Annotated in this window: 111 protein-coding genes and 1 tRNA gene (2 of these 112 cut by a window edge); 56 read left to right on the forward strand and 56 right to left on the reverse strand. The window is 38.3% G+C overall.

Features of this window, described 5'->3' with window-relative positions; translation table 11 throughout:
• The 3 genes in view from AC1RJ8_RS14975 to AC1RJ8_RS14985 are tightly spaced (at most 11 nt apart) and all read left to right on the forward strand, a layout consistent with a single transcriptional unit that may run on beyond the window.
• Positions 1-88 carry the 3' end of a TonB-dependent receptor gene (locus AC1RJ8_RS14975; RefSeq protein ID WP_492954710.1) on the forward strand. It extends 3,221 nt beyond the left edge of the window, so the window shows 88 of its 3,309 coding nt (coding positions 3,222-3,309); the start codon falls outside the window, past its left edge; the stop codon is at positions 86-88.
• A gap of 11 nt (positions 89-99) precedes the next feature.
• Complete coding sequence (locus AC1RJ8_RS14980; protein ID WP_492954709.1) at positions 100-1,779, forward strand: RagB/SusD family nutrient uptake outer membrane protein; 1,680 nt, start codon at positions 100-102, stop codon at positions 1,777-1,779.
• Positions 1,779-3,770: an FAD-dependent oxidoreductase gene (locus tag AC1RJ8_RS14985; RefSeq protein WP_492954708.1), complete on the forward strand. Its 1,992-nt coding sequence runs from the start codon at positions 1,779-1,781 to the stop codon at positions 3,768-3,770. Before AC1RJ8_RS14980 ends, AC1RJ8_RS14985 begins: the two co-directional genes overlap by 1 nt.
• A 176-nt stretch (positions 3,771-3,946) precedes the next feature.
• Here AC1RJ8_RS14985 and AC1RJ8_RS14990 read toward each other — a convergent pair whose 3' ends face one another.
• The 3 genes from AC1RJ8_RS14990 to AC1RJ8_RS15000 all read right to left on the reverse strand — a co-directional run bounded on the left by AC1RJ8_RS14990 (position 3,947) and on the right by AC1RJ8_RS15000 (position 6,054).
• Complete coding sequence (locus AC1RJ8_RS14990) at positions 3,947-4,843, reverse strand: helix-turn-helix domain-containing protein (protein WP_492954707.1); 897 nt, start codon at positions 4,841-4,843, stop codon at positions 3,947-3,949.
• 83 nt (positions 4,844-4,926) lie between these two features.
• Complete coding sequence (locus AC1RJ8_RS14995; RefSeq protein ID WP_492954706.1) at positions 4,927-5,223, reverse strand: putative quinol monooxygenase; 297 nt, start codon at positions 5,221-5,223, stop codon at positions 4,927-4,929.
• Between the two features lie 36 nt (positions 5,224-5,259).
• Positions 5,260-6,054: an SDR family NAD(P)-dependent oxidoreductase gene (locus AC1RJ8_RS15000; protein ID WP_492954705.1), complete on the reverse strand. Its 795-nt coding sequence runs from the start codon at positions 6,052-6,054 to the stop codon at positions 5,260-5,262.
• Between the two features lie 230 nt (positions 6,055-6,284).
• Between AC1RJ8_RS15000 and AC1RJ8_RS15005 the strand changes: the two genes are divergently transcribed.
• The 9 genes from AC1RJ8_RS15005 (at position 6,285) to AC1RJ8_RS15045 (ending at position 16,892) form a co-directional block, all read left to right on the forward strand.
• The gene (locus AC1RJ8_RS15005) at positions 6,285-7,163 is read left to right on the forward strand and encodes a helix-turn-helix domain-containing protein (RefSeq protein WP_492954704.1); all 879 of its coding nucleotides are present in this window, start codon (positions 6,285-6,287) and stop codon (positions 7,161-7,163) included.
• Between the two features lie 85 nt (positions 7,164-7,248).
• Positions 7,249-7,845 carry a sugar O-acetyltransferase gene (locus AC1RJ8_RS15010; protein ID WP_492954703.1) on the forward strand — a complete coding sequence of 199 codons (597 nt, stop codon included), beginning with the start codon at positions 7,249-7,251 and terminating at the stop codon, positions 7,843-7,845.
• Between the two features lie 27 nt (positions 7,846-7,872).
• Complete coding sequence (locus AC1RJ8_RS15015) at positions 7,873-8,919, forward strand: alpha/beta hydrolase (protein WP_492954702.1); 1,047 nt, start codon at positions 7,873-7,875, stop codon at positions 8,917-8,919.
• 296 nt (positions 8,920-9,215) lie between these two features.
• Positions 9,216-9,824: a TetR/AcrR family transcriptional regulator gene (locus AC1RJ8_RS15020; RefSeq protein ID WP_492954701.1), complete on the forward strand. Its 609-nt coding sequence runs from the start codon at positions 9,216-9,218 to the stop codon at positions 9,822-9,824.
• A gap of 44 nt (positions 9,825-9,868) precedes the next feature.
• Positions 9,869-11,242, forward strand: coding sequence for a TolC family protein (locus AC1RJ8_RS15025; RefSeq protein WP_493008055.1), 1,374 nt, complete (start codon positions 9,869-9,871; stop codon positions 11,240-11,242).
• 5 nt (positions 11,243-11,247) lie between these two features.
• Positions 11,248-12,294 (forward strand): efflux RND transporter periplasmic adaptor subunit, encoded by a 1,047-nt coding sequence (locus AC1RJ8_RS15030; RefSeq protein ID WP_492954699.1) that lies wholly within the window; start codon positions 11,248-11,250, stop codon positions 12,292-12,294.
• Between the two features lie 10 nt (positions 12,295-12,304).
• Positions 12,305-15,358 carry an efflux RND transporter permease subunit gene (locus AC1RJ8_RS15035; RefSeq protein WP_492954698.1) on the forward strand — a complete coding sequence of 1,018 codons (3,054 nt, stop codon included), beginning with the start codon at positions 12,305-12,307 and terminating at the stop codon, positions 15,356-15,358.
• Between the two features lie 103 nt (positions 15,359-15,461).
• Positions 15,462-16,241: an SDR family NAD(P)-dependent oxidoreductase gene (locus AC1RJ8_RS15040; protein WP_492954697.1), complete on the forward strand. Its 780-nt coding sequence runs from the start codon at positions 15,462-15,464 to the stop codon at positions 16,239-16,241.
• A 42-nt stretch (positions 16,242-16,283) separates the two neighbouring features.
• Positions 16,284-16,892, forward strand: coding sequence for a TetR/AcrR family transcriptional regulator (locus tag AC1RJ8_RS15045; protein ID WP_492954696.1), 609 nt, complete (start codon positions 16,284-16,286; stop codon positions 16,890-16,892).
• Positions 16,893-16,908: 16 nt separating this feature from the next.
• On the opposite strand, the gene AC1RJ8_RS15050 is transcribed toward AC1RJ8_RS15045, so the two are convergent.
• From AC1RJ8_RS15050 to AC1RJ8_RS15195, 30 genes are all read right to left on the reverse strand, one after another.
• Entirely contained in the window at positions 16,909-18,090 is a 1,182-nt protein-coding gene (locus AC1RJ8_RS15050; protein ID WP_492954695.1) for a PepSY-associated TM helix domain-containing protein, read from the reverse strand.
• Positions 18,090-20,558, reverse strand: coding sequence for a TonB-dependent receptor domain-containing protein (locus AC1RJ8_RS15055; protein WP_492954694.1), 2,469 nt, complete (start codon positions 20,556-20,558; stop codon positions 18,090-18,092). The genes AC1RJ8_RS15050 and AC1RJ8_RS15055 overlap by 1 nt, the downstream gene beginning before the upstream one ends.
• Before the next feature lie 454 nt (positions 20,559-21,012).
• The gene (locus AC1RJ8_RS15060) at positions 21,013-23,157 is read right to left on the reverse strand and encodes a hypothetical protein (RefSeq protein ID WP_492954693.1); all 2,145 of its coding nucleotides are present in this window, start codon (positions 23,155-23,157) and stop codon (positions 21,013-21,015) included.
• A gap of 22 nt (positions 23,158-23,179) precedes the next feature.
• Positions 23,180-23,410 (reverse strand): two-component regulator propeller domain-containing protein, encoded by a 231-nt coding sequence (locus AC1RJ8_RS15065; RefSeq protein WP_492954692.1) that lies wholly within the window; start codon positions 23,408-23,410, stop codon positions 23,180-23,182.
• A 12-nt stretch (positions 23,411-23,422) separates the two neighbouring features.
• Positions 23,423-26,818, reverse strand: a complete 3,396-nt coding sequence (locus AC1RJ8_RS15070) for a DUF4450 domain-containing protein (RefSeq protein WP_492954691.1) — start codon at positions 26,816-26,818, stop codon at positions 23,423-23,425.
• A 13-nt stretch (positions 26,819-26,831) separates the two neighbouring features.
• On the reverse strand, positions 26,832-28,250 hold the full coding sequence (locus tag AC1RJ8_RS15075) for a glycoside hydrolase family 28 protein (protein ID WP_492954690.1): 1,419 nt from the start codon (positions 28,248-28,250) through the stop codon (positions 26,832-26,834).
• Positions 28,251-28,593: 343 nt separating this feature from the next.
• Positions 28,594-28,673 (reverse strand) — tRNA-Leu (locus tag AC1RJ8_RS15080).
• A gap of 69 nt (positions 28,674-28,742) precedes the next feature.
• On the reverse strand, positions 28,743-29,942 hold the full coding sequence (locus AC1RJ8_RS15085; RefSeq protein ID WP_492954689.1) for a DegT/DnrJ/EryC1/StrS family aminotransferase: 1,200 nt from the start codon (positions 29,940-29,942) through the stop codon (positions 28,743-28,745).
• A gap of 46 nt (positions 29,943-29,988) precedes the next feature.
• Positions 29,989-30,285, reverse strand: coding sequence for a DUF3817 domain-containing protein (locus AC1RJ8_RS15090; RefSeq protein ID WP_492954688.1), 297 nt, complete (start codon positions 30,283-30,285; stop codon positions 29,989-29,991).
• Positions 30,286-30,504: 219 nt separating this feature from the next.
• Positions 30,505-31,041: a Fe-S protein assembly co-chaperone HscB gene (gene hscB, locus AC1RJ8_RS15095; RefSeq protein ID WP_492954687.1), complete on the reverse strand. Its 537-nt coding sequence runs from the start codon at positions 31,039-31,041 to the stop codon at positions 30,505-30,507.
• An 83-nt stretch (positions 31,042-31,124) separates the two neighbouring features.
• The gene (gene rseP, locus AC1RJ8_RS15100; RefSeq protein ID WP_492954686.1) at positions 31,125-32,513 is read right to left on the reverse strand and encodes an RIP metalloprotease RseP; all 1,389 of its coding nucleotides are present in this window, start codon (positions 32,511-32,513) and stop codon (positions 31,125-31,127) included.
• Positions 32,514-32,542: 29 nt separating this feature from the next.
• On the reverse strand, positions 32,543-33,703 hold the full coding sequence (locus AC1RJ8_RS15105; RefSeq protein ID WP_492954685.1) for a 1-deoxy-D-xylulose-5-phosphate reductoisomerase: 1,161 nt from the start codon (positions 33,701-33,703) through the stop codon (positions 32,543-32,545).
• A gap of 242 nt (positions 33,704-33,945) precedes the next feature.
• Positions 33,946-35,493 (reverse strand): GH3 auxin-responsive promoter family protein, encoded by a 1,548-nt coding sequence (locus AC1RJ8_RS15110; RefSeq protein WP_492954684.1) that lies wholly within the window; start codon positions 35,491-35,493, stop codon positions 33,946-33,948.
• A gap of 41 nt (positions 35,494-35,534) precedes the next feature.
• The gene (locus tag AC1RJ8_RS15115) at positions 35,535-36,323 is read right to left on the reverse strand and encodes a hypothetical protein (protein WP_492954683.1); all 789 of its coding nucleotides are present in this window, start codon (positions 36,321-36,323) and stop codon (positions 35,535-35,537) included.
• A complete protein-coding gene (locus AC1RJ8_RS15120; RefSeq protein WP_492954682.1) occupies positions 36,320-37,288 on the reverse strand; it encodes a glycosyltransferase family 2 protein in 969 nt (322 codons plus the stop codon). Before AC1RJ8_RS15120 ends, AC1RJ8_RS15115 begins: the two co-directional genes overlap by 4 nt.
• Before the next feature lie 68 nt (positions 37,289-37,356).
• Positions 37,357-38,310 (reverse strand): glycosyltransferase family 2 protein, encoded by a 954-nt coding sequence (locus AC1RJ8_RS15125; protein ID WP_492954681.1) that lies wholly within the window; start codon positions 38,308-38,310, stop codon positions 37,357-37,359.
• A 117-nt stretch (positions 38,311-38,427) separates the two neighbouring features.
• Entirely contained in the window at positions 38,428-38,997 is a 570-nt protein-coding gene (locus AC1RJ8_RS15130; protein WP_492954680.1) for a DUF4199 domain-containing protein, read from the reverse strand.
• A 16-nt stretch (positions 38,998-39,013) separates the two neighbouring features.
• On the reverse strand, positions 39,014-39,682 hold the full coding sequence (locus tag AC1RJ8_RS15135) for a hypothetical protein (RefSeq protein WP_492954679.1): 669 nt from the start codon (positions 39,680-39,682) through the stop codon (positions 39,014-39,016).
• 75 nt (positions 39,683-39,757) lie between these two features.
• Complete coding sequence (locus AC1RJ8_RS15140; protein ID WP_492954678.1) at positions 39,758-41,014, reverse strand: dihydroorotase; 1,257 nt, start codon at positions 41,012-41,014, stop codon at positions 39,758-39,760.
• The gene (locus tag AC1RJ8_RS15145) at positions 41,011-43,050 is read right to left on the reverse strand and encodes a BatA domain-containing protein (RefSeq protein WP_492954677.1); all 2,040 of its coding nucleotides are present in this window, start codon (positions 43,048-43,050) and stop codon (positions 41,011-41,013) included. Before AC1RJ8_RS15145 ends, AC1RJ8_RS15140 begins: the two co-directional genes overlap by 4 nt.
• A gap of 60 nt (positions 43,051-43,110) precedes the next feature.
• Positions 43,111-43,515, reverse strand: coding sequence for a hypothetical protein (locus AC1RJ8_RS15150; protein WP_492954676.1), 405 nt, complete (start codon positions 43,513-43,515; stop codon positions 43,111-43,113).
• 60 nt (positions 43,516-43,575) lie between these two features.
• A complete protein-coding gene (locus AC1RJ8_RS15155; RefSeq protein WP_492954675.1) occupies positions 43,576-45,036 on the reverse strand; it encodes a nicotinate phosphoribosyltransferase in 1,461 nt (486 codons plus the stop codon).
• Between the two features lie 20 nt (positions 45,037-45,056).
• Positions 45,057-45,788, reverse strand: coding sequence for a metallophosphoesterase family protein (locus tag AC1RJ8_RS15160; protein ID WP_492954674.1), 732 nt, complete (start codon positions 45,786-45,788; stop codon positions 45,057-45,059).
• A gap of 1 nt (position 45,789) precedes the next feature.
• Positions 45,790-46,332 (reverse strand): RNA 2'-phosphotransferase, encoded by a 543-nt coding sequence (locus tag AC1RJ8_RS15165; RefSeq protein WP_492954673.1) that lies wholly within the window; start codon positions 46,330-46,332, stop codon positions 45,790-45,792.
• Positions 46,322-46,978 (reverse strand): DUF4291 domain-containing protein, encoded by a 657-nt coding sequence (locus tag AC1RJ8_RS15170; protein ID WP_492954672.1) that lies wholly within the window; start codon positions 46,976-46,978, stop codon positions 46,322-46,324. Before AC1RJ8_RS15170 ends, AC1RJ8_RS15165 begins: the two co-directional genes overlap by 11 nt.
• Positions 46,979-47,003: 25 nt before the next feature.
• On the reverse strand, positions 47,004-47,525 hold the full coding sequence (locus AC1RJ8_RS15175; protein ID WP_492954671.1) for an O-acetyl-ADP-ribose deacetylase: 522 nt from the start codon (positions 47,523-47,525) through the stop codon (positions 47,004-47,006).
• The gene (locus AC1RJ8_RS15180; protein ID WP_492954670.1) at positions 47,522-47,935 is read right to left on the reverse strand and encodes a hypothetical protein; all 414 of its coding nucleotides are present in this window, start codon (positions 47,933-47,935) and stop codon (positions 47,522-47,524) included. Before AC1RJ8_RS15180 ends, AC1RJ8_RS15175 begins: the two co-directional genes overlap by 4 nt.
• A 44-nt stretch (positions 47,936-47,979) precedes the next feature.
• Positions 47,980-48,813 (reverse strand): ribose-phosphate diphosphokinase, encoded by an 834-nt coding sequence (gene prs / locus AC1RJ8_RS15185; RefSeq protein ID WP_492954669.1) that lies wholly within the window; start codon positions 48,811-48,813, stop codon positions 47,980-47,982.
• Positions 48,814-48,881: 68 nt separating this feature from the next.
• Positions 48,882-49,574 (reverse strand): NUDIX hydrolase, encoded by a 693-nt coding sequence (locus AC1RJ8_RS15190; protein ID WP_492954668.1) that lies wholly within the window; start codon positions 49,572-49,574, stop codon positions 48,882-48,884.
• Between the two features lie 71 nt (positions 49,575-49,645).
• A complete protein-coding gene (locus AC1RJ8_RS15195; protein ID WP_492954667.1) occupies positions 49,646-51,208 on the reverse strand; it encodes a L,D-transpeptidase family protein in 1,563 nt (520 codons plus the stop codon).
• A gap of 275 nt (positions 51,209-51,483) precedes the next feature.
• Between AC1RJ8_RS15195 and hisG the strand changes: the two genes are divergently transcribed.
• The 9 genes from hisG (at position 51,484) to AC1RJ8_RS15240 (ending at position 61,155) form a co-directional block, all read left to right on the forward strand.
• Positions 51,484-52,335 (forward strand): ATP phosphoribosyltransferase, encoded by an 852-nt coding sequence (hisG, locus tag AC1RJ8_RS15200; protein ID WP_492954666.1) that lies wholly within the window; start codon positions 51,484-51,486, stop codon positions 52,333-52,335.
• A 49-nt stretch (positions 52,336-52,384) separates the two neighbouring features.
• Positions 52,385-53,665, forward strand: a complete 1,281-nt coding sequence (hisD, locus tag AC1RJ8_RS15205) for a histidinol dehydrogenase (protein ID WP_492954665.1) — start codon at positions 52,385-52,387, stop codon at positions 53,663-53,665.
• Between the two features lie 107 nt (positions 53,666-53,772).
• Positions 53,773-54,813, forward strand: coding sequence for a histidinol-phosphate transaminase (gene hisC / locus AC1RJ8_RS15210; protein WP_492954664.1), 1,041 nt, complete (start codon positions 53,773-53,775; stop codon positions 54,811-54,813).
• Positions 54,814-54,951: 138 nt separating this feature from the next.
• Positions 54,952-56,085: a bifunctional histidinol-phosphatase/imidazoleglycerol-phosphate dehydratase HisB gene (hisB, locus tag AC1RJ8_RS15215; RefSeq protein WP_492954663.1), complete on the forward strand. Its 1,134-nt coding sequence runs from the start codon at positions 54,952-54,954 to the stop codon at positions 56,083-56,085.
• Between the two features lie 193 nt (positions 56,086-56,278).
• Positions 56,279-56,911, forward strand: a complete 633-nt coding sequence (gene hisH, locus AC1RJ8_RS15220) for an imidazole glycerol phosphate synthase subunit HisH (RefSeq protein ID WP_230143677.1) — start codon at positions 56,279-56,281, stop codon at positions 56,909-56,911.
• 1 nt (position 56,912) lies between these two features.
• Positions 56,913-57,662 carry a 1-(5-phosphoribosyl)-5-[(5-phosphoribosylamino)methylideneamino]imidazole-4-carboxamide isomerase gene (gene hisA, locus AC1RJ8_RS15225; protein WP_029278668.1) on the forward strand — a complete coding sequence of 250 codons (750 nt, stop codon included), beginning with the start codon at positions 56,913-56,915 and terminating at the stop codon, positions 57,660-57,662.
• 102 nt (positions 57,663-57,764) lie between these two features.
• Complete coding sequence (gene hisF, locus AC1RJ8_RS15230) at positions 57,765-58,904, forward strand: imidazole glycerol phosphate synthase subunit HisF (RefSeq protein ID WP_493008057.1); 1,140 nt, start codon at positions 57,765-57,767, stop codon at positions 58,902-58,904.
• A 109-nt stretch (positions 58,905-59,013) separates the two neighbouring features.
• Entirely contained in the window at positions 59,014-59,616 is a 603-nt protein-coding gene (gene hisIE / locus AC1RJ8_RS15235) for a bifunctional phosphoribosyl-AMP cyclohydrolase/phosphoribosyl-ATP diphosphatase HisIE (RefSeq protein ID WP_492954661.1), read from the forward strand.
• A 636-nt stretch (positions 59,617-60,252) separates the two neighbouring features.
• Positions 60,253-61,155 (forward strand): WD40 repeat domain-containing protein, encoded by a 903-nt coding sequence (locus AC1RJ8_RS15240; protein ID WP_492954660.1) that lies wholly within the window; start codon positions 60,253-60,255, stop codon positions 61,153-61,155.
• Here AC1RJ8_RS15240 and AC1RJ8_RS15245 read toward each other — a convergent pair.
• Positions 61,152-61,856 (reverse strand): carboxypeptidase-like regulatory domain-containing protein, encoded by a 705-nt coding sequence (locus AC1RJ8_RS15245; RefSeq protein WP_492954659.1) that lies wholly within the window; start codon positions 61,854-61,856, stop codon positions 61,152-61,154. The genes AC1RJ8_RS15240 and AC1RJ8_RS15245 overlap by 4 nt on opposite strands.
• Positions 61,857-61,893: 37 nt before the next feature.
• Positions 61,894-62,679 (reverse strand): C40 family peptidase, encoded by a 786-nt coding sequence (locus tag AC1RJ8_RS15250; RefSeq protein ID WP_492954658.1) that lies wholly within the window; start codon positions 62,677-62,679, stop codon positions 61,894-61,896.
• Between the two features lie 110 nt (positions 62,680-62,789).
• Between AC1RJ8_RS15250 and AC1RJ8_RS15255 the strand changes: the two genes are divergently transcribed.
• Together AC1RJ8_RS15255 and AC1RJ8_RS15260 are read left to right on the forward strand one after the other, a co-directional pair.
• Complete coding sequence (locus AC1RJ8_RS15255; RefSeq protein ID WP_057932517.1) at positions 62,790-63,239, forward strand: universal stress protein; 450 nt, start codon at positions 62,790-62,792, stop codon at positions 63,237-63,239.
• A 192-nt stretch (positions 63,240-63,431) separates the two neighbouring features.
• Positions 63,432-63,803 carry a P-loop NTPase family protein gene (locus tag AC1RJ8_RS15260; protein ID WP_492954657.1) on the forward strand — a complete coding sequence of 124 codons (372 nt, stop codon included), beginning with the start codon at positions 63,432-63,434 and terminating at the stop codon, positions 63,801-63,803.
• Between the two features lie 51 nt (positions 63,804-63,854).
• On the opposite strand, the gene AC1RJ8_RS15265 is transcribed toward AC1RJ8_RS15260, so the two are convergent.
• Positions 63,855-64,205: a 4Fe-4S dicluster domain-containing protein gene (locus AC1RJ8_RS15265; protein WP_025143125.1), complete on the reverse strand. Its 351-nt coding sequence runs from the start codon at positions 64,203-64,205 to the stop codon at positions 63,855-63,857.
• Positions 64,206-64,283: 78 nt separating this feature from the next.
• Here AC1RJ8_RS15265 and AC1RJ8_RS15270 point away from each other — a divergent pair, with 78 nt between their 5' ends.
• From AC1RJ8_RS15270 to AC1RJ8_RS15300, 7 genes are all read left to right on the forward strand, one after another.
• Positions 64,284-65,300 (forward strand): acyl-CoA reductase, encoded by a 1,017-nt coding sequence (locus AC1RJ8_RS15270; RefSeq protein WP_492954656.1) that lies wholly within the window; start codon positions 64,284-64,286, stop codon positions 65,298-65,300.
• A 67-nt stretch (positions 65,301-65,367) separates the two neighbouring features.
• The gene (locus tag AC1RJ8_RS15275; protein ID WP_057932355.1) at positions 65,368-65,571 is read left to right on the forward strand and encodes a hypothetical protein; all 204 of its coding nucleotides are present in this window, start codon (positions 65,368-65,370) and stop codon (positions 65,569-65,571) included.
• Between the two features lies 1 nt (position 65,572).
• Positions 65,573-66,256, forward strand: coding sequence for a cell division ATP-binding protein FtsE (locus AC1RJ8_RS15280; RefSeq protein ID WP_029278680.1), 684 nt, complete (start codon positions 65,573-65,575; stop codon positions 66,254-66,256).
• A 128-nt stretch (positions 66,257-66,384) separates the two neighbouring features.
• Entirely contained in the window at positions 66,385-66,966 is a 582-nt protein-coding gene (locus tag AC1RJ8_RS15285; RefSeq protein ID WP_029278681.1) for a nucleotide exchange factor GrpE, read from the forward strand.
• Positions 66,967-67,055: 89 nt separating this feature from the next.
• Positions 67,056-68,216: a molecular chaperone DnaJ gene (dnaJ, locus tag AC1RJ8_RS15290; protein ID WP_029278682.1), complete on the forward strand. Its 1,161-nt coding sequence runs from the start codon at positions 67,056-67,058 to the stop codon at positions 68,214-68,216.
• Between the two features lie 782 nt (positions 68,217-68,998).
• Positions 68,999-69,724 carry a DUF72 domain-containing protein gene (locus tag AC1RJ8_RS15295; protein WP_492954655.1) on the forward strand — a complete coding sequence of 242 codons (726 nt, stop codon included), beginning with the start codon at positions 68,999-69,001 and terminating at the stop codon, positions 69,722-69,724.
• A 448-nt stretch (positions 69,725-70,172) separates the two neighbouring features.
• Positions 70,173-71,087, forward strand: a complete 915-nt coding sequence (locus AC1RJ8_RS15300) for a Ppx/GppA phosphatase family protein (RefSeq protein ID WP_492954654.1) — start codon at positions 70,173-70,175, stop codon at positions 71,085-71,087.
• Between the two features lie 56 nt (positions 71,088-71,143).
• Here the strand turns inward: AC1RJ8_RS15300 and AC1RJ8_RS15305 are convergent, their stop codons facing one another.
• The 10 genes from AC1RJ8_RS15305 to AC1RJ8_RS15350 all read right to left on the reverse strand — a co-directional run bounded on the left by AC1RJ8_RS15305 (position 71,144) and on the right by AC1RJ8_RS15350 (position 79,247).
• Positions 71,144-71,821: a hypothetical protein gene (locus AC1RJ8_RS15305; RefSeq protein WP_492954653.1), complete on the reverse strand. Its 678-nt coding sequence runs from the start codon at positions 71,819-71,821 to the stop codon at positions 71,144-71,146.
• A 52-nt stretch (positions 71,822-71,873) separates the two neighbouring features.
• Positions 71,874-72,440, reverse strand: coding sequence for a Maf family protein (locus AC1RJ8_RS15310; RefSeq protein WP_492954652.1), 567 nt, complete (start codon positions 72,438-72,440; stop codon positions 71,874-71,876).
• A 69-nt stretch (positions 72,441-72,509) separates the two neighbouring features.
• A complete protein-coding gene (locus tag AC1RJ8_RS15315) occupies positions 72,510-72,899 on the reverse strand; it encodes a DUF4890 domain-containing protein (protein WP_492954651.1) in 390 nt (129 codons plus the stop codon).
• Positions 72,900-73,004: 105 nt separating this feature from the next.
• The gene (locus AC1RJ8_RS15320; RefSeq protein WP_492954650.1) at positions 73,005-73,835 is read right to left on the reverse strand and encodes a universal stress protein; all 831 of its coding nucleotides are present in this window, start codon (positions 73,833-73,835) and stop codon (positions 73,005-73,007) included.
• A gap of 424 nt (positions 73,836-74,259) precedes the next feature.
• Positions 74,260-74,787, reverse strand: coding sequence for a KdsC family phosphatase (locus AC1RJ8_RS15325; protein WP_492954649.1), 528 nt, complete (start codon positions 74,785-74,787; stop codon positions 74,260-74,262).
• A gap of 71 nt (positions 74,788-74,858) precedes the next feature.
• Positions 74,859-75,101, reverse strand: coding sequence for a Fe-S cluster assembly protein IscX (gene iscX, locus AC1RJ8_RS15330; protein ID WP_057932363.1), 243 nt, complete (start codon positions 75,099-75,101; stop codon positions 74,859-74,861).
• Between the two features lie 98 nt (positions 75,102-75,199).
• The gene (locus AC1RJ8_RS15335; protein ID WP_029275355.1) at positions 75,200-75,532 is read right to left on the reverse strand and encodes a 2Fe-2S iron-sulfur cluster-binding protein; all 333 of its coding nucleotides are present in this window, start codon (positions 75,530-75,532) and stop codon (positions 75,200-75,202) included.
• 40 nt (positions 75,533-75,572) lie between these two features.
• The gene (locus AC1RJ8_RS15340) at positions 75,573-76,337 is read right to left on the reverse strand and encodes a Rossmann-like and DUF2520 domain-containing protein (RefSeq protein ID WP_492954648.1); all 765 of its coding nucleotides are present in this window, start codon (positions 76,335-76,337) and stop codon (positions 75,573-75,575) included.
• 4 nt (positions 76,338-76,341) lie between these two features.
• A complete protein-coding gene (locus tag AC1RJ8_RS15345) occupies positions 76,342-78,807 on the reverse strand; it encodes a heme lyase CcmF/NrfE family subunit (protein ID WP_492954647.1) in 2,466 nt (821 codons plus the stop codon).
• 5 nt (positions 78,808-78,812) lie between these two features.
• A complete protein-coding gene (locus AC1RJ8_RS15350) occupies positions 78,813-79,247 on the reverse strand; it encodes a cytochrome c maturation protein CcmE domain-containing protein (RefSeq protein ID WP_108200707.1) in 435 nt (144 codons plus the stop codon).
• Between the two features lie 256 nt (positions 79,248-79,503).
• Between AC1RJ8_RS15350 and AC1RJ8_RS15355 the strand changes: the two genes are divergently transcribed.
• The 3 genes from AC1RJ8_RS15355 (at position 79,504) to AC1RJ8_RS15365 (ending at position 83,742) form a co-directional block, all read left to right on the forward strand.
• Positions 79,504-80,184, forward strand: coding sequence for a hypothetical protein (locus AC1RJ8_RS15355; protein ID WP_492954646.1), 681 nt, complete (start codon positions 79,504-79,506; stop codon positions 80,182-80,184).
• A gap of 58 nt (positions 80,185-80,242) precedes the next feature.
• Positions 80,243-82,270 (forward strand): hypothetical protein, encoded by a 2,028-nt coding sequence (locus AC1RJ8_RS15360; protein WP_492954645.1) that lies wholly within the window; start codon positions 80,243-80,245, stop codon positions 82,268-82,270.
• A 71-nt stretch (positions 82,271-82,341) separates the two neighbouring features.
• Complete coding sequence (locus tag AC1RJ8_RS15365; protein WP_492954644.1) at positions 82,342-83,742, forward strand: hypothetical protein; 1,401 nt, start codon at positions 82,342-82,344, stop codon at positions 83,740-83,742.
• Between the two features lie 434 nt (positions 83,743-84,176).
• Here AC1RJ8_RS15365 and AC1RJ8_RS15370 read toward each other — a convergent pair whose 3' ends face one another.
• The 4 genes from AC1RJ8_RS15370 to AC1RJ8_RS15385 form a co-directional block, all read right to left on the reverse strand.
• Complete coding sequence (locus AC1RJ8_RS15370; RefSeq protein ID WP_057932370.1) at positions 84,177-85,598, reverse strand: Glu/Leu/Phe/Val family dehydrogenase; 1,422 nt, start codon at positions 85,596-85,598, stop codon at positions 84,177-84,179.
• A 653-nt stretch (positions 85,599-86,251) separates the two neighbouring features.
• Complete coding sequence (locus AC1RJ8_RS15375) at positions 86,252-86,470, reverse strand: CcmD family protein (protein WP_029275364.1); 219 nt, start codon at positions 86,468-86,470, stop codon at positions 86,252-86,254.
• Between the two features lies 1 nt (position 86,471).
• A complete protein-coding gene (gene ccsA / locus AC1RJ8_RS15380; RefSeq protein ID WP_230143634.1) occupies positions 86,472-87,134 on the reverse strand; it encodes a cytochrome c biogenesis protein CcsA in 663 nt (220 codons plus the stop codon).
• Between the two features lie 89 nt (positions 87,135-87,223).
• Complete coding sequence (locus tag AC1RJ8_RS15385; RefSeq protein WP_492954643.1) at positions 87,224-87,889, reverse strand: heme exporter protein CcmB; 666 nt, start codon at positions 87,887-87,889, stop codon at positions 87,224-87,226.
• A 260-nt stretch (positions 87,890-88,149) separates the two neighbouring features.
• Between AC1RJ8_RS15385 and AC1RJ8_RS15390 the strand changes: the two genes are divergently transcribed.
• The 10 genes from AC1RJ8_RS15390 to AC1RJ8_RS15435 all read left to right on the forward strand — a co-directional run bounded on the left by AC1RJ8_RS15390 (position 88,150) and on the right by AC1RJ8_RS15435 (position 95,946).
• Complete coding sequence (locus AC1RJ8_RS15390; RefSeq protein WP_492954642.1) at positions 88,150-88,629, forward strand: methylated-DNA--[protein]-cysteine S-methyltransferase; 480 nt, start codon at positions 88,150-88,152, stop codon at positions 88,627-88,629.
• Positions 88,630-88,650: 21 nt separating this feature from the next.
• The gene (locus tag AC1RJ8_RS15395; RefSeq protein WP_492954641.1) at positions 88,651-89,049 is read left to right on the forward strand and encodes a cupin domain-containing protein; all 399 of its coding nucleotides are present in this window, start codon (positions 88,651-88,653) and stop codon (positions 89,047-89,049) included.
• A gap of 44 nt (positions 89,050-89,093) precedes the next feature.
• Positions 89,094-89,468, forward strand: a complete 375-nt coding sequence (locus AC1RJ8_RS15400; RefSeq protein WP_493008056.1) for an S-adenosylmethionine decarboxylase family protein — start codon at positions 89,094-89,096, stop codon at positions 89,466-89,468.
• Entirely contained in the window at positions 89,468-90,781 is a 1,314-nt protein-coding gene (locus AC1RJ8_RS15405) for a DUF4178 domain-containing protein (RefSeq protein ID WP_492954639.1), read from the forward strand. Before AC1RJ8_RS15400 ends, AC1RJ8_RS15405 begins: the two co-directional genes overlap by 1 nt.
• A complete protein-coding gene (locus AC1RJ8_RS15410; protein ID WP_492954638.1) occupies positions 90,782-90,955 on the forward strand; it encodes a hypothetical protein in 174 nt (57 codons plus the stop codon).
• Positions 90,956-90,962: 7 nt separating this feature from the next.
• Entirely contained in the window at positions 90,963-91,187 is a 225-nt protein-coding gene (locus AC1RJ8_RS15415) for a DUF350 domain-containing protein (RefSeq protein WP_108200717.1), read from the forward strand.
• A 1-nt stretch (position 91,188) separates the two neighbouring features.
• The gene (locus AC1RJ8_RS15420; RefSeq protein ID WP_492954637.1) at positions 91,189-92,700 is read left to right on the forward strand and encodes a polyamine aminopropyltransferase; all 1,512 of its coding nucleotides are present in this window, start codon (positions 91,189-91,191) and stop codon (positions 92,698-92,700) included.
• Entirely contained in the window at positions 92,678-94,333 is a 1,656-nt protein-coding gene (locus AC1RJ8_RS15425; protein WP_492954636.1) for an NAD(P)-binding protein, read from the forward strand. Before AC1RJ8_RS15420 ends, AC1RJ8_RS15425 begins: the two co-directional genes overlap by 23 nt.
• Entirely contained in the window at positions 94,320-95,384 is a 1,065-nt protein-coding gene (locus AC1RJ8_RS15430; RefSeq protein WP_492954635.1) for a hypothetical protein, read from the forward strand. Before AC1RJ8_RS15425 ends, AC1RJ8_RS15430 begins: the two co-directional genes overlap by 14 nt.
• A gap of 100 nt (positions 95,385-95,484) precedes the next feature.
• A complete protein-coding gene (locus AC1RJ8_RS15435) occupies positions 95,485-95,946 on the forward strand; it encodes a lipocalin family protein (RefSeq protein ID WP_492954634.1) in 462 nt (153 codons plus the stop codon).
• On the opposite strand, the gene AC1RJ8_RS15440 is transcribed toward AC1RJ8_RS15435, so the two are convergent.
• The 4 genes from AC1RJ8_RS15440 to AC1RJ8_RS15455 form a co-directional block, all read right to left on the reverse strand.
• Positions 95,943-96,341 carry a hypothetical protein gene (locus AC1RJ8_RS15440; protein WP_492954633.1) on the reverse strand — a complete coding sequence of 133 codons (399 nt, stop codon included), beginning with the start codon at positions 96,339-96,341 and terminating at the stop codon, positions 95,943-95,945. The two genes, AC1RJ8_RS15435 and AC1RJ8_RS15440, sit on opposite strands and share 4 nt — an antisense overlap.
• Positions 96,342-96,545: 204 nt before the next feature.
• Positions 96,546-96,881, reverse strand: coding sequence for a gliding motility protein GldC (gene gldC / locus AC1RJ8_RS15445; RefSeq protein ID WP_057932380.1), 336 nt, complete (start codon positions 96,879-96,881; stop codon positions 96,546-96,548).
• Between the two features lie 159 nt (positions 96,882-97,040).
• Entirely contained in the window at positions 97,041-97,313 is a 273-nt protein-coding gene (locus tag AC1RJ8_RS15450; protein WP_492954632.1) for a hypothetical protein, read from the reverse strand.
• Positions 97,313-98,659 (reverse strand): DEAD/DEAH box helicase, encoded by a 1,347-nt coding sequence (locus AC1RJ8_RS15455; protein ID WP_492954631.1) that lies wholly within the window; start codon positions 98,657-98,659, stop codon positions 97,313-97,315. The genes AC1RJ8_RS15450 and AC1RJ8_RS15455 overlap by 1 nt, the downstream gene beginning before the upstream one ends.
• 312 nt (positions 98,660-98,971) lie before the next feature.
• On the opposite strand from AC1RJ8_RS15455, the gene AC1RJ8_RS15460 reads away from it, so the two are divergent.
• The 3 genes from AC1RJ8_RS15460 to AC1RJ8_RS15470 are packed head-to-tail and all read left to right on the forward strand — an operon-like array spanning position 98,972 to position 101,810.
• Positions 98,972-100,306 (forward strand): dihydroorotase, encoded by a 1,335-nt coding sequence (locus AC1RJ8_RS15460; protein ID WP_492954630.1) that lies wholly within the window; start codon positions 98,972-98,974, stop codon positions 100,304-100,306.
• Positions 100,307-100,353: 47 nt separating this feature from the next.
• Positions 100,354-100,728 carry a hypothetical protein gene (locus AC1RJ8_RS15465; RefSeq protein ID WP_492954629.1) on the forward strand — a complete coding sequence of 125 codons (375 nt, stop codon included), beginning with the start codon at positions 100,354-100,356 and terminating at the stop codon, positions 100,726-100,728.
• Between the two features lie 5 nt (positions 100,729-100,733).
• Positions 100,734-101,810 carry a DUF3810 domain-containing protein gene (locus AC1RJ8_RS15470; protein ID WP_492954628.1) on the forward strand — a complete coding sequence of 359 codons (1,077 nt, stop codon included), beginning with the start codon at positions 100,734-100,736 and terminating at the stop codon, positions 101,808-101,810.
• Positions 101,811-101,853: 43 nt separating this feature from the next.
• On the opposite strand, the gene AC1RJ8_RS15475 is transcribed toward AC1RJ8_RS15470, so the two are convergent.
• Complete coding sequence (locus tag AC1RJ8_RS15475) at positions 101,854-102,435, reverse strand: MiaE family protein (RefSeq protein ID WP_492954627.1); 582 nt, start codon at positions 102,433-102,435, stop codon at positions 101,854-101,856.
• A gap of 153 nt (positions 102,436-102,588) precedes the next feature.
• On the opposite strand from AC1RJ8_RS15475, the gene AC1RJ8_RS15480 reads away from it, so the two are divergent.
• From AC1RJ8_RS15480 to AC1RJ8_RS15495, 4 genes are all read left to right on the forward strand, one after another.
• Positions 102,589-103,824, forward strand: coding sequence for a glycosyltransferase (locus AC1RJ8_RS15480; protein WP_492954626.1), 1,236 nt, complete (start codon positions 102,589-102,591; stop codon positions 103,822-103,824).
• 322 nt (positions 103,825-104,146) lie between these two features.
• Positions 104,147-106,003, forward strand: a complete 1,857-nt coding sequence (dnaK, locus tag AC1RJ8_RS15485; RefSeq protein ID WP_492954625.1) for a molecular chaperone DnaK — start codon at positions 104,147-104,149, stop codon at positions 106,001-106,003.
• 403 nt (positions 106,004-106,406) lie between these two features.
• Positions 106,407-106,841 (forward strand): hypothetical protein, encoded by a 435-nt coding sequence (locus AC1RJ8_RS15490; protein ID WP_492954624.1) that lies wholly within the window; start codon positions 106,407-106,409, stop codon positions 106,839-106,841.
• An 84-nt stretch (positions 106,842-106,925) separates the two neighbouring features.
• Positions 106,926-107,957 carry an Atu2307/SP_0267 family LLM class monooxygenase gene (locus tag AC1RJ8_RS15495; RefSeq protein WP_492954623.1) on the forward strand — a complete coding sequence of 344 codons (1,032 nt, stop codon included), beginning with the start codon at positions 106,926-106,928 and terminating at the stop codon, positions 107,955-107,957.
• A 1-nt stretch (position 107,958) separates the two neighbouring features.
• Here AC1RJ8_RS15495 and AC1RJ8_RS15500 read toward each other — a convergent pair whose 3' ends face one another.
• Positions 107,959-108,402: a DUF4395 domain-containing protein gene (locus AC1RJ8_RS15500; protein ID WP_492954622.1), complete on the reverse strand. Its 444-nt coding sequence runs from the start codon at positions 108,400-108,402 to the stop codon at positions 107,959-107,961.
• A gap of 416 nt (positions 108,403-108,818) precedes the next feature.
• Between AC1RJ8_RS15500 and AC1RJ8_RS15505 the strand changes: the two genes are divergently transcribed.
• The 6 genes from AC1RJ8_RS15505 to AC1RJ8_RS15530 form a co-directional block, all read left to right on the forward strand.
• Positions 108,819-111,197 (forward strand): DUF2339 domain-containing protein, encoded by a 2,379-nt coding sequence (locus tag AC1RJ8_RS15505; RefSeq protein WP_492954621.1) that lies wholly within the window; start codon positions 108,819-108,821, stop codon positions 111,195-111,197.
• Entirely contained in the window at positions 111,187-112,407 is a 1,221-nt protein-coding gene (locus tag AC1RJ8_RS15510; RefSeq protein ID WP_492954620.1) for a DUF3999 family protein, read from the forward strand. Before AC1RJ8_RS15505 ends, AC1RJ8_RS15510 begins: the two co-directional genes overlap by 11 nt.
• 11 nt (positions 112,408-112,418) lie before the next feature.
• A complete protein-coding gene (locus AC1RJ8_RS15515; protein WP_492954619.1) occupies positions 112,419-113,540 on the forward strand; it encodes a suppressor of fused domain protein in 1,122 nt (373 codons plus the stop codon).
• Positions 113,541-113,542: 2 nt separating this feature from the next.
• Complete coding sequence (locus AC1RJ8_RS15520; protein ID WP_492954618.1) at positions 113,543-113,995, forward strand: DUF1569 domain-containing protein; 453 nt, start codon at positions 113,543-113,545, stop codon at positions 113,993-113,995.
• A gap of 115 nt (positions 113,996-114,110) precedes the next feature.
• Positions 114,111-114,536: a VOC family protein gene (locus AC1RJ8_RS15525; RefSeq protein ID WP_492954617.1), complete on the forward strand. Its 426-nt coding sequence runs from the start codon at positions 114,111-114,113 to the stop codon at positions 114,534-114,536.
• 54 nt (positions 114,537-114,590) lie between these two features.
• Positions 114,591-115,343, forward strand: the 5' portion of a protein-coding gene (locus AC1RJ8_RS15530; protein ID WP_492954616.1) for a zinc dependent phospholipase C family protein. Its footprint extends 204 nt past the window's final position; the window shows 753 of its 957 coding nt (coding positions 1-753); its start codon is at positions 114,591-114,593; its stop codon lies off the right edge, out of view.

Raw genomic sequence — 115,343 nt, forward strand, 5'->3', positions numbered from 1 at the left:
AGGATATGATGTAGAAGCGCCGGTTGGCGGAGGCAACATATACCCTCAGGTTAAGGTTTATACTTTCGGTTTAGAAGCCACTTTTTAAAAACAGAACAGATGAAAACTAAAATATACCACTTAATGCTCGTGCTTTTATGCACAGCCCTATTATCCTGTCAAAAGGATTACCTGGATAAAAGCCCGCTGAGCGGTCCTTCAGATGAATCGTTTTTCAGCAACCAGGATGAGCTGATATTGGCTGTAAACGGCCTGTACCGTTACGCAAGTTATGCCCCTTTGGATAACATGCCACTTAACCTGCTTACCGACAACAGTACCGATATCGGTTGGGACAGGAACAACAGTGCGCTGCAGAGTCTGGGCAAGGGCAACCAGGATAGCAATAACGGCTTTTCCTTAAGCGTATGGACAGAGGGATACAAAGTAATTGCCAAGTGTAATTTCATTTTGGACAATATCGACAAAGTAAAAGATAAGGCCACCACTGCCATCTACAACAGGAGTAAAGCTGAAGCACGTTTTATGCGTGCCTACACTTACCAGTACCTCATTGATTATTTCGGGAGTGTACCCTTGGTTACTAAAGTGTTGACACTTGAAGATTCACAGCTGCCCAAAACCCCAAAAACTGAGGTACTAAACTTTGTGCTCAAAGAACTGACTGAATCAGCCGCTGATCTCCCTGTTAGCTATGGCGCTGCAGATGTAGGAAGGGCAACCAGAGGTACTGCGCTTGCCATTAAAGCCAGAGCTGCCCTGAACAATGAGAGATGGGCAGATGCTGCAGAAGCCGCAAAAGCGGTTATGGACCTGAAAATTTATAGCCTGCACAATAATTTCGGCACACTGTTTTCTTACGCCGGACAAAACTCGCCTGAGATCATATGGGCTTTTCAATACCTGAAGGCCTCAAAAATAAAAATGCATTCCACCCCCAATAACCTACTGTCGCGCAATGGATTAGGCTTCACCAATAAAGTACCATCCCAGTCGCTTGTTGACGCCTTTCCATGCACAGATGGGCTCAATATTGACAAGTCTCCCCTGTACGACCCTACATCTCCATATAAAAACAGAGATCCCCGACTTGGCTTTACCATAGCAGTTCCAGGCTCTATATTTTACAACTACCAATTTGAAACACACCGGGACAGCGTAAAATGCTGGAACTACAATACCACTCCTGCTACACGGGTTGATAACCAGGATGCCCTAAATGCTTTCGCCACTTTTACCGGTTACTGCTGGAAAAAATATGTCGATCTGGAAGATAAGGCCGATCGGACAAATTCAGAGCTGAATGTGATCCAGATCAGATACGCAGAGATACTGTTGATTTATGCGGAAGCAAAAAATGAACTCGGACAGCTCGACCAGTCTGTATATGATGCCATAAACCTGGTAAGAACCCGGCCTAGCGTTAACATGCCGCCGATCACTACAGGAAAAACAATGGTAGAATTTAGGAGCCTTGTACGTAAAGAACGGATGTATGAACTTGCCATGGAAGGATTCAGGCTTTCTGATCTGCGCAGGTGGAAAATTGCTGATAAGGCGATGACCGGAAACTTTTATGGCCGGGTTCAAAAAGGTTTATTGGTATCGGCACCACAGATTGATATAAATGGCCTGGCCGATTACAGTGCTGTACCAAACCGGGCAGAACTTAGGGTGATCGAAGTCCGTGTTTTCGATACCGGACGGGATTACCTTTGGCCGCTTCCGAATATAGAGATCGTTACCAATCCAAAACTTATTCAAAACCCCAAATACTGATGATGAAAAATATCCTTATATACATTTTACTCGCAATCATATGTCCTGTAACAGGTATTAAAGCGCAAAGCTCATTGTATAAAAACTATGACATCTGTATTTATGGGGGAACCTCTTCAGGAGTTATAGCGGCTTACACCGCCGCCAGATCGGGAAAATCCGTTCTTTTGATCGAGCCCGGAAAAAACCTCGGCGGAATGAGTTCTGGCGGGCTGGGCCTGACAGATATCGGAAACAAATATGCCATCAGCGGCCTTGCCCTCGATTTTTACCGAAGAATAGGCAAACATTACGGCAAGTTTGAGCAATGGATCTTTGAACCTCACGTTGCTGAAAACCTCTTTAACGAATATATCAAAAAAGCGAAGGTGCCTGTTCTCTACGAAAATCGGATTACAGGGGTAGAAAAAAAAGGAACCCTGATAACAGCCATCACGCTGGAAAATCCGGTAAAAAAGAAAGTGGGCACTGTAAAGGCCAAAGTATTTATCGACTGCTCCTATGAGGGAGATCTCATGGCTAAAGCAGGGGTATCCTACACCGTGGGGCGCGAAGCAAACAGCACTTATAACGAAACCTTCAATGGTGTACAGCTCAAGAACGGGCATCAGCTTCCAGATGGCATAGATCCTTATAAAGTTAAAGGAGATCCGTCAAGCGGGTTGCTTTGGGGAATTACTTCAGAGAAACTGATCGACAAAGGCAGCGGTGATAAAAAGGTACAGGCCTATAATTTCAGGATCTGCCTCACCAATAACCCCGCCAACATAATCCCGATCACCGAGCCTGAAGATTATGTTCCCGAACGCTATGAGCTGCTCATCAGACAGATGGAAAAAAGAAACTGGAAATCCCTTCAAGATGTCTTTATCTGGAGCGGGATGCCAAACCAAAAAACAGATATCAATAACAGAAATGGTTTTTCAACCGATATGATCGGGATGAATTGGGAATATCCTGATGCAGATTATTTAAAACGCGAACAGATCTGGAAAGCCCATATAGCTTACACGAAAGGCCTGCTTTATTTTGTTGGCCACGATGCCCGCATCCCAGAGCATATCCGAAAAGAGATCAGCCAATGGGGATACCCCAAAGATGAATATACCGGCAACGGCAACTGGTCACATCAGCTCTACGTGAGGGAAGCAAGGAGGATGCTTGGAACTCTTGTAATGACCCAGCATCACTGTCAGGGCAAGGAAGTTGTATCCGATGGGATCGGAATGGCAGCCTACACCATGGATTCGCACAACTGCGATAGGCTGGTGGTTAATGGCATGGTCAAAAATGAGGGCAATGTAGAAGAAGGCGGATTTGGTCCATACCCTATTTCCTACCGGGCAATCATACCAAAGGAAAGTGAAGCTTCAAATCTCATCGTTCCGGTCTGCCTGTCTGCTACACACATTGCTTACGGTTCCATCCGGATGGAACCCGTTTTTATGGTACTTGGACAATCTTCGGCAATGGCCGCTGTTCAGGCAATAGACCGCAATCTTTCGGTTCAAAAAATCGATGTAAGCCGTTTGCAGCAGCAATTAAAAAGCGATCCATTGGCCGATGGAAGTACCCCCGATATCCTCATTGACAACAACAACACGGATAAAGTACAGATAAAAGGCAACTGGACGGTGCAAAAAAAAGGTGGTTATGGTCCTGATTATTTTGAGGCCCCAGAGGACGCAGACACCACAAGATCTGTACGTTATAACCCCGGATTAGCTACAAACGGAACATATGATGTTTATGCCTACTATCCGAAAGCCGGATCGCCAGATATAGAGACAGTTGTTAAGATATTTGATGGCAAAGAACATAAAACTATTTTGATAAAAAGTGCCGAGGTTAAAGTGCTTGGTCAAACTTCAGGAGAATGGGTGAGCCTTGGTAAATATTCATTTTCGGGCAGCAACCGGCCATATATCGAAATCAAATCGAACGGAACAAAAGCAGTTGCCGATGCCGTGCTATTGGTCCCTTCTCCTTAGAAATTTAATTATTGTAAAGCTGTAATAAAGGCAAAGCATCCCTTATCCAATCAATAATGAGTCAAGAACGCTTTCTTAAAATGTTTTACTTTAATAATGAGCGATACAAATTGGCGTAGGTTTCAGCAAAAAGAAAATACGCCAGTTTGGCTTGCCATGCAGAAGATTTAAAGATATTAATTTAAAAACTGTTCTCGATATTCAGTAGGCGTAACTCCTACTTCTTTTTTAAAAAGTCTTGAAAAATACGGTGGGTTTTCAAATCCTAATAGATAGGCTGTTTCGGCAACAGTTTTGTCAGTGCTCATCAATAAGTTTTTTGCTTCCATTACCAATGCAATGTGTATATGGTCTAATGCCGTTTTGCCTGTTTCTTGTTTCAATAAATCGCTCAAGTACCTTGCTGACATAGATAATTCAGATGCCATATACTTTACTGTTGGCAATCCGTTTTCTTTCAGTTTGCCACTATCAAAATACGCTTTTAAATGATTGGTAAATTTCGAAACCGTAGTACCCGAAAGCACTGTTCGATTTAAAAACTGACGCTTATAATAACGTTGGGAGTATTTTAAAATAGAATCGATATGGGTTAGCATAATGTCTCTGCTATACTCATCCTGGTTATTATAATATTCGGCCCTTATTTTATCGAACAAATCCCAAAGTATATCTTCTTCTCGGGGTGAAATATGCAATGCCTCATTGGCCTCATAATCAAAATAACCATATTTCTGAACGCCTGAATGCAATGGATGATTCACTAAAAAATCTTCGTGAAAATAAATCATAAAACCTTTCTCAGTGAGTTCTATGTCATTCATCTGCACAATTTGATTGGGTTTTAGGAAAAACATAGAACCATTTTCATGGTCATACTTCGTTTTACCGTACATCACATTGCCCGACTTTACTTTCTTCAAAGCTATTTTATAAAAGCCCAGGGTAAACTCGGTTTCTACAAATTGGCACCCTTTTATATCTTCAAACGTTACTAAACCCAACATCGGATTTTCTGGCGGCAGAAAGCCATTTGTAGTATAAAGTTCAGTGATTGTTTTATAATGCTTCATTATATTTATGATGAATCAGATTTATTAAAATTTTGATACATGAAGGTAGACTTTTAATAAAGTAATTATTCGTTTTACCTGTTTTAAACCACCTTCAGATAAGTCACCACTGGTGCAGTTTTCAATTTTCCATCCAAAAAATTAAAGAAACTTTTCACATAATCCTGCTCCAGATGCCATTCATAAGTTTGTTGCGAGGAGTACACTGCAAAAATAACTAATGTGTTCTCACTTTCTTTTTTAGTTGTTAAAATAAATGTCTCGCAACCTTCCTCCAACAATATTTTTTCCCTTGCGGCCTTTGCTTGTGGTAAAACTTCCTGCATCACCTCAGGCATTACAGTAATTTCTGCGTGGGTAATTATTTTTTCGGCTTTCATTATAAATAATTTGAGATTTTTATTGGTTGTTCATCATTATTTTACACTTTTTAAGATAGAGCCCTCAAACATTTTCGGTGCAAAGGCCTGTAGGAAGACAATCATTCCACTCATTTTGCCTACAGGGTTACTGAATTTCGGTTCTTTAGCTTCAATTAATTTGGTGATTTTTGAAACCACAACTTCGGGAGATTGCGCTTCGTCTATACCTTTTTGCGTTGCTGCATTTACTTTTTTTCGGTATGTGTCATAGTCGGCAATATTGCCCTTTGATGCAATCGCATTGTGTCCAAGATTAGTTTTGAACCAAACAGGCTCTACCACGCTAACTTTTATATTGAATGGGCTTAATTCAAATCTCAATGATTTAAAATACCCTTCCACAGCGTGTTTCGAAGCAGAATAATAAGATAAATTTGGTGGGCCAATCAAACCAACTATAGAACTAACGGTAATGATCTGTCCGGATTTTTGTTTTCTGAAAATAGGCAATAAAGCGTTGGTCACTTTTACCGTTCCCCAAAAATTAGTTTCAAATTGTTGCCTTGCAACATCCATAGGTGTTTCTTCTGCAATGCCAGTAACCATAAAGCCCGCATTGTTCACCAAAACATCTAACAGTTTGGTTTCATTCGCAATTTGTTCGGCAAAGGATTGAATTGACCTGTCGTCATCGATATCAAGTCTTAATAGTTTGAAAGGGAGTTTCTCTTGATACTTTTGTGGTTCACGGCTGGTACCGATAACATTAAAACCTTTCTGATGAAGGTTTTTAGCAAGCATTAGTCCAAATCCTGACGATGCTCCTGTAATTAGAATTGTCTTACTCATTATTATAATCTTTTATTTTGTTAAACGATAAAGCAAAGGTGAGACAAGGGCACTTTATGTTAATTATACAGAAGTGGGAAGATATGATACATTTTTACGGATGATTGCTTTTTACCGTCGTTGAGGTTTCGGGTTGGGCCAGTTGAATTACCGCTAATACATTATATGGCATATTAAAAAACAAAATGGCGAACCCTGATAAATATATTTGAATTTCTTAATTTTGTTAAATGAAAGAGAAGGTTATAAGAGCAATTTCCAAATTTAACCATGAGCTGAAACTGCAAGGTTTTAAAGCATTTCAAATAGAAGAAGACACTACTGACACCCGTACCTATAGCCGAAAGGAGTTCTATAAAATTTGCCTGACGACTGGAAAAAGCAGGATTCACTATTCAGATAAAACATACGAGCAGGAAGGAACCATTCTCTTTTTTGGAAATCCGCATATCCCTTACTCCTGGGAAACCATTTCTACAACTTATGTTGGCTATACCATTCTTTTTTCGGAAGAATTCTTTAAAAATTCCGAACGGTCTGAAAGCCTGCAACAATCTTCCTTTTTTAAAATCGGCGGGACGCCCGTTTTAAAAATAACTGAAGAGCAAAGAACATTTCTCAATACCATTTTTCAGAAAATGATTACCGAACAAGAAAGTGACTATATATTTAAAGATGAGTTGATTCGCAATTACATCAGTCTGATTATTCATGAATCGCTGAAAATGGAACCTTCGGAAAATTACGAGAAAAACAAAAATGCCTCCTCTAGATTAACTTCCGTTTTTCTGGAGTTACTGGAGAGGCAATTCCCGATTGAAACTACTGCAAATCCGCTTCAGCTAAGAACTGCACAACAGTATGCACAACATCTGAATGTACATATCAATTACCTTAATCGTGCAGTAAAAGAAGTAACTGGAAGATCAACAACTTCCCATATTACCGAGCGAATCCTCACAGAAGCAAAAGCACTTTTGCAACACACCGATTGGAGTATTTCAGAAATCGCCTACGCGCTAGGATTCGACTATCCCACCTACTTCAACAATTTTTTCAAAAAAGTTACCGGAACTAATCCTACTGCATTTCGTTTAGCAGAAGTTTGATTTTCTTAATCATTGGTTTGATAATCGTTACTATCTTGCCTAAGGGCGGGGCTAACTTTGTAGCTGATAATCAACTCCAAATACGATGTCAGATTCAAACCATATCCCCGGTTCTTTACCATCTCAAAAAGATATTTTTGAGCGGCTTTTAGCTAATGAAATCATACTCCCCACCGATCCGCAAATAAGCAGATTGAAGGAAGCAGCATTCGCCGTAAAAGAATTGCTGATTCAGATGAATAATTCCTCAAATCCTGAAGAAATCTCGGAAATACTGAGCAGAATTCTAAATAAAGAAATTCAGGATGTTACTGTCTTCACGCCGATATACATCAATTACGGCAAGCACATCAACATTGGCAAAAACGTATTCATTAACTTCGACTGCACCTTTCTGGCATTGGGCGGAATAACCATTGAAGATGATGTTTTAATTGGCCCGAAAGTCAGCCTCATTACAGAAAATCATCCACTAAACCCTCAGGAGAGAAAAGGACTGATAGGCAAGTCCATTCACATCAAAAAAAATGCGTGGATTGGCGCCAATGCGACCATTTTACCAGGCGTTACCATTGGTAAAAGTGCTGTAATTGCAGCAGGAGCAGTAGTTTCAAAGGATGTTCCTGATCATACAGTTGTTGGTGGAATTCCGGCAAAATTTATTAAAACTATTCAACTTTAAGATTAATAAAAAATAAATCAAAATAAAATGAGAAAAGCATTGGCAATCGCAGTATTGTTTCTGGTAACAGGACAATCATTTGCACAAAAAGTAAAATCAAATTCAGAAAAAATGGATACATCAAAAGAACATTATACATTCCAGCTCAGCGATAAAGTAACCCGTCAAAAAGTAAGCTTCAAAAATCGATATGGCATTATATTAAGCGGAGATTTTTATCTTCCAAAAAATACAGGAACTGAAAAATTATCAGCACTGGCAATCAGCGGCCCCTTCGGTGCGGTGAAGCAACAGTCATCTGGCTTGTATGCCAATCAAATGGCAGAAAGAGGTTTTGCTGTTGTCGCATTTGATCCATCTTACACTGGTGAAAGTGGTGGTGAACCAAGAAATGTAGCTTCACCGGAAATCAACACTGAAGATTTCAGTGCCGCAGTTGACTTTTTGGGATTACAGAAAAACGTAGATAGAAACAAAATCGGCATTATTGGAATCTGTGGATTTGGAGGCTTTGCTTTGAATGCAGCGGCAATTGATAAACGAGTAAAAGCTGTTGCCACTACAAGTTTGTACGATATGACCAGAGTAATGTCGAGGGGATACAACGATGTTGTGACACTTGAACAAAGAACCAAAACGTTGGAAGATTTAAGCCAGCAACGTTGGAAGGATGCCGAAGCCGGAAAACCTGCAGACGGCCCGAGAAATTTACCGGAAACACTGAAAGGCGATGAACCACAATTTGTAAAAGAATATTTCGATTATTATAGAACGCCACGTGGTTTTCAGGTCAATTCAGTTAATTCAAACGGGGCCTGGCTGATTACCAATCCAATTTCATTTATGAATATGCCAATTTTAAGTTACGTTAAAGAAATTTCGCCAAAACCAATGCTAATGATTGCAGGAGAAAATGCACATTCAAGATATTTCAGTGAAGATATTTTCAAAATTGCGAATGAACCGAAAGAATTGATTATTATTCCAAATGCAGTTCACGTAGATTTATATGATAAAGTGGATGTAATCCCTTTTGACAAATTGCGTAGTTTCTTTAAAACTAATTTAAAGTAATGTATAATTAAAATACTTGTTACAGGTTCGCAGATGGGCTTGGAAAATTAGTGGCGACACCATTAATTGCAAAGGGCCGATGAAACTTGATTTGAAGTTATGCAATAGCCACAACACCTTATCAACCCCACGGGGGAAGCAAAATCATCAAGGTTAAGTAAAATATACAATCATTTAAAAAAATATTTGCTTTATTGAACACTGTTCAATACATTTGTACCGTCAATTAAAATGAGAGTTGCAAATGAAAAAGTTATTTCCTAAATCAGGTTAATATCTTCTAAATTATTTTATCCATGGGCATTACAGAAAGAAAGCAAAGAGAGAAGCAGGAAATGAGACAGCGCATATTGAACGGTGCCAGAAAAGTATTTCTTCAGAACGGCTATGAGCAGACCAGTATGCGCAACATCGCCAATGAGATCAGCTATAGTGCAGGGGTAATTTATTTCCATTTTAAAGATAAGGGTGAAATCTTTCAGGAACTCCATAAAGAGGGCTTTAGCCTACTTCTTAGACAACTTCGGGTGCTGGATTCGGTTATAGACCCATTTGAGCGCCTGAAAGCCTCTGGACGTGCATTTATCCAGTTTGCCCAGGAGAATAAAGATTATTATAACCTAATGTTCCTGGTTGAAGAACCATTAAAAAATACAGAAGAAAGCGGTTTCCAGATTGCAAAAGAAGCAATAAAACACCTACATGACCTGGTCTTAGCATGCCAACAGGCTGGCCGCTTCAAAGACATGGATACAGAGTATCTTACATTTATGATCCTATCTGCTATCCATGGCATCTGCGCTCTTTTCTGTAAGGACAGAACTATGAGTTTCGAACACAAGACCAACAAGGAACTTATGGAGAATGGATATGCAAGTTTTGTTACTTTATTAGAAAAGGGTTAACCTTTTTTTTATTTTATTATTGAACACTGTTTAAATTTATTACAATGATTAATTACATCAGAAAACTACCCACTGCTTATCGACTGGCCGTCTTACAGCTCTCAGTCATCTTGCTCCCATTGGGGCTTAGCGCCCAAAACCGTTTGAACGACTATATCTCACAGGGGCTAGCGTCAAACCAGAGCATCAAGGAGCAAAACTTCCTTTTGAAAAAGAACATTTATGCCCTACAAGAGGCAAAAAGCATGTTCCTGCCCAGCGTAACTTTTTCTACCACTTATACGAAAGCCGATGGAGGCAGAACAATTGATTTTCCTACAGGCGATCTTTTTAATGCCGCCTACGCTACGTTGAACCAGCTCACTGGAAGCAATTCCTTTCCTCAGCTCGAGAACCAGAGCATACTGCTCAACCCCGATAACTTCTACGATGCCAAGTTTCGCACCAGTCTTCCCATCCTGAATGCAGAACTGGTATATAACAAAAGGATCAAAGCACAACAGGTGGACCTGCAGAAAGCGGAAATACTGATGTATAAACGTGAACTGGTAAAAGAAATCAAAACGGCATACTACAGCTATCTTAAGGCTACAAACGCAATAAGGATCTATCAATCTTTTCTGAAACTGCTCGAAGAAGGTGAAAGGGTAAACCGGAAACTCTTTGAGAACAACAAGATCAACCGTACGGCTGTGATCCGTAGCCAGAACGAGGTATCAAAAATAAACGCATCGCTTACCGCTGCTCAAAAAACAGAGGAATCTGCCCGTTATTATTTCAATTTTCTATTAAACAGGCCATTAACGGAGCCCATTCTGACCGACGACGTCCCATTGCTGCCCGCGCAGGACAACCTATTACTTAATGAGGTGAATGGTCGTGAGGAACTGACCAAGCTTGAGATTGCCAAAGGGATAAATAAAAACCTTACCGGCCTTGCCAAATCTTATCTTATACCCAAAGTCGGCACTTCGCTCGATCTGGGTTCGCAGGCCTTTGACTGGAAGTTTAACCAGAAAAGCAGATATTATCTGCTGGGCGTTTCACTGGAATGGAACCTGTTTTCCTCAGGACGGAACAGCTATAAGATAAAACAGGCTATCGCCAGTGAACAGGCTGTATCGGCACAAACCAACCATGTGACCCAGCAGCTGCTTACCGAACTGAACGTGCGCAGGACAAACCTGCAAAGTGCTTTAGCTCAGTACCAGGCGGCCCAATCACAACTAAAAACCAGTCAAACCTATTATAATGACATGACCAAGCTCTATAAAGAGGGAATGGCCATTTATATAGAGCTGCTTGACGCTCAGAACCAATGGATAGATGCCCAGCTTCAATCCAACATTGCCCTATTTGACACCTGGATATCCCTTACCGCTATCGAACGTGCCAACGCTAGTTTCAACATACAATAAATATCATGAACAAGACACAACTCACACTTATTGCGCTTACATCACTATTGTTTGCCTGCAAAGAAAAACCGAAAAATACAAATCCTCTTGGCCAGCCAGATATTATTTCTGTAAAGGTTGCGCCCATTTCCTCTTTTGGGGTAACAAATTCTATTCAGGTCACTGGACTGGTAGGTACCGAAAATGAAGCGAATTATTCCTTCAAAATTGGCGGGGTAATCAGCAGCATCCTGGTAGATGAAGGACAATTTTTTAAAAAGGGGCAATTGCTGGCCACCTTGAATACCACCGAGATTGCAGCTGGTCTGGCCCAGGCGAACCTTGGTGTAGATAAGGCCACTCGTGACTATGCCAGGGCAGTAAACCTTTACAAAGACAGCGTATTTACGCTGGAACAACTGCAGAATACCAAAACGGCATTGGATGTTGCAAAAAAAACAAGTGAGGCAACCGCGTTCAATCAGCGCTATGCCAGGATCTATGCGGCCTCTGATGGTTTTGTAACCAAAAAGGTTGCCAGCGTAGGCGAAGTGATTGGCGGCGGAATGCCGGTGCTAATGACGGGCTCAACCCAAAAAACTGACAGCTACCTGTTAAAAGTTGGGGTAACAGACCTGGAGTGGGCAGGAATCAGTGCTGGGCAACAGGCTGTTGTTTATCTTGATGGTTATCCCGAAAAGCCATTCCAGGCAACGGTATTGCGTAAACTTCAATCGGCTGATGCCGCTATCGGATCTTTTCAGGTAGAGCTGAAGCTCCAGATGGGCAATCTGAAACCTGCAATTGGCATGTTTGGGAAAGCGGCAATCGAAACCAATACTTCAGAAAACAAGACAGTAATCCCATTTAGCGCCCTTGTAGAGGCAGATGGAGAGACGGGTTACATCTTTACCCCTAAAGGTACAAACAGTGTTAGAAAAGTACCTGTAACCATCCTGAAGTTTGACAATAAAAATGTTTACCTAAAAGATAAACTGGAAGGAATAGATCGCATAGTTATTTCTAATAGCGCCTACCTCAACGAACAATCCACCGTAAAAATTATCAAATAAAGACCACGAGATGAAAATTACAAATTTTGCTGTAAAGAACTACCAGTTTACCCTGATCATATTTGTGCTTGTGGCAGTGGTGGGACTGCTTACACTCTTTACCATGCCCCGCTCGGAAGATCCGACTACCCACCCTCCGCAATATCTGGTAACGGTTATCTACCCCGGCACTAGTCCGAAGGATATGGAAGAACAGGTGGTAAAGCCCATTGAAAATAAAATCTATGGCCTCGAGAACATCGATAAGATCCTGACCACAGTTGAAGATGGCGTAGCAGCGATACAGATCAAGTTCAAGTATGGTGTTGATGTGGATAACAAATACCAGGAAATATCAACAGAAATAAATGCGCTGAAAAACGGTGAACTTCCAAAGGACATTTATCAGATCAAGACCGAAAAAATTGCCTCATCAGATGTAAAGATTATTCAGGTAGCGCTGATCTCAAACACCGCTTCGTCCAAAATATTGCGCGATAATGCAGACAAATTGAAGACCCAGCTGGAAAAGATCACCAATTTGAGAGAGGTAAAGTATACCGGAATGCCAGAACAGGAAATCCGCATCGACATGCAACTCGATAAACTGGCCCAGCTAAAAATACCATTAAACCTGGTTATAGGCAGTCTGCAAAGTGAGGCGGCCGACATTCCAGGAGGAAGTATCAATATGGAGAGTAAGGTCTTTAATGTAAAGACCAGTGGTAAGTTCAAAAATGTTGAAGATGTGGCCAATACGATCATTTATAATGCCAACGGAAAAATAATATACCTGAAGGACGTGGCCCATGTGAGCTATATGGACGGCACCATTAACCACATTACCAGGATCAATGGACAACGCTGCATACTGGTTACCTCTTCGATGAAAAATAATGTGGATATCAGTCAGGTTAAGAAAGAGTACACTCCGGTATTGGAACAATTTTCTCAAACCTTACCACAGCACATTAAAATGGTCAAGAGTTTTGACCAGGCAGATATGGTATCAAAGCGGCTTGGACACCTGGGCTTTGATTTTGGATTGGCCATACTATTAGTGGTGGTTACCTTGTTACCTTTGGGCTTCAGGCCATCGCTGATCGTAATGATTTCCATTCCACTCTCACTGGCCCTCGGTCTTATTGCAATGAATCTTTTAGGCTTCTCGCTCAACCAGCTCAGTATTGTTGGGCTTGTGGTAGCATTGGGGCTATTGGTTGATGATAGTATCGTTGTTGTAGAGAATATAGAAAGGTGGTTAAGGGAAGGCCATTCCAGAAAGGATGCCATTTTAAAGGGCACCAAGCAGATTGGGGTAGCTGTTGTAGGCTGTACTGCAACGCTTGTTATTGCATTTTTACCATTAGCCTTTCTACCTGATATGGCCGGAGAGTTTATCCGAAGTCTGCCTATGGCCATTATTACCAGTGTATTGGCCTCTATGATTGTGGCGCTTACGCTCGTGCCTTTTATCGGCAGCAAGATACTGAAAACCCATACCCATGGGGAGGGAAATTATTTCTTAAAAAAATTGCAGGGCTTTTTAACCTGGTCGTATCGTGGCATTATGCCGTTGGCGTTAAAGTGGCCAAAAGTAACGATCAGTATTTCGATTGCATTGAGCGTATTGGCCTTTTTACTCTTCCCACTGGCAGGGTTTAAACTTTTCCCTACCTCAGAAAAGCCGATGTTTCTAATCAATATTAAAATGCCGCTACAGGCAAATATCCCAGAAAGCGATAAAGCTGCAAAGCCGGTGGAAATGGAACTTAAAAAACATAAGGAAATCGTTTATTACACCTCTAATGTAGGAAAAGGTAATCCACAGATCTATTACAACGTGCATCAGCAGGATATAAAACCGGATTTTGCCCAGATTTTTGTGCAATTGGAAGAAGAGACAAGCCCAAATGACAAAACTGAACTGATCAAAACGCTCAGAAGCAAATTTACTGATTTCCCCTATGCAAAAATAGAGGTGAAGGATTTTGAACAGGGCACTCCGATAGAGGCGAATATTGTGGTCAGGATTTTTGGAGAGAATCAGGATACCCTGCGATCGCTCTCGTTCAAAGTGGAGGAGCTGTTACGTAAACACCCAGGTACTTTTTTCATCAACAATGAACTCAATGCCTATAAGTCAGATGTAAAAATCAAGATTGATAAGGAAAAGGCACGGACATTAGGCGTACTGACCAGCGACATTGACAAGGTGATCAGGTTGGCTGTTGCCGGACTGACTGTTGGAGATTACATTGATGACCGGGGTGATTCGAGGAATGTGGTAATCACCATTCCACGTGATAAGTTTTCAAATCTAAATGCATTGAAGAACCTTTATGTGAACAATTTCCAGGGTGCACCAATTCAGATCGATCAGATTGCAACCATTGCGCTGGAAACCTCCCCTACTGCAATTAACCATTTTAATAAATCACGGTTTGCAAAGGTTACCTCGCTCACTAAGGATAATGTTTTGGCAAACGATATTCTAAAGGATATTGTGCCCGAACTCAACAAGTTAAAAATGCCCAAGGGATATTATTATAAATTATCTGGGGAGGCTGAATCGGAAGGTGATGCGCTAGGCGGAAATTTCCTTTCGGTGATCATCCTCAGTACCTTCCTGTTTATCGCTGTGCTACTGCTACAGTTTAAGACATTTAAAGGAATCATTATCGTTTTGTCAATTATTCCATTAGGCGTTTTGGGCGGGGTGATATTTTTGCTGATGACAGGAAATCCGATGTCGCTGGTATCTATCATTGGTTTCATTGGTTTATCGGGTATACAGGTAAAGAATTCGCTGTTATTGGTTGATTTTACCAACCAATTGCGGGAAGATGGAAAAAGCATAGATGAGGCGATCCATATTGCCGGTGAAACCAGGTTCCTACCTGTTGTACTTACTTCTATTACGGCCATTTGTGGTCTGATCCCGATTGCCATGAATCCCAATCCGCAGATAGCGCCACTTGCCATTGTATTGATTGGGGGTCTGATCAGCTCTACCATATTATCAAGGATCGTTACCCCGGTAATGTACAAGCTCATCCCTCCACAATTGCACGAAAAGATATGATAGGTCAAAGTCCACGCAAAGACTTGTTTCTGGAATTGAGACTGTTCTTGATTAACCTGATAAACAGCATACTTAAAAATTACTCACATAAATTTTACTAAAGATGAAAGAATACATATTAATTACTGGTGCTTCCTCAGGAATTGGCTACGAAATGGCGAATGAATTGGCAGCTAAAGGGTTAAACATGATATTGGTTGCCCGTACGGAAGCTAAATTACAGCAAATGCAATCAGAACTAATAAACAGGTATGGCATTCTGGTTCAATATTTCGCTACAGATCTTTCTGATGTGAATGCAGCTAAAAACCTTTACCAAAAGGTGAAAAACGAAAACCTATTAGTGACCCATCTGGTAAATAATGCTGGTGTTGGCAACTATGGCAATTTTACTGAAACGCCATTGGAAGAAGAATTGAGTATGATTCAATTAAACATTTCCAGTCTGGTCGTTTTAAGCAAGCTTTTTGCACAAGATATGGTCAAACGCAAATCCGGCAGGATCATGAACATAGCTTCGGTGGTCGCATTTTTACCAATGCCTTATTTTTCTGTTTACTCTGCAACCAAGGCTTTTGTAAAGGCATTTAGCGAAACGCTCGCCGCCGAATTGGAAGGGACCGGAGTTATCGTTTCGTCTCTTTATCCTGGTACTGTGGATACTGGATTTACCACACCTGAGATGCAAACTACAAATCTTCATAAAACCAAGCCGATGACTCCCAAAGAAGTGGCAATACAGGGTGTAAAGCATCTACTGGTAGGTAGTGGGAAAAAAGTAGTTGGTTTTCAAAACTGGTTTAACGCTAAACTCCCCAACTTTGTTCCTGATGGTATTATGATGAAAATTAAAAAGGGACTGGCAAGTCAGAAATCAAAATAGTTCAGTTAGTGTTATCGGATATCCTTATGAAATTTATATGATATGTTAAATCGAAACACGATAATAGATGCAGCAATACAGCTTTTTTCATATTTTGGAATTGAAAAAACTCCCCTTAAAGATATAGCCAAATCGTTAAGGGTGAGTATTCCATCTCTATATTGGTATTTTAAAAACAAAGACGAGCTGGTGATCTGTGTTTTAGAAAAAATAACGAATGAAGAATGTATTTTGATCGAAAAGCAGTGTATACGATATAAGTCGCTATCCAATTTTATTGATGAATTGGTTGAAATAAAGCGTTTAACATTTGAGAAATATAGTCGGTTATACCATTCCCCGGATTACTTAAAAAAGATAGGTTTTTTAGAAAACCTGGATTTATTAAGAAGGGTATGTGTGACTGAAAATGTAAATTTGATTTCAAAATCTGCCTTTGCGAGAGATGACAATAGCCCCCATATGTTTAAGGAGGTGTTCATCCGGTTCTTAAGGGAACTCGATATGATATTTCTGAACGATGCAGCCACAAGAGCGAGATTTCGCGGATCAGGCGTGATGAAAAGAAATGACATCTCTGATCTCATAAGTCAAAAAGCCCGATCTTTTCTATCTGAAATAATGGATAGAAATATCATGGTTCAATATTAAAATTAAATGTCCATTTTTAAGCATTCAAACCCAACTTAAGGGAAGACTTAGGCTTTTTCTTCCTTTTCCCCAACCAGATCAGAAACCCTGAAACCGGAAGGGAAGCACAGATCAAAGCAGCAAAAAAAGCCAATAGCTGTGTGCCCAGACCATATATTCTACCTGTATGCATCGGAAGATTTGAATTTCTCCATTTCATGCCCAGCGTTTTCTGTGAATGCGGTAAAACATCAATTATCTTTCCAGTCCTACCATCGTAAAAATAATAACTAACACCCCGCCAGCCATCTTTATTGCTCTCAATACTGACAAATGAGGTCGAAACCTTGTTGGTTTCAGTCGGGATGCCGATTCCGATCTCCTCCCAATCACCTTTTAGTTTTTTTACCAGGTCATAATGAATGAGGTCAATCTTGTTTAATGTCGAGTCACTAGCATTGATGATGGGCAGTGTCCGCGCAAAACCAGTCTTCCCCTTGTCTCCCAAAAGTTTATATATCCCGGTTTCCCACCATTTAAAAGACCATACCAAACCTGTAATGGCAATAAGCATCGCCACTGGCAGAACATAAAACCCCAGTGAATTATGCAGATCGTAATTTACCCGTTTCCATTTTGCATTCCATTTGATTGTAATACTTTTTTTAAACTGCTTGTAGTTTTTTGGCAGCCAAAGAATAAAACCACTGATGAGCATCACAAGAAATAGAAGAATGCAGGAACCCACAACGAGACTTCCGATAGGTTTTACCAATAACAACTGTCTGTGCAGCTGCTCAACGATATTGAAAAATTCGTAACGGACATCAATTATCCCCAGAACCTTCCCCGTGTACTGATTTACATAAATATCATTTAAATACTCAAATTGGCTAAAATACCAAAGGTTGATCTTTTCCTTTTTATTAACCTTAAAACCAGAAAACACATAGCTTTTGTTGTCTGCTGAAATCTTCACATTTGAGAGGACTTTACCAGGGCCAACCGCTTGTTGTGCATTGGCAAGCAATTCAGAAACCGGCTTCGGCCGGCCGATTTTCTGAACGTAAACAATATCCTGGTGTAGGGCATCAAATATCTCATCATTGAATACATAAATGCATCCCGTGATGGATACGATCACGACAACAACTCCTGTTACCAGCCCTATCCAAAGATGGAGCCAGCCGGTAATCTTTTTGAATTTACTTTTGGCCATTAAAATGAATATCCAACCGTTAGCATATAGTTTTCTGGCTGCCCCGGAAATAACCGTAGATAATCGTATCCGCCCACCCAGTGTTTTTTATTTCCGATGTTATTTGCATTTAGCTGAAGCTGGAGTTTACCGATATTATAGAACAGCCCGGCATTAAGAAGCGTGAATGATGGTAAGGTAATCTGATCTTCAGGCGAGAACTTCGCATCATAGTTTAGGTTTCTCTTATCTACATAATTTATCCCTAATGCTATACCAAAACCTTTGGCTGCACCATCAATAAAGTTATAACGGGTCCATAAATTTGCAGTGTTTTTTGGTGCGTTCGGCTTTTGGATCCCAATCTCTCCTGCCGTACCGCTTTCAAGTATCTTCGCCCTGTTGTATGAATACGATGCAATTACATTCCAGTTCGGCATAATTTTTCCAACGACATCAACTTCGAAGCCTCTAGATTGCTCATCCCCTATCTGCCTTAGTACATCAATTACGCCTGGTGTTGCATACAGCGCTCCGGTCTGCTTGATCTGATACACGGCGGCGGTAATGCTCAGTTGATCCCTGAGCCAGCTGGTTTTTGCACCAAATTCGATCATATTGCTTTTCAAGGGATCAAATGGCCCGCCTGCATTTGGGTTTGATATGGTGGCAGAGGTCTGAGGATTGTATCCTTCAACATAACTTCCATAAAAATTGATATTTGAATTAATGGCATAAACAGCGCCTAATCGTGGCAACCAGGCATGTGAATTGGCTTTCGCTTCGGTTTGAGTTTTATAATTGGCAAAATCAGTATAATATTCATAACGCACTCCAAGTAAAACCTGCAGCGCGCCAATTTTTAACTGATCCTGAATATACCCTGAGTTAAGATAATAATATGCTGGGGCCACTACAGATTGAGCAAAGAAAAGTTTGCTATCATCCTGCATTCTCTGGGATGACAACGGGTCGTTAAGATTGAAGTGCGGAACATTGGGTACTGGGTTTCCTGCAGCATCAAGGAGATACCTGCTCTTATTGGCGACCACATAGGTCGGGATAGAACCGTTGTTCGCTGCATTTCTATAACCACTTGCTGTCATCTGCGAACCGCCTACAGGCGTTTTTTCACTCCCAAAATCATAACCTGCTACGATCTTATGTGATATGGGTCCGGTTGTAGGCGTGTAATTTACATAGCCGGAGAAGTTATCGATAAAACGCTTGCGTTTTCTAATTTGGACATTCATCCCAGCAAGATTATTGATCACAGCGCCATTGCCATCAACACCATAAGAATTGGAAGTACGGTGCTCATTCAGATCTTCTGAATATCCTGTTTTAAGATATGAAGCATTCAGGCTCAATACATCGCTTACTTTATGGGTAATCGAGATCGTTGCATTATAAGTGAGTTCGTTCAGGTAATCGTTTGTAGTGTTCAGGGATAGCGACTGAGGAGTCGAATTTAAATCGAAGCTACCAAAAATCGGCTGCCCCCTATCAAGCCTGCTTTTCGAATCGGTATATACCAGATCAAAGTTTATCCTCGTTTTTTCAGACGGGACAAAGGTAAGCGAAGGCGCAATAACAAAGTTCCTGTCAAACATTAAATCCCTGAAAGTTTCTGCATTTTCATAGCCAAGGTTTAAGCGGTAAAGCAAGGTACTGTCTTTTGATGCCGGTCCGGTAAAATCGGCAAGCCCACGGAATGTATTGAAACTTCCCATAGTCATACTAATGGATCTTCTGGTTTCGTCAAGCGGCTTTTTGGTTACCCGGTTTACCACACCACCTGGACTTGCATTTCCAAAAAGTGCAGAAGACGGACCTTTTAGCACTTCAACCCTTTCCAGATAATTGGCGAGCGACTGTTTCCAAAAACCTGTACTTGTTCTTAGTCCGTTCAGCAACTGGGTATTGCTCTGTCCGTTTACACGAAAGCCACGGATGGTTAAGTCATCATAAAAACTGAACTGATTTACTCCGCTAAAGTTTTTCACAACCTCACCAACGCGCATGAGGCCCTGATCGGCAATCAATTCCTTACTGGCATAGGAAACAGATTGAGGAATGTCTTTGAGTTCATTTTCAATCTTACCAATAAAGGTCGCCTTGGTTTTATAGGCTTTTTCTTTACGCCCGGTAATTTCTACCTGCTGAAGATCTGAATTTGATTCGGTCAGAACAACATTTTCATCTGTATCTCCACTGATCTCGATCGTTTTGACCGATTGCCTAAAACCGATAAAATTAAAATGTAAAATTAGCTTGCCCTGGCTCACTTGCAACCTATAATAACCTTTGTTATTTGTTGAGGTAGTTAATTTTGTATTTTCAACACTGATGGTAACACCGGGAAGTGGGTTTCCCTGACTATCACGTACATATCCCTGCAGTTTTACGGTCTGTTGCGCAGAAGCACTGTTTGAGAGAAACAAAAAGAAAAAAAGGCATAATGCCGCATGGGTTAAGGTTATCTTCATGAAATAAGGATCAAATACTATTTAGACTTATTAAAAATAAAGTCGCAAACATAGTATTTTTTATCTACTTTTTAAATAAATGAGAAGAATATAGCTTCATGGAAAGTCTATCCATTCAATTATCTGCGGTTGAATGGCATTAAGAAACAATTTTCGTAAGCGTGAAAGAATATTGTAAAACCCTATTTTATAACCTATCCGGCAAAGCCGAGGATTAGTTGACATGACTTTTTTCCATTCAAATTGTTCGGGCATTATAACGCCATTTATTCATAATCATCTTAGTTTTACCTGGATTGACAGGCAAAAAAAATCCGGAGTAAAAACTTATAAAAGTGTTCACTCCGGTTAGTACGCTAGGCCGCAATGTTATGAATCAATTCTTTAAAGATTTTATCCCATTGGATGTGTTAAATAAAAACCTATAGCTTAGCCTAACCTATTCCATTCTCTCCTACATCATCTTCTTAAAACCTTCCCATTGCACCTTCCAAGTTCCATCTTTAGGGAAACCAGGATTTGTGGTCTTATTTCCATCCCAGCCAGCACACATTAAAGCCACAGCGGCAAGTAAACCTCCGTTTCCAGGTAAATAAATGCGCAGGCGATCATCCTGGTAGTTATGGCCATTAATAAGGTAAGTATTGGTTTGCACAGGCATCAGCAAGGCATCAACCGCTTTCTCGGGCATACCTAAACGTGTGGCTGTCATGGCTGTCATCGGGAAATCCCATCCCCAGGTATCGTTCCAGCTCCAGTCTTTCCAAACCAGATCAAAGGTTTTACGCATGGTAGCTTTATCCAACAAACTTGTTTCGGGCAGCATACCAAATGCCCCCAATACGGAGGGGTGATCTGTTTTATATTCGGGATTGGTGTAAGAATCAGGCGCACTTTCTGCAGCCAGATATACGCCGTTTTGTACAGGCAAGTTAGATAATTTAGCCATCACCTCATCCCATTTTGCATTTCGCGGCATGCCTAAACGCAAACGCCACTCTTGCGCTGTTTTCAAACCCCACGCCCAATAAGCCAGCTCATAGGTAGGATTAAAAGTGTTTTCGGCTTTAAAACGCTCTTGTGCCGGAATTAATCCGGGCCCGAGTACATAACGACCTTTTGTGGCATCGTAATGCGCAAAAGAAGCCATAAAATCGGCCGTTTTAAATACCAGGTCTTTATATTTTTGCAATACCTTTCCATCTTGATTTGCACGATATTCCAATTCGGCAAAGGTAATGAGGTGCGGCTGCTGCCAGATCAACATTGCCCCTATTGATGATGGACTTTCGTTCCCTTTATTATCGGTCATTTTCTGCCAGCGTAAGCCATCAAATCCCTGTACCTGCGCAATTTTCTTTGCCTTATCCGCAACCTTAAAATACCAATCAGTACTCCGATTTAATAACTCGGGCCTGCCCCATAGCGCAAAATGAACCCCATGCCACCAATGCATTTCGAGGTGTGGTTTACCAAACCAGCTGTTGTAGGTTAGGCCAGTTTCTTGTGGGGGGAAATCGCCCGAACATTGTATTTTGGTGAGGTATTCGGAAAGGATTATTCTGCGTTCGAGTTCAAATGCACGTTTATCAGTACTTCCGCTAAAATCGACCGCAGCACCGCTCATCCAAAAGGCTTTCCATTGTACTAAACTATTCTGTTGGCTCAGTGCAAAGGACGGAACCACCTCATTCCTTTTCTGCTGCGAAAAAAGACAGCTAAAGCTAAATGCATGATTGGTTTTATTAGGTGTAATGGTAAAATAATGCGCTTGTTTCTCGGCCAGTTGCGCTTTACCTTTCCACGAAAAGGAAGTATAATAAACTGCAGAGTCGATCTGACGTTTAATTACAGCACCATCGGCACGCTGCGCCACTACCTGTGAATGGTGTTTGTTGTTATTGCTCCAATTGTTTCCTACATCTGCCCATTCGCCAGTAGCTACCGGGTACCTAACCCTGATTTTTAACCTTCCTGCTAAAATTAAAGGCGACGACACCGATGCACTGATCAGATCAAGATCCTGATGCCCAACCGTAGTTACCTCAACAGGAATTCCTTCTAAGGTAAAACTACTCTTAATTTCACCCGTCCAGAGGTTTAGGTTTTGGTTAATATCTTTTATATCGTTAGCCCTGGCCAATTGGCCATTCTTTTTAATCAGATCGAAACCAATATTCCCCAATTGTAAACGGTGTAAATTCTGGCGGAAATAATTACTAGCCGCTTTAGCCCTAAGTGGTGTATTTAACTGCACGGTGTAAGGAATTTTGCGACCATATTGATCGTAATATTTATAAGCCTCGGTTATATTGAACTTACCCTCATTTTTGTACGATCCCCATCCCCATTGCGATTGTGTGCCTAATGGAACACCTTTGGCATAGCAATCCGGAAAACTTTGCAATCCTGTGGCATCAACGGTAAAAGCAAAGCGACCATTGCCTACAGATAAGGATGAAAGGGAATCTATTTTTTTAACCACAACAGTATGTCGTGTTACCAATGCTTGCCGGTCAATCTGTGCAAAAACAATATTGCAGATGAAAAGCATTACGAAGAGCATCAAGGGTTTAAATTGGTTTTTAATTCTACACATACCGCTTATTTTACTAAATCATTTAAATATTGAAATTTGTCCCGTCGAAACGGTTTAGGCCATCAAAAGTACCAAACCACATAAAGCCGTCGCGGTCTTGGGTAATGCAGAGCACACCATCGTGCGAAAGCCCATGTTCGGTAGAATAATGTGCAATATTGTTTTTCAACTTTGAGAAAGCAGTAGCAAAAGACAATAAGACCAAGAAAATTGGCAATACTATGTTTTTCGATATCCTACCGCTATACTTCATGATTCAAATTAACTAACGAACTAAAGTGAGCGCCATTAAACCAATAATTACATCATTACAAAGGGCAGATAAGGTAAGCTTAGCCAGTGTTTTTTTAGGGTCGAGCTTTAGGCCCAATGCTGTTGCTGCACCTCCTTTTATGTCTTTTCCATTCCAGCTATCGCCATCTTGTGCGGTTACAATTTTACCCGTTTTCAGGTGTATACGTACTGGCCGCTCTGCACCTGTATCGAAAGCGAAACCATCGGTGAAAAGATCCTGTTCAATTGGCCACCAATTTTCGGGGTTACGCAACAACAGTTTTTGGGTAGACCCATCGGTATATTGAACCGTAATTTTGCCATTATCCATTCTGCTTTGCATGGGGTTGGTTGTTCCGGCCAAAAGGAAAAATATCCCGCTTGCTTTACCAGAAAGTGGGATTTCTGCTTTTCGGGGGAAATTATCCCACTGAGAAGTATAAATGATATTTTTTGAAGTGCTATCTGATGGTGTTTTAAAAACCACGCCAGAAGGCAATAAAAATTCGCCTTTTGCGCCCGCCAGTTTGCGCAAGCCCATATCATTAATTTCAGGTTTTAATTTCGGGTGCGTCCAATCACCAATACCTTGCCAGGCCAATTGTAAAGTTGTAGTTTGTGGCCGTGGCGACAGGTATTTATGGTTAAAAATCTGACCGACCTGATCGTTAAAATAAGCGGATAAATCTTGTGTTTCCAGCTTTTTACCTGTCCATTCTTTAGCCGTTAAATCTAAAATTTGATCTGACTTTTTCACCGCCGCCTTCAGTTTAAAACAAACAGGAAACCAATACGTGAACGGACCATTCTTAATCTGAGCAAAGAAGGTACGGTCGCCTGGTTCGCCCTGAACATTTGCACTAAGTTTACTTTCACTTGCATTTATATGGTTAAGCACCTTTTGGGGATCAAATATTTTAACAATTTTAGCCTTTCCAAAATCGACTTCCATTTTCGAACCAGCGGTATAGACAACGTTAATTTTGGGTGGATTTAAGGTTTCACCTCCCCAAATCAATTCCACCGAATAGTCTTTTGCCGCTGCACTTTCAATCTCGATTTCGGGTGAGCCAATAGCGCTGGCAACGTTTTCCCACTTTACTGCTCTTCCATTAATCTTAACCGATTTTAATTGATTGCGCTTAGCTTTAATGCGCATTTTAAGTCCGAGCCTAATGGCAAATCTCGGCAACAGCTCATAGGTATCAACCGATGCTTTTCGTTTAAAAGAAAAAGAAAAATCAGGAATATTTAGGGCCGCATGATCCCATTCTTGTGGTAAACCTGGTCTGATGAGCAAAGTTTTATTCAGTGCATCAGGCACCACACCAAAAAGCCCTTCAACGAGTGTTCGTGAATTAATGCCTACCGGATCACCAAAATCGCGGTACGATTCCCCTAAAATGGCATCATAGCGGGAAACCTGGGCAAAATTACCCGGACTTCCTCCAAGGTACATGCTGGCCAATAGTTCACTTTTCCAAAGTTTAAAGGCTTCTTCAGTCCTGCCTGCTTGCCAGTTGGCCAGGGCCGTATGGGTAACTTCGGCTAAAACCACATTGTTTAACGACCACTCATAAGGCATCCAGTTTGTGGTTGACAGGGTATAATAACCTTTATCTTCGAGTCCTTTTGCCCTTACCGGGATGTGTGGGATATTGGTATCAACATACCTTAAACTCTGCCAGGCCTGAAAAGCATCTGGTACCTCCGAATCTATACTGTGATAAACCGTCCATAAACCTGCAGCCGGATGCAATTGCTGTAGACCTAAAGCATCTTTATATTCTGCATACCAGCCTTTTTCTGGCATCCAGAGCTGGGTATTTATGGCTTTTAATATTTTGTCGGCCTCTTTTTGATAAACACCTGGATCTTCATTGATCAAACGGGCAAGTTTGGCGGCAACTAAATTCGCGCGGTAGTTATAAGCTGAGCTATGTGTTCCGCTTCCGCCACTATATTGCAATGCATCGCTTGCCCAAATGGCTGCATAGGCATCATAAAGGCCATTATCATCCGCATCAAAAACTCTTTTCTCCCAGGCTAAATGCCTTTTAATTACGGGCCACATTTCTTTTACATAAGCTAAATCGCCCGTCCAGTTGAAATGCCAGAGTAATTGATCGATATACACAAGATTCATATCATAGTGGTGCGGTCTGATCGATTTTCCATCCGGTTCGCGACTGATGTAACCATTGCTGAACATTGCAGTCCCCATGGCTTCTTTTGATCGCGAAAGGTTAAAAGCAGTATCGGCCAAAACGGGTCCGCTTTCCGGATTGAGCACCTGCGATTTGGCATATGCATCAAAATGTGTTCTTGCCCGATCGTGCCAACCTAGTGGATCGGCAGTGTAAGGCCCACGCCAACCGGGCAAACGCATCCGCCAGCCAATGGCACCGTGCATATAAGATGGTGCTTCCCAAATCCCATCAGAAGCCATGGCCAAAGCACCACCAATGGTGTTGAAAAAAGGATCTGGTGTATCAACCTGTACCCGATCGGCTAAAATTTTACGTTTCTTTTCCGATTCCATAAACTGGGTAGTACTATCCCAGTTTTTAGGGGCGTTATCTTTTTCAGGATTTTGGATCAGTACATAAAAATCTTTATCATTTTCTACCTTTATTTTTCCGGAAATTACTGGATTTTGCTGCGTTTTAGATTGATCTAAAGTTAAAGGAGAAGATAAATCAGCAGCGTCAGCAATCCTGATTTCAGCCGGAAAAAGTCCACTTATTTTTTTGATTTTGGCGTATTGGAGCTCGAAACTGTTCTTTGTAACCGTAAATAAATTATCCTTACAGTTTTGTTTTTCGAGATAAAAAGAAGATTCGGGATCTACCCCCATATCGCCACTACGGCTAAACTTTTTATCACTTGCTCCACCGAAAACCCAAAGCAGTTCTACATCCTTTTTCACATTTTCGAAACGGGCTTTTAACACCATTCCATCGCTGTTGCTCAATGCAAGGAGGGTTAAATGAAGCGTCCCATTTCCCAGCAATGGGTCTTTTATCGTGTAAATCATCGATCCTGGGCGGTACCTGGCGGTAATATCTGTTGCCTTAATCAGCCATTTGCTGTTATTGCCATCAAGTAAGCCAAACTGCAGGTTACCGCCCATAGCTGGCATATACAAAGCAAACTCCGGCAGATCGCCAGCCTCGACCCGGAACGCTGTATTGGTTCCATATAAGGCTCTCGTAAACCTTCTTGTACCATTATGGATAACAAAATCTCTTCCCTCCGGACGGTACCGTAAACTTGCATTTTCATTGTGCCAGGTTCCCGATTTTAAGATTGGCGGATAAATTTCCTGTGCAAAAAGTGTATTTACCGATAAACCGAGGCAGTAGCATAAACTGTAAAATTTTTTCATTTTTCCGAAACGGTTAAGGATTTACACTTACTGAATTACTCACTTTCAATACGCTTTGGTCTGCCGTTGTAATATTTACCCGGTCAAAAGTCCAGTTTTGCCCAAAATCGATCGTTCCGGCAGTAGCTGCTTCTATTTTCAGGCTGGAGAGATTAAAGTTTTTCAATATGGTTTCTGAAAAACCAATGGCGTTGATTGCCTTTTTAGCGCCGGTAGCGGTAACATTAAACACGTTGATGTTCTGTATTTTAGGAATGCCCTTGCTTGCTGGTTGTACATGGGTTAAAAGTTTGGTCCAATGTGCGGGGATAGAATCCGGATGGTATCCAGCCGGTAAAGTAGAATAACTGTAAGCAGGATTCCAGTTCGGATTTACCTGAATTACATTGCCCACACCATGCATGGTAATGTTACCGAAATATACATCTTCTACCGTACCTCCCCTTGTTTTGGCCGATTTAATATTAATTGCATTACCCGTTCCATAGCCTACCAGATCGGTGGCCCAAACATGGCGGATACTGCCCGAAGTTTCGCTACCCAAAGTAAGCAAGCCTGCTCCTTTACGCGCCACACAATTGCGGATTACGACGTATTCTGTTGGTCGGTTTACCCTTAGGCCATCCCAATCGCGACCGGCTTTAAGGCAGAAATTATCATCATTACAATCGATATCACAATTTTCGATCAGTGTCCATAACGAAGAATCGACGTCAATTCCATCTGTACTCGGGCCATTGCCATCTACATTGTTCCGAATGGTAATATGATCTACCGTTACATAAGAAGAGTACAAAATCTGCACCGTCCAAAATCCAGCCTGTTGTACATGAATATCTTTGATCACCACATCCTTTGCGGATTCGACCAGTATCGTTCTTGGACGTTTGGCATCGTAATCTACAATCCACCTTAAGCCTTTCGTGTCATATTCTTTTCTTAAATTCCAGTAATATTCCCAGAATGGTTTGCCTTGGGCATTAATCAATCCCTTGCCCGAAATAGAAGCTTTATCTTGTTTTAGAATGTTAATTAGTGCCGCAGGCCATTTCATTTCGATACCGGCCACACGTGTATCGATTTCAGGATAATCTTTAATATCCTGGCTACCCAAAATTTCAACACCTTCATCAATCTTTAAATTGACCCCATTTTTAATAAAAATTGATCCGGTAAGGTATTTGCCCGCTTCAAAAGAAACGATACCTCCACCTTTTGCAGCACAGTCATCAATAGCCTTCTGAATGGCATTTGTAGCCAAAGTTTTACCATCGTTTATCGCTCCATATTTGTTTACGAGATAGTTATTTTGCTTAAAACTGAATTTCCGCGCACCCACCTTGCTTACCCAATCTGGTGTTCTGGGTTGGGCAAAAACGGTAATATTAACGAGCATAAAGGCTGTAAGCATAAAAGAGTGGATGCTTTTCATAAAATTCCGGAATATATTTGGCTATACGTTATAGCTAGCGTTATATAGCTACTGGTTTATTTCCGGTTAATATATAAAACGTGGCGCGCCTAACCATCCTGCTGCATCCTGCATAGAGACCCCTAAAGATTGTTCGTTTGTGCTTTCTGCCAAATAATCGGGCAGGTCCTTTCATTTTATCAGCAGAGAGCCCTACGAGAAGGATAAGTAATTCTGTAGTTCGGGGAGGTGTAATTCTTTGAATGCACCTGAATCGCATTTAAACTAGCAAATGGCACAAAAAAACCGGACTTTGAATGTTCAAAGCCCGGTTACTTACCTTTAGCAGGTATTTTTTTAATCGTACCCAGCGCCGGAGTCGAACCGGCACGGTTTCCCACAGGTGTTTGAGACCAGCGCGTCTACCAATTCCGCCAGCTGGGCATTTGCTTATTCAGCGGGATGCAAATGTATAAATTAAGCACTTAATTCGCAAATTTTATTTGCTTCTTTTTATATCTGATCTGATTTACTAAAACCTTCATCATTTAACAGATGATCTAATAACAACTGGTTCAATTGTTTAACTTCTTTTTTACTCATTTTCATATCCGTTGGCAGATAAACTAAATTTTGAAGTATTAGTTCATTTGAAGTTTTTAACGGCAAACCCGTGAAACCTATCTTAACTAAACTGGAGGCTTTTGAAGTGGCATCGAATCCTTTTTCTCTTAATTTATCGATTAACAGTGATGGATTAGCCGCAACTATCGGAATTACCCAGTGTGTATGCCTTAAGTTTGCAGCACCAATAATATTTCGCGAATCAACATTCAATAACAACTGGTTCGCCAGTATCTTTCTCTTATGAATACGAGACTGATCAAAATCATCCAATCTATGCTGCAACATACACAAATTAGCATAACATGGCCTGTATTTGATTTTCTCCATTACATCTGCGCCAGGAAAACCTCTTGTAAAACCGGTAATAAAAGCATCAAAGTCTTTATCAAATTGTCTGCAAAGCCAATAAGCAAGGGTAAATGGCCATCTTGAGGTAAGAATGTTAATCAGGGTAGCATTAATTATTTTTTTGAAGTATCGATCGCCTTTTTGCACCGGCAGCCTATTGTTTAATATTGTTACCAAAGTAAATAGTTGCTCGTTTCTAATATGAAGTATAGCACCACTTAAGGCGGTATTTGTCTTAATTAGTCCAAAACTGAACAATACGACGTCGGATTTTAAATTACCTTCATAAATTCCATCATAGGCTTGTGCACAATCTTCTATTACGATCAGATTATGCAATTTGGCGATATCAAGCAATGGTCCGGTATCCATTATGCCACCAAATAAATGGGTAATGAGCAGCAGCTTTGTTTTGGGTGTAATAGCTGATGCTATCTGGCCAGCAGAAATGCCTAGTGTATTTCTATCAATAGGTAATGGTACAACTTTTAAATGATAGGCAGCAAGGATTGCAAACATATCCGGGATGTTAATATCTGCAACCAATATTTCGTCGCCAGGTTCAAGATTTAGCGCTTTTAATACGAGATGTAAACCTGTACGAACAGAAAGACAGGGCAACTGCGCTTCAGGGAACCGGGGCTGTTCTTTTTTAAAACCGCAAGCACTACCAATACAGTATAGTGCACCCTTAAAAAGTTCGGTAAAACGGATATCTAACCTACCTCTGGCGATCATTTATTAAACGCATAATACTAAGGTAAGTAATTTGTGTAATAGGCAATTAGTTTAGCGCGCGTTCATCTTTCAATTTACGATCAACCACAAAGGGCATAAAGGGCAAAAGTGACGCTAAAAAAATCAAAACGGCTTTACCAAACTTCCATTTTTGTTCTTGCCAAGCTAAAACTAAGGTGGCTGCATATAATACAAATAATAATCCGTGGGCCCATCCGGTATATTTTACATACAAAGGAAGATCTGCAAAATATTTTAACGGCATGGCTACAAATAATAAAAGCAGATAAGATGTGCCTTCTGCCACGGCCACTTTGCGGAAAATAGAAAGGGAGCTATTCATTGATCTGATTGTTTACTCCGAAAGTAAAACAAAGCTTTTGCCTATCAAAAACTAAAAAATGATTTTACAATCGGGTGTCTTACAAAGGTGGAAGGTTTAGGGCTTCCCATCTTTTAACCGCAGCGGACACAAATAAAAGGCGCAAAGGACACAGCGTTGGGTGCTTGTTTTTATGCTACTATCTCCGCCCCCCGACTTCGGACCTATTCCATCATTCATCTATTTCGGCAAGCGTTCCCTGATCCGATCAACGTATTTCTGTCGGTAAAAATTATCCTTAATCGAAGGCAGTAGTGCATCAGATGCTGTTGGGTTGCCATCAAAACGGCCTATCAGATCATTCAGTTCGTTAGCCAGATCTTTTTCTATGGCATCAACATCTCGTTTTACCTGCGCTAACTTTTCGGCATCCGGCTCAAATTCCAGATCCATTAAAGCCTCATTAACATCCATCATTTCCATTAAAAAAGATTGTGGCAGTTGATAAGCCTCGTCTGTTTCTACAATCCCTTTTAATTCGAGCACGTATTTTAAGCGTTTTTTAGCACTGCTGAGTGTCTGGTAGGCCTTATTGTTCAAAGTAGACAGGTCGAGTACTTCTTGCTGCTTCTCTTCGCTTTCATTGGCATAAAAATCAGGATGAAACTGCTTGCTAAATGCATAAAATTTTGTTTTAACCACATTTTGATCTGGATTAAACTGGATCGGTAAGGCGTAAAAATCGAAATAATTAATATCTGTTATTGCTGCGCTCATGGTGCATATTAAATTAAAAAGCCGCAGATGTTCAGATTGATTCGTCAAATCTGCACATCTGCGGCAATTATATAAATTTGGTTTTACTTACCGAAGGATTTTAGAATATCATTACCAAAAGCAAACACCATTAAACAGATCAAGATTACAAAACCCACAATTTGCGCCTTTTCCAGTACTTTTTCACTTACAGGCTTACGTTGCACCATTTCGATCAAAAGAAATACTACGTGGCCTCCATCTAAGCCTGGAATAGGCAATAAATTCATAAATGCCAGTGCCATCGAAATCAATCCTGTTAAAGTCCAGAATTTAACCCAGTCGAAAGTACTGCCATACACCTTGGCAATCCCAATTGGGCTGCTGATGTTGCGTGCACTTAACTTTCCGGTAATCATTTTACCAATACCTTTTGCATTATCTACAAAAGTGCTCCATGCCATGGTTGCCCCAACTGGTAACGACTCTATAAAGCCAAAATCTACATGCGCAGTTTCAGGCATTTTTAAATTAGGGATAATTCCAATCGTTCCATCTTTGCTTACTTTAAGATCGAACTTTACTTCTTTGCCTTTGCGTAGCGCATTAATGGTAATTGGTTTTAATTTGTTTTTAGAAACCTCTTCTTTAAACTGATCGAAAAAAGTAATCTGTTTTCCATTAACCGATAAAATACTATCGCCCGGTTTAATCCCTGCAGTATATGCTGGATATAAGGGTTTCTCGAACTTTCTGCCAAACAGTTTATCAAAAAAAGATGGTTTATCTGCTTTTTCATCAGGCGCACTTACCTTTTCTACACTTTCCATCGTATATCTGGGCGAGATAAAATTTTCTTTGTCGTTTTTCGATATTTTATTTAAAATAATATCCGGAACAGAAATGTAAAGTGTTTTATTATCCCTTAAAATGGTCAACTGGGCTCCATCAAACAATACTTTGCTCGATATCGCATCTTCAAAACGGATTAACTTGTTGCCGTTGATGGCCAAAATCTTATCTCCATTTTTTAAACCGATTTCTTTACCAATTGCACCTACAGAAATACCATCGTTCAGCTTGCTGTTAACAGTATAATTCTGTCCGACGTTAAAAGTCAACATCCAAAAGATAAAAATACCAACAATTACGTTTACGATAATACCACCAAGCATCACGATTAAACGTTGCCAGGCTGGCTTAGAGCGGAATTCCCAGGGTTGTGCTGGTTGAGCCATTTGCTCGGTATCCATACTCTCATCAATCATCCCGGCAATTTTCACATAACCGCCAAGTGGCAACCATCCCACTCCATATTCAACATCACCTCTTTTGAAACTAAAAAGCTTGAAACCCCAGGCATCAAAAAATAAATAAAACTTTTCTACTTTAATACCAAATGCCCTGGCTGCCAGGAAATGCCCTAATTCGTGTAATATTACCAATAAAGACAATCCGAGCAACAGCTGCCCCGCCATAATCAATCCATTCATATTTTCTTATAAAATTTTTATGTTAGATGTTAAACTATACTTTTTGTTACTAATTCGCCGGCTAAGATACGGCTATGTTTGTCAGTTTCTAAATAATCGCTCAATTGCGGTTTTTCAACAAAACTGATTTCTTCCATACACTGTTCAATAACCTCGCTCATCTGCAGAAAACCGATTTTATCCTTTAAAAATGCGGCAACAACAATTTCATTCGCGGCATTCAAAATACAAGGCATGTTTCCGCCTTTTCTTAATGAAGTAAATGCCAGGTCTAAATTCCTGAATGTTTCCATGTCGGCTTTTTGAAAGCTAAAGTTTGGATAATCTAGGAAGTTAAAACGTTTAAAATTGTTTTTTAGCCTGTCGGGATAATTTAAAGCATACTGAATAGGTAATTTCATATCCGGAACCCCCATTTGTGCCTTCATCGATCCATCGGTAAACTGAACAATTGAATGGATGATAGATTGAGGGTGAACAATTACATCAATCTGATCTACATCAAGATTAAACAACCATTTTGCCTCAATTACTTCCAGTCCTTTATTCATTAAAGATGCAGAATCGATCGTGATTTTTGCGCCCATCACCCAGTTGGGGTGTTTTAAAGCCTGCTCCTTTTTTACTGCGGATAAGAAATCTTTTGTTTTGCCTAAAAATGGCCCGCCGGAAGCTGTTAAATAAATTTTCTCTATTTCATTCTGCTCCTCGCCTACCAAACATTGAAATATTGCTGAATGCTCCGAATCGACCGGTAAAATTTTAACCTGGTGTTCAGTCGCCAGTTGTGTAATCAATTCACCCGCTACTACTAGTGTTTCTTTGTTGGCCAAAGCAATATTTTTTCCAGCCTTAATGGCAGCAATAGTAGGTTTTAACCCTACAGAGCCCATTAATGCCGTTAATACCACATCACTATCATCATAGGCAGCAACTTCTGACAATGCGACTTCACCTGCCAAAACTTTAATATTTAGCGCAGACAAAGCAGTTTTAACTTCGCCGTACTTGCTTTCATCACAGATGACAACAATCGCGGGCTTAAATTCCTTTGCCTGTTGAATCAGTAATGCTGAATTCTTTAATGCAGATAGTACAACAACTTTAAATGTATCGGGATGGTCCCTAACCACTTCTAGCGCCTGTGTACCTATACTTCCTGTAGAACCTAATATGGTTATTCTTTTCAAATCGTTTTTTATATCGTAACGCTTAAGGTTTAATTAAGCATTTTATTGTTCACTCCTAAATTATAGCTCCGTCATTTCGAAGCTGGGCCTGAGCGAGCTGAAGCAATCTGACTTGCCTAATAAGATTGCTTCGTCGTTCCTCCTCGCAATGACGAATTTGGTAATTAAATAATGTACCTTTCCAAAGCGTCAGCTACTTTTCCTCATTTCGTTTCGTGAGGACACGAACCGAGGAAGATTAGTTAAACAATATACCTCTCCAGCCCATCCGCTAGCTTCCTATCATTGCTCAAACGCGGTACTTTGTTCTGTCCACCTAACTTCCCTTCACTTTTCATGTAGTTTACAAAAGCATCTTTTTGCAAAGTACGTATAATCAATGGCTGAAGGATGTTTCCTTCAATCAGGTCAAAGTAATAAATATTTTTCTTTTGCAAAGCCTCGTCAACCTTTTTGCTAAAAGCAGCCATATCTTTTGGTGCAGATGAAAATTCTACAAACCATTCGTGGTAAGGCAATTGACCAGTTTCAGGGTTAACCTGAGGCGCAACTGTAAATTCTGTAATTTCTACCTCTTCTTCATTGGCCACGCTCAAAATTGCCTGTTCTACCTCTTCTCCTATTACATGTTCGCCAAAGGCAGAAATGAAATGTTTTATCCGTCCGGTTACCACAATTTTGTAAGGGTTTTTCGAAACAAACTTAATAGTATCGCCGATGCTGTAGCCCCACAAACCAGCATTGGTATTTAAAATTAACGCATAGTTGGTATCTAGTTCAACCTCGCCAAGCGATAACCGTGTCGGATTATCATTGTAATATTCATCAGCAGGAACAAATTCGTAAAAAATCCCCGCATCGGCCAATAATAATAAACCTTTATCCTTTTGTGAATCCTGGTAGGCAATAAACCCCTCCGAAGCTGGGTAAGTTTCTATCGCATCAATTTTCTTCCCGATGCTTTGTTCAATTTTTGCCCGATAAGGCTCAAAATTTACACCGCCATAAATAAACAGACTAAAATTTTTGAATATTTCGGCAATTTTCTTCCCGCCTGATTTGTCTGAAAGTTTATCGAAATACATTTGTACCCAAGGTGGAATACCCGAAATCAAGGTCATGTTTTCATTGATGGTTTCCTCAACAATGGCATCAACTTTTTGTTCCCAATCTTCGATAATATTGGTTTCGTAAGAAGGCAATCGGTTCTTTTGCAGATAGGCTGGCACATGGTGGGCCACAATGCCCGATAAACGCCCAACATTGATTCCGTGTTTTACACTTAAAACCGGACTTCCCTGCAGAAAGATCATCTTTCCGTTTACAAAATCGGACTTGCCTGTTTCATTAATATATGTTAAAATAGCATTGCGGGCAGCTTTTATATGTTCAGGCATCGATTCTTTCGATAGCGGAATATATTTTACACCTGAAGTGGTACCTGATGTTTTGGCAAAATAGAGTGGTTTACCCTTCCAAAGTACATCCGCTTCACCCGCTACTACGCGATCTACATAAGATTTTAATCCTTCATAATCCTGAACGGGAACATGTTTTTTAAAATCGGCATAGGTTTTAATCTCAGCGAAATGATGATCTTTTCCAAATGCAGTATTTTTTGCCTCGTCAATCAGCTTTTTGAGGATATTATGCTGAGCATTTAGGGCATTATGCTTCCATTTGTTAATCTGCCAAACTGCAAATGCCGCAAAGGGTTTACTTAATGCTGCTTTAAGCCCCCAACCCCCTGAAGGGGACTTTTCCTTTCTGCCGTTCTTTTCTTTTTCCATAAATTTAAATCTGATTTTTAACTCCCCTTTGGGGCTGGGGGTTAAACGATATTATGCAAAATATCCGGATGCTCATCGCCTTTATATTCGCTCGAAATTTTGCGGTATGCAACCGTTAAGGCTACACTAGAAAGTGGAACGATGATAAATGAACTTAAAATATTTACAATGAAAGCCACCAACGGCCATTGCAGGTAGTTTAGTAAGAGATAAATTAAATAACCTCCACCTAAAACCACTAATAGCAATAAAATCTTAGTGAAATTTCCTTTAGTGGTAGCCAAACTCAATTTAATCGAATCGAAAGGCGTTGCGCCTTTATCAATAATAAAAAACGGGAAAAATGAAATTCTTAACCAAGTAATAAATATGGCAATAATGCCAACTGAAATGGCCACGTTTTTAACAATTGTTACATTAATTCCGGTATAAATAAAAGGAAAAGCAACCAGGATTACCACCAGATAAACGCCGAGGATACAGCCCACAAAATAAAGGGTAGCCAATAGGAATCTGATAATTTGTTGTCTGGTTGGAAGCGTGTCGACAATTTTCACATCGTTTTCTTCATCGTCCATTAAATGGAAAATATATTTAAACAGCGAAAGGTTGATGGTAAAATAAAGCAAAACGAAAATAATCACCATCACAACGCTTAATGCCTTGCTTACATCTTTAATAAAAAAGGCCATTAAACTCGATGCACTTGCGGTAATAAACATCAAAAAACATAGCGTAGCAATCGAGAAATAGTGTTTCTTGGTAATGCTCCACGCCTTTTGAATTACATCATTAACGGCGAACGTACTTTCTTTTAAATAATTTATCATTGTTGTTTGAATACCACACGTTTAAATAAATCCTGTATAAATCCTAAACCATAAGCGGTTAATTGGATAAACGAAGATATAATGCTCAAAAATGCAACTTTTAACGATTTATTTACAGACCATGAATGAAAAAATATCAACATAAAGTAAATCAATAAGAAGAAGTTACAAACATATGCCAATGGAGGATATATAAAGTTGCACAAAATGGTGAAACCAAAACCCAATGTAAACAGTGCCGGAAAAAAATGTACAAGTTTTAATTCTTTTGGGAAATGTTTGTAAATATTGATCCTTGCCCTGCCGAAAAAGTGTAACTGTTTGTAAAACTGACTAAAGCTTGTCCTGCGTTTATGATAAACCTTTGCATCTGGAATCAAACCGATCTTAAAGCCATTTTCATGAATCCGGATGCTATATTCGATATCTTCACCCAATCGGGTTAAGATAAAGCCACCTACTTTCTCCCAGGCCTGACGGGAAACGCCCATGTTAAAACTGCGTGGATGAAATTGCCCTACATGCTGTTTGTTCCCACGGATTCCACCGGTGGTGAAAGGCGATGTCATGGCATAGCTGATGGCTTTTTGTACAGGCGTGAAGCTGTCATGCGCGGCATCCGGACCGCCGTAAGCATCTAAATGATGTTCGTAGAGGTAATTTTTGACGATTTCAAGGTAATCGCTGGGAACAAGGATATCTGAATCAAAAATGATAAAATAATCGCCAGTAGCCCTTTCGAAACCAAAATTACGGGCAAAACCCTGCCCCGCGTTTTCTTTGAAGTAATATTTAATATCCAGTTTATCTGCATAAGAAGCTACAATGGCCTTTGCATCGTTTTTCGAACCATCTTCAATAACCAAAACCTCAAACTGTAAATAGGTTTGTTTGGTTAGGGTATTTAATAGTTCGTCAATTTCCTGAGGACGATTATAAAGAGGAATGATGATGGAGAAAAACATGTCTTGAAGCTGAAAGCTGAAAGACTAAAGACCAAAGCGCTTTATGCTTTAAACTTTAGTCTTTCGGCTTATTTAAGTTCTTTTTCGATTAAATATTGATTTCTTTCTGGTGCGTTACGCGTAACCAATTCGGCTACAAAACCAGTTAAAAACATTTGAGACCCTACAATTATTGCAACCAGGGCAATATAAAATAAAGGCTGATCGGTAATTTCTCTTTTGTAAGGAATTTCTGCTGCAATATGATAAAGTTTTACACCAATCATCCAAAGGGCCATAAATGTTCCAAGTAAGAAGCTTAAAACCCCTAACGAACCAAAAAAGTGCATTGGGCGTTTGCCGAATTTACCCACAAAGAAAATGGAAAGTAAATCTAAAAAGCCGTTTATAAATCTGCTGAAACCAAATTTGGTTGTGCCATATTTACGGGCGCGGTGTTCTACCACCTGCTCGGCTATTTTACTAAATCCGGCCCATTTGGCAATTACTGGTATGTAACGGTGCATTTCACCGTAAACTTCGATGGTTTTGATCACATCGCTACGGTAAGCTTTTAAGCCACAGTTAAAATCGTTCAGTTCTATGCCGCTCATTTTGCGGGTAGCCGCATTGAATAGTTTAGTTGGGATAGTTTTCGTAATCGGATCGTAACGTTTCTTTTTCCAGCCTGAAATGATATCAAGCTTTTCTTCTTTCATGCGGCGGTGTAATTCAGGAATTTCATCCGGGCTATCCTGCAGATCGGCATCCATGGTAATGACCACATCGCCCTGAGTAGCTTCGAAACCAACATTTAAGGCGGCAGATTTACCGTAATTCCTTCTGAACTTAATGCCTTTAATGGCAGGGTTTTGAAGTCTCAATTCTTCAATCACCGCCCACGATCTATCAGTACTACCATCATCAACCAAAATAATTTCATAGCTGAAGTTATTGGCAATCATCACTTTATCAATCCAGGCCGTTAACTCTGGCAAAGATTCATCTTCATTAAATAAGGGTACTACAACTGATATATCCATTTTTTAAGCATAAACCTCGCAGGTTTCTAAAACCTGCGAGGTTTGTTTAAAGTAAAACGTGCAAATTTCATCAAATTAAATGATAAAACCTGCACGTTCAAAATTTTATAAAAGAAATTAAGACTCTTTCGGAAATGAATCAAATACAACTGGCTGTTTTTTCTTTAAGATAGCTGAAAGGATTAAAGAAAGAACGCCATACAAGGCCAATGAAACCCCAAAACTCGTAAAGATATTTTTAAAAGTAGGCTCAAGTTTCTCCTGCATATTACCCGCTTTAGCCATTGCTTCATCAATCTGCTCACTAGCCATTCCAAATTTTTCCATCATAGCCCGCTGTGCATCTTCAATTGCTGCAGCAGCCTTTTGTGGAAGATCTGGATCAATAAATTTCATTAATATCACATTGTAAAGTGTTGCGGTTAAGGCGAGAATAAGGGAAACGATTAAAAAAGCTTTGAAGGCCTCTCCAAATGTCCAGAACCCACCTATTTCTTTACGGATATTGATTCCCACTACTACTAAAAGCGCAATGAATAGGACAAATATACCTATCTGAGCAACAAAACTGGTGTAAATCAATACTGGATCTATAAAATGCAGGGTTAACGATACTATAATCGAAACCGCAGCGAGCATTAATCCGTTTTTAATAGCTAATTTGGAAATAAGAGCACTTTTGTCCATAATTTTAAGTTTTGGTCTAATTATTAATTGTTGTAATTAATATATAAGTAGCAGAATCGAACGATTTGTTACTACTATACTGAATTATTTCTTTAGTTGTTTCTGCACTTCCCTCTACATCAAGGAAAAAGGCCATAAAAGGTACAAATAATTCTTGCATTTCTTCACTGATATTCAAATTTGCAGCGGTTTTACAAATCTCTTCTACACTGCTTTCTGCCAACTGCTGGTTGCTGATCAGTTCTTCATAAATTTCGAATTCATCCTGAAACTCATCATCTTCTACCAACAAAAACTCTTTTAAGAAATCGCCCAATTCAGGATCTAAATCTTCATCCTTACACTCTTTAATGTAAAGCAGAAGGTTTAACAATTCGGTTCCTCTGTCTATGGTTTCTTCTTCGATATTCGCCCACTCCTCACTTTCCAAATAATCGTCTTCCAGTTTCTGTACGTCACTGCTAAAGAAATTCACCATTAATAAATCGAAAAATACTTCGCGCAATTCTTCAAACTTTGGATGAGCATCAAAAACGGCATCGAAAGCAGTAGCTTTATCTAAAAAGTTAACATCAAGCTCAAAAGCAGCTAATAACTCTGTTTCAAAACCTTCTACATTGGTAGCCGAAACCTCAGCATACTTGTTAATGGCTGCACTTAGTGCTTTTTTTACTCTATTGTCCATACAATTAGGATTTTTAAGATTTAAGGATTATTAGATCATGACTATCTTGATCTTTCAGCTTTAGTCTTTAAACTTTTAGCTAATTTGAAACTGACTATTATTATAAACCAAAGTTACTTTTCCGGTAAGCTCGGTACCCAATAACGGACTATTTGCCGATTTTGATTGGTTATTTGCGGCATTGTATAACCATTTTTCTGTCGTGTTAAAAATGGTAAAGTTGGCTTCAGCGCCTTCTTCGATTACCGGAACAGTTAAATTTAATAATTTGCGCGGATTAATGGCCAATTTCTCTGCAATTAAAGCGATATCCAATCCAGCTTTTAATAACAACGGCAGTACAGTTTGCAAAGCGATAATGCCGTAGTGTGCAATTTCGAACTCTACATTTTTAAATTCGATTTCTTCCGGGCGGTGCTGAGAAGTAATGGCATCAATGGTTCCATCTTTTAAACCGGCAATTAGTGCCTTTACATCTGCTTTTCCGCGCAGTGGTGGCTTAACCTTATAGTTGCTATCAAAATCGCTCAAAAGTTCTTCTGTAAACACCAGGTGATGTGCTGTTACATCACACGAAACCTGAACGCCATCTTTCTTTGCTTTACGGATCAGTGCTACAGCCCCGGCAGTTGAAATATTGCTAATGTGGATTTTCGTTTCATTATAAGATGCCAGGAAAATATCGCGGGCAATATGCATTTCTTCAGCCAATGCAGGTAAACCCTTCATGCCCAACAGCACAGAGTTTTTGCTCTCGTTAATCTGCGATTTGCCAGCTATGGATTTATTTTCAGGATAAACCATCAATAATGCATCGAAGCCTTTTGCATATTGTAATGCACGGCTCATAAAACCATCATCCTGCAAGGCCCTATCCCCATCAGAAAAAGCTACTGCACCAGCCTGTTGCATATCGAAAAGTTCGGCAAGCTCTTTTGCCTCACGGTTCTGACTTATCGCCCCCACTGGTAAAACATCAACCAGATTATTTTTGGCCTTATTGATAATGTATTCTACCTGGGATTTTGACTGTACAACCGGACTGGTTTGCGGCAATAAAGCCAAGCCTGTAAAACCTCCAGCTTTTGCGGTTGCGGTTAATGTTTGAATATCTTCCTTGGTTTCGAAACCCGGATCACCAGCTACACAGTTTAAATCGAAGAATCCAGGTGTTAGAAAAGAACCCTGGGCATCAAAAACGGTTTCGTTTTTATCGGCGGTTAATTTACCTATGTTTTTAATTTTGCCATTTTCTACCCGAACATCGCATAGTTGGTTATTGAATTTACTTTGCGGATCGGCAACGGTTACATTTTTAACCAGAAGATTCATATTGTTTTTTTTGTGTTGTTAAAAAATCGGATGAGCAAAATTTCTGCTGCAATAAAAATCAGCGACAAAATTAGACAAAGTTTCCATAAAGTCTGCCCGATTTTATTGGCGCCGGCAATTAATTTAACGGCATCTTTATCGGTATCAAATATTTTCAGATTGCCCTTGTCAGCCAACTGATTGAGTGCTGTTTTGTCTAAATAATGCATGTCAGATTCAGTTCTGCCATTATTGAAACTGTAAATAGCAAGTAGCGAATCTGCAAGTTTCAGGTTATAAAAGCCTGCATTTTTTATTTGATCTGCTATGTAAATCAGCGTTTTTCCATCTGCCTGACGGATTTCAGGAATCGCCTCGAAACCATCAGCAGTAATTTTTAAACTTTGGTTTTTACCCAGTGTAATCTTTTTACCTGCCAATGCATTATCGTTACCAAGGTTGTAGTATAAGGGCGTTTCATTTCCCCCACTCAATGCCAAACGATAAATCAGTGGCACAAAAACCGGATGGCGGGCTAAATTTCCGTCACTTGTATTTAATCCAGATGCTGATAAATACACCTGTCCGTTGCCTACCCCATACTTAGAGAAAAAAGGTTTTCTGCCAGGCAATAACATAATATCTTCTTTATTCGAGGTATTTTTCTCTACAAAAGTATAATAACGGGAAACTGTTGGAAGATCAAGATTTTTCGGAATTTCCTCGAAAACAGTCTTGAAAATGGGGTTTTGCAGATCAATCTGGTCAACCTTGCTTGCTGTCGTATTCAAAACTTGAATGGCAGGAAGCGATAACCCGATTAAAAAAGAGTTATAAGTTTGAATATTGGCATCTAAATCAGGAAAAAGTACCACCGTACCACCTGCATTCAGATAGGTTTTTAACTGTTGTGCCAATCCTGTTGATGGATTTTTTAAACCGTTCAACACAATCAGGCCATAATTGGCAAAATTGCTATAATTCACATTGCTTTCGGCATTCTCTGTGAGTTTATAATAACGATCGGCGGCAAATAGTGCCTTAATGTAACTGCCGGCATTGGCTCCGTTAATACTCAGAACTGGAAAACTTTCATCGACCTTAAAACTGAATGACAACGTATCATCAAAGGTTACCGGAAAATCTTTAATGCTGATGATACCTTTTTGCCATCCCGCGTTCAATCCCGAGAAATTCAGGGTATCTTTAACCGTTTTGCCTGCAGGTATGGTTACTGCGCCTAATCCTTTCTGCTGGTTGTTAATGCTGAGTTTTAGAGGAATATTTTTTGCTTCTTCTTCCGAGTAATTTTTTAACTGCACAACCAATCGTTCATTTGCGCCCGGCTGATGATTTGGCGAAAGTGCCCAAACGCTATCTATTGCAACATTCGGCAATGTATTGGCATTCAGTTTCAAAAATGAATATTGAATATCTGCTTTTGTATCGAGTTTATTGACGGTGGAGATATTTTTTTGAAAATCGGAGATCAGAAAGCTATACTTATTTGCAGAACCCGTTAAAACATTCCCCTGTCGGTTTATTATCTGTTGGAGATTACGGTTTGCTGCCGAGATTTTAACATCATCCAATGCCTTTAAAAACGCTTCCTCGTTTAACAATCGTTGATGTTTTCCCTCAAAATTATTGGTCAGGAGTTGAAAACGATCGTTCATTCCAAAACCTTTTACCAGTTCTTTTGCCCTCCGCTTGGCTTCATCGAGCAGGTTGCCATCTTTATTAATGGCTTCCATGCTATAAGAATTATCGATGTAAATGCTTACTACATTATTTAAAGCGGTAGTTTTTTGATTGTGCGCTGGAATATAAGGCTGGGCAAACGCCAACACCAAAAAGATGACTGCCAAAATCCGCGACAAAAGTATAAGCAGGTTTTTAAGTTTTTCTTTGGAAGAATTTTGCTGCTCTACTTCTTTTAAAAGCTGAACATTAGAGAAATAAACCTTCTTAAACTTCCTGAAATTGAATAAATGAATGATAACCGGGATGGCAACCGATATTAGTGCAAAAAGAAAGCCCGGATAAAGGAAATTCATTAAAAACCAAAGATAGAAAAATTATGGAAAGTGGCGAATTACTATTGTAATAAAGTCGTTTTAATAACTAAAGCCCGGAAATTCGATATTTACAATTTTCCAGCCACCGTTGTGCAGTGCGAAATACAGTTTAAAGGGTCCGCTTACAATTTTCGATTGTTTTTGAACAACATCTCTATAGCCCGCAACGCCTTCAACAAAGCCCATACCTTTATCATCATTCAAAAGTTCGAAATTAACATCAATAATATCGTACCTGCCACCAACATATTCATCAGAACGGCCGAAAATACCTTTCAACCGACCAATAATAACATCCTTACCAATAACTTTATTACCTGGGAGAATAAAAAAATCATTCAGTTCGTCGGTAACGGCCTTCGACTGTTTAAACCATGCGTTTATAAATCTAATGGCACTATTTACGATATCAGCCTGATGGTTAAATGTGGGGTTGTTCTGCATTGTATCTTTCAAAAAATTAATCGACCAGCCAAAAGCCAGTCGATTAAAAACTTGGCGAAGTTAACTATTCTTTAGCCTTTCTCTAATTTCGGCGAGAGAATAATCGGTCAATAACTTTCCATCTCTAAAAATTTCTTTCAATTCGCCCTGTGCTTCTTCTGCCCAGCTGCACTGATCTTTCAATTCGTATTCGCCTTCCGTATTTTTAAAAATCTGTAGTAAACCTTTTGCTGATTTCTTGGTGCCATCGTCGGTAATCGGATCTTTAAATATCTCGCGACCGATGCCGTCTACTTCTCCATAAGTGGCTTTCATCGCAAAACCAAAAGTATCGCGTGTATTGTACTGATAGGTAAATGAACCGATGCCAAAAACAACATTGGTAGAGGCAAAACCTTTCAATTTTAAGCGTTCGCAAATCTGGGTAGCTCTTTCTGTAGTAATGCTATCGCCATAAATGGCACCGATTTGCGGAACGAGTTCTTTAAATCCCTTGTCGTTGGTTTTTCCACCGAAAACGTCCCAAAGCAGTTCGATCACACCCTTTTTCTCATTTTCGTTTTTACCATTTGGATTTCCACAGATAATATCAACCGGATCTCCAGAATCAGGCCTGATTACCACTTTACCTGGACGGGCAATAATATCATCTTTTAAAACAGGTAGATACTCCGTCAGCACTTTCCATAAATCCCAGGTATCAGAAACGATAGATACAATTCCTTTCGGGTAAACTTCTAAAATCAAACGTTTAAAGGTTTCGAGTTCTCCTGTATTGGTCCCCATACACATTACAGAGTGTTCTGTAGCAGCTACTGATCCACCGATTAACTCTTTATCTGAATCTGCATTGTAATACTCTTCTAAAAAATCGATGGCAGGAATGGTATCTGTTCCGGTAAAACTCAATAAATGCCCGGCTGCCGAAGTTACCGCAGCTTCTATCCCACCCATGCCGCGCATAGAGAAATCGTGTCCCTGCCAATCTACAAATTCTGGAACTGAAGAGGTTTCTGCGGCATATTGATCCAAAATGGCACGGTATTGTTTGGCTATTGTAGCAGAATTGCATGGCAACCACACCACCGCTGATAATAAGGTTTCGAAATAATTGGTTAACCAGAAAAATTCAGACTTTGTATTGTACATCGTAAACATGGGTACACGCAAAGGCACTTCAGCACCTTCTGGTAATGATTTAAAAACCATTGGAATATAACCCAGATCATGTAAATCAGCTATATGTTGTATACCTACCAAATTTTCTCCCAGGTAATTATTGATCCTGCGGGCGTATTTTTTAAGAATTTCTTCTTTTGGCTGTTTAAAGAAATTCTGGTTAAAATCTTCAATGATGTATTTTTTGATAAAATATTGCAAGCCAAAAAGCACCACATGGTTTACGTTTTCTAGCCTGCTTTTTCTTGGCGTCCAGTTAGAATAAACCAATGTAGTATTTTCTGGGTACTGTCTGCGGTGGTCAACTTTATAACCGTCTGTTAATAATAATGGATTCATCATGGTATTTTATTTATTATTAATTATTTATTTCTTCCCTTTTCATTTGGATAAAGGCTTTGCAAGGTATCGCTTTGCCAAAATTCTTTTGTTTTGATATCCAAACAGGTTAATTTCCCGGTAAATGCAGCGCCGGTATCGATATTCCAAACATTACAACCCTGCATGGGTATGTTAACATTGTAGTAAAGTGTTGGGGTATGGCCAATGTAGATTTCGTGATAAAGCAATAAACGTTTCGGATAAATTGCCGAATCTTTTTTGATCCGGTTATCCATAGTCAGGGCCATTTCCCAAAGTGTCCGGTCCCACGAATAATTGGATGAATAACGTTCTTTCTCAGGACCGTGCATGGAAGAAAAACCCGCGTGGATAAAGAGGTTGTTCTGCTCATCCACGTAATAATCTTTCATCCGGTCAAAGAAATTTAAGTGTTTTTGCCTGATCGCATCAGAAGTATCTTTGTAACTCTCCATGGTTAATTTACCACCATGAACAAACCAAACCTCATCAACCATACCTTTCTCTAACCAATCAATACACCAGGCATCATGATTGCCCTTGATAAAAATGCACTGATGGCTTTCTTCCAATTGCATCAAATAATCAATTACCTGTGCCGATTCACTCCATCCATCCACATAATCGCCAAGGAAAATCAGTTTGTCAGCTTTTGTTACTTCTGCACGCTCGAATAACTGAACTAAACCTTTTAATCCCCCGTGTATATCACCTATTACTAATGTTCTGCCCATGTTAAAACGTTATATATTCAGCGGGCACAACATCTGTAAGCCACACATTGTTAGCTGATAAATAAAATTTATAGCCTGCCCTGTGCATCTCTCCACTATTAATGGTAAGGATAACCGGTTTCCCCCTCCTGCCACCTACTTTATTGGCCGTTTCCCTATCGGCACTTAAATGCACATGCTGTCTACTCATTTTTTGCAGTCCCTGCGATTTAATACCCGGCAGGAACTTTTCAACCGTACCATGATACAGGTAGGCCAATGGTTCGGCTTGATTTAGATTTAATTCAATAGCAATAGAATGCCCCTGGCTTGCCCTTATTTTAGTTTTATCATCATTGAAGGCAAATCGCTTTTTGTCGTTATTTTCAACAATGTAATCAAGCTGTTCAAAATCTATTCTTCTGTCGTAAAGGTCAAACTTGGCAATTAATTCATTTACATCTGCCCAACCGTTTTCGTCAAGTTCTAAGCCTATGGTTTCTGGTGAATGTCTCAAAATATAACTTAGCAGCTTACTGATTCCTTTTGTTATTTTATTCTCCATGAGCGTATTGATTTATGAGTTTCAATTTTTTATTCAATGTTTCATCGTTAAAAAGGAAAGGTTTTTCAGCGGGTATGATTAAATTTTCCAGTTGATGATTTTGAACAAACTCATGCTGTTCCTTTACAAATGCGCTGATATCTTCAATTAACAAAATATCATTTTTAGCGAAAGAATGGATGAAACTATTCTTTAATCCAATCTGGATTGCTCTTCTTTCTTGTTTTGCTCCATAAGGATCGTGATCTGGATCCCATTGCAAGCGAATGTTAGCGCTTTCTAAGCCATTTCTCCATTCGTCATGCGAAACACCCTCAGTTTGATCATATGATGTATAAACCGCATTTTCAAGGTAACTACGGAATGCGGATATTTTAAGGTGTATGGCTAAAGTAACTTCTTGTCCTTCTTTTTTACCCCAACCACTTCTATACATCATCCATAGAAAATTAGGTTTGATCCATGTCATTCTGCTTAAACTGAATTCACCTCCAAAAAATTGATTTTTGACTGCAAATTCACCGATTTCTTTTCGGTAAGCTTGATAAACGATTATTTTTTCATCATCATACTGAGCCATAACATGGCATCCTGAAGTTGGCCATTCTAATATCTGTTCTTTATATTTTTTTACTGTTATTTTCATTTTGTAATTCTGTTAACAACTCAAATCATTGTTTAATGCGATTGAGTTTTTCGTCATAGAGCCGGTAATTCTCATCGTCGAAACAAACGAAGATTACCTTTTCTATTTTTTCTTCTTCAGCAAAATTATTTACCGTGGCAATAGCAATATCTGCTGCTATTTCTTTAGGGAAATGATAAATCCCTGTGCTGATGTTTGGGAAAGCAATAATCTTAACATCATTTTCTACGGCTAAGGTTAAACTGTTGCGGTAGCAATCTGCAAGCAAAGCATTTTTTTCTTCGCTATCACCATTCCACACGGGCCCAACCGTATGGATCACATATTTTGCCGGTAAATTGCCTGCCGTAGTAATTACCGCATTTCCGGTTTTGCAATTCCCTTGTTTATCTCTGATGGCCACGCAAGCTTCTAAAATGGCTTTACCACCTTTTCTGTGAATGGCACCATCTACCCCACCGCCACCAAGCAAAGAACTGTTTGCCGCATTAACGATTGCGTCGGCTTTAATTTCTGTTATATCAGCTTTGATTAGTTCTAAAATCATTTTTTAAATTCTTTTAATTTGCTTCTTAATGCTAAGTTTTCTGTTTTTGCAGATCGACCAGTAAAATAAGCTTTTACAATTTCTATTGTACCGTTGATGTTAGCGTTAAAATCGTTCAACTCTTCAGCAGGAATCCAAAGTTCGTTATGCATTGCCCCGCCTACATTTTGAACATCATACTTCTTCAAATAATCCTCATTTACTTCAAAAGCGGTTACGATGCCAATAAAACCAGAAAATTCATCATTGGTATTCCATTCCAAAGCAATTTGTTCAGCATATTGCTGGTTCATTACCGGATAAAAAATAGGCTGCCATGCTAATCTTGCAGGAAAGGCGTTAAAGCCACTTTCAGCAATGAGCTCCATTTCTTTTAAGCCAACGGGCCTGAATAATCTTATCGTTTTCATAATTATTATGATTAGACCCTGAAATGAATTCAGGGTGACGATCGCTAAATAATATCAACCAATTTTATCTGTGTTACCCCATCATGATCAACTTCTTTGATCGAATCAGTAGTAAAAATTTGCTCGAAATATCTGCCCAGCTCATCAAAACCTTTACTAAATATGCCATGACTAATCGCTAAATAAAGTTTCCCAGCATTTTTAGCCTTTAGCGCTTCTGCCAGACCAATAAATGTACCGCCGCCATCACAGATATCATCTACAATTAAACAATCAGCACCAGCTAAATCTTCGGCATATACTTTAAATCCTGAAAGTTTTCCTGTTTTTACATCCCGGCTTTTCGAACACTCTACTACTTCTGCTCCACCTAAAAATTCAGATACTTTATAAATTTTCTTTAAAGCCCCACCATCAGGAGAAATGAGTTTTACTTCTGTACCTATTTTTGCAATTACCTGTTTTATAAATTCGTGATTGGAAACTGTCACACAGTTGTTGAGCAAGGCTGGTGCTACTTCGCTATGCGGATCAAAAACGGTAACACTTGCCAAAGCCATAGCGTTAATGATATCGGCATAAACTTTCACCGATAAAGGCTCGCCGTGAATCATCACCCGATCTTGCCTTGCAGCCGGAAAGTATGGTATAAAAAGTTCGATTTCTTTTACCCCCATTCTTCTCAAGGCATCAACCGTAATACAGATCAGACCTAAATCGTTAAAGGAATTTATTCTTTGCGTAATGGTAACCGGAGCAGCAACATCAAAATTGTTCGAAATTTTAATGTGTGGTTCGCCACCCGCAAATAAGAAAGATTTGTATTCGATTAAGTTATTTTCGCCTAGCGGAGTAAAACTTGGATTAAGATTTAACATATATTTGCGTATTATTTACACAAATATAAAAATCATTTTTAGAATGCAAAGAATAATTTGTGTTTATTTTACGCAAACCTAATGTCGAATTGGAAATTTTCCTTCAAAAGCTGATTATATTTTGCCTTATCGAAGGTGAAAAGTTTGCCCGGCCTGCCACTAGCACCCATTTTAACCACTTTATCGGTTTCTGTAACAATTCCAAAACTTAGAATTTTTTTTCTGAAATTCCGTCGGTCTATATCTCTTTCTAAAATGGAGCAGTACAGATTTTCAAGATCGGAAAAGAGAAATTCCTGATCCAACAGATCAAAACCGATTGGTTGATAAGTGAGTTTGCTTTTTAAACGCTGATGTGCGAGATTAACCATTTCATTGTGATCGTAGCCCAATTCCGGAATTTGAGTAACGGGAAACCATTTCGCATCTTTAGCATCAGTATCGGCTTTTAATACAAAATTATTAGGATTAACCAGTGCAAAATAAGCTACAGAAATTACCCTGAAGCGTTCATCACGATTGATATCATCACCAAAAGTACCCAGCTGTTCAAGATAATTTACGGTTATACCGGCCTCTTCTTTAAGTTCGCGCTCAACTGCTGTAAGCAAAGGCTCGTCATTTAAAATAAATCCACCCGGTAAAACCCAGCGATCGGCTAACTTACCAAAACGCTGCTGAACAGCCAGCACATAAAGTGTTCCTTTTTCGTATCCAAAAACAATAGCATCAACAGCGATTTTGATATTTTGATCGATCATTCTTTAATTTGTGTTAAAACAACACAAAGTTAATCCTTTTAACGAAGAAGATCGAAGCTGCCGACCGAATTTTACCTAAACTTCTTCATCGCTGCCCAAAGTTTTTCGTCCATGCCGTAAACATCCGGCCTGTATTCGATCTTGTCATTTTGAGACCAGGCAGTAATGTAGGTGATCAGTAATGGAACATTTTTCTTTGGGGCAAACCAGGCTGGTTTTAACTGAAAGGTTTTAAGCGTATCAGCCTTTTGCGCCATGCGTTTTTTATACCATTTTACGTGAGTGCTATCAATCGGGGGTAAATCCACCTCTGCCCTAAGCTTATCATAAGTGTAAGAATCTTTCACCAAGAGTTCGGCAAATTCGAGTGGTTTTTCGATACGCACACAACCATGACTTATAGCCCGGTTTGTTAGGTTAAATCCGTTCTTGTTATTGGTATCGTGCAGGTAAATACTCGAGCTATTATCGAAGATGAATTTGAACTTTCCTAAAGCATTTCCACCGCCAGATCCCTGCTTAAATTTAAAGGGTAATTTATCACGTGAATACTTATTCCAATTGATGGTATCAGGCTCACCAATCAGCTTATCTTTATAGTATACTTTGATGTTACTATTTGATAAATAATATGGATCTTTTCTGGCCATCCAATAGATCTCACTTTGCGCAATACTTACCGGAATATTCCAGATCGGATTGGCCTGAATAGAATTGATTTTGCTGAACAATAAAGGTGTCTCATGGTTCTTTGGTTTATCATCTAAATTGCCTGATTTTGCAAAGGCTTTTAGCTTCTCTTCATAACCGTTTTCACGCCTCCCACCAACGCAAACTTTCATTGTAATTACAGTATCTGTTTTATCGATCCAGGTTAATCTAAAATCAGGAATATTTACCTGCACATAATTGTCCCCTGTCTCTGGCATTTTCCAACGGAAACGTTCCATGTTCAGTAATAAAATCCGCTGCTCACTTTCAAGATCTGTATTTAAATAGGCAGCTTGCAAAGCTTTATATTGAGCCGATTTTGGCTGGACAGATTTTAAGGTGTCCACAAGACTTTTACTATTTAAAAGATTAGTCATCCCCAAGCTATCCGGGCGTTTAACTTTAATGTAATAGCGCGAAAAAATAGTGCGTGGGTTTACCACCCCATATTTAAGATAATTATTGTAGTTCAGATAAGCACTTGCTGACAATAACTCTAATTTGGCGATTACAGGATAACTTTCTTCAACCTTTTTAAATTTATTGGCCGTTAACGCTGCTAACAAACTTTTAATCTCATCAGTTTTAAAAATCTTTGGGTTAAAGCCATGCACTTTACTCTGATCTAAATAATTTACCAGCGAGTCTAACTCGCCATTGATGTAAAACTGCGTAACCAGCTTAGGTTGAGCATAATTATTGGCATAAAAGGCTTTAATGGTTTTTGGATTAACGAACTTGCCCGAAAGACTGTCCATTGTTTTCACAAAAATGCTATCATAAGCTACAGTATCGAAATCTTTGTAGATTTTATTCTTGAAATGTTCAGCAAGCACTTTCCCGATCTCTGGTGGGCTTTTAAACCATCCACAGGCAGAAATAAATAAAATAAAGGGCAGAATTAGAAAGCGAAACTTTTTCAAAAGCGTAAAATTTTAATACAAAATAATGGTTATTGGCAATAAAAACAGCATAATGGCAAATTAAGTGCCATTATTTTTTGTTTTCCCATTTCAAACACTATATTTGCCAGCGCTTATCAGCTAACGTATTGATACTGGCAGAAATAATTTATGAATTTAACTTTGAACCATCACTTACATTTACACCATCGCCGATAGGCGATATGATATGTTTGTTTTGTACTTCAAAACTTTTTTCCGTAAAATAATTTCTTGTTCACTCTATATTCAATACTTTGAAAACACTTAAAATCGCTATCCAGAAATCGGGTAGGTTAAACGAAAAATCTGTAGAAATACTTAAAAACTGTGGTTTATCTTTCGAAAACTACAAAAGCTCGCTCATCTCAACCGTTACCAATTTTCCTTTAGAAATTCTTTTCCTTCGGGATGATGATATTCCTGAATATGTACAGGATGGCATTGCCGATTTGGGTATTGTTGGTGAAAACGTAATTGTAGAAACCAAAGCCGAGGTAGATTATCTGCAAAAATTAGGCTTCGGAAAATGTACCCTAAAAATTGCTGTTCAGGCTACCAGTAATATCCAAAAGCTGGAAGAGTTAAATGGCAAAGCGATTGCTACTTCTTACCCGGTGATACTCGAAAAATTCTTACAGGAAAAAGGAATAAAATCTGATATCAGAACCATTTCCGGATCCGTAGAAATTGGTCCGGGTTTAGGCTTAAGTGATGCCATTTTTGATATCGTATCAACAGGTGGAACATTAAAAAGCAACGGACTAAAACCTTTCGCTGATGTGATGCAATCGGAAGCTGTTTTAATCGGAAACAAATCAATAGCCAACAATCCTGAAGTTGCAGAATTGCTGCAGCGCATCCGCTCTGTGCTCAGTGCAAAATCTAACAAATATGTGGTACTAAATGTATCAAAGGATAACCTTCAAAAAGTAGTCGATTTACTTCCGGGTGTAAAAAGTCCAACCGTGGTTCCACTCTTCGAACCGAACTGGGTTGCCGTTCACTCTGTAATTGCCGAAGAAGATTTCTGGGATAAAATAAACAGTTTAAAAGCAGCTGGTGCCGAAGGTATTTTAGTAATGCCAATCGAGAAAATAATCAGATAAAATCGTTTAAACTCATATTAACTATTAGTTAATTTTAAATTATAAAACATTGAAAATCTACAATTATACAGATTTATCTAAATCAAAAATTGAAGAACTTTGTTCGAGGCAAATTGAAGACGATAAACTGGTTGAAGAACGGGTAACCGACATCATCAGCACGGTAAAAAAAGATGGCGACCAGGCACTTTTTAACTTTGCAAAAGCATTTGACAAAGTTGATCTCGAGAAGCTATTTTTAGATGCGGAAGAATTGAAAGCAATTGCATCTACCATTCCGGCTGAAGCAAAAAAAGCGATCGATACGGCTTACCAAAACATCAAAACTTTTCACCAGTCGCAGTTAAAAACTGAAGATAAAATCGAAACAATGCCAGGCGTTCTGTGCTGGCGCGAATCGAGGGCAATTGAAAAAGTTGGCCTTTATATTCCAGGTGGAACTGCCGTTTTACCGAGCACTTTTTTAATGCTGGCTACTCCGGCAATCATCGCAGGCTGTAAAGAAATTGTGGTATGTTCTCCTCCGCAAAGTGATGGTAAAACCAATTGTTATCTGGCCTACTGTGCAGTGCTGCTGGGTATTGAAAAAGTATTCTTGATTGGGGGTGCACAGGCTGTTGCAGCAATGGCTTTCGGAACGGAAAGTGTACCACAGGTATATAAGATCTTCGGCCCAGGCAACCGTTATGTAACCACAGCAAAAACCATGGTTCAAAATAAAGTGGCTATCGATATGCCCGCCGGACCATCAGAGGTATTGGTCATCGCTGATGAGACTGCCAATCCGTCATTTATTGCTGCAGATCTACTTGCGCAGGCTGAACATGGAACTGATAGTCAGGCTATTTTAGTGGCTACTTCTAATCAGATCATTGCTGATACGTTAAAAGAGATTGAAAATCACCTTACTATACTGCCACGAAAAGAGATAGCAGCAAAAGCAATAGCCAATTCTTATGCTGTCTTAGCTGAAAATTTAGATGAGGCGATGCAATTTTCAAATGAATATGCGCCAGAGCATTTAATTTTGGCTACTGAACATTTCCAAAGCCTTATTCCATCGATTATCAACGCTGGATCGGTATTTTTAGGCAACTTTACACCGGAAAGTGTTGGCGATTATGCCTCTGGAACCAACCATACATTACCAACCAGTGGCTTCGCAAAAGCTTATTCGGGCGTATCAACTGATGCTTTTCTGAAAAAAATCACTTTTCAGCATCTATCGGCTGATGGATTAAACAACATTGGCACCACAGTTGAAATACTTGCAGAAGCTGAGGGCCTCGAAGCGCATAAGAATGCAGTGAGTATTAGATTGAAGAATTAAATTAAGGTAAACCTATATAATGAGGCCGTCATGCTGAATTTATTTCAGCATCTATATAATTAAAAAGACCCTGAATTAAATTCAGGGTGACGAATAAAAATATTAAAATGGACATTAACGATTTAGTAAGAGAAAATATAAAAAACCTTCGCCCCTACTCTACCGCAAGGGACGAATTTAAAGGTCAGGCATCAGTATTTTTAGATGCAAACGAGAACAGTTATGGCTCGCCATTACCGGCAAATTACAACCGTTACCCTGATCCATTGCAACTGGATTTGAAAGATGCAATCAGCAAAATAAAAGGTGTACCCATTGAGAACACTTTTTTAGGAAACGGTAGCGATGAAGCGATAGATTTATTGTTCCGCGCTTTTTGTAATCCTGGAAAAGACAACGTAATTGTGCTACCACCAACTTACGGAATGTACGAAGTTTCGGCCAATATAAACGATGTAGAAATACGCAAAGTTAGCCTGCTTCCGAACTTCCAATTGGATATGGAAAAGATCGCAGAAACGATTGATAAAAACACGAAATTAATCTTCATTTGTTCGCCAAATAATCCGACCGGAAATTCGATAAACCGCGAAGATATTGAAACCATTTTAGCCAACTTTAATGGCATCGTTGTGGTGGATGAAGCGTACATTAATTACGCCCGTCAGAAGACCTTCATTCAGGAGTTAACCGAGTACGGAAACCTGGTGGTTTTGCAAACTTTTTCGAAAGCCTGGGGGCTTGCCGCTTTACGTTTAGGCATGGCATTTTCTTCAACAAAAGTGATCGATGTTTTGAACAAAATTAAGCCACCCTATAACATCAATCAGGCTACGCAGGATTTAGCTTTTGAAGCGCTAAAAAACATCGCTCAGGTTAACGATTGGATTAAAGAATCTGTTGCAGAAAGAGACCGTTTAAGTAAGGCTTTAATTGCACTAAATATTGTTAAAAAAGTATATCCTTCTGATGCTAATTTTATCCTGACGGAAGTTACCGATGCTTTGAAAATTTACGATACTTTGGTCGATCAGGGTATCATTGTACGCGACCGTTCTAAAGTAACTTTGTGCGAAGGATGTTTAAGGATTACAGTAGGTACAAAAGAAGAAAACGACAAACTATTAACTGTTCTAGAAAATTTTTAAGATGAAACCATCATGAGTATACCGCTCGCAAACAGCAATGAACCGAGCCTGCGAGCCCTTAAACACAAAAATCAAATAGAAATTTGTGAAAATATGTTCATGATAGCTTCATTACCGTTAAAAACAAATTATATTCCAATGAAAAAAATATTGTTTATAGACCGCGATGGAACGTTAAATATCGAGCCTGACGATGAACAGGTAGATAGCTTTGCGAAGCTTAAATTCTATCCGCGCTCATTATATTATTTATCGAAAATTGCAGCCGAACTGGATTACGAACTGGTGATGGTAACCAACCAGGATGGATTGGGAACACTTTCGAATCCTGAAGAAAATTTCTGGCCGATCCACAATTTCATGCTCGATACTTTTGAAGGTGAAGGCGTTCATTTTAGTGAAATTGTGATTGATAGAACTTTTGCGAAAGACAACGCGCCTACCCGTAAGCCTGGTACTGCTTTATTAACCAAATATTTTAGTGAAGATTACGATCTGAAAAATTCTTTCGTGATCGGCGATCGCTTAAATGATGTGGTTTTGGCCAAAAATCTGGGTGCTAAGGCAATTTTTCTTCGTCAGAATGATGCATTGGGTTCTACTGAAGCATTAGATAAACATGAAACGTTGTTGGATGTGATTATTCTGGAAACCAAGAAATGGGAAGACATCTACAACCTGCTTAAAGCAGGAAGCAGAAAAATTCACCACGAACGCAAAACCAACGAAACCGATATTACTATTACCCTTGATCTGGACGGAACAGGAAAAGCCAAAATCGAAACCGGTTTAAATTTCTTCGATCATATGCTTGATCAGATTGCCAGACATGGAAGTGTAGATTTAGAGGTAATTGCTAAAGGTGATTTAAATATTGATGAGCACCACACCATAGAAGATACTGGCATTGCGCTTGGAGAAGCCTTTGCAAAAGGATTAGGCAATAAACTAGGCATTGAAAGGTATGGTTTTTGCTTACCAATGGACGATTGCCTGGCACAGGTAGCCATTGATTTTGGAGGAAGAAACTGGATTGTTTGGGATGCTGAATTTAAACGCGAGAAAGTTGGCGATATGCCTACAGAAATGTTTTATCATTTCTTTAAATCGTTCAGTGATGCTGCAAAATGCAATTTAAACGTAAAAGCAGAAGGCGATAACGAGCACCATAAGATTGAAGCTATTTTTAAAGCATTTGCGAAAGCGATTAAAATGGCAATCAAACGCGATGCCGAGAAAATGGTTTTGCCAAGTACTAAGGGGCTATTGTAAGAAAGATGGAAGGCTAAAAGGTTTAAGGCGGAGGGTTTTGACGCCCATCCGCTGTTAATAAACCCGATAGAGCGGAATAGCCCGCATCCCGATTCTTCATCGGGAGAGGACTATAAGCGATAGCGGGACTACAGCACCTTTGAAAAGCTGACATTCATTTTCAAAACAGGAACAAAAATATAATGCAAATTGTATGAACGATAAAAATTCAAAGTCTCCTTCAGGGGATTTAGGGGTTGGAATAGTAAATTACGGAGCAGGCAACATCTTCTCCCTTACCGCAGCTTTAGATCGCTTAAATGTGGCTTACGGCATGGTAAACACCGAAAACGACCTCGAAAAATATAGCCACATCATCATCCCTGGTGTTGGCCATGCGGGGGCAGCCATGGAAAAACTGAAAGGAACAGGCTTGGTTGAAGCCATTAAAAAACTAACAAAACCCGTTCTTGGTATATGTGTGGGCATGCAGCTCATTACCGAACATTCGGAAGAGGGCGATGCAGCGCTATTAAATATCGTTCCGGTTAAAACCAAAAAATTCGATAAGTCACTGAATATCAAAATACCACACATGGGTTGGAATGCGGTGAGTCCGAAAAACAATTCACTATTTGAAGGTGTTGAAGATAATACACAATTTTACTTCGTGCATTCGTACTTTATTGAATATAACCCTACTTTTGACATCGCATCTGCTGATTATGGTTTAAAGTTTTCGGCAGCGGTACAAAAAGACAATTTTTACGGCGTTCAGTTCCACCCTGAGAAATCGGGAAAAGCCGGCGAACTAGTATTAAAAAATTTTTCAAACTTAAGCTTATAAAATGTACATAATACCTGCTATTGATATTTTGGATGGAAAAGTTGTCCGTCTTCGTGAAGGCGATTACAACCAAAAAACAGAATATGATGTTTCGATCCCCGAAATGATAGAAAAATACCGCTCAAATGGTACAGATTTCATCCATATTATTGATTTAAACGGAGCCAAAGGCGATTTTAGCAATCAAAAAGCACTTTTCGAGATTATTAAAAAAACCGAAATGAAGGTGCAGTACGGTGGTGGTATCAGAACCATTGAGCAAGTGACCAATTTGCTTGATGCCGGGATACACCGCGTAATTGTAGGTACACAGGCCATTACCAACCCTGATTTCCTACCTCAATTAAGCGAAGCTTTTGCTAAAAAAGACGATTACGCCAACCGCATCGTCATTGCAATCGATGTTTTGGATGAGGTAATTAAATATTCGGGCTGGATGGAAAGTTCGCCGATTAAACTAATGGATTACGTTGACAAATGTCTTTCACTGGGTTTTTTCCGTTTCTTATGCACCGATATCAGCAAAGATGGAAAATTAGGCGGTGCAGCGATAGATTTATACGAAAAACTGCTTGAACATTCGCCTATGATTAAACTGATCGCATCAGGTGGTGTAAGTTCGATGCAGGATATCTACGACCTGGCCAAGTACCCAATTAGAAGTGTAGTGGTTGGAAAAGCAATTTACGAAGACCGCATTACCATCGAAGAAATTAAAGAGTGGAACTTAAAAGCCTTGTCAAGTATCTAACCCCCCAGCCCCCTAAAGGGGGAGTTAATAGCATAGTCAATAAAGATGACCTATAAAATAAATGAGGATGATTTTGATTTTTTACAAGTCAATGAACCTAATATGTTTTATGGTGCATCAAATATAATTTTTGAAAATGCTAAACGCCTAAGAAATAGTGTTACTGAAGCAGAAAATTTGCTATGGCAAGTTATCAGTAATAAACAATTAGGAGTAAAATTTAGAAGACAACATCCCATTTCATGTTTTATCGCTGACTTTTACTGTCATGAGGTAAAATTAATTATTGAATTAGATGGGAGCATTCATGATCTACCAGAAGTTATCAATAATGATATTGAAAGACAAAGGATTATCGAACAATTTGGAATAAAGATAATTAGATTTAAAAATACTGAACTTTACAATAATTTAGACTCAGTTTTGGAAAAAATAAAAGAAACCATACAGGCTAATCAGCTTGCATCTCCCCCTTTAGGGGGCGGGGGGCTTAGTAAAAGAATAATCCCTTGTTTAGACGTTAAAGACGGCCGTACGGTAAAAGGTGTAAACTTTGTTGATTTACGCGATGCAGGTGACCCTGTTGAACTGGCCGCACAATACGCACAACAGGGTGCCGATGAATTGGTTTTTCTGGATATTACGGCCACACACGAGCGTCGGAAAACGATGATTGAAATGGTTAAATCGGTTGCCAGGCAATTAAATATTCCTTTTACCATTGGTGGCGGAATAACCGAAATTGCGGATGCCGAAGCATTATTAAATGCAGGGGCAGATAAAATCAGCATCAATTCGGCAGCAGTTCGGAATCCTAAATTAATAGAAGATCTGGCTAAAACCTTTGGTGTGCAGTTTGTGGTTTTGGCAGTCGACACCAAATATGTAAACGGTAAAAATATGGTCCACCTAAATGGAGGAAGGCTAATTACCGAACTGGAAACCGAAAACTGGATTAAACAGGCTGAAGATTTAGGCGCAGGAGAAATTTTGTTAACTTCGATGGACCACGATGGCACCAAAGCAGGTTTTGATTGTGGGTTGCTCAGTAAAGTAAACCAAATGATCAATATCCCGATTATAGCATCAGGCGGAGCAGGTAATATGGCGCATTTTACCGAGGTTTTTCAAAAAGCCAATGTTGATGCGGCACTTGCTGCTTCGGTATTTCATTACGGCGAAATCCTGATCCCTGATTTAAAACAAGAATTGAAAAGAAACAATATTCCTGTTAGAATATAATAGTTAACTCGTCATTGCGAGGCACGAAGCAATCCTAATGCTATGGGTTCAAAACCTGCAAAAGTAGTAAGATTGCTTCGTGCCTCGCAATGACGGAAACATCATAAAAATGAATATCGATATATCAACCCTTGATTGGGATAAAACAGCTGGCTTACTTCCTGTAATTATTCAGGATTACAAAACTTTAGAGGTTTTGATGCTAGGCTATATGAATGCTGAAGCACTGGAGAAAACGCAAGCTGAAGGCAAGGTAACTTTCTTTTCGCGCGCTAAAAACCGCCTTTGGACTAAAGGTGAAACCAGCAACAATTTTCTTTATGTGAAAGAACTTTTTGTAGACTGTGATAATGATACTATCCTGATTAAAGCCGACGCTGTTGGTCCAACCTGCCATACGGGTAGCCGCAGCTGTTTTAAAACAGATTACAACCAGAACTTCATTTTCGAACTCGAAAACATCATTAATGATCGATATGAAAACCCGGTTGAGGGTTCTTACATCAACAAAATGCGTAGCAAAGGGCTAAATAAGATTGCCCAAAAAGTTGGTGAAGAAGGTGTAGAAACCGTAATCGCCGCCCTTGCTGAATCGGAAGAAGAACTCATTGGAGAAGCGTCAGATCTTGTTTTCCATCTTTTATTTTTATTGAAAGAAAAAGGACTATCTATTCAGGATATTGCTAAGAATTTAGAGAAAAGACATCAATAAAGGTAGAAGGCGGGAAGGTTGAAGGTGTAAGGTCTTAAATGCTAAAGCCCCCACCTTAATCTCAAATAAAAGATACAAATAATGAAAAAATGATGGATAAGATTAATGCGATCATAAAGTCAAAAATATTGATCTGGCATTTTTTAGTGATCTTTATTGGAGCTTTTTTTATTTGTACTTTATTTTACGCATTAATTATTCCCATTATATTCTGGATGGCTTTAGGAGAAAGTGCAGAATCTGATAGACTTGCAAGTTTACCATTAAATATGTTTATCGGAGAATGGGGAGCATTAGTATTTACTATTCTACTCTGCGTGATTTTCATATTAATAAATTTTAAGAAATTGAACTTTCGAAGGGCAAAATCTTATCTATTAACTGGAGTAATAATTTTGATATTATATTTATTTAGAGTACACATTGGTGGCTTTCTAATTGAAGTTTTTCAGTAATTTAGCAATACCTCGTTTAATAACAAACGATCAAAGCTCAAACTTTCCATAAGCAAAAATTAAATAGTAAAGACCAATTCACTTAAAAATTCACATAAAGGAATGGGCTACAAGACTCGAAGATATAGATCAGCTTTACACCTTCCCTCCTTCCAACCCTCAACCTTCCAACCTCCGCACCATGCTCAAACACCTGCAAACCCTTCCCGGACACCAAAACCCTGTATATGCTTTAGCCAATTCGGATGAGGATGGTATATTTTTTAGTGCAGGAAACGATAAGGGTGTTGTAGAGTGGTCGTTAAATACCATGGCTTTTGTAAAGGTTAAAATGCCGGTACAGAGTTCGGTATATTGTTTACACTATTACAATCAACAACTATTTATCGGTGAACGAAGTGGTGCATTTAGCGTTTATGATTTTAATGATCAGAAAGTAATTGCAAGGATCAATGCACATACCAAACCCATTTTCAACATACAAACCGTGCAGGATAAAAATGAACTTCTAACCACTGGTGAAGATGGAACGGTTGCGGTTTGGTCGTTAGTAGACTTTACAGAGATTTACCGTTTTCAGGTGGCTTACGATACGGTTAGGGCTATTGCAATTGCACCTAACGAAAGTGAAGTGGCCTTTGGTTGTAAGGATCACCTGATCAGGATTTATAACCTTGCTGATTATAGCTTGAAACAATCGCTGGAGGGGCATTCATTACCTGTTACTTCTTTGGCATATCATCCAACTGGTAAATACTTAATCTCGGGCAGTAGGGATGCACAGTTAAAAATATGGAATCTGCCCAATTATGAGCTTAGGGAAACCATTCCGGCACATATGTTTACTGTTTACGATATTGCCTTTCACCCTACCCTGCCTTATTTCGCTACGAGCAGCCAGGATAAAAGCATCAAACTCTGGGATGCAGAGAACTTCAAATTATACAAAATTTTAAGCTTAGAGAAAGCAGGTATCGGGCATACTCATTCCATCAACAAGATCATATGGAGCCATGATGGCAAATACCTCATTTCTACAGGAGATGACCGGCAGGTAATGGTTTGGGAGATGGGACAGATTTAACCTATCCATTTAGTAGTTGGGTAATTAGTAATAGCAAATCCACCTAAAATAGATTGATCCATCTTCATTTTAACAAAAATAACATCATTTTTACCGAGATTTACTTTTAGCTCTTTACTTTCAAATCCAATATACCTGATATCCAGAATTATTTTATCCTTAAACTGTTTTCTGTCCAACTTTAATTCAAATTCTCCATTTCGATCAGTAGTTGTTCCAATCTTTGAATTTTTAACCCTGATAGTCACGGCAATTAGCGGTAATTTATCACCTTTATCAATAACTTTACCTCGTATGGTAACAAAATCATCTTCAGTGTTTTCTTTTAAAACACCATCTTTTAGAGATTTCTTATTATCTGTCTGAAATGTAGGATATGATGAGGAAATATTTGCATTAACCAATTTTGGAAAGCTCAAAAAAGCCAGCAAAGATGCAGCAATCAGGTTTTGTTTAAATCTATTGAGTCTATAATTCTCTTTCACACTGATTAAACGATCAAGCTGCTCAGGCTTAAATCTTCCACAGCTACCTCCTTTATTTTGGTTAAACCAACGTTTCAGTTCAGTATCAGTAAAGCTCGTAAAGTCTATTACAGATTTCTGGCAGGAACTGCAAAATTTCCCGTTTGAATCAGCTTGCATTCCCGCCCACTCTTCATGACAGGGATTTGAGATTTGAATTTTAAATTTAGATGGCATAAAAAATGTATCTTTTATATAGGATACATTTCGGCTACTATTCCACAAAACGTTTGATAATTCTCAATTTGTGCGAATATTTTCCTAATTCTTTATTAAAAATGCCCTGGTCATCAATCGGATCGATTTTTACCTTGGCTGAGGAGTGGATAATTTCGTTAGGACTTAACATAATGCCTACATGGGTAATTCTGCCTTCATCGTTATCAAAAAAAGCAACGTCACCAGCCTTACATTCAGCCAGAAAGCCAACCAGTTCACCTTGCTCTGCCTGCTGTGAGGCATCGCGGTTTAACTTAATGCCTAACATTTTAAATACAGTTTGTACAAAACCAGAGCAATCTAAGCCAAACAAATTCCTTCCACCCCATAGGTACGGGATATTTTGAAAAAATTTTGCCGTTTCGGTAACTTTATCGGTAAAATCTACAGCACTATTGTCGTATGCTTCGAAATTCAGTTTAAATTTTTCCTCGCCAGCATAACAAAAACCATCTTTTAAAAAAGGAAGGTTACTTGCCGGACTTAAATGATATGAACTTCCATCAGCTGCTGTTAGCACATTATTAAAACTTAATGGAGCAAGCAATTTACAATCGTGCATTGCTGCAAACTGGCCTTGGGTAATGGGGGCCAATTGCCTGAAATCCATCCAGCCTTGGTAACCATCATAGCCATTTTGAATGAGCCACCAGCGTTCCTCCTTCTGAATAATTTCTACATGATCGCCGAATAAAAGTTGCGAAACAATTTCTGCTTTATCTGATGCATCAGCTCTTAAGGGCGCTACAGCAACCCTACAAATACCGTATTGATTTTCCATTTAAATATGCTCGTGTAACTATTGTAAAACTAATAAAATACATCCATTGCCTAACATTTTGCACACAAATTTGTTATTTTTATGATGATCACCTTTTAAATATGCTCGCCATGAATTTTAAAAAAATATTAATCGCCGTTGATAATAGTACCTGCTCGGAAAAAGCGGCAAAAGCCGGTTACGACATGGCTGAAAAATTTGGAGCAGAAGTAGCACTGGTTAACATTATCGAACCTATCCCTGCTAATGTAAACCCCGATTTAACTTTGGCACCGGTATTTTTAGAAACCTATGATAACAGTGAAGAAAACAGCCACATTTTGCTCAAAGAAATGGAGACGAAATATAGCAAAGGTGCAAAAACCACTTATTTAAGTGTTGTTGATACCGCAGCGCATGGTATTATCCAACAATCAGACGAGTGGGGATCAGATTTAATTGTTATTGGCACTTATGGACGTACGGGCTTGTACCATTTTTTAATGGGAAGCGTTGCCGAACACGTGGCGAGAAAATCTGCTTGTCCGGTTTTGATTATCCCTAATAAATGCGATGTTTGAGCTAAAATCAGTTCAAACAAATGAAAATTCACATATTTGGAGCTTCTGGTTCTGGCGTAACTACGCTGGGCAAAGCCCTGGCAAAAAAAATTAAACCTCACCTATTTTGACAGTGATGAATACTTCTGGATACATACAGATCCTCCATTTACAACAAAACGAAATCCTAAGGAAAGAAATGACCTTATAAAAATGGCTTTAGCAGGAAGTGATCATTGGGTTTTTGGCGGCTCAAGTGTGAGCTGGGGCGATGGTATTTTTCCAGAATTCGATCTGATTGTATTTCTTTGGCTTCCACCAGAAGTGAGGTTGAACAGATTAAAAAAAAGAGAATTTGAACGTTATGGTTTTGTAATTTATCAGGATCCTGAAAGAATAAAAAAGTATCAGGATTTTATCGAATGGGCAACTAATTATGATATTGATCCGATTAAATCCGGCTTCTCAGGCAGGTCGTTAAAAGTACATGAGGATTGGATTAAAGATTTAAACAAAGAAGTTTTACAGATTAGAGGTGATTTTACTGTTGAAGAAAGAATAAAAAAAATTATAAACTTTCTATAAACTAAAAAAGGCACCAAATGGCGCCTTTAATATCTAAATATTTTATAAAGCTTATCCTTCCTGATGTAACCAAGCTTTCTTAGCTAATAATTCTTCTTCTGTTTCGCGGATATCTTCATCATCTACGCAACAATCTACCGGGCAAACTGCCGCACATTGAGGTTCATCATGAAAACCTTTACACTCTGTACACTTATCGGATACAATGTAATAAACTTCATCCGAAACTGCTTCCTGAGCTGCATCAGCTTCAATTTGTTGATTACCAAAATCAATGATACCATTTAAATTTGTACCATCAGAAAAACGCCATGCAGTACCGGCATCGTAAATTGCGTTATTAGGACATTCTGGTTCGCAAGCCCCACAATTTATACACTCATCTGTTATTTTAATCGCCATGTTTTCGTCTAATTCTTTTGCTTAGTTTACCTTTGCGCTGCAAATATAAGATATAATCACTTAATAATAATTCTAAATATGTCAGCATTAACTCAAGAAAAAGTAATAATCGCGTTCAACAAACTGGGTAAATTGCTTACAAACCCTACTGACATACTAGGAAATGCATTTTATAGTGCCGAAAGTACTAATGCATGGTTTACTGCAGAAAACATAAAAAAATCGATTTTATCTTTTGCTGAAATGTTAAATGAGGCTGATTTGGCCATTTGGTTCAAATCAGTTAAGTTTAGTACCTCCCCTAAAAAGATTGGTTTAATCCTGGCAGGGAATATTCCACTGGTGGGTTTACATGATGTTTTAAGTGTATTGGCCACAGGTAATATTGCTTTAATCAAACTTTCTTCGGCTGATGATAAATTAATAAAAGCCGTAATTGCCGAACTCGTCAAAATAGAACCTGCTTTTCAGGATAAAATAGATTATGTAGAGCGCTTAAAGGATTTTGATGCTGTAATTGCAACCGGAAGCAACAATTCATCCCGCTATTTCGATTATTATTTCAGTAAAGTGCCCAACATTATCAGAAAAAACAGGAACAGTGTTGCAGTTTTAGATGGTTCGGAAAGTTTCGAGGACATTCAAAATCTTGGTAACGATATTTTTGATTACTTTGGCTTAGGCTGTAGAAATGTTTCTAAAATCTATTTTCCAAAAGGATATGACATTGCTAATTTTTACGAGGGTATAGAAAGTTTTCAACCTATTATTAACCACTTTAAATACAATAATAATTACGATTACAATAAATCTATCTATCTGGTTAATGCGGCTAAACACTTCGACAATGGCTTCTTATTATTAAAAGAAGATGAAAGCCTGACATCCCCTTTGGCTGTTCTCTTTTATGAAGAATACGAGCAGCTGCAAGCGCTTGAAGATAAACTGAAAAACCAATCAGAAAACATTCAATGTGTGATTAGCAAATCGCCTTTAAGTTTAAACACTTTCGGTTTTGGCCAAAGCCAGCACCCTAAACTTTGGGATTATGCAGATAATGTAAATACCGTTGAGTTCTTAAACAACCTAAATTGAATTTCTAGAATTAGTGTTTCAGCTTTCTCCTTTGGTCTTTCAGCTTAAATAGCTACTTTTGGACACAATGTATATCGTTAAAGTTAAAGGCATAGCCAAAATTCCAGATTACGTACAGTTAAGAGATGACAAGTTTACACTTTTAGCTTATTTTAGGGTTGACAGACCTGATAAATCGCTGGAAAAACTCGGACTTGGCGACAAGCAAGAATACATTATGGAAATGGTTAAAGATTTGCCTTTCGGGCAGATTGCAAAATTAGAAATATAATATGGCAGGCAACTCAGTAATTCATTTAAGCAATGTTGATGTTTTTCAACAGAAACATCTAGTCCTCTCAAACGTAAATTTACACATCGAAAAGGACGAATTTGTCTTCCTGATCGGCCAAACAGGTTCGGGTAAGAGCAGTTTGCTTAAAATATTATATGGCGACTTACATATTGGTAATGGCGAAGGTAATATTGCTGGTTTCGACCTTAAAAACCTGAAAGAAAGTCAGGTGCCTTTTTTACGCCGTAAATTAGGTGTAGTTTTCCAGGATTTTCAATTGCTTACCGATAGAACCATTGAAAAAAATCTTGAATTTGTGCTTAAGGCAACAGGTTGGAAAGACGAAAAACTAATTAACGAACGCATTAAAGATGTTTTAGACAAAGTTGGTTTACGTTCTAAAATCAAAAAAATGCCACACGAAATTTCTGGTGGCGAGCAGCAACGTATTGTTATTGCAAGAGCTTTGTTAAATGATCCGGAAATTATTCTTGCCGATGAGCCTACAGGGAATTTGGATCCGGAAACATCAGAAGAAATTGTAACCCTTTTAAAACAAATTAGCCAGGCCGGAACTGCGGTTTTAATGGCTACACACGATTACCATATCATCCGTACTTTCCCTTCGCGCATTATTAAATGCGAGAATGGAGTTGTGCACGAAGATGCGCAAATTGTATAAAAAATTCTGACATCCGTCAGCTAATCAGCCAATCTGTTCAGATAAATACAAATAAATCTGACAGCTTGGCTGATTTCAGTTTATGGCAAAATAGTTGAGATCAACACAAAAAAATTCAGCCCAGTATTATGTTTAATAAGAAGAAAAATAACGATAAAGAAGAAAATATAATGAATCCTGAAAATACATCAGAAAATACTGCTGAGAATGTAGAGAATACTGATGCTCCTATTGCTGAAACTGAGCAGGCGCCCGAATTATCTGCAGAAGAAAAATTGCAAGCGGAAGTTCAACAGCTTAACGACAAATATTTACGTTTATACGCTGAATTCGACAATTATAAACGTCGTACACAAAAAGAACGCGTAGAATTATTGCAAACCGCTGGTAAAGATGTAATTGTTTCACTTTTACCTGTTTTAGATGATTTCGACCGTGCATTAAAAGCAATGGAAACTGCTGCTGATGTTGCCCCGGTTAAAGAGGGTATTTTATTGGTAAGCACAAAGCTAAAAAACACTTTAGCACAGAAAGGATTGAAAGATGTAGAAAGCATCAGTCAACCTTTCAATACCGATTTCCACGAAGCAATTACCAATATCCCTGCTCCTAGCGATGATCTTAAAGGGAAAGTGATTGATGAAGTTGAAAAAGGTTATACCTTAAATGATAATGTAATCCGCTTTGCTAAAGTTGTAGTTGGAGCGTAAGAAATAATTATTGAATGATTGAATTTTGAATGATTGAATTAACATTCCCTCATTCCTTCACTCAATCATTTAATCATTTTATAAAGAAGATGAGTAAAAGAGATTATTACGACGTATTAGGCGTAACTAGGGGCGCAGCCGCTGATGAGATAAAGAAAGCTTATCGCAAGATGGCAATTAAATATCATCCGGATAAAAATCCGGGAGATAAAGCTGCTGAAGATAAATTTAAGGAAGCTGCCGAAGCTTACGAAGTTTTAAGCAGTCCCGATAAAAAACAACGTTATGACCAATACGGTCATGCGGGTGTTGGCGGCGCAAGTGGCGGCGGTTATGGCGGTGGCGGCATGAACATGGACGATATTTTCAGCAATTTCGGCGATGTATTTGGTGGTCACAATCCTTTCGAAAGCTTTTTTGGTGGTGGTGGCGGCCAGCAACGCGGCGGTCGTCGTGTAGCCAAAGGCTCTAACCTACGTATCAAAGTTAAATTAACACTAGAGGAAATTGCACATGGTGCAGAAAAGAAAATCAAGGTTAATAAACTAATTGTTTGTAAAACCTGCGATGGTTCTGGTGCTAAAGATAAATCATCGGTAAGTACCTGTGGTACCTGCGGCGGTAGCGGCCAGGTGCGTAGAGTAACCAATACTATTTTAGGTCAGATGCAAACAGCATCTACCTGCCCTACCTGTAACGGTAGCGGTCAGCAAATTACCTCAAAATGTACAGTTTGTCATGGAGACGGTGTTGTACGTGGCGAAGAAACCATTACCATCAATATTCCTGCTGGTGTAAGTGAAGGTATGCAGTTAAGCATGAGTGGAAAAGGAAATGCTGCACCTAATGGCGGTATCCCAGGCGATTTAATTATCTTAATTGAAGAAACGCCACACGAAACCTTAAAACGCGAAGGCAACAATATCGTTTACGATTTACATTTAAGCTTCGTTGATGCTGCTTTAGGAATGAGCATTGAAGTGCCAACAATTGATGGTAAAGCAAAAATCAAAATCGATCCGGGTACACAAAGCGGAAAATTATTACGCTTAAAAGGTAAAGGTTTACCAGAAGTGAATTCTTACCATAGAGGTGATGAGATTATCCACATCAACATCTGGACTCCAAAAGCTTTAAGTAGCGACGAACGTAATGCTTTAGAGAAATTACGTGAATCGCCAAACTTTAAGCCTCAACCGGGTAAAAATGATAAGAGTTTCTTCGAAAGAATGAAAGAATACTTCGAGTAATTAATTAAATATAAATTGAAAAACCGATGTCGCAAGCATCGGTTTTTTTGTTTTAATGCAAATTTTCATGCTGATCCGATTTTATGAAGTCAGATGTTACGATCTGACTGTATACTATTCCAGTAAATTTGGATAATTGATCTTTCCCGTGTCAGATGGTAACATCTGACACCACGGGTATTTAGTGAAGTCAGATATTACCATTTGACTATAAAAACCATTCCAGTAAACTTGGATAATCCATTTTTCGCCGTACCAGATGGTAACATATGACGCCAGGGGTATTTAGTGAAGTCAGATGTTACCATCTAACTATAAGAACCATTCCAGTAAACTTGGGTTAATCCATTTTTGCCATATCAGATGGTAACATATGACACCACAGATATCTGAACATAAATTGCTTACTTTTTTGGGTTACATATCCATAAAACCGGTATTAATTTCAGAACATGAACGAACTCGCTACCGCTTTCAGAAAGTACCCAATAGCATCGGTAATATTTGCATTGTATTTAATTGGTTGGATTTCTCCGGTCCTGATTGAGGTTTTCTTTGCTTCGACAAAAAACGCATCGCAATTAAAAAACAATCATTCACCGTTTGCCGGATTTTTAACACTTTCAATTTTCTACTTGTTAATTACGTTAATAATAGGTTTTGTAACCAAGAGAAATAACTTCTATTTAAAGTTATCCGGTTATATTGGTAGCTCATTAATTATTTTTAGCGGCATATATAACGGATAATAAACCTTTTCATTTATAGGCTGTTTTCTATACATGAAATGGAGAATTGGTTGCTCAGGCTTCTATTATCGTGAATGGAAAGAGATTTTTTACCCAAAAGGTTTGGCACAAAAAGATTGGTTTAAATATTATTGCGAACATTTTAATACAATAGAGATCAATTCTACTTTTTATAAAATGCCAACTCAAAAATCGTTCGATAAGTGGTATAATGAAAGTCCGGGTGATTTTTTATTTACAATTAAAGCGCCACGGTTAATTACACATTATAAACAGTTCAATGAATGTGAACAACTCATAAACGATTTTTACGAGGCCATTCAAATCGGACTAAAAGAGAAATTGGGATGTGTACTGTTTCAGTTTCCACCAAAGTTCGATTATAGTGCAGAACGGCTAAACCTGTTGATCGAAAATTTAAGGCCTGATTTTAAAAATGTGGTAGAGTTTCGCCACATCAGTTGGTTTAATGAAGAAATTTATAAAAACCTCGCTCAAAACAACATCATATTCAGCGGCCAAAGCTACCCTTCTGCCCTACCTGCTGATGCAATTCAGAATGCAGAAACTGTGTATTACCGTTTCCACGGGAAGCCTGTATTGTATAAATCAGAATATGATATAAATACGATTAAGGGCTTCAAAAATCAGATTAAAGATAATGTTAATGAAGTTTTTGTATACTTTAACAATACCTGGGGAGTTGGGGCATTACATAATGCGAAACAGCTCCAGGATTTAACGCAACAGGTTATTTAGTGAAGTGGGATGTATCCTAACTGTTCAGGTAAAACTAAGTAGCAACTCCAGTTATTTTATTTTTTTGCCGTGTCAGATGGTAACATCCGACTACACGGAAATTACACACAATAACAAACAAGTAGATTTTGGAAAGCAATTGCAATACTCGTACTAAAGCTAGTCGGGCTATACGCTGTAGTCCCGATGAAAAATCGGGAGCTGCCGCCGCTATCCCGTTTATTAACCTGGGTTTGTGCTACTATTTATGGAAACCTCGCAAGAGCGTAAACTTATAAGCCACTTGCTATCATGCCAAACCAACAGCAACTGAAAAATAAACCTGATGGCGATGGTATTTCGCTCTACTACCCTTAATTTAGCATCACATTAACGTAATTTAATGGAGAGCAGGAAACAGTTACCAAAGAACCATTGCAAAGCTTTCCAAAATACAAAAATATAAACTATGCGCATTGCAGTTATCGACCTGGGTACGAATACCTTCCATTTACTTATTGCTGAAACAACAGGAAATCAGCCCGAAATTTTATACAAAACCAATGTTCCGGTTAAATTGGGCGAGGGAAGAATTAACGACAATATTATCATTCCTGCAGCCTTTGAAAGAGGCGTGAACTGCCTTAAAACGTTTAGCTATACCATTGCTGAATATCAGGTTGATGTGGTTAGGGCCACAGCTACTTCGGCGGTTAGAAGTGCAGAAAACGGGCAAGATTTTGTTGATGCTGTAAAAGAAAGGACCGGAATAAGCATCGAAACGATTAGCGGCGATGAAGAGGCTGAATTAATTTACCAGGGTGTAAAACTGAGCGGAGCAATTACAGAGATATCTTTGATTATGGATATTGGTGGCGGAAGCGTAGAATTTATCTTATGCGATAACGAAAAACTGATCTGGAAAAAAAGTTACAACATTGGAGCAGCGCGTTTAATGCAACAGTTCTTTAAATCAGATCCCATAGCCAGCGATGAAAAGAATGCCATTTTATTTCACATTCAAAATCAACTGGCAGATCTTTTCGAAATCTGTGAAAAATACCATCCAGAAATTTTAATCGGATCTGCGGGGGCATTCGAAACATTTGCCGAGCTTATTATTAGAAAAAACAGGTTAAAAGCAGATATTAACACGGTCAAAACTTTCGCGTTCAATTTCGAAGACTACATTGCAACTTCGATCAAACTACTCAATGCTATGCATAAAGAACGGGCCGAAATGCCAGGTATGATCCCATTAAGGATAGATATGATTGTGATTGCGGCACTAATTACCAACTATGTATTGGGCAGAGCAAAAATAAACCGTTTAACACTCTCTACCTATGATTTAAAGATGGGGGTTTTGGCCAGCATGATATAAAAAAATGATCCATACGGATATGGATCATCGAGAGATTAGCGTATATTAATTTAGGATTATTTCTTCTTAATTGAGGGGATTACCATTCCCATGATCATGGGCTCAGCCTTATTAAGCTTAAAGCTGCTTTGTTTTTCTTTAGAAAAATCAATGGTCAAAAATGCCCTATACCTCATGCTTTCAACCACTAATTTATTATTGTTTAGATCAAATTTGTTATCTAAAGTGATTTCATACCGCCCGTTTTTATCGGTTAATGCAAAAAATTTGGTGTCAAGAATGGCTAATCTTATGCCTGCAGCAGGTTTATTGTCGGCACCGATAACGTAACCGTATATTTTTTTTGGTACAACGAGTTTTTTATCATCTGTTTTGTGGTTTATACTTCTTGTTATTTCAATCGGCATTTTCAAATTTTCTGCCCTGGCATCCATCACAAAAATACTCATCCCTATGGCGAGTACACCAAGATATTTCATCCAGTTTCTATTGTTTGTTGACACAATAGCTAAATGGTAGTTGAGCTGGTTTAATTGAGTTTGGCTCAGGCGACCGCATACAGACGAACCTGCATTTGCCAATACATTAATGATTTCGGCATTTGTGTAACCTGAGAAATCGATTACATTTTTGCTGCAAGCCTTACAATAATTAAAACCTTCACCTTTTTCCATTTCATCCCAGTTTTGCAAACAAGGTTCTGCTATGGTAACTTCGTTAATTCTCGTTTTCATCGTGGTTGTTTTTAGAGATGATGAAACTTTTAAGAGAATTCCACAAGGAGTTTTAAATAAATTTCAGAAGCTCGTTATAAAGCTTTTCAGTTGGAAGCCCCATTACATTAGTATAAGAGCCTTCAATCCGTTGTACCACTACGATACCCCACCAATCTTGCACGCCGTAACTTCCAGCCTTATCAAAGGGTTTATAATTATCGATATAGAAGTCGATTTCATCAGCTGTAACTGATTTACAGTAAACTTCTGTCCTATCGTAAAAAGAATGGATTTTATCGCCTTTAACAAGTGTAACACCTGTAAAAACTTCATGCCTGCTTCCCGATAGCTTTTTTAACATTTCCTGCGCATGCGCCCTATCTTCGGGTTTGCCCAAAATTTCTCCTTTTAAGGCTACAATGGTATCAGCTGTAATCACTATTTCACCGTTAGCGGTAAAAGCCTTAGCTTTCTGTTCCGAAATATAAACGGCAATTTCTGCGGGACTTAAATTTGGTGGGTAACTTTCGTCTACATCTTTTAGTTCGACATTAAAATCTAAGCCCATAAGGGTTAAAAGTTCCTGTCTACGCGGCGATTTAGATGCTAAAATAATGGGAGGGAAATTGGCAGGCATATTTTATTTTTTTGCTAAAATAAGAAAAGCGACATAAAGCCGCTTTTCTTATTTGATATTTTACCAGGATTAGTTATTTCCACCACCTTGTCTACGTTTTTCCATTTCGGCACGTTGCTCTTTTTGCCAAGCTTCGTAAGTTTTTTTCTGATCGTCTGTTAATACTGCAGTTACTTTTGCATCATTGTCAGCACGCATCTTTTGCACTTTCTCTCTCATTGCATCTCTATCGCCACCACCTTGCATTTCTTCACGCATTTTTTTCATGGTTTCTGCCTGCTCGGTAAAAACAGTGGTCAATTTTGTTTTTTGATCATCAGATAATTTTAATTTTTCGTCTAACTGTTTTACTCTCTCTTCAGGTTTCATCATCATTCTACCTTGCCCACCACCTTGTTGCGCGTTAGCGAAACCAGCTATACCTAGCATTAATCCGCAAATCATCATTAATTTTTTCATGTTGTTCTTTTGTTGTTTTTGGTTGAAAATTGAGCTAATTGGAGTGCAAAAGAAAATAAAAGTTTAACGGCGCTATGTAACTTAGCTGTTGCAAAATCCAGTTTATTAATCTTTCAACAATAACACCGGCACATGCGATTTAATGGTTAGCTTTTGAGATACACTTTCATGCAATAAGCTTTCGAAAAAACTATATTTCTTAGGCAATGCGATAATTAACTGAGCTTCTTCGCTTTTAGCAAATTTTACTATTCCTTTAATGGCATCAGGATGATCAGCATAGTGATAAGCTGGAGAAAAATCTTTGAGCATTTCGTGTAAAAAGTGTTCTTCCTTCAAGTCAATCACATCACCAGAATTGATATTAAGCACCAAAAGTTCTAAGGCATGTTTGCTTAAAATATTTTTAAGTGCATGCATGGGAATCACCTCTTTAACCTTTTTAAAATCGCAGGCCAAAATGGCTTTACGGATCGACTGATAATCGGCCTTAGGTGGAACAACCAAAACCGGAACCGGGCTCGATTTAGAAATTTTAATCGCATTAGAACCGATATCGCTTTCATCTTTCGCTTTTTTACCATTACTACCGATAATAATGAGTTCGATCTCTTCCCTATTTACCCGATCGATGATAGAACGTAAAATGGTTTCTCTCGTAAGGTAAACTTCTATTTCTGCCTTGGGATTGATTTCGAGCATTTTTATCTTAAGTTTTTCCAGTGCTTCGAGCCTTCTCGTCATTTCATCGGCGATATGATCATCTGTGGTAACAATTAAATCGGGGGTTGGCAGAATGCTTTCGTATGCTGAAACATAATAGGCATTAAGCAGTATGATTTTGGAGTTCGTCATCGCAAAACTCAGCCTGGCGGCATATTTGGCTGCGTGATCTGCTGTTTTCGAAAAATCTACTGGTACAAGGTATGTGCTCATGTGACTAAATTTAATATTTTTTACATTAATAAATTAATCAATCGATTGATTAATTTATTAATGTAAATTTCGCATATAATCTGGTGTATTGCAAATTTTAATGTCTGAGATTTATAATCTTTGATCTTCTCTAAAGATGTTTCGATTCTAATAAGGGTGACGATAACTTGGCCGTCATTTCGACTGTGGCACTGCGGAATGGAGAAATTTTTAACTTAATTAGCTATTTGGATGAATGACGAAAAGATCTTTCGACTCCCCTCTTGATGACAACTCGTAAAGAATTTTACCAGCCGAATTCGCTATGCTAGGATTAGGTAACTAAAAATCTATTTGCCTGAAAGATCCTGAAACAAGTTCAGGAAGACGATGCGTTATGGCACCTGTACTAATTCACTAATGAACCAATGGCTATTGAACCAATTTACATACCCGAATCGGCAGCATTTGGATTTTCATCATGCCATCTGCCCTGTACTTTCATTACTTTTTCGATAATATCGCGGACAGCGGTTTTGCCTCCATTGTAAGGAGAAATGAATGTAGATATCGCTTTTATCTCTTCTACTGCATCAGCCGGGCAGGTTGGAAGGCCTACCAATTTCATTACTTTTAAATCAGGAATATCGTCGCCCATGTAGAGCACTTCTCCTGCAGTAATGTTTTTATCCTGAAGATATTGATTAAAAATGGCCACCTTATCTCCTGTTCCGAGGAAAACATCAGTTACACCCAGATTGAAAAAACGCTTCCCCATAGCAATACCATCTCCACCAGATATAATACAGATGTTATATCCTTTTTTAACCGCCAACTGCATTGCGTAACCATCTTTAATGTTAAAAGTGCGCAACGACTGCCCATTATCAGTAACCTGAACTGATCCATCGGTAAGCACACCATCTACATCAAAAATGAAAGTGGTGATCTCTTTTAGTTTTTGTAAAAACATTCGCGCGTTTGGCGTTTAGGGTTAAGCGTTCGGTACTGAATCTGAACTGATGACTCCGAACTCAGGACTAATTATTGATTATCTCTCCACTCGTAAACCCAGGCAGATTGAATTTGCTCTAAATGGCCTTCACTGCTTTCTTCGCGGGTGCCTTTAAAGTTTGGCAACGCTAAAACCCATTCTAAAAGTTCGGTAAAGCGGATACGGTAGATTTTGGCTTCTGTAAAATCATCACCAAATTTCTCATATAAAGACATTGCAATATCTTCGTAATCGTTCCAGTAAAAAGGTAAAGCAAATTTATCGTTGTTCATGTTGTTTTGTTGTTGGTTAATTATTTGAATTGGTTAATCGGTTAACGGTTTAAATTGGCTAATCGACTCCCGACTGAAGACTTCGGACTCCAGACTAATTAGTGTCCCATAAAGTCAGACTGATCTGGAATGGTAACTTCGATATCGCCGTTAATTACCACACATTGGCAACCTAAACGGGAAGTAATTTTCGGACGAACAGCTCTATCGATAAAGTCTTCTTCTTTATCAGAAATCTCTTCGATATTATCCATACCTTTTGTTACGTATACATGGCAGGTACTGCAACCACAAACACCACCACAGTTGTGCTGTAATTCGATTCCGTTATCCAGACAAACATCTAAAACAGATTCTCCCGCTGCTATTGGTAATTCAATAGATTCGTGATCTGCTTCTTCAAAATTTATTTTTAGTTTAAAAATGCTCATAATTATTTTGCAAAAGTAAGAAGCAAAAGCCGTAATTATGCTATTTCAGCGTTAATTTTATGCTATCGCTCAATGTTTGATAAATGTTCTGCAATTCGGGCATATCGGTTAACATGCTCAAATGCTTATTTAAAGTGCTTTCGTCAGCCCTAACTGCCGGCCCAGTCTGCACATTTTCAGGTAGATTGCCCATTACCTTATCGGCTGTTTCGGCAATTAACGGCCTGATGATTTCAAAATCCAAACCGTTCTGACTTAAAATTTTATTCGCCAGAGCATATAGGTGATTCGGAAAATTACAGGCAAATACTGCTGCAAGGTGTAATACTTTTCTTTTCTCTCCACCTAACTCATATACTTGACGGCTAATTTTAGCTGCCAGATTCTTCAAAATTGCCAATTGATTTTCATCGCTCGCTTCGATACAAAGCGGGATATTTTCAAATGAAACCGCTTTATCTTTCGAAAAAGTTTGCAAAGGATAAAAAACACCTGCTTTTTTTACCTGTGACGATAAAATATTAATATCGGTAGTTCCGGAGGTATGCACCACCAAACCGCTTACATTTTTTAATGATTTGGCTATGGTTTCAATGGCATCATCCTTTACCGAGATAATATATAAATCAGCATGCTGTTTAACCTCATTTAAATCGTTTACAGCTTCGGTCGCTATCAGACCACCCAATAACGCTGCATGGTTAAGGTTTGGGCTGTACACTTGTACTACATCTTCACCTATGGCTTTTAATGCTTTTGCTAAGTGTGTGGCAACGTTTCCCGAACCTAATAAAACAACCTCCATGATTTTATGCGGTTTTGGCCTCTTTTCTTCTTCTGAAAATTGAAAGTAAGAAACCAACAACCATTACAATAGTACCTGCCCAATATAAATTGATGAAAGGAAATTCTATTGCTTTAAAAACTACCCAGTCTTTAGCCTGTTGCGGTTTTTCAAAGATCTGAAGCTCCACTTTTTTCTCATCTGGTAATACCCTGGCAAAACGGAATTTCAGATCCAGTTCATCCACCTTACGGGCAAAATCGAACGTATTATTTCCTTTGATCAAGAAAATAGGCTCTGTATTGTAAACTTTACCTGCAGCGTTAACCTCTAATGGTAAACCAACAGCATAATCGCCCTGGCCTAAAACTAAATCTTTTGCAGTAGGTTTTCTGTTTAAATCTTTTACGGTAACAATACCACTTGAGGTGTGAATGGTATCTCCTACCGAAACCTTAACAATACGCGGCGCTTTATAATTTTCATCATCTGAATGACCTTCGTGATCCTCATGTGATGTTTTTTTAATGGCCGCACTGGTGATGTGGGTATAAACATCATAAGTAAGGTAATGCTTAGTGTCAGGAGAGGCAATTAAGCCCATTTTTTCGTTTTCCTGCACATGTGGATGTAAGTTGAAATCTTCTTTAACCTTACCTTCTTTATCTAAAACTTTAAAATTGAGGGTATAAATGGTATTGGGTGCTACAGCAGTATCGGCAACATAGGTTACAGTGTACTTACCCATTTTCTTGGGTTCGTTTTTGTATAACATGATGTTCTCGCCAGGTTTTTCTACTTTTTCGAAATCTTTTACCGGAATAAATTTAGTATCATTAATTGATAAAGGTTGGTTTGTAGCGGCAGAAATTAATGCACCTAAAATCAGGAAGGCAAAACCAATGTGTGCAATTGCCGATCCAGCCAATTTTGCCTTACCACCGAAAGCCTGATATAATACTGCAGCATTAGAAAGAACGGCAAACAAACAACTAAAGGTAATGAGGATGTACATGGTGTTGGTATAAATCTCAGCCACATATACCAAACCTGCTGTTAACACAATAGAGAAAATAATAGCCGATACCAGACTGCTATAAAATTTGCGTGGATCAGTCCTTTTGTATTTTAAATATTGAGAGAAACCTGAAATTAAGGTAATTAATACCGCAAAAGGAGCCTGCCATTGATTGTAGTATTTTACAGCATCAATTGGCGGAGTAAAGTTTGTTCCAAAGGCTTTGTTAAATACAGGAACTGATGTAGAGAATATTACCTGGATACAAGCGATGGTTACCACTAAAGCCCCAATAAACATCCAGAATTCGCGCGAATAGGTTTCTTCATCCTTGGTGGTAATTGGCAATTCTTTCCATCTTACTACAATGAGCACAATTGCTAAAACAGCGAAAACAACATTGTATAAAATCAAGTGGCCAAACATCCCCATATCAGTAAACGAGTGAACTGATGTATCACCTAAAATTCCGCTTCGGGTTAAAAACGATGCATAAAGCACCAATAAGAAACTTAAAAAAACCAGGGCAATTGCCGTAAAATAAGCATGCCCTGTATTTTTATACGCAATCATTACGTGTACGGCACCAATTAAGGTTAACCATGGAATTAAAGAAGCATTTTCTACAGGATCCCAAGCCCAGAAACCGCCAAAATTTAGCGCTTCGTAAGCCCAGAAAGAGCCCATAATAATACCTGTACCCAAAATCATTACCGCAAAAAGCGCCCAGGGCATAGCTGGTTTAATCCATTCTTTATACCTTTTTTGCCACAAAGCCGCAATTCCATAGGCAAAAGGCACAATCATGCTGGCAAAACCTAAAAATAAGGTTGGTGGGTGGATAACCATCCAATAGTTTTGCAACAATGGATTTAATCCTCTACCATCGGTAATAAATTTTAAATAATTGGCGAAGTTTTCAGGGTTTGCGAAAACTACAGGAGCCATTGATTTCAGATCAAGAGAATCTCTTAATAGAATAAACGGGGAACTTCCGATGCGCTCACCAAAAATCTCTACACCTAAAAGCATTGAAGTTAAAAATACTTGAGAGAAAGCTACAACCGTCATTACAGGACGCTCCCAGGTTTTAGCTTTCCAGATTAATAAAGTACCTAGAAACGATTGCCAGAAGGCCCAGAGCAAGAAACTTCCTTCCTGTCCTTCCCAAAAAGCAGAAATAATATAATGAATTGGAAGCTGTTTTGAAGAGTGCCAATAAATATAACTGTATTCATTGTAATGGCCCAGTACCAGGTAGAACAAAATTGCTCCGATACCAATGATACAACCAAAATTAACCAGGAATCCAATCCGACCTAAGTTACGCCAAGATTTATCTTCTAAATTTTTATCGCGACTGGCATAAAAATATGCGATTGTTGAAAGTAATGATGCACTAAACGCCAGCACAATAAAAAACTGCCCGATTTTACCCGGTAGCAGGTTTTCGCCTACAAATTGAATATCCATTAAAATTAGTTATATTTTTTCTCACCGTACTTACCCACCGTATCAACCTTACCGTCTTTATTAATTTCAACAAGGTTATCGTTATATTTAGATGGGCATTTCATTAAAATTTTCGATGCGTAGAATTTGTCCTTATCCATTTTACCGATAAGCACTAATTTTTCAGATTTTTCGAAATCCTGCGGTTTGGTACCTGCGTAAATTACCTCTCTCACTTCTCCCTTTTCATCTTTCATGTGGAATGAAAAATGGTTAGCGTCTTTTACGGCGTCGTAGTAAGTGCCCATCGATTTTACCCAATAGCCCATAACATGCTCTTCTTTCTCAGAAAGGGTTGCCTGTTTGAAATTAGAGTAGGTGTCGGTATTTGCGTTTAAGCTAAATAAAATCCCTACGGAAATTGCGATGGTAATCAATCCAATGATTGCACTTTTCTTCATGGTTATACTTGTTGTAAAAGCTGGCAACAAAGATAGAAAAATCGGCTTAGCCAGCATTCTTTTACATTTTTCTTGTCTTTATATTGACAATTACCTGATTTTTGAAGGAAAATATTTTTTTTCTGAAGCCCTATTTATAACCGATCTTAAGGAATATCTTAAATCGTTTAAAAGTTTGGGCTGAAATTGTTAAGTTTGGCCTGTCAGATAATCATTCCTTTTTTACATCCCACAATAGAACATAAACCGGATTAACATGAAATTAAAGCAGTTTTATAAGCTTTTGTTGTTTATAGTTTTGATGCCCTTTTTAAGCTCTTGTTTTGAAGTAATTGAAGAAATTGCCATGAAAAACGATGGAACCGGCGATGTGGTACTTACCATAAACCTGAGCCAGAGTAAAACCAAAGTAGCTTCGGTAATGCTTTTAGACAGTGTACAGGGCTATAAGGTACCCAGTAAACAAAAAATTCAACAGGAATTAAATGAAGCAGTGGCCTATTTAAAAAAATCGGAAGGGATTTCTAATGTAAAAAGTACAAGCGATTTTAACAATTATATCGCAACCATTAGTTTTTCTTTTAAAGATGTTTCAAATATCAATAACATCACCAAAAACATCCTTGCCAAGCAAAAAATTAAGGCCACTAATACCTCCTCGTATACTTATAACAAGGCCACCAAAATCTTTAACCGAAAATATCAGGCAGTAGGTACCGCTAAAACAGAATTCAATAAATTAAAAGCAAAAGATAAAGCGGTTTTTAACGGCGCAACTTACACCAGCATCTATCGTTTCGAATCTGCTGTAACAAGTAGTACCAATCCGGCATCAAATGTCTCGAAATCTAAAAAAGCAGTGATGTTAAAAAGCAGCATTATGGATTTAATTAACGGAAAAATTAACGTATCTAATTCTATACAACTATCTAAATAAAATGAAACCAATGTGTAATCCGCGATAGTTTCATCCCACTGAAAACAAATTATATCCAATGAAAAAAATTCTAATTGCTATCGCTCTTTTCTTATCGTTTAACCTGGCAAAGGCGCAGGATCTAGTTAAGAAAATACCCGCTAACGCCTTTACAGTTGCCACAATTAAAGGTGATAATATATTTAAGTTAATGTTTGTAAAAGATTTTAACGAATCTTTTCTAGGCAAGAAATTACTGACCGAAACTTCAAAATCACTCGATAAAAGCTTTACCAGCATAGAAGATTTCGGCATTAACCTGGAGAAAAACATGTATTACTTTAATCAGTTAAGTGATAGTATTACGTATAACTGTTTTCTTATTCCGATAAAAGATGCCAAAAAATTTGAAAGTCTGATTGACAACAAAGAGAAAAAGCTTACACAGCAGGGCGATATCCGTACGATTGTTTTACCTGATAGCACCAGTATTATTAAATGGAACAACAACATGCTGTATTTTGTAACCGGAAGCATCAAAGGCTCTTTCTTTGCTGATTCAGTTAAATCTGCACGTTATGGAATTAAAGATATAAGGTTCCAAAGTGAGGATGCAATAGCTATTGATAGCGCGGCTGTGGCTGTAGATTCTACTTATGCAACGACAGATGAGCCTATGGTAGAGGCAGTTGAATCCCCTGTTGTTGAAAAAGTAAAAGTTAAGAAAAAATCGACGGCTAAAAAGAATACTAAAAAAACGGCCGGAACGAAAAAAACCGGTAAAAAGAAAGCGGCCAAAAAATCTAAAAAAATTGCTAAAATAGATCCAGATTTTGAAGAAGCAAGAGAGTTCGCACTCGATACTGCAGGCGGCATGACTCCAGTTCATGGTATCGTTGATGAGCAATATGATGCTTACCAACAAGAACGTTTAGAACAAGATGCAAAGAAAAAGAGATTGGCTTTCACCTGGATGACGGCCCAGGCCGATCAGATTTTTAATGGAACTTACGAGTCTATCGAAAACAATAAATCATACACGGCGAGTTTAGATAATAAAGCCATTGCAGAACTTTGGGTATCGAGCCTTCAAGATGTTTATAATTCGATTGCGCCAGAATTTGGCACTTACGGAAAAGCTGGGCTGATGAAAGGTTATGGTGCATTAAATGCGAAACTTTTTATGGATGATAAAAGTTTCCGCATCTCTACAGGCTTAGAATTGGCTCAGGAACAGGCAGATGCGTATAAAAAAATCATGAACAGAAAGTTAAACAAAAACTTTTTGAAATATGTAAACAGCGAAAAAGCGCTTGGTTTTATGAGCTATTCTATCGATACCAAAGCTTATCTGGAAGAATTCCCTAAATTATTGAAACAAACCTATGGTTCATTTTTGGGCGCTAAAATGGATGAAGAAATTGATCTTGGCGCTGAGCTTTTCAGTCTTTTGCTAGATGAAGAAGCGGTAAGTAATGTAATTAAAGGTGATGCGTTATTCGTAATCAATGGATTAAACACCAAAGACGTTACTTACACCACTTACGAATATGATGATGATTACAAACAAAAAGAAATAGTTAAAACCAAGAAAGAAACGTTGCCTGATTTCCTTTTCATGTTTTCATCAGAAGATCACAGATTGATTAACAAACTGATTAAATATGGCGTAAACAAAAATTATGTATCTGTTGAGAACAACATTTATAAAATATTGGAAAAGAAAAGCCCGATCGATATTTACTTTATGATTAAAGATGGTATTGTATTTTTCGGTAATTCGTTAACTGAAATGCAGGGTATTGGCAACAATCAATACAACAGCAACAAATTAAGCAAACTGCACAAACAGCTATTGAGCAAAAACAATTTCAGCTTTTTATTTAATGCCAAAAACCTCGTGGGCAAAGTACCAGATTCGGAAATTGGGGGTGAAGAAACCGCTAAGAAATTTAACAGCACTTTAGAAAAAATGGGCAATGTATACATGAAATCGAACCCGATTAAGGGCAGATTGGTTTCAGCAGATATTAGCGCAGAAATTCCGAATGGACATGAAAATGCTTTGAAATATCTGTTTTCTTTAATTGAAAATGCAGCTAAGTAGTTTAGTTGGCAATGATCAGTTGGCAGTTTACAGTTAACCGATTAACCAATTTAAACAGTTAACTATACTTTATGAAGAAATTTTTAAAAATAACAGCAGCAATAGTAATATTGCTGCTGCTTTGTTATTTCGGCTTTTTCAAATACAGGCAAATACAGGCCAATAATATATCCATCCCTCGGTCTACCAATGCATTGCTTAAAATTAATGTTGATGAGCTATACAAAACCATTGCGGTTAATTATATAAAACATCCAAGTCAATATTCGGGAGCAGATAAAAAAGGGATTAAGGAAAAGGTAGACGACTTAAACACAGGATTGAAAATTCCGGCAAACATTTACCTATATAGTTTAAACGGAAAAGCAAAAACTACTTTTTTTTCGACTTTTGAAATAGCAGATACGCTAGCATTTAACCGTTTTATTCAAAAAAAATCTGCTTTACCGCTGATTAAAAAGGATAAAAATTTCTTTCAATCCAAAGATTCGACCTTTTATATCTTATTTAACAAAACAACTGTCGCTTTAGCTTATACACAAAAAAAAGAACAGATAAAAACTACGCTGGTAGAAATACTGAGCCGGAAAAACATGATTAAAGTTGGCGAAAGTCGATTTAACGACCTTATAAACCTTTCTGATCATATTTCGTTTCAAAATACCGAGAACTTTAGCAAAATTAATTTTACTGACGGAAAAATTAATTTCAGCAATGAGTTTATAAATAAGATATTTGAACCATCAGCTAGGCCACAGCACCGGGTTTTAAATCCAGAAAGCACAATAAGTATGTGGCTAAACGGAAAATTTAAATCCGAGTTAATTAAGAAAAATCAGACGGTAAGTCCTTCTCTCCTTTCAAAAGATAGCTTTTTCAGATTTTACAAAGATTATGTAGATTTTGAATGGACTAACACCATTACACAGGTAGATACTGTTGTAGGTTATGAATACAATGATGATTTTGAAAGGGTTGAAAAAAAAGTACTTCAGGACCGGAAGATTCCTTTTATTTCCATGAACCTGACTGCCAATGACCGGGAAGTAAGCGATTATCTTAAATCGCTGGGCGCATTGGATCAATCTACCGGAAAGATCAGCAGTTCGATGATTCCATTGTACCAGGTTTATTTTAAAGGCAATAGTGGTAATATTCAATTAAGCACTGTGCAAAGCGCTAAACCTGATCTAAAAAGGGTATCATCTGACGATTTCTTTTATTTTAAAGTCGATTTTAAAAAGTTGGTTAAACAAACACCAATGCCATTAATTGCAGATAAACTGGGTACTTTTAGTCAATTAGAGATCAAAGCAAAAAGCATAGAAAAGGACAAAATCAAACTGGAATCTGAACTTTCATTTTTAAATGAGGATACCAACGCTTTGATCCAGCTTTTAAAAACGTTTAAAAATGGTTTACAAAATCAGTTAAATCTGAAATCGGCTCTTGATATTTCGATACACAAGTAATGGTTTTCCTGCAGATTGAAGATCATTTACGCAGACTATAATTGTTTGCGGTGTCAATAAAAATAACATTAGTTCTTCGACAGGCTCAGAATGACAAACATCCTAATAGATTACCTAACATGATAATTCACTTGGTGAGCCACCAAACATGGATTCGGATGATTTACGCAGATTAACTGTCCATTGTACCTAAACCTGATGGGACGGATGCCGATCCTTCATCGGCAGGAGGTACAGCAGGACTAGCCCACTCCTATGGAATGCAGACCTATCATTTCCAAAATAAAAAAAGCTAGAAGTGACTTACACAGCCAGCAAAAGATTCAAATAGCGAACTTAGGCACAAAAAAGCCCTGCAGTTTTAAATTCTGCAGGGCTTATAGTGAGATTGCGAATCCCAATAAGGGTCGGGATTCGCAATGACGATTAGCTGATTATGGCCAAACGCCCAAATTCATATAAGAAACCGCAATTTTATCGATTGAATTTACAAAAGCAGCTGTTCTCAATGTTTGAGTTGCTGGTTTGTTCATTAACGTTTCGCGGATTTCGTGGTAAGAATGAATCATGGTATCTTCTAAACCAGAGTTTACCAATTCCATTTCAGATGCACCTTTAACAATCATTAAACGATGCTCAGGAAGGATCGTTTTACCGGTCAGGTTTTCTAAAGTATTAATCAGATTGGCATTTGAGTTAGCGGCATAACGGTTCTCCATACGGCCGAAAGCCACGTGAGAAAGATTTTTCAACCACTCGAAATAAGAAACCGTAACACCACCTGCATTGCAATACATATCAGGAATAATGATACCTCCCATTTCGGTAAAAATGGTTTCAGCTTCTGGCGTTGTTGGACCATTTGCACCTTCAGCAATAATTTTTGCCTTGATATTACGGATGTTAAGCTCGGTAAACTGGTTTTCTAAAGCTGCAGGAACAATAATATCGCAATCTTGCTCTAAACCTTCCATCGAATTTTTAAAATCTTTAGCACCAGGGAACCCTAAGATCGAGCCAGTATTTTTACGGTGTGCAAAAACCTCATCCACATTTAGTCCATTAGGATTGTAAATAGCACCTTCAAACTCACATAAACCTACAATAGTAGCACCAAATTCTGCTAAAAATTTAGCCGAATGGTAGCCCACATTACCTAAACCTTGTACAATTACTCTTTTATCGCCTAAACCAGCTTTAAAACCTATTTTAGCCATATCTTCTGCCACTTCTACACATTCGCGCACAGCATAAGCAACACCACGCCCTGTAGCTTCTTTACGGCCACGGATACCATGTAGCGCAATTGGTTTACCAGTTACACAGCCTAATGCATCTAACTGACCGGGATTCATGGTCATATAGGTATCGGCAATCCAGCTCATTTCGCGTTCGCCAGATCCATAATCAGGAGCAGGAACATCGATACCAGGGCCAATAAAGTTTTTCTTAATTAATTCTGTAGTATAACGGCGGGTGATGGTTTCTAACTCGGCAACACTGTATTGTTTAGTGTTAATTTTAATACCACCTTTTGCGCCACCAAATGGAACGTTAACAATGGCACACTTGTAAGTCATTAAGGCCGCAAGCGCCATAACCTCATCTTCGTTTACCATTTCACTGTAACGGATACCACCCTTGGTAGGGCTCATGTGGTGAGAGTGTTCTACGCGCCAGGCATCAATTACTTCAAAACCGTTTCCGCGGCGGATTGGGAATTGGAAACGATACACACTATTACATGTTTTAATCTGGTTCAATAAACCTTCTGGATGATTGGTGAATTGAGCCGCACTGTCAAAGTTTTTACAAACATCTGCAAAGAACTTGTTCTCGTCTGCTAGATTAGCCATTATTTATTTTTTATATTGAATAAGTTTTCGATGCAAAATTGCCTAAAAAAACTGCACATATCCAAATGCAAAAAGACTTAGTGTAAAGCAAACACCATTCTATTTTAGCCTAACAACAGCTTTTATACCCATTGGAGAAAATTGTCTAAAAACTATATCCAAATACATTTAAATGCAGATATCTTAGTTGGCCTACACCATAAAAACGACTATTTTTATAGGTATTATTACAGATTTTTTGATCTAAAAAAAATTATAAAAAAAATATTCAAAACAGCCTTTTGTTGCAACACTAAACAAATAGAAGCCAAAAAACAGATCAATATTACGAATATTGCAAATGCCTGTAAAAAATGGCACATAAAAAAAGTGACCAATTGTGTTGATCACTTCTTAAAGTTAACCTAAATCGTCCCGTTGATTTAATTTATAACTAACCAAACTTGATCAATAAATAATCAAAAAACAATACTGTGATGTAGGTATTTTATGTGGTTACTGCGCTGTATTTTTAATTAGGGCTTTTAAAATTAATAAAAACCTCTTTTACAGAAAGATAAATACAAAAAACTGATAAACTTAGTCTTAAAATATATCCATTTACCGACCATTAAAGCCAAATAGGATTTTAACCCACATGCTTATTTACGCAGTTATTTATCAGTTTGGTTTTCTTTTTCGATCTTCTTTAATCTTTTGTCGATTGAGAACAAGTAGGCCAATAAACCTACAAGAATAATTACGATACATATTACCACAACATATATCTTTCCATTGCTACGAAGGCTATCAGCCATTTCTACGCCATTATCCTGCGCAAATAATTGCATAGTGGCCATCATTAATATCAGGGAGAAAAATATTTTTTTCATTTTAGTTATGTTGTTGTTTGTTTTCTATATTACGTATTCTGAAACGGATGGTATAAACCCAGTAACCGATTAATATCCAACCCAAACATGCAGGATAAAATACCATACGCATGCGGCTATCTAAATCGTAACTGTTAAAGCCGGGATTACCACCATTACCCGGATGCAATGAGTCTTTTAAACGGGGTAAAACAAAAAGTAATACCACCATCATTGGGAAGGCAAAAATATTGTAAATAGCCGAAATCTTGGCTCTTTTCTGTTCTTCGTCTATCGCATTGCGAAGAATGAGGTAGGCAAAATAGAGCAAAATTGAAATGGCAGCAAAATTCTGTTTAGGATCGAAACTCCAAAACTGTCCCCAGGTATATTTTGCCCAGATGGCGCCCGTTACTAAACCTAAAACGCCAAAAACTATCCCAGCGTTTACACTTTCTACGGCTTTAATATCGTCGATTTCACTTTTACTGCTTAATGACTTTACACTGTAAAAAACAGAGATCGAAAAGAGTACGATCATGGCAAACCACATCGGAACATGGAAATACAGATTACGGATTGTTTCGTTCAAAATAGCCAGATGCGGTACACCAAGCAACAAACCTGCTATTGCAGTATAAATTACCAAAACCGAACCTAAAATTTTCCACCAAGTTTTATTCATACCTATATAATTATTGAGTTCTGAATGATTGAATTAGTGAATGTTATTCTCTATTCTATCATTCAATCCATCTCTCATTCAATCATTTTTTAATCCCTCCAAAGGTAAGGAAATAACAATAAAGACGTTGCCACCACCAGTACATTCACCACCAGTAACATTGCTATTTCATCGTAACTATTTTCCCATGGCAAACCATCAACAGCATTTTTGGCCAGTTTAATTAATAAGATCAATACTGGAATAATGATGGGAAAGCTTAAAATAGCCATCAACATTCCACCATTTCCCGCTTTGCTTGCAATTGCCGAAACCATTGTAAATACAGTAGAAAAACTGATGCTGCCCAATACCACGGCTATGTAATACATCACTAAATCGGGCGGGGTAAAAGAATCGAAAACCAATGTATAAAAACCTAAAGCAATTGTAGTCAGCACCAACATGAGCAGTGTATTGTAAACCGTTTTAGAAATTAAAACCGCAGCCGGACTTGCCAAAATGTAACTATATAACTGCTGTCCTTTGGTTTCTTGCAAAAAACTTTTCGATACGCCATTAATTGAGGCAAAAAGCATGATGATCCAAAACAAGGCATTCCATGTTAATTTATCGCCCAGGCTAACAAAAGAGAGGTAACACGTAAAAATGGTAGAAACCACATAGAGTAATACGCCGTTAATGGTATATTTGGAGCGCCACTCTAACAATACTTCCTTGTGAATTAAATATTTAACCTCTTTGGCCAATTGCATAACCGCAAAGATACTTTTATTGATAAATATTGCATGCTTAAATTGTTGTATTGTTGTAATTTTGTTCAGATTTAGGCGGTGCAGAAAAAAGTTTGAACCACAGATAAAGAGAATAAACACAGATGATATTTTTTCGTAGCATCACAAATGAGATTACAGATCTTTAAAAGTTTAAATTAGGAGCGGAACATAAAAGACTAAATAATGTGCAAAACAATCTGTCTTCATCCGTGTGAATCTGTGGTTAAAGTAATTATGATATGAACTACGCATCAGTTATAGAATCGCCCGTTGGCACAGTAACCATCTTAGCTGACGACGAATTTGTACAGGTAATTACTTTTGCTGAAAAGGATATTACAGGATTATCAGAAAATGCACTTACAGTAAAGGTAGCCAACCAGTTAAATAACTATTTTAAAGGCGATTTAAAGGATTTCAATTTCCCAATGAAACAAAAAGGGACTGAATTTCAGCAGGAAGTCTGGCAGCATTTATTGACCATACCTTTTGGCGAAACCACTTCATATGCCAAATTTTCTGCACACAATCCATTAGCGATACGGGCTATTGCCGCAGCAAACGGAAAAAATAATATTGCCATTGTAGTACCATGTCATAGGGTAATTGGAAGTAACGGCAAACTGGTAGGGTATGCAGGTGGTTTATGGCGTAAGCATTGGCTGCTACAACACGAACGTGAAGTTGCCCAAAAAGGACAAACCGAATTAAAATTTTAAAAAACAAACTTTATTTTGCAGATGAATACAGACCAAGCCGAAACAACTAAAAATTTCATAAAAGCCATCCGTTTAATTAATATTGAAAATAACAAATGTGCCTTTGAAACAGGTACAATACCAATCCGTCAGCATATCAATGCCAGTTATTTTTTCGCACAAACTGATGTATCCGCTTTAGAGAAAATTCCCCACCCTGCACCAAGGCGCCAATATGTAATTACGCTTAAGGGTAAACTTCGGTTTACAGTAAGCAATGGCGAAACTTTTATTATTGAGCCAGGGATTTTACTCATTGCCAATGATACAGCCGGAGAAGGACACACCTGGCAAGTTATAGAAGGTAATGAATGGGAACGGATTTATATTCCTTTGGCAGATGATACCAACGATTATTTTATTGCAGATAGTCCATTTTAAATTCTGCTATTAAAGTATTCTTACATTTAAAATAATTCATATTTTTGGAAGATACCAAACGCTCAATGAACTACAATCCTGGCTTACATATTTTATCAGAGTTCTCGTCTGAAAAAACTGAACACCTTTCTTCTTTTCATGATTGTAAAGCGCTGTTTAACAGCTTAATTAAGACAAATGGGCTGAAAAAGGTTGGCGAGGTTTATCACGATTTTCCTAATGGGGGCTTTACAGCTGTAATATGTTTAACAGAATCTCACCTGTCTATCCATACGTGGCCTGAATTTAAATTGGCAACTTTTGATATCTTTTTATCAAACTACCAAAAAGACAATACTCAAAAGGTTAAAGATATTTATGCCGCTGTACTCCATTTTTTTGAGGGTATAGAAATACAGAAAACTGAAGTTGTTCGCTAATGGAGAATTCAGTAAAATCATTTTTTAAATTATCAGAGACAATTACTTGTTCGATTTGCAAACAAGATATTGTGCTTTACGAGCCAGCTAAAAGCGAGTATATCGTTTGCTCATCTTGTTTCTCGTACCTACATATTTTTACCAGGGCAGAAACAAGGCTGAACAGAAAATTAGATCAACCTGAAAAAGTTTTGGCATTAAAACTGGGCTCAACAGGAAATATCCACGGCACTGAATTCAAGGTAATTGCCTATCTCGAAAAAAAGGAAGCAGGTACGGATTACCGCTGGAGGGAATATATTTTAACCAGCCATGATAAAGGCTATGTTACCTTATCCGAATTCGATGGGCATTGGAATTTTATTGCCAGCAAAGATTTTCTTCCAGATTATAAAGAACCCATATCGTATGGGTTAAGCATTGGTTATAAAGATGTTGAGTACAAACTTTTCAATAGATACACGCCAGTAGTCACCGCTATGCTTGGTGAAGTGGATTGGGATGTAGTGAATGAAAAGGTTAAAGCTACCGAGTATATTGCCCCGCCATTTATGGTTGTAAAGGAGGTTGGCAAAACCAGCCACAAAACCGACTATTACATTGGCGAATACCTTGATGCTGAAGTTATTGCAAACGCATTCAACATTGATAAAAACGACTTACCCCAGCAGATTGGGATTGGTGCAAACCAACCATCAAAAGCTTTTGACAGGTGGACAGCCTCATTAAAGATAACAGGTGTAGCCATTATCTTAGTACTGCTGTTCCATATACTGTTCCATACAGTAAAACCTGAAAAGGAGCTTATAAACGATGATTTTTTAATTGTTTATGATACCAAAGGCGGTCCTGATGCTTTCAAATCATTTATTACGCCATCTTTTACGCTTGATGATGAATCATCAAATATCGAATTTGAGATTGCTTCATCAGTTGACAATAACTGGCTGGAAACCACCATTGTACTGGTTAACGAAAGCGATAACAAAACATGGGAAGTAAGTAAAGGGATCGAATATTATCATGGTACTGAAGATGGCGAAAGCTGGTCGGAAGGTTCCACAAAAGAATCGGTTGTGTTATCAGAAATACCTAAGGGAAAATACCATTTAAATGTGTATCCATCATCAGGAGATGTGTTTAGAAATAACCTTTACATCAAAGCGGTGAGCAATGTAACCATGTGGGGCAATACGATAACCACTATATTATTACTTTGTATTTTTCCGGCCATTTGCTGGCTTTTAATGCGCGATTATGAAAAAAGAAGATGGAATAACAGCAATTTCTCACCTTTTGTAAATGGAGAATAAATGAATCTGAAACCGATAAAATATTATCTTATTGTACTGCTGGCCCTTATTGGGTTTTATGGCTACAGTGGTTTAAAAGGACGTGCTTACTTCCCAGATAAAGTAGAAAAAAACACAGAATTTAATGGCAATAAAAGTCATTCTGGTCATGTAAATAGATTTTACCATAAATAAAAACATTATGAGTTTAAATGAATTAATTAACATCAAGTACATTATTGCATCATTGGTTTATTCCGTATTGGGCATCATTGTTCTCTTTATCGCTTTTTGGATTATTGAAAAAATGACACCCGAAAACCTTTGGAAAGAGATTCTGGAAAAGCAAAACCTGGCTTTAGCAATCGTTTTTGCGGCTTTTATTATTGCAATAGCAATTATTATAAGTTCAGCCATCCACAGTTAGCATGAACAAAAAGCTACCGGCACTTTTATTAATTTCTGTTTTTGTTGTTGCCACCTGTGGTCTTATTTACGAATTGATTGCGGGTACATTGGCCAGCTATTTACTTGGCGATTCGGTTACCCAATTCTCCACCATCATTGGCGTTTACCTTTTTTCTATGGGTATAGGCTCCTGGATATCTAAGTATTTCGAGAAAAATATCCTTTCGTGGTTTATTCAGATCGAAATTTTAGTCGGCTTGGTTGGGGGTTTTAGCTCAACGGTTTTATTCCTCGTTTTTGAAAGTATTGCTTCATTCAGGATTGTATTATATGGTTTTGTGAGCTTAACGGGTATTCTTGTGGGTCTAGAAATTCCGTTGCTGATGCGCATCCTTAAAGACCGTTATGAATTTAAAGATCTGGTTTCGAAGGTTTTTACATTCGACTACATCGGCGCACTACTGGCCTCACTCATTTTTCCGCTTCTGCTTATCCCGCATTTAGGATTGGTTAAAACAGCATATATGTTTGGCATGCTCAACGTTGCGGTAGCTTTAATTGTATGCTTAAGTTTCAAAAAAGAAATCAGGGCTTCCAAATATCTGCAGAGCGCATCAATAGTAAGCATTATTTTATTGCTTGCAGGTTTTGTTTACGCAGATAAAATTACCAGCTTCTCCGAAAGTCAGACCTATAGTGATACCATTATTTATTCGAAAAGCACACCTTATCAACGCATTATCCTGACGAAAAAGAATAAGGTTTTACGGCTTTTCTTAAATGGAAATCTCCAGTTTAGCTCTGACGATGAGTACCGATACCATGAAGCACTGGTACATCCTGGCTTGCAGGCCTTACCTTTTGCTAAACATGTGCTCGTAATGGGCGGTGGAGATGGCCTTGCTGTTAGGGAAATATTAAAATACTCCAATATTGACTCGGTAACACTGGTAGATTTAGATAAAGGAATGACAAGTCTTTTTCAATCGAACAAGATCCTTTTAGGTTTAAACAAAAACGCACTCTTATCGCCAAAGGTAAAAGTAATTAATGCCGATGCCTTTAGCTGGATCAAAGCGCAACATAAAAAATTCGATTTCATTGTCATCGATTTCCCAGACCCCTCAAATTATGCTGTTGGCAAACTCTATACCAACGCTTTTTACAACCTGGTTAAAGGCATACTTGCACCAAAAGGTTTAATGGTTGTCCAGTCAACTTCACCTTACGTTGCACCAAAATCTTTTTGGACGGTTAATAAAACCCTCGAAAGTGTGGGTTTAAAAACCATTCCATACCATAATTATGTACCTTCTTTTGGCGAGTGGGGCTACATTATGGCAACCGCACCGGACAATATTTATAAAAAACCTCGGCAATATTTACCTGGTTTAAGGTTCGTTTCGAAAGAAAGTTTAGATCTGATGCTTTACTTCCCAAAAGATATGGCCAGGGTAGAAACTGATGTAAATAAGTTAAACAACCAGATTTTAGTGAAATATTTCGAAGATGAGTGGGCAAACGTTTTATAAAGGTGATTTATCGGCATATTTAAAACGGCGTTCTTTTCTTTTGAGGATTGGATTGATAACAGGTGGCATTTTTTTGAACAGCTGTTATAAAAAAATCAGATCAACTAAATACAACATCAAAGGGACACTACAGGGACCAAATGCAAAAGCTGGTCATATTTTGCGCGATAAGATAAAATTACCGGCCCCGAGTAAAACAAAAAAGGTAAAAATACTGATTATCGGCAGCGGAATTTCAGGCTTATCGGCTGGCAGATGGTTAAAAAGGAATGGAGAGACGGATTTTGAAATTCTGGAACTGGAAAATCACACCGGAGGGAACTCTTATTTCGGCACGAATAAAGTATCCTCATATCCGTTAGGTGCACATTATATTACCGTTGCAAACAATGATGATAACCTGCTAATCGATTTTTTGCAGGAAATCAATGTAATTACCCATTTCGAAAAAGAACTCCCCTATTACAACGATTATTACCTCACTTTTGATCCTGAGGAAAGATTATTGATCAATGGCGAATGGCAGGAAGGTTTGGTACCCGATTTTGGTGTACCAACAACCGATAAAGAACAGATTAAGCGCTTTTTACGTGAAGTAGATCAGTTAAAAAACACCAAAGGAAATGACGGAAAATTTCTATTCAATATTCCGTTAAGCGCTTCATCAAGCGATCCTGGCTATAGAAAACTGGATAAGATTTCTTTCCGTTCATACCTCGAAGAAAAAGGATACGATTCTAAATACTTATTGTGGTATTTAAATTATGCGTGTAAAGATGATTATGGGCAAAAGACAGATAAAATATCGGCCTGGGCTGGTTTACATTATTTCGCTTCGCGCAGAGGAAAAGCGGCAAATGCAGAACAGAATGCCATACTAACCTGGCCCGAAGGCAACGGCTGGATCATGAAGCAGCTTGCCAAGCAGTTACAAGATCAGATCAAAACATCAATCCTATGTTATGGATTAAAATCGATGGCAAATGGCGATATAACGGCTTCCATATTCAATACGCATACCAACACCACGGAGGAAATAACAGCCGAAAAGATCATTTTATGTACACCACAATTTGTAAGCAAACGCTTACTCGAGCGTTTTAGCCGGAATATTGACTATAAAGCTTTTAACTATTCGCCATGGTTGATCGCCAATATTACCATCAACGAATTACCAGAATCGAAAGGAATAAATCTTTGTTGGGACAATGTGGCCTATAATACGCCATCTGTTGGTTATGTAAATTCGGCGCAACAACATTTAAAACTGTCGGAGGATAAAAAAGTAATTACTTATTACCTGCCCCTGTGCGATTTTGAACCAGCAATTGCACGACTGGCGGCATATGCCCGGAGTTACGAACAATGGCTTGACATTGTTCTTCCTGAATTGGAAATGATACATCCGGGAATTACAGAAGCGATTGAAAATATCGATTTCTGGGTTTGGGGACACGGAATGATAGCACCCACCACAGATTTTGTTTGGAGCGAAAATTTAGAAAAAGCGAAAACGCCTATCAACAATCAGATTTTCTTCGCCCACAGTGATCTGAGCGGGGTATCTATCTTTGAGGAGGCTTTTCACCAGGGTATTAACGCAGCAAAACAAGTTTTAAATGTTATCTCATAAACATACCCAACCCTGGCTACACACGGCATGGAGTGATATAGTTTTTATTATATCGCCGGCATTTCTCTCTTTATTGCTGGTTTTACTTTTTCCAGATCAGTTTCAAAACGCAGCAGGTATTCCATTAGCCTATTGGGTATTTTTAATTGTTTTTATAGATGTTGCACATGTTTACAGCACCTTATACCGAACCTATTTTAATCGGGGTAATTTCAAAAAGCAGTATACACTGCTCATCTCTATTCCATTGGCCTGTTATGTTATAGGTGTTATCCTCTATCGTTTCGATGGCTTATGGTTTTGGAGAATATTGGCTTATTTGGCTGTTTATCATTTTATCAGGCAGCAATATGGCTTTATGCGCCTGTATTCCCATAACGAAAATTCAACCAGGCTGTTAACAACTATTGATAAAATTGCCATTTATACCGCAACTTTATATCCTTTGCTTTTCTGGCATTTAAGTAGCGGGCGAAATTTCAACTGGTTTGTAGAAGGCGATTTCTTCACTTTTAGGAACGATATGCTTTTAAAATACTCCAGCACGGTGTACATCATAATCATCGCCATTTATATGGTTAAAGAAATTATATTGATCATCAGCAAAAAATGGATTAATATTCCGCGCAACTTGATCGTAATCGGAACATTTTTATCCTGGTATTTCGGCATCGTTTATTTTAATGGCGATATCGCCTTTACTACCTTAAATGTAATTTCGCATGGCATTCCGTATATGGCGCTTATCTGGTTTTTTGAGAAGAAAAAAATCGGAGGCCAAACCGCTAAGAATAAAATCATGGATCTCTGTTTCGGAAAATTCGGGATATTTTATTTCTTATTGATCCTGGTACTTTTCGCCTATATGGAAGAAGGCCTTTGGGATGGTTTGGTATGGAAAGAACATCAATCGGTTTTCAAACTTTTTTCCGGCTTGCCGCAGGTTACAAACACGGAGTTATTATCGCTGCTGGTTCCACTTTTAGCCTTACCACAGGCTACGCATTATGTGCTCGATGGCTTCATCTGGAAAGCAAAAAATAAATTCTAAGAAATCTGTTTTTTTATCCGTTTCGTAAATCATATCAAATACCCCTGATATCATGAAAATGGCCTGCTTATTCCTGTTTGTTTTTTTAACCCACCTGCCAATGGAAAAAAATATTCCTGTGGCCAAATTAGATTTAAAAAAATATTCGGGAACCTGGTACTCATTATATTCAATCCCTACCATTTTTGATAAAGGGAGCCGTGAAACCACTACTAAATACACCTTGAATAAAGATGGTTATTATAATGTTTTAACTACCTATAAAAAACCGGGCGATGATAAAGTTTATTCCAGGAATTCTAAAATGTTTCCATCGGAAGAGGGAGATAAAGGAGAGTTGCAGGCACAGTTTATTTGGCCGATAAAGATTGATTACTGGATCATTGAACTGGCAGATGATTACTCCTATGTGGTGGTAGGACACCCCTATCGTAAATTTTTGTTCATCATGAGCCGTAATCAGACTATGCCGAAGAAAACCCATGATGAAATTGTAGCTAGGTGTAAGGCAAAGGGATACGAGGTTTCAAAACTCACCTCTCAATTGCACGAAAAGGCTTAAGCGCTAATCTTCTCTCCGCGCTTAACACTAAAAAGCATCAATATTACGCCAACTAAAAGTACGATCCATCCCCATTGGAAATGAACAACTTTACCAATAAGTTTATTGGCGAAGCCATATTTAGTATAATTATTTGCAGTAAAATAAACAGCAACTACCGCTAAAACATACCAGATAGCCATTACAAAACTCATAAACTTAAAGGCACCAACTTTTCTGATAAAGAGAAACAATACCGAAATGGCAATAATGGCATAAGTGATCAAAAACAAACGCGCATCAGATTGATACAAGTTCCAATTGCCTTTAATGGGCACTTTTAACATTGGGCAGAAACCTGCAATAACGCATAACAAAATGCCTAACCATGCCCTGAATTTATTTAATACTAACATATTTTTTGGTTAATTGGTTAACTGTATAAATCGGTGAATTGCTTTAATGGCTGATAGTTGATGGTTAATAGTTTAATAGCTAACTTGTCTGGCATTTTTTAATGACTAATGACTAATGACTAATGACTAATGACTAATGACTAATGACTAATGACTAATGACTAATGACTAATGACTAATGACTAATGACTAATGACTAATGAACTATTGTCCCTCAATAATCCCCATCTTATCTGCGAAGTGGGCACAGTAATCACGTAAATCTTCAACAATCAAAGTTTCGTTTGTGGCTTTTAAAAAGCTATCGCCCATGGTTTGCAAAGTTTCGTAGAAGAAACGTTTCATCTCATCAACAGGCATATCTTTCGTCCAAAGATCTATCTTTAAAGTATTTTTATAATTGTGGTCCCAAACCGATAAAAACATCGCCTTGGCTGGCACTTTATCAGCGTTTCCAGCATCTGTACTCTCCCAAAGTATGTTATCTGGGTTATTGCCTTCATCTAACTCAACGGTTATTTTTATTTCTGCTTTTTTCATTTTTTTTAAATATATCACACCGATTAAAGGATTACACCGATAAAGGGATTCTTAGGTATCAGTTTATTTTTTTTCGGATGCAAAGATGCTTATTTAATTTGATTACACAGATGAGTAGATTGCACAGATAAGAATTGTACAGATATTTTTACGGTTTAATTACGCTAACTTTTGCAGAATTAACATGAGTACTGCCGCAATGAAGATAAAGATCACCTCTACCACCCAGATCCTTTTAATATCTTTTAACGTGAACCGGAAAATCATATCTGTAATAAAGGTTACAAGGATAAGGCAACCTAAAATCAGGAGATAAAAGCCACTCATATCCACATGGCGTGGTGCTGTACTTTTCTCTGAAACTAAATTTACGGCCACTAATCCCAAACCAATGGCACTAACGATATTTAAAGGCGTAATCCTAAACTTCATTACTTTTTCTTGTCGAATTTTTTACCTTTTTTAAAACTCTTTACCTGTTTGCCAGCCTTTGCCTTGGCTTTTTCTCTTACCTTTTTCTCTATCGCTGCAGCATGCTTTTTCTCGTGGAAAGCCCCTTTAAAATCAGGATCTTCCTTACGTTTCTGCATATCGATTTCCTTTGCAATATGCTGGCGCTCTTCGTAAGGGGTTTCATCAATAAAAACGCCTTCCGGGATCTCGGCCACTGGAATATATTGGCGGATTAATTTTTCGATCTTGCGGATATAATATTTCTCGGCATCTGTTGCAAAGGTAATTGCATCACCTTTGGCAAAAGCCCTACCGGTACGGCCAATACGGTGTACATAGTCTTCGATAATGATAGGTACATCGAAATTGATCACATGACTTACATCACTTACATCAATACCCCTACTCGCTACATCTGTAGCCACCAAAACCCTGATATTACCTTCTTTGAAACTATTTATAGAGTTAATTCTGGTGTTTTGTCCTTTATTCGCATGGATCACGCGAACATTTTCCGCACCATATCTGCGCTCAATAAAACTGAAAATATTATCGGCAACGGTTTTTGTTTTACAGAAAATGATCAGGCGGTTAAAAGCCTCATCATTCTTCAGCAAATGCTGCAATAGGTTAATTTTCGTTTTGAAGTTCGGAACATAATACAAAGTCTGCGTTACGTTTGCAGCAGGTGTTGCTTGCGCAGATGCCTCAATCACAAGTGGATTATTCAAGAAATCGCCTGCAATTTTCTGTACTAAATCGCTCATTGTCGCTGAGAACAACAAATTCTGGCGTTTACGCGGAACGATTTCCAAAATCCGGTGAATAGAACCGATAAAGCCCATATCCATCATTTTATCGGCTTCATCCAATACCAAAAACTTTAGGCTTTGGGTATTAATATCGCCAGCTAAATATAAATCCAGGAATCTTCCGGGTGTGGCAATCAGGATATCAACCCCTTTTGCAATCTGCTCTTTCTGTGTTTTCGGACCAATTCCACCAAAAATCACCAAAGAACGTAAATCGGTATAAGTAGAAAACAGCTTTACCTGCTCGGCAATCTGCATGGCCAGTTCGCGTGTTGGAGATAAAATCAATGCTCTTGGATTATCGCCCTGAGCGTATTTCAATTGCATTAAAATCGGCAAAACAAAAGCCGCGGTTTTTCCTGTACCAGTTTCGGCAATACCAAAAATATCCTGTCCAGATAATACTGGTGCAATTGCTTTTTCCTGTATCGGCGTGGCAACGGTATAACCTGCATCGGCAACTGCATTTAAAATTTGCCTGTTTAACTTAAATTCTTCGAACGATTTTGCCATAGCGCACAAAGATAGTGATTAAGGTTGAGGGTTTGAAGGTGTAAGGCAGAAGGTTTCAGTGCAATGTAGAATCTAAGCTTATTTTTATCAGAATTAGGAGTAAAGCAATTTTCGTAATTCTTCGGTTGCGGCAGTCCTGCTATTGTTTCAATCTTTTTGCGATTGTCAGTCTGAGCTTGCCAAAAAGTATTTCCACTTTATCAGGTTTATTAAACATAAAACAGTAATCCTTAGCTCAATTTCTTCCTTTCATCCTCCCAAACTTGATACTTGATACGCTCTACTTAATACTAATTTACTACCTTTGAAACCATGAATACTTACCTGATAAAAGCTGCTACAATTGTAAATGAAGGACAAAAAATTGTTGCCGATGTATTGATAAAAGATGGATTGATAACCAAAATCGGTCAAAATCTGTCTGCACCTGATGCGCAAGAAATTAACGCAACAGGACAATACCTTTTACCAGGCATGATTGACGATCAGGTACATTTCCGCGAACCAGGCTTAACCCATAAAGCCGATATTTTTACTGAAAGCATGGCCGCCGTAGCCGGAGGAATTACCTCTTTCATGGAAATGCCCAATACGGTGCCCAATACCTTAACACAGGGTTTATTAGCCGATAAATATGAAATTGCTGCCCAAACTTCGTTAGCGAATTACTCATTTTACATGGGGGCCAGCAACGACAATATTGAAGAGGTTTTAAAAACCGACCCTAAAAACGTTTGTGGTATTAAGGTTTTTATGGGTTCATCAACAGGGAATATGCTGGTTGACAACGAAAAAACCTTAGAAAACATTTTTAGCAAAGCACCAATATTAGTGGCTACCCACTGTGAAGATGAAGCAACCATCCGCCATAATCTGGCCGAATTTAAAGCTAAATATGGCGAAGATTTAACAATAGAGATGCATCCTTTAATCCGCAGTGCGGAGGCCTGTTATAAATCATCATCACTAGCGGTAGAACTGGCTAAAACTTATCAAACCCGCTTGCATATCTTACATATTTCTACAGCAAAAGAAATAGCACTATTTGATAATATTACGCCTTTAAAGGATAAAAAGATTACAGCGGAAGCTTGCGTGCACCACCTTTGGTTTAACGATAAAGATTATGCTTCAAAAGGGAATTTCATCAAATGGAACCCTGCGGTAAAAACTGAAGATGATCAGAAAGGTGTGCTTAAAGGTATTCTTGAAGATTATATTGATGTAATTGCAACGGATCACGCGCCACACACATTGGCAGAAAAGCAGCAGCCTTACGCTCAAGCCCCATCTGGTGGCCCGTTGGTACAACATGCCTTACCAGCACTGCTAGAAATGCATTTACAGGGTAAAATCTCTTTAGAGAAAATTGTTGAAAAAACAGCACACAACCTGGCCATCTGTTTTGATATCGAAAAACGTGGTTTTATCCGTGAAGGGTATTGGGCAGACTTAGTGTTGGTAGACTTAAAAGACTCCTGGACAGTAACCAAACTTAATAATTTCTATAAATGTGGTTGGAGTCCTTTTGATGGGGATACCTTCCAGGCCAGTATTACCCATACCTTTGTATCAGGAAATCTGGCTTATCAAAATGGCAAATTCACGACCGATCAGATCGGAAAACGTCTGACTTTTGCCAGATAGATTTGTTATATTTATCGAAGTATCCAATTAATATCATCGGTAAATTAATGCCTACATTCACTCCTCCTATCGAAGATAGAACAACAAAACAACTGCTATTAATTGTAGGCTCTCCAAATGAATGGGGTGAATCCGCCATAGAACAGGCCCAAATGGAGTTAACCTTAAGAAAGGTTGATGAATCAGAGATCAAACATGCAAAACACCAGTCGAAACAAAAGGTTAGATTAGAAAATTTAAAAAGAGCGAAAGAATCTTATTCCTTTTTCGACTTTATCTTTGAGCCAAGTACTTTTATAGAAGTTATAGTTTCCTGGGAATTAAGGAAAGATGGATACCTTAAAAAAGCAGACCAACAACAATGGCTAAGACCCATATTCATATTGGTAATAATTATGATAGTCATTATTCTTAGCTTATAATGTAGATGCAAAAAAGTAAATCTATCTATTCAAAATTTATTGCAGTTTTAGTAATTGCTTTACTCATTTATTTCTTTGGCTTCTTCCCCACCCTTGTCCAAAAATATTACTCAACAGGCTTTTACCCTTATATTTCTTCATCATTAAGGTTTATATCGTCTATTTTCCCTTTTGCCATTGGCGATATCATTTATGCTTTATTGATTGGCTTTGTACTTTATAAAATCATGAGGTTTTATAAACAACGAAAATCGCTAAAAAGACATGATAGGATTCTTGTTCCCTTACAAGTCTTTAGCTTCTTCCTGATGCTCTATATCATATTCAAAATTGTATGGGGTTTAAATTACAGTCGGCCAAGCGTAAGTGAAGAGTTGGGGATAGGCAGTGAAAAATATAATGTTAAAGAATTGGTTGTTCTTGGCGATTATTTTATCCAAAAAACCAATAATCTAAAACTGAAGCAAGGTAAAATTCCAGCTTACACGATCAAAGAACTGGAATCAAAATCAGCAGAAGCATATTCGCTTATGTTGCGAAAAAATCAATTATTCCAATATCAAAATCCTTGTTTAAAATCGGTTTTAAACTCGTGGATGATTAGTAAAATTGGCATTGAGGGTTATTATGCTCCGCTTTCTGGTGAAGCTAATATGAACATGAATCTGCCAGATTTTGTAAAACCTTATGTGAGCTGCCACGAAATAGGGCATCAGCTCGGCATTGCTTACGAAGACGAGGCTAATCTTTTGGGTTATCTAACAGCAAGCAACAGTCCCGATGTGAACTACCAATATTCTGCCAATTATGAAATGTTGCGGTATATTTTGTTTGAGATCAGAATGAAATCTCCTAACGATTATAAATTACTTTATGCAAAACTTTTACCAAAGGTTTTGGCCGATTTTAAGACCGAAAAAGAATTCTGGCGAAAGTACAATGGCGATATGTTCGGTTATATGGATGCCGCATTCGATAGCTTCTTAAAACTGAACAATCAGAAAAAAGGAATTAATAGTTATCAGGATATTGTAATTTGGTTGTGGAACATACATAAAAAGGAGTTGACAGTTGCCAATTAATAGTTAGTGATAAAAAACTATAACCTGAAAATTGCAAACTGAACTATCCGTGTATAGCCTCTCTCGTTCCGAAACTCTGAATTAATTCTCCTTCAAAATCTAACCATTCTTTCCAGCGTTTATCTACATCAACATCCGTACTGTATTTACGCGCAAAATTTAAAAATGTGGTATAATGTCCGGCTTCCGAAACCATCAGTTCGTGGTAAAACCTGGCCAGCTCCTGATCTTTTATATTTAACGAAAGTACCCTGAAACGTTCGCAACTTCTGGCTTCAATCATTGCCGCAAACAACAATCTGTCAATAAAAGCCATATTTCGGCTTCCGTCTTTTTTGCTAAATTTTACCAAACGGCCAACATAGTCATCTTTCCGCTCACGGCTTAAAGTATAACCCCGTTTTTTTATAATTTCAATTACCATCTGGAAATGCTGCATTTCTTCGATGGCAATCGCTGTTAATTCATCTACAAGATCCTGATGTTCTGAATTTTGAGTAATTAAAGTAATTGCATTGGTTGCCGCCTTTTGTTCGCACCAGGCATGGTCAGATAAAATTTCTTCTAAATTTGATTCCGCAATATTTGCCCAACGTGGGTCTGTCAATAATTTTAATCCTAACATGTAGTGCTTGTAATTGAGCTGCAAAATTAAGAATATTTAAGATACGTTTAATATCTCCCGCAGTTTTAAAAGATCATGCCGATTTTACATTTCACTCCGCGAAAATCATATTTATCTGCGGGAGCCAAAAAAAAGAGCTTATTTTGCAGGTAAATGAATACAAGCGCTAAGAAATTATTAATTATTGGATTTGTTTGGCCCGAACCCACTTCATCAGCAGCGGGTACGAGGATGATCCAATTGATTGATTTATTTCTGTCCAAAGGTTATCAGATCGCTTTTGCATCGGCAGCATCAAAAAGCGATTTCAGTTATGATTTTAGTAAGACCAGCGTTATTGAGAAACAAATCCAATTAAACGATCAAAGTTTCAACGTATTTCTGAAAGAATTAAATCCAGAAATGGTATTGTTCGACCGCTTTATGGTAGAAGAGCAATATGGTTGGCGGGTTCAACAGGAATGCCCTAATGCAGTTAGGATTTTAGATACCGAAGATTTACATTGCCTGCGAAGTGCCCGCCAGCAAAGCGACAAGAAAAAACAAGTTTTAGATTTATTTTCAGATACAGCCAAAAGAGAAATTGCTTCAATTTTACGCTGCGATTTAGCGATCATGATTTCGGAAGTGGAGATGGATATACTGAAAAATCAATTCAAAATTGATCCTTCACTAATTTATTATTTACCATTTCTCGAAGAAGAAATCGATCAGCAGACCATCGAAAACTGGATTTCATTCGAAGAGCGTGCTGATTTTGTTTTCATTGGCAATTTCCTTCATGAGCCCAACTGGAATACCGTTCAGGTGTTAAAAACGAAGATCTGGCCAGTACTCAGAAAAAGGCTTCCAAATGCATACTTGAATATATTTGGATCTTATGCCTCGCAAAAAGTGCTGCAGTTGGATAACAAAAACGAAAAGTTTTTAATTAAAGGAAGAGCCCTAGATGCCAAAGAAACCATTGCTAAACATCGAATATTACTTGCCCCTATTCAGTTTGGTGCAGGTGTAAAAGGTAAATTTATTGATGCCATGCGGGTGGGAACGCCCTCAGTTACCACATCCGTTGGCGCAGAAGCCATGAAAGGCGATTTAGATTGGAACGGTAGCATCGAAGATAATTTAGACCTATTTATTGATGAAGCGGTAAAACTCTATCAGGATAAAGATGCCTGGCAAACCTCCCAACAAAATGGTGTACAGATCATTAACCAAAGGTATTCGGCAAAACATTTTGCCGATCGATTTATGCAAGAAATTGAAAGATTATCATCAGATTTAATTATACACCGACAAAATAATTTTTTCGGACAGCTATTAAATCACCATACCGCCCAGAGCACCAAATACATGAGTTTGTGGATCGAGGAGAAGAATAAGAGATAGTCCAGAGTCTTTAGTCCGAAGTCTGGAGTCAGAGCCACGAAGTATAGTGGATTAAAGAAGAATAAGTATAGATTCGGGAGTAAATTTTATCCGTGACGAATTTCGCTTAGGTAACAGAACCCTTGTTAAATAAACCTGATGGTACGGAGCCGATCCTTCAATCGGCGGGAGGGACAGCAGGGCTGCTGCAACCGAAGAATTACCGGAGCGCTCATTTCCTAATGCTAAGCGTATTTGAAAGAAATCAAATTTAATCTATATAACATTTCAACTTTACAACATTTCAACAATTTTAGTACAACATTTGCTTACTTTTGTGCCCATGGCAAAAATATCGATTAACCTTGCTACAGGTTCGTTTCAAAAGGAAGAAATTATAGTAGGAATAGATTTAGGTACAACCAATAGTTTGGTGGCATTTATCAATCCAGATAAGAATCCGCAGGTAATTAACGATGCAGGTAAAGGTATATTGGTGCCATCAGTAGTATACTTTAATGGCCAGAATGAAGCCCTTGTAGGTAACGAGGCTAAAGAATACTTAACCATTGACCCTTCAAACACCATTTTTTCAGTTAAAAGATTACTTGGCCGCTCTTATAAAGACGTAGCTGAACACAAAGACATTTTTTCTTACAAAATTATAGATGATGATAGCGATGCTTTGGTGAAAATCTATGCTGGCGACCGTTTCTATACCCCGATTGAATTATCAGGCGAAATTTTGAAGGAGCTTAAGGCAAGAGCAGAACATGCGCTAAAAACACCAGTTAACAGAGCTGTAATCACTGTTCCGGCATATTTTAACGATAGTCAGCGCCAGGCCACAAGAGATGCCGGGAAACTAGCTGGTTTAGATGTGATGCGTATTGTAAATGAACCTACCGCAGCAAGTTTGGCTTACGGAATTGGTTTAGATCCTGCTCAACAAAAAACAATTGCCGTTTACGACTTGGGAGGAGGAACATTTGATGTTTCTATTCTAAAGATCCAGAATGGAATTTTCGAGGTTTTGGCCACAAACGGCAATACTTATTTAGGTGGCGATGATTTCGATCGTGCCATTTTAAATTACTGGCTGGAGAAAAACAACCTTGATGTAGCAGTTGTTGCTCAGGATAATATTTTGATGCAAACCTTACGCCTGCAGGCTGAGGCTGCAAAAAAAGCATTATCAACCCAAAATTTATACAACGAACAGCTTGGCGAAATCTGGTGCACGCTTGATAAACAAACTTTTGAGCAGTTAATCTCAGCAAAGGTTGAAGAAACCATTACCGCTTGTAAAAATGCATTAAAAGATGCAGATCTCTCTGCCGGTGATATAGATGAGGTAATTTTAGTAGGGGGCTCAACCCGTACACCATATGTAAAACAGGCCGTAGAAAATTTCTTCGGTAAAAAACCACAAGATAATATTAATCCTGATGAAGTAGTAGCACTTGGTGCCGCCATTCAGGCCGATGTTTTGGCAGGAAACCGTTCTGATATCCTATTGTTAGATGTTACCCCACTTTCTTTGGGCATCGAAACCATGGGTGGCCTGATGGATGTAATTATTGCCCGCAACAGTAAAGTACCTACTAAAGCCGGTCGCCAATATACCACTTCAATAGATGGACAGGTAAACATGAAAATCTCTGTTTATCAGGGTGAGCGCGATTTAGTGAAAGAAAACAGAAAACTGGCTGAGTTCGACTTAAAGGGAATTCCTGCAATGCCTGCGGGTTTGCCGAAAGTAGACATCAATTTTTTACTGAATGCAGATGGAATTTTAACCGTTCAGGCGATAGAGTTACGTTCGGGCGTTAAACAAGAGATAGAAATTACGCCAAGTTATGGCTTGAGTGACGATACTGTAGAGAAAATGCTCCTCGATAGTATAGAACATGCCAAAAGTGACGTAGAGCAGCGTATGCTTATTGAGGCAAGAGGTGAGGGTGAGCAATTGCTTTATACTGCAGAACGTTTTATCGCAAAACATGCCGAGCATTTAACCGAAGAAGAAATTTCAGCTACCAAAGTACACATCGAAGCACTTAGAACGGCTTTAGCTACTCAAGAAAAAGATACCATTCTGAAGAAAGCAGACGAGCTGAATGAATTTACCCGCCCATTTGCCGAACGCGTGATGGATGCAGCGATTTCTACGGCAATGAAAGGTAAGAAGATCGAGTAGGGCTCAGTTTTCATTCGGTAATTGGCAGTTTTCAATTGACAGATTCGGAGCGAAATCTTTGAGAGCAGCGAGTAGTCGTCATTTCGAGCGAAGTGCAACGCAGTCGAGAAATCTCCCTAGATAGATCTCTCCACTCCACTGCGTTCCAGTCGAGATGACGATGCTTTTTAGAGAAGCCTACCTAGACAATGTTTTTTATAGGAAAATTTAACAAAGGCAAACCAAAAAAATACATTTTAATCTGCCAATAAAACTAATCCAAATAATTATCTTCGGTTAAGGATACGTGCCCTGATGTTTAATCTATGAATAATTTAAACTCGAAAGGATGAGCAAAGTAATTGATGGTGTTTATAACTGACTTATTTCTATGAAGCTGTAAAAACCAACGCCTGTTTCAAACATGATTATATCGGTAAAAGTTAAAGATAATAGCAATTTGGGTCCATTACTCTATGTGTTTGGTTTCTTCCCATTATTTTTAATTAACCTCACTTTTATCTGTGACCTGAGTTATCTTCAATCAACATTAATTACAATGACAATATTGGTGGTATTTCTTATATTCTTTTTCAAAAATCTAATAGCCAAACAAGAGGAATATGCCATTATAGCAGATGAAAATGAGATCACACTCTTAAAATTGGGAACTTTTAAGTGGAATGAAATCAAAATGATTAAAGCTATTCCTGATCTACCATTTAGCCGTAACAGGTACAAATTCATGAATATTACTTTACAGAATGGTAAAAAGTTCAAGATCGACACTACTAACTTCGATTATCCTAATCACGAACTCGAAAGTATTTTTAAAACTTTAGGTAAACTGACTGATTAATTATAAGTCTTTACCTCTTTTCTTAACATACATCAAAAATGGCTAGCCCTGTATCCATTAACTTTGTTGAAATTATTTATCATTATGGAATTAGGTATCGGTATGTTTGGCGATTTGCAGATTAATGCAAAAGGAGAAATCCAACCCGCTCAGCAAAGACTTCAGGAAATTATAGCAGAAATAAAACTAATGGACGAGGTTGGTTTAGATTTCTATGGGATCGGCGAACATCATCGCCCTGATTACGCCGTATCAAGTCCTGAAATTATACTGGCCGCTGCAGCTACAGTAACCAAAAACATTAAACTAAGCAGCGCAGTTTCCGTTTTAAGTTCATCGGATCCGGTTAAATTGTATCAAAATTTTGCCACAATAGATTTAATTTCAAATGGCAGGGCCGAATTAATGGCCGGTCGTGGAAGTTTTATCGAATCGTTTCCGCTGTTTGGTTATAACCTACAAGATTACGACGAACTTTACGAAGAGAAGTTAGAATTACTCCTCAAAATAAATAAGGAGCCCAAAATCAGCTGGAAGGGTAAATTCAGACCAGAACTGAATAATCAAGAAGTGTTGCCTAGAGCTGTAAACGACAATTTAAAAATATGGGTAGCCGTTGGTGGAACACCAGAATCAGTAGAACGCGCTGGCAGACTAGGTTTACCTGTAATGTTTGCCATCATCGGTGGTCAGCCGATACAGTTTAAGCCGCTTTTCGATTATTATAAAAGAGTTTATGAAGCGTATGGGCATGACAAGAGTAAATTTGAAGTAGGTGTGCATATGCACGCTTTATTTGGCGAAAACAGTAACGAAGTTGCAGATTACTATTACCCACTTTATTCCGCTCAGATGAACAGGATCGGTAAATCACGTGGTTGGGCACCTTATCAACGCAATCAGTTCGACGCTGGCCGAAACAGTAGCGGAGCTTTAATTATTGGCGATGTAAACGAATCGGTAGATAAAATTTTGGCCATGGAAGAAACCTTTGGCTTAACACGTTTCTCAGCACATATGGACGTAGGAGGCCCATCGCACGCAGCGTTAATGAAATCAATAGAATTATTCGGAAGCAAAATTGCACCAAAAGTACGCGAGGCTTTAAAGAAGTAAATTAGGCCTCATTCTTTTTAGTGAAAATCTGCAAAAAAGAATAGATATAACAGCCTACACAGATGGCAAATAAGCTCTCTAACAAGGCGAAAACGATCATGACGGAGGTAAAAATCAGCGCTGCATTATAAAAATCAAATAGAAATACCGCGGTAATCAATAGGCAGAACCCAAAGCCCAAGGTTGCCGCGAACTTTTTTGGGGCCAGATCCTTCATTTTCGGCGAAAGCGAAAGTCCATCAGCTATTTTAATGGCGATAAATTTCAACAAACTAAATTTACCAATTGTAAATGCCCTTAAAGCAAAATCTAAAAGCAGAAAAACAATTGCCCAATAATTTGAAAACACAACACAAGTAATTGCGATCACAGCAACTATAAAGGCAATAATCCTAACTACATTTTCATTTATTCTTTCTGCTGATACCGGGCAAGATAATTCCATAGGGCTGATTTTGCCGTAAAATTAGCGAATTAATTTAATGTGTATACAATCCAACAAAAAACCACCCCCAACCCCTCCTTGAAAATAAGGACGGGAGCTGATTTATCAATATAAAATCTACAATGTGAACAACATTTTAATGCAGGTTCAGACTATAAACGCTAATAAAAGACACGAACCCTGCTCCTGCGTGGCTGTCTTATAATAGATTGTCATCCTGAGCCTGTCGAAGGAATAAATTAAATAGCCTTGGCAAAGCGTTTCGACAAGCTCAACGTGACAATGCGGATCGAATTTAACTTTTTGACACAGCCTCGGTAAGAGCAATACCTCAACTCATTCACAAAATTTTCTGCCCCCAATAGAAATACATTCTTATATTTAGTAAAGTAAAATTACGCACTACCAGATATCGAATGGATAATTCAGAAAAATTAAACCTGCTCTTAATTAAGCTGGAAAACCTGTTGCTGAGGCAACAAGGCTTTGAAGCCGAAATTCAAGCTTTAAAAAACGAGGTTAGCGCGCTGCAATCGCCAGGTTCAGTGTCTACGCCTCCAACAATAAATCCTGAGCCAATCATTACAGCACCACCAATAAATACGCCTCCGGGCTTAGGCGCACGACATTCGGCTGCACCTCAACCTATCCCTGCGCCTATTCCGTCTCCGGCAAACCAAATGCAGCCTAATTTCGCCGAGCGATTTAAGCGTGAAAACATGGTTAAATCTGATTTCGAGAAATTTATTGGAGAAAACCTGATTAGCAAGATTGGAATCCTGATTTTAATCATTGGTGTAGCTATTGGCGCTAAATATGCCATTGATCATGATATGGTTAGTCCACTTACCAGGATTGTATTGGGTTATGCCGTAGGCGCCGGTTTAATGGCTTTTGCCATAAAGCTTAAAGCTAAATACGATAATTTTTCAGCCGTTTTGGTTAGTGGTGCGATTGCCATTATGTATTTTATTACTTATGCAGCTTACGATTTCTACGCTTTAATTCCGCAGGCACTGGCCTTTGCTTTAATGGTTGTATTCACCTCATTTACCGTGGTTGCAGCAATTAAGTATAATAAACAGGTTATCGCCCATATTGGTTTGGTTGGCGCTTATGCCGTGCCTTTTTTACTGAGCGATGGTTCGGGCAAAGTTGGCGTTTTGTTTACCTACATGGCCATCATCAATATTGGTATCCTTGTGCTTAGTTTCAAAAAATACTGGAAGCCTTTATTCTATGCATCTTTTGGTTTAACATGGATCATCTTTTCTGCCTGGCGCTTAGATTTAAGTAGCACAAACAATTACTTTAGCCTCGCATTATTATTTTCTACTCTATTTTTCCTCACTTTTTACATTACCAACCTGGCCTACAAAGTAAGCAAAAAAGAAGTTTTTGGCTTTAGCGATGTCGTCATTTTACTTTTAAATTCGTTTGTATACTATGGAATAGGTTATCTAATATTATCCGACAATAAAAACAGTACTGAATTATTAGGTTTGTTTACGTTGGCAAATGCCGTGATCCACTTTGTGGTATGCCTGATTATTTACAAGAAAAATCTTGCAGATAAAAACCTCTTTTACCTTATTCTGGCAATGGTGATCACCTTCATTACAATGGCTGTTCCTGTTCAGCTAGATGGCGGTTGGGTAACCATTTTCTGGGTTGTAGAAGCCGCTGTACTATTCTACTTAGCGCGGATAAAAAAGATTGTTATTTACGAAAAACTTTCCTTCCCATTAATATTTCTGGCCTTTTTTAGTCTGCTGGAAGACTGGATAACTTATTATGATATCTATAACGGAAATGCAGCCATAATCACACCAATTCTTAACGTTGGCTTTTTAACCGCATGCATATTTATTGCCTGCTTTTTCCGGATGTTCAGCATCAGCAAAAAAGAAAGTGAAGAACCCGTAGCATGGATCTGGATGAGACAGATACTCAGTTATTCCATTCCCGCTATTTTGGTTTTTGTAATCTACATTACCTTTAGGATCGAGATTTCTAAATACTTTAATAACCTCTTCGAACTGAGCAAGATCAACACTACTCCAAAAACCAGACTTTACGATTCAATTAGTGAATACAACTATAATTATAAGACCTTAAAAACGGCGTGGATTTATATTTACACCCTATTTTTTGCTTCAGCATTAAGTTATTTGAACATTAAAAAGCTAAAAAACAGCAAACTCGCCATCACTAACCTTGTTATTAATATCTGGGTTATCATAGTATTTCTAACTTTTGGACTCTATAAATTAAGTGAGCTTAGAGATGCCTATTTACTTCCTGAAAGTAAGTATTTCATTATTGGTTCATTTAATATCGGCATCAGGTATTTAGCAATTGCTTTTTTTGCTTTGCTGATTGTACAATGCTATCAGTTGCAGCGTTCGGGGTTATTGAAAAAAGATTTAAAGACCATGTTCGATTACCTGCTTTATCTTTCAATCTTATGGATCATCAGTAGCGAATTGATCAATATTTTAGAACTATCACATTCAGAAGGAAGTTATAAACTGGGATTGAGCATCCTTTGGGGCATCTTTTCATTATTCTTAATTAGCATGGGTCTGGCCAAAAACAAAAAACACTTGCGCATTGGTGCCATGGTTTTATTTGGGATAACGTTGATCAAACTTTTCTTTTACGATATCTATTCTTTAAGCACAATTTCTAAAACCATAGTTTTTGTGTCGTTGGGTGTGTTATTGCTCATCATTTCTTTCCTTTACAATAAATACAAACATTTAATTATAGATGATGCTAAAGTTGAAAATTAAACTATTTACCTTGTTTTTGCTTTGCGCCACCATCGCAAATGCACAAACCAATACTTACAAATTTAAGCGGAGTATAACGGGTGTGAATACGGTTTGGCATAAAATGGTACTGCCAGATGATTTATATAAAAAAGCAAATGCAGGTTTCGAAGATTTAAGGATTTTTGGCATCAATGGAAAAGATACCATAGAAGTTCCTTACCTGTTAAAACAGCGTGCCGATAAGGTAACTACAAATGATATTGCATTTAAACAGATTAACCAAAGTGCCAATCCTAATGGTTATTATTATACTTTTCAGTCGCCAGGAATAAATTTAATCAACCAGATTAATTTGGCTTTTAAACAAGAAAACTTCGATTGGAAAGTTACCCTAGAAGGCAGTAACGATAATAAAGAATGGTTTGCTATCTTATCAGATTATCGAATTTTATCGATCAAGAACAATGATACAGATTACCAGTTTACCAAATTGAATTTTCCTGATTCGAAGTATCAATATTTTAGGATTGCGGTAAAAAGCTCAATACAGCCCGAATTATTGGAAGCAAAAATTTCGAAAACAGATACCATAAAGGGAACCTATCAGGAGGTTAAGTATCAATCTTTCGACCTTAAAAACGATATATCCAAAAAGGAATCAGTTATTGATGTAACCTTGGCCAATCCCGTTCCCCTATCCTATTTAAAGTTGAATGCACAAAGCGATTTCGATTTCTACCGTTCGATCAAAATTGAATATGCAACAGATAGTTTTAAAACCGACAAAGGCATTCAGTACAATTATGCGAATCTCTATGAAGGCACGATAAGTTCTTTGGAAGAGCCAACATTCAATTTCGCGAATACCATTACATCCAGATTAAAAATCACCATCCAAAATAACGACAATAAGCCATTACGTTTAAGCGGCTTACAGTTAAAAGGAAACATTTATGAAATTATAGCCCGGTTTGACGAACCAAAAGATGAATATGCTTTATATTATGGCAATGAAAAAGCTACAGGTCCGGTTTATGAAATTGAAAAATTTGAAAGTAAAATCCCAAATAATTTAACCAGCGTAAACATTGGAACAGAACAACAAAACCCTGCCTATTCCATTAAAATAGAAAAACCATTATTTGAAAACAAAGCATGGCTTTGGGTATTAATGGCGGTGATTATCGCATTATTGGGCTGGTTTTCATTTAAAATGTTGAGGAACTAAGATTATTAAAAATGAGTTTATTAAAAAAGCTTTTTTCTTTGAGAAAAGAAAAAAGGCAAGAACCAGAAGTGCTTGCTGAATTTCGCAGCCCAAGCTGCCCGATTACAGCAATCGTAGAGCAAGATGAAAGAGTTGCTTACTTTTATCTTTGGGGTGATAAAGACACAGATTTTGGCATTAAAAGCTGTTGGATCAGAAACTTAGCGGCAGCACCTGCAAACCTTGAAACGAATCTTATCAAAAAAGGGATACCACCCATGCTTACTAGTTCATTTTGTAGATTTCCAGCGGGGCAACCTCCACTGAAAAGTGAAGATTTGGAAATTGTGTGGCTCGAAGAGGGGGACTCGGCAGCTTTATTAGCGAAAGAAGAAATTATTGCAATCATACCTTCGTGGTCAGGCAGTGGCGACTTTTTCGGCTACGCTAGAGATTCTAAAGATCATGGCGAATTCTGTTGGGAACTTATTGAATCGAATATTTTAATAGATAGGGTTAAAAGTGCCCAAGAATATTGGGCTTTATGGGATAGCGAACCAAATCCATTTCAAATAAAACAACCAGAATTATTAAAAAGCTATGAAGAAATTTTAGGAAAGAGCAATAAATATTATGCTATTGATGGAAATGAATGGCCACCAAAAGGACTATTTTTAAAAACTGGAGATTTTAATGATGTATTTGTTACCGTTGGACTTTCTTTGCTGCCAATGCCAGTAGTTGAAATGTATAGCGAAAATCCTAATCAAATAAACAGAATAGAATTAGGCTTGATATTAAAATCAGGCTTAACGCAATCGGAGTTAGACAAAATCGGAAATTGGATAAGCGGACAGGCAGACATCCCCTGGAAAAGAATTACATGGATGGGCAATGGCCATACTATAACATTTAAAGAATTTAAGAATACCAAAATCACCTCTGTAATTTTGGTTAGGGACTTAAATGTTCTACCTAAATTAGAACTCAATGATTATAGAGGTAGTTCAGTTAATGTTTTGTGGATGATACCCATAACTGAAAATGAAAGAAACCATGTCATTGAAAACGGCAGTGAACCACTTATCGAAAAATTGAACAATATAGGATCGGAAGTCTTTAATATCTATCGTCCAGAAATCATTTTTAATTAACCATGAAGAACATTTTCCAAGCTGCCGTAACTAGCGAAATTATTGAGAGAATTAACAAGCTTACTCCAACTACCACTCAACTTTGGGGCAAAATGAATGTTGCACAGATGCTGGCACATTGCAATGTAACTTATGAAATGGTTTACAATGACATTCATCCAAAGCCAGGCCCAATAATGAAATTTATCCTGAAAAAATTAGTTAAAAGCAAAGTGGTGAGCGAGAAACCTTATCCTAAAAATAATCAGACAGCCCCGCAATTTATTATTAAGGGTGAAAAAGATTTTGAAAAAGAGAAAAGGCGTTTAATCGATTACATTAATCAAACCCAACAACTTGGCGAAGTCCATTTCGACGGTAAAGAATCACATTCGTTTGGCCCGTTAGCAAAAACGGAGTGGAACAATATGTTTTATAAACACCTTGACCACCATTTAGCACAATTTGGGGCTTAGCCAGGAGCATAAGAGCAGATTATTGTCCAGATCGCCCCCTTAAATCGTCACTTTTAAACCTTACGCAAACTAAAAATCTTGCCTAACTTGTGGTAACACAAAAAATTTATATAAAATGGCAAAACCACTTGTAACATGCCTTTGGTTTGACGGACAAGCCGAAGAAGCAGCAAAATATTATTGTACAGTTTTTAAAAATTCCAAAATTACACAAGTAACCCCTATGGTTGTTACTTTCGAATTAAACGGAAATAAATTTATGGGCCTTAATGGCGGTCCACAGTTTAAATTCGATGAAGCTATTTCTCTTATGGTAAACTGCGACAGCCAGGAAGAAATAGACTATTATTGGGATACTTTCCTAAATGATGGTGGCGCAGAGAGCGTTTGCGGATGGCTAAAGGATAAATTCGGACTTTCATGGCAAATTGTTCCATCAAACATTGGTGAGCTAATGGCAACGCCCGAAAGAGCAAAAAGAGTAATGGATGTTGTTATGAAAATGAAAAAGCTTGATATGAAAAAAATGGAAGAGGCATAATTTTTAACTTCTGCACCCTTTGAGTTACAAAGAAAATTGCTTATCTTAGGTTATATGAAAAGATTAACGATTTTAACCGCGTTAATCATCCCTATATTTCTTTGTACCTCTTGGGGGTTCTTTGCACATCAAAGGATAAATAGCCTTGCTGTTTTCACTTTGCCTTCTGATATGATCGGTTTCTATAAAAAGAATATCAAATACATTACCGAACATGCCGTTGACCCAGATAAACGCAGGTATGCTGATACGCTCGAAGCACCTCGGCATTACCTCGATGTGGAGAACTATGAGAAAAATATCGATAGTATTCCCGAAAAATGGGATGATGCCCTGGTTAAATACGGCCTAAAAAAACTAAACACCGATGGTATTATCCCCTGGCAAATACAACGTAGCTATTATGGTTTAGTTAAAGCCTTTAAAATGCGCGATTCGGTAAAGATTTTAAAATATTCTGCAGACCTGGGCCATTACATTGGCGATGCACATGTTCCTTTACACACTACTGCCAATCATAATGGTCAGCTCACCAACCAGGTAGGTATACATGCCTTTTGGGAAAGCCGTTTACCCGAATTGTTTTCAACTCATTATAATTTTGTTGTTGGCAAAGCAGCGTATATAGAAAACCCACTACAAGAAATCTGGAAAATACTAAAGCATACGCACAGTTTGGTTGATACCGTACTAACTTTTGAAGCTGAACTGAGCGCATCATTTCCTTCTGACAAAAAGTATAGCTTTTCTGAAAGAAATAATACTGTGCTGAAACAATACGCTATAGCTTACTCAAAAGCCTATCGT

This window comes from Pedobacter sp. GW822-FHT03F06 (genome assembly GCF_058801365.1).

Bases quoted from the DNA above. Each gene is read 5' to 3' on its own strand.
- AC1RJ8_RS15160 (WP_492954674.1), bottom strand. From the start codon at position 45,788: ATGGGCAGAACATTAGTAATAGGTGATATACACGGGGGATTAAAAGGT.
- AC1RJ8_RS15065 (WP_492954692.1), bottom strand. From the start codon at position 23,410: ATGAAGTATAGCGGTAGGATATCGAAAAACATAGTATTGCCAATTTTC.
- AC1RJ8_RS15130 (WP_492954680.1), bottom strand. From the start codon at position 38,997: ATGGACAAAAGTGCTCTTATTTCCAAATTAGCTATTAAAAACGGATTA.
- AC1RJ8_RS15385 (WP_492954643.1), bottom strand. From the start codon at position 87,889: ATGCAATTGGCCAAAGAGGTTAAATATTTAATTCACAAGGAAGTATTG.
- AC1RJ8_RS15300 (WP_492954654.1), top strand. From the start codon at position 70,173: ATGCGCATTGCAGTTATCGACCTGGGTACGAATACCTTCCATTTACTT.
- AC1RJ8_RS15070 (WP_492954691.1), bottom strand. From the start codon at position 26,818: ATGAAAAAATTTTACAGTTTATGCTACTGCCTCGGTTTATCGGTAAAT.
- hscB (WP_492954687.1), bottom strand. From the start codon at position 31,041: ATGAGCGCAGCAATAACAGATATTAATTATTTCGATTTTTACGCCTTA.
- AC1RJ8_RS15145 (WP_492954677.1), bottom strand. From the start codon at position 43,050: ATGAATTTCCTTTATCCGGGCTTTCTTTTTGCACTAATATCGGTTGCC.
- ccsA (WP_230143634.1), bottom strand. From the start codon at position 87,134: ATGAATAAAACTTGGTGGAAAATTTTAGGTTCGGTTTTGGTAATTTAT.
- AC1RJ8_RS15430 (WP_492954635.1), top strand. From the start codon at position 94,320: ATGTTATCTCATAAACATACCCAACCCTGGCTACACACGGCATGGAGT.
- AC1RJ8_RS15475 (WP_492954627.1), bottom strand. From the start codon at position 102,435: ATGTTAGGATTAAAATTATTGACAGACCCACGTTGGGCAAATATTGCG.
- AC1RJ8_RS15340 (WP_492954648.1), bottom strand. From the start codon at position 76,337: ATGGAGGTTGTTTTATTAGGTTCGGGAAACGTTGCCACACACTTAGCA.
- AC1RJ8_RS15515 (WP_492954619.1), top strand. From the start codon at position 112,419: ATGAGTTTATTAAAAAAGCTTTTTTCTTTGAGAAAAGAAAAAAGGCAA.
- AC1RJ8_RS15480 (WP_492954626.1), top strand. From the start codon at position 102,589: ATGAATACAAGCGCTAAGAAATTATTAATTATTGGATTTGTTTGGCCC.
- AC1RJ8_RS15245 (WP_492954659.1), bottom strand. From the start codon at position 61,856: ATGCCATCTAAATTTAAAATTCAAATCTCAAATCCCTGTCATGAAGAG.
- AC1RJ8_RS15375 (WP_029275364.1), bottom strand. From the start codon at position 86,470: ATGAAAAAAATATTTTTCTCCCTGATATTAATGATGGCCACTATGCAA.
- AC1RJ8_RS15355 (WP_492954646.1), top strand. From the start codon at position 79,504: ATGAAATTAAAGCAGTTTTATAAGCTTTTGTTGTTTATAGTTTTGATG.
- rseP (WP_492954686.1), bottom strand. From the start codon at position 32,513: ATGAATGGATTGATTATGGCGGGGCAGCTGTTGCTCGGATTGTCTTTA.
- AC1RJ8_RS15320 (WP_492954650.1), bottom strand. From the start codon at position 73,835: ATGAGCACATACCTTGTACCAGTAGATTTTTCGAAAACAGCAGATCAC.
- AC1RJ8_RS15405 (WP_492954639.1), top strand. From the start codon at position 89,468: ATGGAGAATTCAGTAAAATCATTTTTTAAATTATCAGAGACAATTACT.
- hisIE (WP_492954661.1), top strand. From the start codon at position 59,014: ATGAATATCGATATATCAACCCTTGATTGGGATAAAACAGCTGGCTTA.
- AC1RJ8_RS15520 (WP_492954618.1), top strand. From the start codon at position 113,543: ATGAAGAACATTTTCCAAGCTGCCGTAACTAGCGAAATTATTGAGAGA.
- AC1RJ8_RS15250 (WP_492954658.1), bottom strand. From the start codon at position 62,679: ATGGAAAATCAATACGGTATTTGTAGGGTTGCTGTAGCGCCCTTAAGA.
- hisA (WP_029278668.1), top strand. From the start codon at position 56,913: ATGTACATAATACCTGCTATTGATATTTTGGATGGAAAAGTTGTCCGT.
- AC1RJ8_RS15090 (WP_492954688.1), bottom strand. From the start codon at position 30,285: ATGAATAGCTCCCTTTCTATTTTCCGCAAAGTGGCCGTGGCAGAAGGC.
- hisB (WP_492954663.1), top strand. From the start codon at position 54,952: ATGAAAAAAATATTGTTTATAGACCGCGATGGAACGTTAAATATCGAG.
- AC1RJ8_RS15440 (WP_492954633.1), bottom strand. From the start codon at position 96,341: ATGTTAGTATTAAATAAATTCAGGGCATGGTTAGGCATTTTGTTATGC.
- AC1RJ8_RS15180 (WP_492954670.1), bottom strand. From the start codon at position 47,935: ATGAAAACGATAAGATTATTCAGGCCCGTTGGCTTAAAAGAAATGGAG.
- AC1RJ8_RS15075 (WP_492954690.1), bottom strand. From the start codon at position 28,250: ATGAAAAGCATCCACTCTTTTATGCTTACAGCCTTTATGCTCGTTAAT.
- gldC (WP_057932380.1), bottom strand. From the start codon at position 96,881: ATGAAAAAAGCAGAAATAAAAATAACCGTTGAGTTAGATGAAGGCAAT.
- AC1RJ8_RS15010 (WP_492954703.1), top strand. From the start codon at position 7,249: ATGTCAGATTCAAACCATATCCCCGGTTCTTTACCATCTCAAAAAGAT.
- AC1RJ8_RS15415 (WP_108200717.1), top strand. From the start codon at position 90,963: ATGAGTTTAAATGAATTAATTAACATCAAGTACATTATTGCATCATTG.
- AC1RJ8_RS15470 (WP_492954628.1), top strand. From the start codon at position 100,734: ATGCAAAAAAGTAAATCTATCTATTCAAAATTTATTGCAGTTTTAGTA.
- AC1RJ8_RS15420 (WP_492954637.1), top strand. From the start codon at position 91,189: ATGAACAAAAAGCTACCGGCACTTTTATTAATTTCTGTTTTTGTTGTT.
- AC1RJ8_RS15365 (WP_492954644.1), top strand. From the start codon at position 82,342: ATGAAGAAATTTTTAAAAATAACAGCAGCAATAGTAATATTGCTGCTG.
- AC1RJ8_RS15115 (WP_492954683.1), bottom strand. From the start codon at position 36,323: ATGATAAATTATTTAAAAGAAAGTACGTTCGCCGTTAATGATGTAATT.
- AC1RJ8_RS15110 (WP_492954684.1), bottom strand. From the start codon at position 35,493: ATGGAAAAAGAAAAGAACGGCAGAAAGGAAAAGTCCCCTTCAGGGGGT.
- AC1RJ8_RS14990 (WP_492954707.1), bottom strand. From the start codon at position 4,843: ATGAAGCATTATAAAACAATCACTGAACTTTATACTACAAATGGCTTT.
- AC1RJ8_RS15450 (WP_492954632.1), bottom strand. From the start codon at position 97,313: ATGAAGTTTAGGATTACGCCTTTAAATATCGTTAGTGCCATTGGTTTG.
- prs (WP_492954669.1), bottom strand. From the start codon at position 48,813: ATGTTAAATCTTAATCCAAGTTTTACTCCGCTAGGCGAAAATAACTTA.
- AC1RJ8_RS15060 (WP_492954693.1), bottom strand. From the start codon at position 23,157: ATGTGTAGAATTAAAAACCAATTTAAACCCTTGATGCTCTTCGTAATG.
- AC1RJ8_RS15360 (WP_492954645.1), top strand. From the start codon at position 80,243: ATGAAAAAAATTCTAATTGCTATCGCTCTTTTCTTATCGTTTAACCTG.
- AC1RJ8_RS15175 (WP_492954671.1), bottom strand. From the start codon at position 47,525: ATGATTTTAGAACTAATCAAAGCTGATATAACAGAAATTAAAGCCGAC.
- dnaK (WP_492954625.1), top strand. From the start codon at position 104,147: ATGGCAAAAATATCGATTAACCTTGCTACAGGTTCGTTTCAAAAGGAA.
- AC1RJ8_RS15350 (WP_108200707.1), bottom strand. From the start codon at position 79,247: ATGAAGAAAAGTGCAATCATTGGATTGATTACCATCGCAATTTCCGTA.
- AC1RJ8_RS15460 (WP_492954630.1), top strand. From the start codon at position 98,972: ATGAATACTTACCTGATAAAAGCTGCTACAATTGTAAATGAAGGACAA.
- AC1RJ8_RS15035 (WP_492954698.1), top strand. From the start codon at position 12,305: ATGAAAATTACAAATTTTGCTGTAAAGAACTACCAGTTTACCCTGATC.
- AC1RJ8_RS15270 (WP_492954656.1), top strand. From the start codon at position 64,284: ATGTCAGCATTAACTCAAGAAAAAGTAATAATCGCGTTCAACAAACTG.
- AC1RJ8_RS15285 (WP_029278681.1), top strand. From the start codon at position 66,385: ATGTTTAATAAGAAGAAAAATAACGATAAAGAAGAAAATATAATGAAT.
- AC1RJ8_RS15000 (WP_492954705.1), bottom strand. From the start codon at position 6,054: ATGAGTAAGACAATTCTAATTACAGGAGCATCGTCAGGATTTGGACTA.
- AC1RJ8_RS15255 (WP_057932517.1), top strand. From the start codon at position 62,790: ATGAATTTTAAAAAAATATTAATCGCCGTTGATAATAGTACCTGCTCG.
- AC1RJ8_RS15170 (WP_492954672.1), bottom strand. From the start codon at position 46,978: ATGAAAATAACAGTAAAAAAATATAAAGAACAGATATTAGAATGGCCA.
- AC1RJ8_RS15325 (WP_492954649.1), bottom strand. From the start codon at position 74,787: ATGTTTTTACAAAAACTAAAAGAGATCACCACTTTCATTTTTGATGTA.
- AC1RJ8_RS15005 (WP_492954704.1), top strand. From the start codon at position 6,285: ATGAAAGAGAAGGTTATAAGAGCAATTTCCAAATTTAACCATGAGCTG.
- AC1RJ8_RS15390 (WP_492954642.1), top strand. From the start codon at position 88,150: ATGAACTACGCATCAGTTATAGAATCGCCCGTTGGCACAGTAACCATC.
- AC1RJ8_RS15085 (WP_492954689.1), bottom strand. From the start codon at position 29,942: ATGATCGCCAGAGGTAGGTTAGATATCCGTTTTACCGAACTTTTTAAG.
- AC1RJ8_RS15040 (WP_492954697.1), top strand. From the start codon at position 15,462: ATGAAAGAATACATATTAATTACTGGTGCTTCCTCAGGAATTGGCTAC.
- hisF (WP_493008057.1), top strand. From the start codon at position 57,765: ATGTTTTATGGTGCATCAAATATAATTTTTGAAAATGCTAAACGCCTA.
- AC1RJ8_RS15315 (WP_492954651.1), bottom strand. From the start codon at position 72,899: ATGAAAAAATTAATGATGATTTGCGGATTAATGCTAGGTATAGCTGGT.
- AC1RJ8_RS15305 (WP_492954653.1), bottom strand. From the start codon at position 71,821: ATGAAAACGAGAATTAACGAAGTTACCATAGCAGAACCTTGTTTGCAA.
- AC1RJ8_RS15150 (WP_492954676.1), bottom strand. From the start codon at position 43,515: ATGCAGAACAACCCCACATTTAACCATCAGGCTGATATCGTAAATAGT.
- AC1RJ8_RS15395 (WP_492954641.1), top strand. From the start codon at position 88,651: ATGAATACAGACCAAGCCGAAACAACTAAAAATTTCATAAAAGCCATC.
- AC1RJ8_RS15165 (WP_492954673.1), bottom strand. From the start codon at position 46,332: ATGGAGAATAAAATAACAAAAGGAATCAGTAAGCTGCTAAGTTATATT.
- hisC (WP_492954664.1), top strand. From the start codon at position 53,773: ATGGACATTAACGATTTAGTAAGAGAAAATATAAAAAACCTTCGCCCC.
- dnaJ (WP_029278682.1), top strand. From the start codon at position 67,056: ATGAGTAAAAGAGATTATTACGACGTATTAGGCGTAACTAGGGGCGCA.
- AC1RJ8_RS15125 (WP_492954681.1), bottom strand. From the start codon at position 38,310: ATGGATATATCAGTTGTAGTACCCTTATTTAATGAAGATGAATCTTTG.
- AC1RJ8_RS15025 (WP_493008055.1), top strand. From the start codon at position 9,869: ATGATTAATTACATCAGAAAACTACCCACTGCTTATCGACTGGCCGTC.
- AC1RJ8_RS15265 (WP_025143125.1), bottom strand. From the start codon at position 64,205: ATGGCGATTAAAATAACAGATGAGTGTATAAATTGTGGGGCTTGCGAA.
- AC1RJ8_RS14980 (WP_492954709.1), top strand. From the start codon at position 100: ATGAAAACTAAAATATACCACTTAATGCTCGTGCTTTTATGCACAGCC.
- AC1RJ8_RS15525 (WP_492954617.1), top strand. From the start codon at position 114,111: ATGGCAAAACCACTTGTAACATGCCTTTGGTTTGACGGACAAGCCGAA.
- AC1RJ8_RS15280 (WP_029278680.1), top strand. From the start codon at position 65,573: ATGGCAGGCAACTCAGTAATTCATTTAAGCAATGTTGATGTTTTTCAA.
- AC1RJ8_RS15135 (WP_492954679.1), bottom strand. From the start codon at position 39,682: ATGGACAATAGAGTAAAAAAAGCACTAAGTGCAGCCATTAACAAGTAT.
- hisH (WP_230143677.1), top strand. From the start codon at position 56,279: ATGAACGATAAAAATTCAAAGTCTCCTTCAGGGGATTTAGGGGTTGGA.
- AC1RJ8_RS15120 (WP_492954682.1), bottom strand. From the start codon at position 37,288: ATGTTTTTCTCCATCATCATTCCTCTTTATAATCGTCCTCAGGAAATT.
- AC1RJ8_RS15455 (WP_492954631.1), bottom strand. From the start codon at position 98,659: ATGGCAAAATCGTTCGAAGAATTTAAGTTAAACAGGCAAATTTTAAAT.
- AC1RJ8_RS15425 (WP_492954636.1), top strand. From the start codon at position 92,678: ATGAGTGGGCAAACGTTTTATAAAGGTGATTTATCGGCATATTTAAAA.
- AC1RJ8_RS15020 (WP_492954701.1), top strand. From the start codon at position 9,216: ATGGGCATTACAGAAAGAAAGCAAAGAGAGAAGCAGGAAATGAGACAG.
- AC1RJ8_RS15335 (WP_029275355.1), bottom strand. From the start codon at position 75,532: ATGAGCATTTTTAAACTAAAAATAAATTTTGAAGAAGCAGATCACGAA.
- AC1RJ8_RS14985 (WP_492954708.1), top strand. From the start codon at position 1,779: ATGATGAAAAATATCCTTATATACATTTTACTCGCAATCATATGTCCT.
- AC1RJ8_RS15500 (WP_492954622.1), bottom strand. From the start codon at position 108,402: ATGGAATTATCTTGCCCGGTATCAGCAGAAAGAATAAATGAAAATGTA.
- AC1RJ8_RS15050 (WP_492954695.1), bottom strand. From the start codon at position 18,090: ATGGCCAAAAGTAAATTCAAAAAGATTACCGGCTGGCTCCATCTTTGG.
- AC1RJ8_RS15055 (WP_492954694.1), bottom strand. From the start codon at position 20,558: ATGAAGATAACCTTAACCCATGCGGCATTATGCCTTTTTTTCTTTTTG.
- AC1RJ8_RS15465 (WP_492954629.1), top strand. From the start codon at position 100,354: ATGCCTACATTCACTCCTCCTATCGAAGATAGAACAACAAAACAACTG.
- AC1RJ8_RS15275 (WP_057932355.1), top strand. From the start codon at position 65,368: ATGTATATCGTTAAAGTTAAAGGCATAGCCAAAATTCCAGATTACGTA.
- AC1RJ8_RS15155 (WP_492954675.1), bottom strand. From the start codon at position 45,036: ATGATGAATCCATTATTATTAACAGACGGTTATAAAGTTGACCACCGC.
- AC1RJ8_RS15410 (WP_492954638.1), top strand. From the start codon at position 90,782: ATGAATCTGAAACCGATAAAATATTATCTTATTGTACTGCTGGCCCTT.
- AC1RJ8_RS15140 (WP_492954678.1), bottom strand. From the start codon at position 41,014: ATGAATCTTCTGGTTAAAAATGTAACCGTTGCCGATCCGCAAAGTAAA.
- iscX (WP_057932363.1), bottom strand. From the start codon at position 75,101: ATGAACAACGATAAATTTGCTTTACCTTTTTACTGGAACGATTACGAA.
- AC1RJ8_RS14995 (WP_492954706.1), bottom strand. From the start codon at position 5,223: ATGAAAGCCGAAAAAATAATTACCCACGCAGAAATTACTGTAATGCCT.
- AC1RJ8_RS15345 (WP_492954647.1), bottom strand. From the start codon at position 78,807: ATGGATATTCAATTTGTAGGCGAAAACCTGCTACCGGGTAAAATCGGG.
- AC1RJ8_RS15045 (WP_492954696.1), top strand. From the start codon at position 16,284: ATGTTAAATCGAAACACGATAATAGATGCAGCAATACAGCTTTTTTCA.
- AC1RJ8_RS15295 (WP_492954655.1), top strand. From the start codon at position 68,999: ATGAAATGGAGAATTGGTTGCTCAGGCTTCTATTATCGTGAATGGAAA.
- AC1RJ8_RS15495 (WP_492954623.1), top strand. From the start codon at position 106,926: ATGGAATTAGGTATCGGTATGTTTGGCGATTTGCAGATTAATGCAAAA.
- AC1RJ8_RS15190 (WP_492954668.1), bottom strand. From the start codon at position 49,574: ATGATCGATCAAAATATCAAAATCGCTGTTGATGCTATTGTTTTTGGA.
- AC1RJ8_RS15490 (WP_492954624.1), top strand. From the start codon at position 106,407: ATGATTATATCGGTAAAAGTTAAAGATAATAGCAATTTGGGTCCATTA.
- AC1RJ8_RS15310 (WP_492954652.1), bottom strand. From the start codon at position 72,440: ATGCCTGCCAATTTCCCTCCCATTATTTTAGCATCTAAATCGCCGCGT.
- AC1RJ8_RS15030 (WP_492954699.1), top strand. From the start codon at position 11,248: ATGAACAAGACACAACTCACACTTATTGCGCTTACATCACTATTGTTT.
- AC1RJ8_RS15015 (WP_492954702.1), top strand. From the start codon at position 7,873: ATGAGAAAAGCATTGGCAATCGCAGTATTGTTTCTGGTAACAGGACAA.
- AC1RJ8_RS15505 (WP_492954621.1), top strand. From the start codon at position 108,819: ATGGATAATTCAGAAAAATTAAACCTGCTCTTAATTAAGCTGGAAAAC.
- AC1RJ8_RS15240 (WP_492954660.1), top strand. From the start codon at position 60,253: ATGCTCAAACACCTGCAAACCCTTCCCGGACACCAAAACCCTGTATAT.
- AC1RJ8_RS15260 (WP_492954657.1), top strand. From the start codon at position 63,432: ATGGCTTTAGCAGGAAGTGATCATTGGGTTTTTGGCGGCTCAAGTGTG.
- AC1RJ8_RS15435 (WP_492954634.1), top strand. From the start codon at position 95,485: ATGGAAAAAAATATTCCTGTGGCCAAATTAGATTTAAAAAAATATTCG.
- AC1RJ8_RS15370 (WP_057932370.1), bottom strand. From the start codon at position 85,598: ATGGCTAATCTAGCAGACGAGAACAAGTTCTTTGCAGATGTTTGTAAA.